108 protein-coding genes and 15 pseudogenes (1 of these 123 only partly in view) are annotated in these 111,669 nt (G+C 73.5%); 56 read left to right on the top strand and 67 right to left on the bottom strand.

The genetic code is table 11. The features are described from left to right. Positions 1–16, bottom strand: the 5' end (the start) of a protein-coding gene (locus QUE40_RS12275) for a glycosyltransferase family 2 protein (RefSeq protein WP_289231141.1). The gene continues 3,140 nt to the left of window position 1, outside the view; the window shows 16 of its 3,156 coding nt (coding positions 1–16); it begins with the start codon at positions 14–16; its stop codon lies off the left edge, out of view. A 161-nt stretch (positions 17–177) separates the two neighbouring features. Continuing rightward, complete coding sequence (locus tag QUE40_RS12280) at positions 178–426, bottom strand: WhiB family transcriptional regulator (protein ID WP_142007552.1); 249 nt, start codon at positions 424–426, stop codon at positions 178–180. Positions 427–556: 130 nt separating this feature from the next. Here QUE40_RS12280 and cofD point away from each other — a divergent pair. From cofD to QUE40_RS19290, 3 genes and pseudogenes are all read left to right on the top strand, one after another. Then, a pseudogene (cofD, locus tag QUE40_RS12285) lies at positions 557–1,351 on the top strand (2-phospho-L-lactate transferase); the annotation flags it as partial. Positions 1,352–1,380: 29 nt separating this feature from the next. Beyond that, on the top strand, positions 1,381–1,530 hold the full coding sequence (locus QUE40_RS19285) for a hypothetical protein (protein WP_350226962.1): 150 nt from the start codon (positions 1,381–1,383) through the stop codon (positions 1,528–1,530). Next, positions 1,527–2,614: pseudogene (locus QUE40_RS19290) on the top strand (coenzyme F420-0:L-glutamate ligase). The gene QUE40_RS19285 and the pseudogene QUE40_RS19290 overlap by 4 nt, the downstream one beginning before the upstream one ends. Positions 2,615–2,806: 192 nt before the next feature. On the opposite strand, the gene QUE40_RS12300 reads toward QUE40_RS19290, so the two are convergent. The 6 genes from QUE40_RS12300 to QUE40_RS12325 all read right to left on the bottom strand — a co-directional run bounded on the left by QUE40_RS12300 (position 2,807) and on the right by QUE40_RS12325 (position 6,354). Beyond that, complete coding sequence (locus QUE40_RS12300) at positions 2,807–3,199, bottom strand: DNA glycosylase family protein (protein ID WP_289231143.1); 393 nt, start codon at positions 3,197–3,199, stop codon at positions 2,807–2,809. Next, positions 3,154–3,741, bottom strand: a complete 588-nt coding sequence (locus QUE40_RS12305; protein ID WP_289231144.1) for a DNA glycosylase family protein — start codon at positions 3,739–3,741, stop codon at positions 3,154–3,156. Before QUE40_RS12305 ends, QUE40_RS12300 begins: the two co-directional genes overlap by 46 nt. Further along, positions 3,738–4,502, bottom strand: coding sequence for a hypothetical protein (locus tag QUE40_RS12310; RefSeq protein ID WP_142005891.1), 765 nt, complete (start codon positions 4,500–4,502; stop codon positions 3,738–3,740). The genes QUE40_RS12305 and QUE40_RS12310 overlap by 4 nt, the downstream gene beginning before the upstream one ends. Before the next feature lie 131 nt (positions 4,503–4,633). Further along, the gene (locus QUE40_RS12315) at positions 4,634–4,798 is read right to left on the bottom strand and encodes a hypothetical protein (RefSeq protein WP_289231145.1); all 165 of its coding nucleotides are present in this window, start codon (positions 4,796–4,798) and stop codon (positions 4,634–4,636) included. 20 nt (positions 4,799–4,818) lie between these two features. Next, entirely contained in the window at positions 4,819–5,613 is a 795-nt protein-coding gene (locus QUE40_RS12320) for a hypothetical protein (protein WP_289231146.1), read from the bottom strand. Next, a complete protein-coding gene (locus tag QUE40_RS12325) occupies positions 5,614–6,354 on the bottom strand; it encodes a glycosyltransferase family 2 protein (protein WP_350227156.1) in 741 nt (246 codons plus the stop codon). 157 nt (positions 6,355–6,511) lie between these two features. Here QUE40_RS12325 and QUE40_RS12330 point away from each other — a divergent pair, with 157 nt between their 5' ends. Next, positions 6,512–7,675, top strand: coding sequence for a hypothetical protein (locus QUE40_RS12330; protein WP_289231147.1), 1,164 nt, complete (start codon positions 6,512–6,514; stop codon positions 7,673–7,675). Here the strand turns inward: QUE40_RS12330 and QUE40_RS12335 are convergent. The 4 genes from QUE40_RS12335 to QUE40_RS12350 all read right to left on the bottom strand — a co-directional run bounded on the left by QUE40_RS12335 (position 7,623) and on the right by QUE40_RS12350 (position 10,360). Further along, positions 7,623–8,024: a hypothetical protein gene (locus tag QUE40_RS12335; RefSeq protein WP_142005894.1), complete on the bottom strand. Its 402-nt coding sequence runs from the start codon at positions 8,022–8,024 to the stop codon at positions 7,623–7,625. The two genes, QUE40_RS12330 and QUE40_RS12335, sit on opposite strands and share 53 nt — an antisense overlap. A 69-nt stretch (positions 8,025–8,093) precedes the next feature. After that, the gene (locus QUE40_RS12340) at positions 8,094–8,699 is read right to left on the bottom strand and encodes an SDR family NAD(P)-dependent oxidoreductase (RefSeq protein WP_350227157.1); all 606 of its coding nucleotides are present in this window, start codon (positions 8,697–8,699) and stop codon (positions 8,094–8,096) included. Positions 8,700–8,834: 135 nt separating this feature from the next. Next, a complete protein-coding gene (locus QUE40_RS12345) occupies positions 8,835–10,112 on the bottom strand; it encodes an AMP-binding protein (protein ID WP_289231148.1) in 1,278 nt (425 codons plus the stop codon). After that, complete coding sequence (locus QUE40_RS12350; protein WP_142005896.1) at positions 10,109–10,360, bottom strand: acyl carrier protein; 252 nt, start codon at positions 10,358–10,360, stop codon at positions 10,109–10,111. The genes QUE40_RS12345 and QUE40_RS12350 overlap by 4 nt, the downstream gene beginning before the upstream one ends. 114 nt (positions 10,361–10,474) lie before the next feature. On the opposite strand from QUE40_RS12350, the gene QUE40_RS12355 reads away from it, so the two are divergent. The 9 genes from QUE40_RS12355 (at position 10,475) to QUE40_RS12395 (ending at position 20,200) form a co-directional block, all read left to right on the top strand. Then, entirely contained in the window at positions 10,475–10,987 is a 513-nt protein-coding gene (locus QUE40_RS12355) for a GNAT family N-acetyltransferase (RefSeq protein WP_289231149.1), read from the top strand. A 10-nt stretch (positions 10,988–10,997) separates the two neighbouring features. Then, complete coding sequence (pseI, locus tag QUE40_RS12360) at positions 10,998–12,056, top strand: pseudaminic acid synthase (RefSeq protein ID WP_142005898.1); 1,059 nt, start codon at positions 10,998–11,000, stop codon at positions 12,054–12,056. A gap of 4 nt (positions 12,057–12,060) precedes the next feature. Then, the gene (locus QUE40_RS12365; RefSeq protein WP_289231150.1) at positions 12,061–14,406 is read left to right on the top strand and encodes a glycosyltransferase family 2 protein; all 2,346 of its coding nucleotides are present in this window, start codon (positions 12,061–12,063) and stop codon (positions 14,404–14,406) included. 7 nt (positions 14,407–14,413) lie between these two features. Continuing rightward, positions 14,414–15,256, top strand: coding sequence for a periplasmic binding family protein (locus QUE40_RS12370; protein WP_289231151.1), 843 nt, complete (start codon positions 14,414–14,416; stop codon positions 15,254–15,256). Then, positions 15,249–16,871, top strand: coding sequence for a CCDC113/CCDC96 family coiled-coil domain-containing protein (locus QUE40_RS12375; protein WP_289231152.1), 1,623 nt, complete (start codon positions 15,249–15,251; stop codon positions 16,869–16,871). The genes QUE40_RS12370 and QUE40_RS12375 overlap by 8 nt, the downstream gene beginning before the upstream one ends. 162 nt (positions 16,872–17,033) lie before the next feature. After that, positions 17,034–17,339, top strand: a complete 306-nt coding sequence (locus QUE40_RS12380) for a hypothetical protein (RefSeq protein WP_289231153.1) — start codon at positions 17,034–17,036, stop codon at positions 17,337–17,339. Positions 17,340–17,499: 160 nt separating this feature from the next. After that, entirely contained in the window at positions 17,500–18,018 is a 519-nt protein-coding gene (locus tag QUE40_RS12385; protein WP_289231154.1) for an ABC transporter ATP-binding protein, read from the top strand. Then, the gene (locus QUE40_RS12390; RefSeq protein WP_289231155.1) at positions 18,015–19,691 is read left to right on the top strand and encodes an ABC transporter permease family protein; all 1,677 of its coding nucleotides are present in this window, start codon (positions 18,015–18,017) and stop codon (positions 19,689–19,691) included. The genes QUE40_RS12385 and QUE40_RS12390 overlap by 4 nt, the downstream gene beginning before the upstream one ends. Before the next feature lie 2 nt (positions 19,692–19,693). After that, on the top strand, positions 19,694–20,200 hold the full coding sequence (locus tag QUE40_RS12395) for a hypothetical protein (RefSeq protein WP_289231156.1): 507 nt from the start codon (positions 19,694–19,696) through the stop codon (positions 20,198–20,200). A 44-nt stretch (positions 20,201–20,244) separates the two neighbouring features. On the opposite strand, the gene QUE40_RS12400 is transcribed toward QUE40_RS12395, so the two are convergent. After that, positions 20,245–21,114, bottom strand: a complete 870-nt coding sequence (locus QUE40_RS12400) for a hypothetical protein (RefSeq protein ID WP_289231157.1) — start codon at positions 21,112–21,114, stop codon at positions 20,245–20,247. Between the two features lie 39 nt (positions 21,115–21,153). On the opposite strand from QUE40_RS12400, the gene QUE40_RS12405 reads away from it, so the two are divergent. Beyond that, positions 21,154–21,783 (top strand): hypothetical protein, encoded by a 630-nt coding sequence (locus QUE40_RS12405; RefSeq protein WP_289231158.1) that lies wholly within the window; start codon positions 21,154–21,156, stop codon positions 21,781–21,783. A 196-nt stretch (positions 21,784–21,979) separates the two neighbouring features. On the opposite strand, the gene QUE40_RS12410 is transcribed toward QUE40_RS12405, so the two are convergent. Genes QUE40_RS12410 through pseB form a run of 4 tightly spaced genes read right to left on the bottom strand, consistent with a single transcriptional unit; the run spans position 21,980 to position 25,896 of the window. Continuing rightward, positions 21,980–22,831: a hypothetical protein gene (locus QUE40_RS12410; protein WP_289231159.1), complete on the bottom strand. Its 852-nt coding sequence runs from the start codon at positions 22,829–22,831 to the stop codon at positions 21,980–21,982. Between the two features lies 1 nt (position 22,832). Beyond that, positions 22,833–23,702 (bottom strand): hypothetical protein, encoded by an 870-nt coding sequence (locus tag QUE40_RS12415; protein ID WP_289231160.1) that lies wholly within the window; start codon positions 23,700–23,702, stop codon positions 22,833–22,835. A gap of 2 nt (positions 23,703–23,704) precedes the next feature. After that, entirely contained in the window at positions 23,705–24,838 is a 1,134-nt protein-coding gene (locus QUE40_RS12420; RefSeq protein ID WP_289231161.1) for an aminotransferase class V-fold PLP-dependent enzyme, read from the bottom strand. 50 nt (positions 24,839–24,888) lie between these two features. After that, entirely contained in the window at positions 24,889–25,896 is a 1,008-nt protein-coding gene (pseB, locus tag QUE40_RS12425) for a UDP-N-acetylglucosamine 4,6-dehydratase (inverting) (RefSeq protein WP_236022366.1), read from the bottom strand. 1,173 nt (positions 25,897–27,069) lie between these two features. Here pseB and QUE40_RS12430 point away from each other — a divergent pair. The 5 genes from QUE40_RS12430 (at position 27,070) to QUE40_RS12450 (ending at position 32,142) form a co-directional block, all read left to right on the top strand. After that, positions 27,070–28,566 carry an aldo/keto reductase gene (locus QUE40_RS12430; protein WP_289233081.1) on the top strand — a complete coding sequence of 499 codons (1,497 nt, stop codon included), beginning with the start codon at positions 27,070–27,072 and terminating at the stop codon, positions 28,564–28,566. A 5-nt stretch (positions 28,567–28,571) separates the two neighbouring features. Next, positions 28,572–29,315, top strand: coding sequence for a TIGR03089 family protein (locus QUE40_RS12435; protein WP_289231162.1), 744 nt, complete (start codon positions 28,572–28,574; stop codon positions 29,313–29,315). Between the two features lie 57 nt (positions 29,316–29,372). Beyond that, positions 29,373–30,593: an NAD(P)/FAD-dependent oxidoreductase gene (locus QUE40_RS12440; protein ID WP_289231163.1), complete on the top strand. Its 1,221-nt coding sequence runs from the start codon at positions 29,373–29,375 to the stop codon at positions 30,591–30,593. A gap of 82 nt (positions 30,594–30,675) precedes the next feature. Next, a complete protein-coding gene (locus QUE40_RS12445; RefSeq protein WP_142005913.1) occupies positions 30,676–31,500 on the top strand; it encodes a CoA transferase subunit A in 825 nt (274 codons plus the stop codon). Positions 31,501–31,503: 3 nt separating this feature from the next. Next, positions 31,504–32,142 carry a CoA transferase subunit B gene (locus QUE40_RS12450; RefSeq protein ID WP_289231164.1) on the top strand — a complete coding sequence of 213 codons (639 nt, stop codon included), beginning with the start codon at positions 31,504–31,506 and terminating at the stop codon, positions 32,140–32,142. Between the two features lie 25 nt (positions 32,143–32,167). Here the strand turns inward: QUE40_RS12450 and QUE40_RS12455 are convergent, their stop codons facing one another. From QUE40_RS12455 to QUE40_RS12465, 3 genes are read right to left on the bottom strand one after another with little or no spacing between them, the layout of a single operon-like run. After that, positions 32,168–32,938: an ABC transporter ATP-binding protein gene (locus QUE40_RS12455; RefSeq protein ID WP_289231165.1), complete on the bottom strand. Its 771-nt coding sequence runs from the start codon at positions 32,936–32,938 to the stop codon at positions 32,168–32,170. Between the two features lies 1 nt (position 32,939). Continuing rightward, positions 32,940–33,758 (bottom strand): ABC transporter permease, encoded by an 819-nt coding sequence (locus QUE40_RS12460; protein ID WP_142005916.1) that lies wholly within the window; start codon positions 33,756–33,758, stop codon positions 32,940–32,942. 58 nt (positions 33,759–33,816) lie between these two features. Further along, on the bottom strand, positions 33,817–34,884 hold the full coding sequence (locus QUE40_RS12465) for a glycosyltransferase family 2 protein (protein WP_289231166.1): 1,068 nt from the start codon (positions 34,882–34,884) through the stop codon (positions 33,817–33,819). Between the two features lie 148 nt (positions 34,885–35,032). Here QUE40_RS12465 and QUE40_RS12470 point away from each other — a divergent pair, with 148 nt between their 5' ends. Further along, a complete protein-coding gene (locus QUE40_RS12470; protein ID WP_289231167.1) occupies positions 35,033–35,860 on the top strand; it encodes a hypothetical protein in 828 nt (275 codons plus the stop codon). Continuing rightward, positions 35,811–36,710, top strand: coding sequence for an LCP family protein (locus QUE40_RS12475; protein ID WP_289231168.1), 900 nt, complete (start codon positions 35,811–35,813; stop codon positions 36,708–36,710). Before QUE40_RS12470 ends, QUE40_RS12475 begins: the two co-directional genes overlap by 50 nt. Positions 36,711–36,760: 50 nt before the next feature. Here QUE40_RS12475 and QUE40_RS12480 read toward each other — a convergent pair whose 3' ends face one another. After that, positions 36,761–37,927: an acyl-CoA dehydrogenase family protein gene (locus tag QUE40_RS12480; RefSeq protein ID WP_289231169.1), complete on the bottom strand. Its 1,167-nt coding sequence runs from the start codon at positions 37,925–37,927 to the stop codon at positions 36,761–36,763. 9 nt (positions 37,928–37,936) lie between these two features. Beyond that, the gene (locus QUE40_RS12485) at positions 37,937–38,485 is read right to left on the bottom strand and encodes a MarR family winged helix-turn-helix transcriptional regulator (protein ID WP_289231170.1); all 549 of its coding nucleotides are present in this window, start codon (positions 38,483–38,485) and stop codon (positions 37,937–37,939) included. 52 nt (positions 38,486–38,537) lie between these two features. Between QUE40_RS12485 and QUE40_RS12490 the strand changes: the two genes are divergently transcribed. Beyond that, a complete protein-coding gene (locus QUE40_RS12490; protein ID WP_142005920.1) occupies positions 38,538–38,762 on the top strand; it encodes a hypothetical protein in 225 nt (74 codons plus the stop codon). 3 nt (positions 38,763–38,765) lie between these two features. Here QUE40_RS12490 and QUE40_RS12495 read toward each other — a convergent pair whose 3' ends face one another. Both QUE40_RS12495 and QUE40_RS12500 read right to left on the bottom strand, forming a co-directional pair. Then, a complete protein-coding gene (locus QUE40_RS12495; protein WP_289231171.1) occupies positions 38,766–39,275 on the bottom strand; it encodes a hypothetical protein in 510 nt (169 codons plus the stop codon). A 141-nt stretch (positions 39,276–39,416) separates the two neighbouring features. Next, positions 39,417–40,432, bottom strand: a pseudogene (locus QUE40_RS12500) (LLM class F420-dependent oxidoreductase). 171 nt (positions 40,433–40,603) lie between these two features. Here QUE40_RS12500 and QUE40_RS12505 point away from each other — a divergent pair. Further along, the gene (locus tag QUE40_RS12505) at positions 40,604–41,206 is read left to right on the top strand and encodes an SRPBCC family protein (protein ID WP_289231172.1); all 603 of its coding nucleotides are present in this window, start codon (positions 40,604–40,606) and stop codon (positions 41,204–41,206) included. A 52-nt stretch (positions 41,207–41,258) separates the two neighbouring features. Here the strand turns inward: QUE40_RS12505 and purE are convergent. Then, positions 41,259–41,800, bottom strand: a pseudogene (gene purE / locus QUE40_RS12510) (5-(carboxyamino)imidazole ribonucleotide mutase). After that, complete coding sequence (locus QUE40_RS12515) at positions 41,797–42,984, bottom strand: 5-(carboxyamino)imidazole ribonucleotide synthase (RefSeq protein ID WP_289231173.1); 1,188 nt, start codon at positions 42,982–42,984, stop codon at positions 41,797–41,799. Before QUE40_RS12515 ends, purE begins: the two are co-directional and overlap by 4 nt. 52 nt (positions 42,985–43,036) lie before the next feature. Here QUE40_RS12515 and QUE40_RS12520 point away from each other — a divergent pair, with 52 nt between their 5' ends. Then, complete coding sequence (locus QUE40_RS12520) at positions 43,037–43,612, top strand: GtrA family protein (protein ID WP_236022368.1); 576 nt, start codon at positions 43,037–43,039, stop codon at positions 43,610–43,612. On the opposite strand, the gene QUE40_RS12525 is transcribed toward QUE40_RS12520, so the two are convergent. The 5 genes from QUE40_RS12525 to QUE40_RS12545 form a co-directional block, all read right to left on the bottom strand. Further along, positions 43,543–44,571, bottom strand: a complete 1,029-nt coding sequence (locus QUE40_RS12525; protein WP_142005925.1) for a sensor histidine kinase — start codon at positions 44,569–44,571, stop codon at positions 43,543–43,545. The genes QUE40_RS12520 and QUE40_RS12525 overlap by 70 nt on opposite strands. Before the next feature lie 28 nt (positions 44,572–44,599). Continuing rightward, positions 44,600–45,277 (bottom strand): response regulator transcription factor, encoded by a 678-nt coding sequence (locus QUE40_RS12530; RefSeq protein WP_142005926.1) that lies wholly within the window; start codon positions 45,275–45,277, stop codon positions 44,600–44,602. Between the two features lie 68 nt (positions 45,278–45,345). Beyond that, positions 45,346–46,077 (bottom strand): enoyl-CoA hydratase-related protein, encoded by a 732-nt coding sequence (locus tag QUE40_RS12535; RefSeq protein ID WP_289233082.1) that lies wholly within the window; start codon positions 46,075–46,077, stop codon positions 45,346–45,348. After that, positions 46,004–47,284 carry an adenylate/guanylate cyclase domain-containing protein gene (locus QUE40_RS12540; RefSeq protein WP_289231174.1) on the bottom strand — a complete coding sequence of 427 codons (1,281 nt, stop codon included), beginning with the start codon at positions 47,282–47,284 and terminating at the stop codon, positions 46,004–46,006. Before QUE40_RS12540 ends, QUE40_RS12535 begins: the two co-directional genes overlap by 74 nt. After that, positions 47,281–48,099, bottom strand: a complete 819-nt coding sequence (locus tag QUE40_RS12545) for a biotin--[acetyl-CoA-carboxylase] ligase (protein WP_289231175.1) — start codon at positions 48,097–48,099, stop codon at positions 47,281–47,283. The genes QUE40_RS12540 and QUE40_RS12545 overlap by 4 nt, the downstream gene beginning before the upstream one ends. Before the next feature lie 87 nt (positions 48,100–48,186). On the opposite strand from QUE40_RS12545, the pseudogene QUE40_RS12550 reads away from it, so the two are divergent. The 4 genes and pseudogenes from QUE40_RS12550 to QUE40_RS12565 all read left to right on the top strand — a co-directional run bounded on the left by QUE40_RS12550 (position 48,187) and on the right by QUE40_RS12565 (position 53,483). After that, positions 48,187–49,913 (top strand): annotated as a pseudogene (locus QUE40_RS12550) (DUF885 domain-containing protein). Beyond that, a pseudogene (locus QUE40_RS12555) lies at positions 49,910–50,739 on the top strand (uracil-DNA glycosylase). The pseudogenes QUE40_RS12550 and QUE40_RS12555 overlap by 4 nt, the downstream one beginning before the upstream one ends. A 20-nt stretch (positions 50,740–50,759) precedes the next feature. After that, entirely contained in the window at positions 50,760–52,643 is a 1,884-nt protein-coding gene (locus QUE40_RS12560) for a Na+/H+ antiporter (protein ID WP_289231176.1), read from the top strand. A gap of 195 nt (positions 52,644–52,838) precedes the next feature. Continuing rightward, entirely contained in the window at positions 52,839–53,483 is a 645-nt protein-coding gene (locus QUE40_RS12565; RefSeq protein WP_350226963.1) for a Maf family protein, read from the top strand. On the opposite strand, the gene QUE40_RS19860 is transcribed toward QUE40_RS12565, so the two are convergent. After that, positions 53,432–53,617, bottom strand: coding sequence for a hypothetical protein (locus QUE40_RS19860; protein WP_491018183.1), 186 nt, complete (start codon positions 53,615–53,617; stop codon positions 53,432–53,434). The two genes, QUE40_RS12565 and QUE40_RS19860, sit on opposite strands and share 52 nt — an antisense overlap. Positions 53,618–53,766: 149 nt before the next feature. Then, positions 53,767–54,489: pseudogene (locus tag QUE40_RS12575) on the bottom strand (S8 family serine peptidase); the annotation flags it as partial. A gap of 479 nt (positions 54,490–54,968) precedes the next feature. Here QUE40_RS12575 and QUE40_RS12580 point away from each other — a divergent pair. Beyond that, entirely contained in the window at positions 54,969–55,583 is a 615-nt protein-coding gene (locus QUE40_RS12580) for a hypothetical protein (RefSeq protein ID WP_289231177.1), read from the top strand. Between the two features lie 120 nt (positions 55,584–55,703). Here the strand turns inward: QUE40_RS12580 and QUE40_RS12585 are convergent, their stop codons facing one another. Then, entirely contained in the window at positions 55,704–57,320 is a 1,617-nt protein-coding gene (locus tag QUE40_RS12585; RefSeq protein ID WP_289231178.1) for an acyl-CoA carboxylase subunit beta, read from the bottom strand. A gap of 83 nt (positions 57,321–57,403) precedes the next feature. Continuing rightward, complete coding sequence (locus QUE40_RS12590) at positions 57,404–58,585, bottom strand: acyl-CoA dehydrogenase family protein (protein ID WP_289231179.1); 1,182 nt, start codon at positions 58,583–58,585, stop codon at positions 57,404–57,406. An 80-nt stretch (positions 58,586–58,665) separates the two neighbouring features. On the opposite strand from QUE40_RS12590, the gene QUE40_RS12595 reads away from it, so the two are divergent. Next, entirely contained in the window at positions 58,666–59,064 is a 399-nt protein-coding gene (locus QUE40_RS12595; protein ID WP_142005937.1) for a MerR family transcriptional regulator, read from the top strand. A 26-nt stretch (positions 59,065–59,090) separates the two neighbouring features. Here the strand turns inward: QUE40_RS12595 and QUE40_RS19300 are convergent, their stop codons facing one another. From QUE40_RS19300 to QUE40_RS12615, 4 genes are all read right to left on the bottom strand, one after another. Continuing rightward, a complete protein-coding gene (locus QUE40_RS19300; protein ID WP_350226964.1) occupies positions 59,091–59,279 on the bottom strand; it encodes a VOC family protein in 189 nt (62 codons plus the stop codon). Between the two features lie 293 nt (positions 59,280–59,572). Next, positions 59,573–61,129 carry an alkaline phosphatase D family protein gene (locus tag QUE40_RS12605; RefSeq protein ID WP_289231181.1) on the bottom strand — a complete coding sequence of 519 codons (1,557 nt, stop codon included), beginning with the start codon at positions 61,127–61,129 and terminating at the stop codon, positions 59,573–59,575. Between the two features lie 155 nt (positions 61,130–61,284). Next, positions 61,285–61,929: a response regulator gene (locus QUE40_RS12610; protein ID WP_289231182.1), complete on the bottom strand. Its 645-nt coding sequence runs from the start codon at positions 61,927–61,929 to the stop codon at positions 61,285–61,287. Then, positions 61,926–63,089, bottom strand: coding sequence for a sensor histidine kinase (locus QUE40_RS12615; protein WP_289231183.1), 1,164 nt, complete (start codon positions 63,087–63,089; stop codon positions 61,926–61,928). Before QUE40_RS12615 ends, QUE40_RS12610 begins: the two co-directional genes overlap by 4 nt. Before the next feature lie 119 nt (positions 63,090–63,208). Between QUE40_RS12615 and QUE40_RS12620 the strand changes: the two genes are divergently transcribed. From QUE40_RS12620 to QUE40_RS12635, 5 genes and pseudogenes are all read left to right on the top strand, one after another. Beyond that, complete coding sequence (locus tag QUE40_RS12620) at positions 63,209–63,940, top strand: GAP family protein (RefSeq protein ID WP_289231184.1); 732 nt, start codon at positions 63,209–63,211, stop codon at positions 63,938–63,940. A 7-nt stretch (positions 63,941–63,947) separates the two neighbouring features. Then, a complete protein-coding gene (locus QUE40_RS12625) occupies positions 63,948–64,835 on the top strand; it encodes an AAA family ATPase (protein ID WP_289231185.1) in 888 nt (295 codons plus the stop codon). 133 nt (positions 64,836–64,968) lie between these two features. Continuing rightward, a pseudogene (locus tag QUE40_RS19865) lies at positions 64,969–65,049 on the top strand (hypothetical protein); the annotation flags it as partial. Between the two features lie 443 nt (positions 65,050–65,492). Further along, positions 65,493–66,497 carry a VWA domain-containing protein gene (locus QUE40_RS12630; RefSeq protein WP_289231186.1) on the top strand — a complete coding sequence of 335 codons (1,005 nt, stop codon included), beginning with the start codon at positions 65,493–65,495 and terminating at the stop codon, positions 66,495–66,497. Between the two features lie 74 nt (positions 66,498–66,571). After that, positions 66,572–67,897: a hypothetical protein gene (locus QUE40_RS12635; RefSeq protein ID WP_289231187.1), complete on the top strand. Its 1,326-nt coding sequence runs from the start codon at positions 66,572–66,574 to the stop codon at positions 67,895–67,897. Positions 67,898–68,164: 267 nt separating this feature from the next. Here QUE40_RS12635 and QUE40_RS12640 read toward each other — a convergent pair whose 3' ends face one another. The 3 genes from QUE40_RS12640 to QUE40_RS12650 all read right to left on the bottom strand — a co-directional run bounded on the left by QUE40_RS12640 (position 68,165) and on the right by QUE40_RS12650 (position 70,870). Then, complete coding sequence (locus tag QUE40_RS12640) at positions 68,165–69,454, bottom strand: serine/threonine-protein kinase (protein WP_289231188.1); 1,290 nt, start codon at positions 69,452–69,454, stop codon at positions 68,165–68,167. After that, on the bottom strand, positions 69,447–69,914 hold the full coding sequence (locus QUE40_RS12645) for a helix-turn-helix domain-containing protein (protein WP_289231189.1): 468 nt from the start codon (positions 69,912–69,914) through the stop codon (positions 69,447–69,449). Before QUE40_RS12645 ends, QUE40_RS12640 begins: the two co-directional genes overlap by 8 nt. A gap of 104 nt (positions 69,915–70,018) precedes the next feature. Further along, positions 70,019–70,870: an aldo/keto reductase gene (locus QUE40_RS12650; protein ID WP_142005947.1), complete on the bottom strand. Its 852-nt coding sequence runs from the start codon at positions 70,868–70,870 to the stop codon at positions 70,019–70,021. A 96-nt stretch (positions 70,871–70,966) separates the two neighbouring features. Here QUE40_RS12650 and QUE40_RS12655 point away from each other — a divergent pair. Further along, positions 70,967–72,750, top strand: a pseudogene (locus QUE40_RS12655) (acetyl/propionyl/methylcrotonyl-CoA carboxylase subunit alpha). Positions 72,751–72,869: 119 nt separating this feature from the next. Here the strand turns inward: QUE40_RS12655 and QUE40_RS12660 are convergent. After that, positions 72,870–73,163, bottom strand: a complete 294-nt coding sequence (locus tag QUE40_RS12660; RefSeq protein WP_289231190.1) for an Rv0909 family putative TA system antitoxin — start codon at positions 73,161–73,163, stop codon at positions 72,870–72,872. 76 nt (positions 73,164–73,239) lie between these two features. Here QUE40_RS12660 and QUE40_RS12665 point away from each other — a divergent pair, with 76 nt between their 5' ends. After that, a complete protein-coding gene (locus QUE40_RS12665) occupies positions 73,240–73,494 on the top strand; it encodes a hypothetical protein (RefSeq protein WP_289231191.1) in 255 nt (84 codons plus the stop codon). Positions 73,495–73,515: 21 nt separating this feature from the next. Here QUE40_RS12665 and QUE40_RS12670 read toward each other — a convergent pair whose 3' ends face one another. From QUE40_RS12670 to QUE40_RS12680, 3 genes are read right to left on the bottom strand one after another with little or no spacing between them, the layout of a single operon-like run. Further along, positions 73,516–74,493 carry an amidohydrolase family protein gene (locus QUE40_RS12670; RefSeq protein WP_289231192.1) on the bottom strand — a complete coding sequence of 326 codons (978 nt, stop codon included), beginning with the start codon at positions 74,491–74,493 and terminating at the stop codon, positions 73,516–73,518. Positions 74,494–74,513: 20 nt separating this feature from the next. Then, the gene (locus tag QUE40_RS12675; RefSeq protein WP_289231193.1) at positions 74,514–75,647 is read right to left on the bottom strand and encodes an MFS transporter; all 1,134 of its coding nucleotides are present in this window, start codon (positions 75,645–75,647) and stop codon (positions 74,514–74,516) included. Continuing rightward, entirely contained in the window at positions 75,614–75,826 is a 213-nt protein-coding gene (locus tag QUE40_RS12680) for a hypothetical protein (RefSeq protein WP_289231194.1), read from the bottom strand. Before QUE40_RS12680 ends, QUE40_RS12675 begins: the two co-directional genes overlap by 34 nt. A 116-nt stretch (positions 75,827–75,942) precedes the next feature. Here QUE40_RS12680 and QUE40_RS12685 point away from each other — a divergent pair, with 116 nt between their 5' ends. After that, complete coding sequence (locus QUE40_RS12685) at positions 75,943–76,575, top strand: PadR family transcriptional regulator (RefSeq protein WP_289231195.1); 633 nt, start codon at positions 75,943–75,945, stop codon at positions 76,573–76,575. Positions 76,576–76,612: 37 nt separating this feature from the next. On the opposite strand, the gene QUE40_RS12690 is transcribed toward QUE40_RS12685, so the two are convergent. Further along, positions 76,613–78,016: an NAD(P)H-quinone dehydrogenase gene (locus tag QUE40_RS12690; protein ID WP_142005953.1), complete on the bottom strand. Its 1,404-nt coding sequence runs from the start codon at positions 78,014–78,016 to the stop codon at positions 76,613–76,615. A gap of 48 nt (positions 78,017–78,064) precedes the next feature. On the opposite strand from QUE40_RS12690, the gene QUE40_RS12695 reads away from it, so the two are divergent. Together QUE40_RS12695 and QUE40_RS12700 are read left to right on the top strand one after the other, a co-directional pair. Beyond that, complete coding sequence (locus QUE40_RS12695; protein WP_289231196.1) at positions 78,065–78,901, top strand: purine-nucleoside phosphorylase; 837 nt, start codon at positions 78,065–78,067, stop codon at positions 78,899–78,901. A gap of 20 nt (positions 78,902–78,921) precedes the next feature. After that, positions 78,922–80,610: a phospho-sugar mutase gene (locus QUE40_RS12700; protein WP_289231197.1), complete on the top strand. Its 1,689-nt coding sequence runs from the start codon at positions 78,922–78,924 to the stop codon at positions 80,608–80,610. A gap of 128 nt (positions 80,611–80,738) precedes the next feature. Here QUE40_RS12700 and QUE40_RS12705 read toward each other — a convergent pair whose 3' ends face one another. The 4 genes from QUE40_RS12705 to QUE40_RS12720 are packed head-to-tail and all read right to left on the bottom strand — an operon-like array spanning position 80,739 to position 82,573. Next, positions 80,739–81,131, bottom strand: coding sequence for a CbiQ family ECF transporter T component (locus QUE40_RS12705; protein WP_289231198.1), 393 nt, complete (start codon positions 81,129–81,131; stop codon positions 80,739–80,741). Continuing rightward, on the bottom strand, positions 81,128–81,328 hold the full coding sequence (locus QUE40_RS12710; RefSeq protein WP_289231199.1) for an energy-coupling factor transporter transmembrane component T family protein: 201 nt from the start codon (positions 81,326–81,328) through the stop codon (positions 81,128–81,130). Before QUE40_RS12710 ends, QUE40_RS12705 begins: the two co-directional genes overlap by 4 nt. Beyond that, positions 81,325–81,960: an energy-coupling factor ABC transporter ATP-binding protein gene (locus QUE40_RS12715; protein WP_289231200.1), complete on the bottom strand. Its 636-nt coding sequence runs from the start codon at positions 81,958–81,960 to the stop codon at positions 81,325–81,327. Before QUE40_RS12715 ends, QUE40_RS12710 begins: the two co-directional genes overlap by 4 nt. A 40-nt stretch (positions 81,961–82,000) precedes the next feature. After that, on the bottom strand, positions 82,001–82,573 hold the full coding sequence (locus QUE40_RS12720) for a biotin transporter BioY (RefSeq protein WP_289231201.1): 573 nt from the start codon (positions 82,571–82,573) through the stop codon (positions 82,001–82,003). 71 nt (positions 82,574–82,644) lie between these two features. Between QUE40_RS12720 and QUE40_RS12725 the strand changes: the two genes are divergently transcribed. Next, positions 82,645–83,628, top strand: coding sequence for a TetR family transcriptional regulator (locus QUE40_RS12725; protein ID WP_289231202.1), 984 nt, complete (start codon positions 82,645–82,647; stop codon positions 83,626–83,628). A gap of 95 nt (positions 83,629–83,723) precedes the next feature. Here the strand turns inward: QUE40_RS12725 and QUE40_RS12730 are convergent, their stop codons facing one another. From QUE40_RS12730 to QUE40_RS12770, 10 genes and pseudogenes are all read right to left on the bottom strand, one after another. Further along, the gene (locus tag QUE40_RS12730; RefSeq protein ID WP_289231203.1) at positions 83,724–84,563 is read right to left on the bottom strand and encodes an ATP-binding cassette domain-containing protein; all 840 of its coding nucleotides are present in this window, start codon (positions 84,561–84,563) and stop codon (positions 83,724–83,726) included. After that, positions 84,560–85,594 (bottom strand): ABC transporter permease, encoded by a 1,035-nt coding sequence (locus QUE40_RS12735; protein WP_142005964.1) that lies wholly within the window; start codon positions 85,592–85,594, stop codon positions 84,560–84,562. The genes QUE40_RS12730 and QUE40_RS12735 overlap by 4 nt, the downstream gene beginning before the upstream one ends. Continuing rightward, complete coding sequence (locus QUE40_RS19305) at positions 85,591–85,938, bottom strand: substrate-binding domain-containing protein (protein ID WP_350226966.1); 348 nt, start codon at positions 85,936–85,938, stop codon at positions 85,591–85,593. The genes QUE40_RS12735 and QUE40_RS19305 overlap by 4 nt, the downstream gene beginning before the upstream one ends. Beyond that, complete coding sequence (locus QUE40_RS12740; RefSeq protein ID WP_350226968.1) at positions 85,935–86,594, bottom strand: substrate-binding domain-containing protein; 660 nt, start codon at positions 86,592–86,594, stop codon at positions 85,935–85,937. Before QUE40_RS12740 ends, QUE40_RS19305 begins: the two co-directional genes overlap by 4 nt. Before the next feature lie 43 nt (positions 86,595–86,637). Next, positions 86,638–88,571: pseudogene (gene iolD / locus QUE40_RS12745) on the bottom strand (3D-(3,5/4)-trihydroxycyclohexane-1,2-dione acylhydrolase (decyclizing)). Then, positions 88,568–89,497 (bottom strand): 5-deoxy-glucuronate isomerase, encoded by a 930-nt coding sequence (iolB, locus tag QUE40_RS12750; RefSeq protein WP_289231204.1) that lies wholly within the window; start codon positions 89,495–89,497, stop codon positions 88,568–88,570. The pseudogene iolD and the gene iolB overlap by 4 nt, the downstream one beginning before the upstream one ends. Next, positions 89,490–90,371 (bottom strand): Cgl0159 family (beta/alpha)8-fold protein, encoded by an 882-nt coding sequence (locus tag QUE40_RS12755; protein ID WP_289231205.1) that lies wholly within the window; start codon positions 90,369–90,371, stop codon positions 89,490–89,492. Before QUE40_RS12755 ends, iolB begins: the two co-directional genes overlap by 8 nt. Beyond that, positions 90,368–91,245: pseudogene (gene iolC / locus QUE40_RS12760) on the bottom strand (5-dehydro-2-deoxygluconokinase). Before iolC ends, QUE40_RS12755 begins: the two are co-directional and overlap by 4 nt. 286 nt (positions 91,246–91,531) lie before the next feature. Continuing rightward, a pseudogene (locus QUE40_RS12765) lies at positions 91,532–92,155 on the bottom strand (TIM barrel protein); the annotation flags it as partial. Positions 92,156–92,256: 101 nt separating this feature from the next. Beyond that, a complete protein-coding gene (locus tag QUE40_RS12770) occupies positions 92,257–93,261 on the bottom strand; it encodes a Gfo/Idh/MocA family protein (RefSeq protein WP_289231206.1) in 1,005 nt (334 codons plus the stop codon). A gap of 147 nt (positions 93,262–93,408) precedes the next feature. On the opposite strand from QUE40_RS12770, the gene QUE40_RS12775 reads away from it, so the two are divergent. Beyond that, complete coding sequence (locus QUE40_RS12775; protein ID WP_289231207.1) at positions 93,409–94,149, top strand: GntR family transcriptional regulator; 741 nt, start codon at positions 93,409–93,411, stop codon at positions 94,147–94,149. Here QUE40_RS12775 and QUE40_RS12780 read toward each other — a convergent pair. Next, a complete protein-coding gene (locus QUE40_RS12780) occupies positions 94,116–94,931 on the bottom strand; it encodes a hypothetical protein (RefSeq protein ID WP_289231208.1) in 816 nt (271 codons plus the stop codon). The genes QUE40_RS12775 and QUE40_RS12780 overlap by 34 nt on opposite strands. Here QUE40_RS12780 and QUE40_RS12785 point away from each other — a divergent pair. Then, on the top strand, positions 94,922–95,377 hold the full coding sequence (locus tag QUE40_RS12785; RefSeq protein ID WP_289231209.1) for a hypothetical protein: 456 nt from the start codon (positions 94,922–94,924) through the stop codon (positions 95,375–95,377). The genes QUE40_RS12780 and QUE40_RS12785 overlap by 10 nt on opposite strands. Further along, positions 95,374–95,592, top strand: coding sequence for a hypothetical protein (locus tag QUE40_RS12790; RefSeq protein ID WP_289231210.1), 219 nt, complete (start codon positions 95,374–95,376; stop codon positions 95,590–95,592). Before QUE40_RS12785 ends, QUE40_RS12790 begins: the two co-directional genes overlap by 4 nt. Positions 95,593–95,928: 336 nt before the next feature. On the opposite strand, the gene fdhD is transcribed toward QUE40_RS12790, so the two are convergent. Beyond that, complete coding sequence (gene fdhD, locus QUE40_RS12795; protein ID WP_289231211.1) at positions 95,929–96,819, bottom strand: formate dehydrogenase accessory sulfurtransferase FdhD; 891 nt, start codon at positions 96,817–96,819, stop codon at positions 95,929–95,931. A gap of 218 nt (positions 96,820–97,037) precedes the next feature. On the opposite strand from fdhD, the gene mobA reads away from it, so the two are divergent. After that, on the top strand, positions 97,038–97,679 hold the full coding sequence (gene mobA, locus QUE40_RS12800) for a molybdenum cofactor guanylyltransferase (RefSeq protein ID WP_289231212.1): 642 nt from the start codon (positions 97,038–97,040) through the stop codon (positions 97,677–97,679). Between the two features lie 98 nt (positions 97,680–97,777). Here mobA and QUE40_RS12805 read toward each other — a convergent pair whose 3' ends face one another. Continuing rightward, a complete protein-coding gene (locus tag QUE40_RS12805) occupies positions 97,778–98,419 on the bottom strand; it encodes a PH domain-containing protein (RefSeq protein ID WP_142005983.1) in 642 nt (213 codons plus the stop codon). A gap of 18 nt (positions 98,420–98,437) precedes the next feature. Here QUE40_RS12805 and deoC point away from each other — a divergent pair, with 18 nt between their 5' ends. The 9 genes and pseudogenes from deoC to QUE40_RS12850 all read left to right on the top strand — a co-directional run bounded on the left by deoC (position 98,438) and on the right by QUE40_RS12850 (position 108,127). Further along, the gene (deoC, locus tag QUE40_RS12810; protein WP_142005985.1) at positions 98,438–99,403 is read left to right on the top strand and encodes a deoxyribose-phosphate aldolase; all 966 of its coding nucleotides are present in this window, start codon (positions 98,438–98,440) and stop codon (positions 99,401–99,403) included. Positions 99,404–99,417: 14 nt separating this feature from the next. Beyond that, positions 99,418–100,870 (top strand): annotated as a pseudogene (locus QUE40_RS12815) (aldehyde dehydrogenase family protein). Continuing rightward, positions 100,870–101,757, top strand: a complete 888-nt coding sequence (locus QUE40_RS12820) for an aldehyde dehydrogenase family protein (protein WP_289231213.1) — start codon at positions 100,870–100,872, stop codon at positions 101,755–101,757. The pseudogene QUE40_RS12815 and the gene QUE40_RS12820 overlap by 1 nt, the downstream one beginning before the upstream one ends. Beyond that, entirely contained in the window at positions 101,754–102,374 is a 621-nt protein-coding gene (locus QUE40_RS12825) for a uridine kinase family protein (protein WP_289231214.1), read from the top strand. Before QUE40_RS12820 ends, QUE40_RS12825 begins: the two co-directional genes overlap by 4 nt. A gap of 8 nt (positions 102,375–102,382) precedes the next feature. Further along, positions 102,383–103,678 carry a DUF7847 domain-containing protein gene (locus tag QUE40_RS12830; RefSeq protein WP_289231215.1) on the top strand — a complete coding sequence of 432 codons (1,296 nt, stop codon included), beginning with the start codon at positions 102,383–102,385 and terminating at the stop codon, positions 103,676–103,678. A gap of 1 nt (position 103,679) precedes the next feature. Next, positions 103,680–104,372 (top strand): DUF4129 domain-containing protein, encoded by a 693-nt coding sequence (locus QUE40_RS12835; RefSeq protein ID WP_289231216.1) that lies wholly within the window; start codon positions 103,680–103,682, stop codon positions 104,370–104,372. Between the two features lie 64 nt (positions 104,373–104,436). Beyond that, positions 104,437–105,543, top strand: a complete 1,107-nt coding sequence (locus QUE40_RS12840) for a DUF4350 domain-containing protein (protein ID WP_289231217.1) — start codon at positions 104,437–104,439, stop codon at positions 105,541–105,543. After that, positions 105,540–106,650: pseudogene (locus tag QUE40_RS12845) on the top strand (AAA family ATPase). The gene QUE40_RS12840 and the pseudogene QUE40_RS12845 overlap by 4 nt, the downstream one beginning before the upstream one ends. Before the next feature lie 181 nt (positions 106,651–106,831). Then, positions 106,832–108,127 (top strand): DUF58 domain-containing protein, encoded by a 1,296-nt coding sequence (locus QUE40_RS12850; RefSeq protein WP_142006001.1) that lies wholly within the window; start codon positions 106,832–106,834, stop codon positions 108,125–108,127. A gap of 111 nt (positions 108,128–108,238) precedes the next feature. Here QUE40_RS12850 and QUE40_RS12855 read toward each other — a convergent pair whose 3' ends face one another. Next, positions 108,239–109,234, bottom strand: coding sequence for a stage II sporulation protein M (locus QUE40_RS12855; RefSeq protein WP_289231218.1), 996 nt, complete (start codon positions 109,232–109,234; stop codon positions 108,239–108,241). 125 nt (positions 109,235–109,359) lie between these two features. Here QUE40_RS12855 and QUE40_RS19310 point away from each other — a divergent pair. Next, positions 109,360–109,704 (top strand): annotated as a pseudogene (locus tag QUE40_RS19310) (RDD family protein); the annotation flags it as partial. Here QUE40_RS19310 and QUE40_RS12860 read toward each other — a convergent pair. Beyond that, positions 109,683–109,949: a hypothetical protein gene (locus QUE40_RS12860; RefSeq protein WP_289231219.1), complete on the bottom strand. Its 267-nt coding sequence runs from the start codon at positions 109,947–109,949 to the stop codon at positions 109,683–109,685. The pseudogene QUE40_RS19310 and the gene QUE40_RS12860 overlap by 22 nt on opposite strands. A gap of 15 nt (positions 109,950–109,964) precedes the next feature. On the opposite strand from QUE40_RS12860, the gene QUE40_RS12865 reads away from it, so the two are divergent. Continuing rightward, the gene (locus tag QUE40_RS12865) at positions 109,965–110,117 is read left to right on the top strand and encodes a hypothetical protein (RefSeq protein WP_289231220.1); all 153 of its coding nucleotides are present in this window, start codon (positions 109,965–109,967) and stop codon (positions 110,115–110,117) included. Positions 110,118–110,175: 58 nt separating this feature from the next. Here the strand turns inward: QUE40_RS12865 and QUE40_RS12870 are convergent, their stop codons facing one another. After that, positions 110,176–111,297 carry an adenosine deaminase gene (locus tag QUE40_RS12870; RefSeq protein WP_289231221.1) on the bottom strand — a complete coding sequence of 374 codons (1,122 nt, stop codon included), beginning with the start codon at positions 111,295–111,297 and terminating at the stop codon, positions 110,176–110,178. Positions 111,298–111,669 lie beyond the last annotated feature (372 nt).

Consider the following 111,669-nt stretch of genomic DNA (forward strand, 5'->3'; position numbering starts at 1 on the left):
GTGCCGTGACGGTCACGGCGGTACGGTCGGCGCCGGCCGCGGGTCGCAGGCCTCGGTCGTCAGGGGTCGCGTCCGGCTCGGCCGTCGCCATCGCCATCGGCTCTCACCTGCCAGGCACTCGTCGGGCATCATCCTCCGGCGATGCCCCGCCGGGGGTCAGGGGTGACGGCCGAGCCGTCAGACTGCGCGCTTCTTGAGCTTGCGACGCTCTCGCTCGGACAGGCCGCCCCAGATGCCGAAGCGCTCGTCGTGGGCGAGGGCATATTCCAGGCACTCGGCCCGGACCTCGCACCCGACGCACACCTTCTTGGCGTCACGGGTCGAGCCGCCCTTCTCGGGGAAGAACGCCTCGGGGTCGGTCTGCGCGCACAGGGCACGCTCCTGCCACGACAGCTCGCCATCCTCTTCGAGCGCATCGTCGTGCATGCTGAGCAACTTCAGCTCGTGCACGGCTCCTCCTCACGATCGCGCTGCGGGTGCTGCGAACTACAGCGCTGTTATTACACTGCCGTCGTTAGCAATTCGTCAAGCGCGGGGTTGCTGAGAGACTGCCGCCATGCACATCACTGCCCTCGCCGGAGGGGTCGGCGGCGCGCGCTTCCTGCGCGGCCTGCGCCGGCACCTCGACCAGCGCGACGACGGCCCGCACGAGCTCACGATCGTCGGCAACACCGGCGACGACATCTCCCTGTTCGGGCTGCGGGTCTGCCCCGACCTGGACACCTTGCTCTACACGCTCGGCGGCGGCGTGCACGAGGGGCAGGGCTGGGGCCGGGCCGACGAGTCGTTCGCGGTGCAGGACGAGCTGCAGGCCTACGGCGCGACGCCGCAGTGGTTCCGGCTCGGCGACCGCGACTTCGGCACCCACGTCGCGCGCAGCCAGTGGCTCGCGCAGGGGCAGACGCTGTCCCAGGTGACCGCGCGGCTGGCCGCGCGGTGGGGCCTGCCCGACCAGGGCGTACGCCTGCTGCCCATGACCGACGTCCCCGTCGAGACCCACGTGGTGATCGAGCGCGACGGGCAGGAGCAGGCGATCCACTTCCAGGAGTGGTGGGTGCGCCACCAGGCCGCGATCCCCGCGCGCCGGTTCGTCGTCGCGGGGCTGGACCGGGCGGCCGCGGCCCCCGGCGTGCTGGACGCGCTGCGGTCAGCCGACGTGGTGCTGCTGCCGCCGAGCAACCCGGTCGTGTCGATCGGCGTGATCCTCGGAGTGCCCGGCGTGCGCGACGCGCTGCGCGGCACCACCGCGCCGGTCGTCGGGGTCTCGCCGATCATCGGCGGCGCCCCGGTGCGCGGCCACGCCGACGCCTGCCTGGCCGTGCTCGACCTCGAGCCCAGCGCGGCGGCGGTCGCCGGGCTCTACGCCGACTTCCTCGACGGGTGGCTGGTCGACGACGCCGACGCCGACGACCCGCTCCCCGCGGAAGCCGCGCCACCAGCGCGCACATGCCGATCCTCATGCGCGACATCGACCACGCCGCCAAGATCGCGGGCGGCGCGCTCGACCTGGCGCTGGGGCTCGCTCGATGAGCGAACCGCTCACGATCCTGCCGGTGCGCGGGATCCCGCAGGTGCGCGCCGGGGACGACGTGGGCGCCCTCGTCGTGACGGCGCTGCGCGCGCAGGGCGAGCGGCTGCGCGACGGCGACCTGCTGGTCGTGACGAGCAAGCTGGTCTCCAAGGCCGACGACCTCGTGCCGACCACCGACGACCGCGCCGCGCTCGTGCTGGCCGAGTCCGACCGGGTCGTGAGCGAGCGCGCCACCTCGACCGGCACCACCCGGGTCGTCGCCGCGCTGGCCGGTCCGGTGATGGCCGGCGCCGGCATCGACGCGTCCAACACCGGGTCGAGCGACCTGCTGCTGCTCCCCCACGACCCCGACGCCGCCGCCGCGGGCTGCGCGCGGCGGTCGTGGGTGCCTGGGGCGAGCCGGTGCGCGTCGGCGTCGTGCTCAGCGACACGGCCGGGCGACCGTGGCGCGCGGGTCTCACCGACTTCGCCCTCGGCCTCGCCGGGGTGCGCGGGGTGGACGACCTGCGCGGGCGTACGGACTCCGAGGGTCGCGAGCTGGCCGTCACCGTGCGCTGCCTCGCCGACGAGGTCGCGGCCGCCGCCGACCTGGTGAAGGGCAAGCTCGACGGGGTGCCGGTCGCGCTGGTGCGCGGGCTCGACGGGCTCGTGGTCGACGGGCCGGGCACCCGCGCGCGCGAGCTGGTGCGCTCCGGCCCCGAGGACTGGTTCGCCCTCGGCCGCGCCGAGGCCGTGCGCGACGCGCTGGGCGTGCCGGCCGGGTCGCCGCTGTCGGAGTCGTGCGGCATCGAGTCGGTGCACCCCGAGCCGCTCGCCGACCGGATCGCCCGCGCCGTCCGCGTCGCGCTCGCCGACCCGGCGGTCCGGCGCGGGGGCGAGGCGGGCGTGGGCGCCACGAGCGACGGCGACCGGGTCGAGCTGCGCGCCGACGACCCGGTGCTGCTCGGCCGCGCCTGGGCCCGGGTGGAGGTCGCGCTCGCCGGGGAGCGCCTGGTCGGTGAGCGGCTGCCGGACGCGGACGGTCACGGGCTCGACGGTCACGGGGCCGACGGGGTGGTCCGGCTGCGGGTGCGCGAGCGCTGAGCCGCGCCGCCCCCGCAGATCGTGCGTGAACGTACGAAATGCGGCGGCCACCCCCGCAATCCCGGGCCGCGCCTCCTCAGATCGTGCGTGAACGTACGAAATGCAGCGGCCACCCCCGCCATCCCGGGCGACGCCCGCGCAGATCGTGCGTGAACGTACGAAATGCGGCGGCGGGGCCCGGTGCGCGCGGGGTCACTGCGGCAGGTGGGTGGGCAGGGTGATCCGCGGCCCGCGGCGCGGCGCCCCCACACCCGCCGTCTCCAGGAGTCGCTGGACGCGGAACCGGTGCCCGGCGTACGGCCGGAGCAGCTCGAGCATGCGCGCGTCGTCACCGACGACGCCCTCGAGGGCATGCGTGACGTGCTTGGCGACGTGGTAGTCGCCGACGCTCACGGCATCGGCGTCGCCGAGGGCGCGCTGGGCGATCTCGGCCGCGGTCCAGACGCCGATGCCGGGGACCAGGCGCAGCCGCCGGCGGGCGTCGGCCGGGGCGAGGCCGGTGATCTCCGCGAGGCGCGGGGCGACCGCGAGCGCGCGCATCACCGTGTCGGCCCGCTGCGCGTCGACGCCGGCGCGCAGCCACACCCACGAGGGCACCCGGCGCCACTGCGCGACCGTGGGCTGCACGAGCAGGCCGAGGTCCGCGCCGGGTCCGGGGCCGGTTCGCCGTAGCCGCGCACCAGCCGGCGGTAGGCCTGGAACGCCTGCCGGCCCGTGACCCGCTGCTCGACGACGACCGGCACCAGCTCGGAGACGACCAGGCCCGAGCGCGGCACCCGCCAGTGCGGCCGCTCGCGGTGCACCCGGCGCAGCACCGGATGCTCCGGCGCGGGCACGAACCCGCTGGGGTCGTCGCGGTCGCCGAGCAGCTCGGGGACCTGCGCGACCGCCCACCGCGCGCCGGGACCCCAGGCCGCCGCCTCGACCACGTCGCCGTCGGCGGCGCGCCGCACGTCCAGCCGCAGGGTCGCGGGGCCCTCGGGCGTGCGCTGCCCGAGCCAGGTGCTGCCGTCGACGCTGCGGAACGTCGGGTCGCCGGCGCCGTGCCGCAGCGGACCGATGATGGCCAGGAGCGGGACCGGCCGGCCCGGAGCGTACGTCGTGCGCTCGTCGGGCGCTGCGCTCACCGGCGGCGGAAGGTCAGCAGCACCAGGCCGATCGGTCGGTCGCGGTGCTGCGCCTGCGCGCGGGTCGCCCGGGCCACGTCGTCGATGTCGAGCTCGCCCACGAGCGCGAGGCCCTGCTCGCCGGCGCGAGCCACCAGGGCGCGGACGTCGGCCACCCCGAAACCGCCGGTCTCGACCGGGCCGAGCTGCAGCGAGACCACGACCAGGCCGCCGTTCCGGACCGCGAGGCTGGAGCGCACGAGCTCCAGGTCGACGTCGTCGGGGGTGGTGCTGCGCGGGTGGAGCAGCGCCACGAGGTCGACGCTGCCAGGGTCGAGCCGGTCGCCGACCACGTCGGGGCGGGTCACGTCGAGGTGCAGCGGGGCGAAGCCCGCGGCGGTGGCCCACCGGCTGAACACCGAGCGGGACCCGGCGCCGGCCTCGATGACCACGGCGCGGCGGCGTCCGTCGTCGGCCACGCGCAGCAGCGCGGCCAGCGCCCCGAGCGCGACCCACGAGGCGGCGCCGTCGAGCGCGCGCGGCAGCCCGATCGCTCGCGCGGTGGCCCGGGCCGCGCGGGCCTGGGCGCCGTCGACGAGCACGCCGGTGGGTTGGACGCCGCGCAGGTCGGCGGCGCTCAGCTGCACCTCGTCGTGACCGCCCGGCAGCCGGCCTGCGGTCGTGCGGGCCGCGTCGACCGCTCGCCCGACCACGCGCTGCACGGCGGGGCGCTCGACCAGCCGGCGCACCTCGTCACCCGCCACCTCGGCGGCGCGCGACACCTTCGAGACCTGTTGCCCGGACGACCTCGCCGATCGACCGCGCCTGGGGGTACTGCTCACACCACGACACTACGTGGTGAACCGGGGCGCGACGATCAGGACGCCCAGGTCGCACAGGTACGTCGCGGCGACTACGGCTGCAGCCGCTCGTGGACGGCGTCGTCGGGGACGACGGGTCCGAGGAACTGGTCCAGCAGCGACGTCTGCTGGCTGCTGAGGTTCGTGTCGAGGTCGGGCCGCCCGGGCACGCCCACCCGCACCGCGGGCACGCCGTGCACCGCGGCCAGGTTGAGCATGGCGGTGCTGGGTCCGCCGATCAGCCCCCGGCGTACGCCACCGTCGGGTCGAGCTCGGCCGGTCCGGCACTGGGGAGCTCACCGACGTGGCGGTAGCGCCCCGGACGTTCGCTGGGGTGCGGTCGCACCAGCAGCTCGCTGCCGGCCTTGTCGACCTCGCCGGCGAGCCGCTCGACGTGGTCGAGGTAGACGGCTTCGCTGACGACGCCCAGCTCGATCCAGGGCTGGCTGAGCAGCACGACGCGTCGGCGAGCGACGAGCGCGTCGGACCGCAGCGGAAGGTGCCGCCGGAACTCCTCGGCGACCGGTCCGACGACGCGCCACTGCTCGCCGACCTGCTGGTACATCGGCCAGCGACGCGTGGTGAGCCAGCGGGCGCCGGCGGTGACGGCGGTGGTGCGCACGGACCGCCACGGCTCGCGCACACCCTCGCGCAGCCACGCCTCGCGGCGGGTGCGCCAGGTGCCGTAGGAGCCGAGCCCCTCGTCGGTGACGACGACGTGCATCGCGCGGCCGCGGTTGGCCCGGCGCAGCTGGGCCCACGGCTTGAGGCCGGGCACGCCGATCGAGACGTACGTCAGCTCCTGGTCGGCGGGGGCGGTCCAGCCCTCGCCGTTGATGACCTCGACCTGCAGGCCCGGCTCGTCGGGCAGCAGCGCGCGCAGGTCGGGTCGGGTGACGTCGACCTGCCCGCGGCCGGGGTAGGCCACGGTGATCGGCTGCCCGTCGGTGAGCAGGTGCCGCAGGTAGGACGCGACGTAGACCAGGTGCGTCTCGCTGGAGGCCCCGGTGACGACGACGTAGTGGCCCGCCACTCAGATCACCGGGGGCCGACCGGCCCGGGACAGCTCGCGCACCGTGCGCCAGGAGATGGGCCGGCGCGGGCCTGCCGGCTCGCGCACGCCCTCGGCGAACCCGCGGAACCACACGCGCAGCGCGTCCTTGTCGCGCACCCGGGCGAGGGTGAGCGCGGTCCAGGTGCCGAGGTAGACCGGGACGAGCGGTACCGGCAGGTTGCGGCGCGCGACCCACACCCGGTTGCGGGCGTTGGTGCGGTAGTAGATCTCGTGCCGGGCGGCCTCGGTGTAGGGGTGGTGCACCTGGATGCCCGGGTCGTACCACAGCGTCCAGCCGTGCTCGACCAGCTGCCAGGCGAGCTCGATGCCCTCGTGCCCGAAGAAGAACTGCCCCGGCCAGCCGCCGGCCTCGCGGAACGCGTCGCGGCGCACGAGCACCACGCCCTCGGAGAACGAGGCGACCTGCCCGCCCTGGTCCTCGCCGGGCCGCACCCGCAGCCGCGGCACCCACCGGCGCGGGGCGGCGCCGGTCTCGGGGTCGGTGAGGCCGGGCTGGCACAGCGCGGCGCGCGGCCGGGTGCGCACGACCTCGACGAGCCGGGCGAGCACGTCGTCGCGCGGGATGGTCGCGTCGTCGTCGAAGAAGAACAGGTAGTCGCCGTGCACCTCGCGGGCGCCGACGTTGCGGCCCTCGGGGATGCCGACGTTGGTCGGCAGGTAGGTCGAGCGGACTCCTCCGGCAGCCCGGTCGGACGCCAGCCGTTGCCCACGACGACGACGTCGAGCCGGACGCCGCGCTGGCGCAGCAGGTCGCGCAGCGCGGTCGCGAGCTCGCGCGGGCGGTCGCCCATGTGCAGCACGACCGCCCCGACACTGGGCAGGGGGTCAGAGCCGGGCACCGGCCTAGGCTATCGGCGTGGCAGAGCAGACCCCGACGACCATGGCTATGGATGTCCTGTGCGAGCTGCTGGAGCGGGTGCTGCCGGCCGACGGCCCGGTGCTGCTGCTGGGCCCGCGGGCCGCGCAGCTGGCGGCCTCGCCGGCCGGTCCGCTCGCCTCGCGGGAGGTGCTGCGCCGCGGGCGGCAAGACGTGTCGCGCCCGGGCGCGTCGCACCCTGGCGCGTCGCACGAGGACGCCCCGGCCGATGCCGCGGTCGCGTGGAGCCCGACCGGACCCGCGAGCACCGAGCCGCTGCTGACCCAGGACCCGCCGCGCGGCACGGCCGCCGCCTGCGTCGTGCTCGACGGCCCCGAGACCGCGCTCACCCCCGACGACGAGCCGCTCACCCATGCCGGCCTGCTCGACCTGGCGCGCGCCACGCTGCGCCCCGGCGGCGTGCTCGTGGCCCTGGTCGGCAACGACCTCACCAGCCCGCTGCCGCGCAGCCCGCGCCGCGACGTGGACGCCGACTGGTGGGTCGGCAGCCCCGGGTTCGACCGCCGCCGCCCGCACGCCGGCGAGCTGGCCGCCCTCGCGCCCGGCGCCCGCGTGCTGTCCGTGCTGCCCACCCTCCCCAGCCCGTACGTCCTCGCCGGCCCCGCGGTCCCGCCGGCGCAGCTCGAGGCGGCTCTCGCGACGCTGCCGCGCGAGGTGGTCGGGGTGGCGGCTGCCCGCCGCGCGGTCGAGGCCGACGCGCTCCCCCAGCTCGCCGCGGGCTGGGTGGTTGTCGAGGGCCCGGTCGAGGAGGCGGCGCTGCCGGACGACGTGCTGCTCGTGGGCGACGCCCGACCGGCCGGCCCCGGCACCGCCCGGACCGACCTCGCCCAGACCGACCTCGACCAGACCGACCTCGCCCAGGCCGACCTCGACCAGACCGACCTCGACCAGAACGCCCTCGCACGGCCCGACGTGGACCGCGAAGGACCGGCCGCCGAGACGCACCGGCTGCGCGACGACCTGGCCGACCGTGACCGGCAGGTGCGCTGGCTGCAGGAGCGCTACGCCCAGCAGGAGCGCCGCATCCGGGCGCTGGAGCAGGTGGTCGACGCGACCGAGGGCCCGTTCGCCCGGCGGATGCTGCTGGTGCTCACCGCTCCGGCGTCGCGGCTGACCGAGGCGGTGCGTGCACGCCGACGGTGAGGATCAGGCCGTGCATGGCCCAGCTGTGCAGGGCCACCGGTTCGTGCTCGCCGAGGTCGGCGAGTCCGAGCCCGAACTCCTTGAGCCGCAACAGGATCGGGACGTCGAGCAGCTTGGCCATCACCTCGGCCTGGGTCCAGGCGACGAGGGTCTGCGCCTGGCCGGTGCCGACGGGCAGACCCGCGCGACGGCGTACCAGGTCGGACAGCTGCTGCCCCTCGAGCTCGGCGTCGACCGCGACCGACCAGCCCGGCGGCGGCGTGACGTCCCACGCGACGACCCGACCGTCGGCGAGGTAGGAGCGCGGCAGCCGGGGGTGGGTGTCGCGGAACCCCTGGCCGACGAGCACGGCCGGCGCCGCGAGCGCGCTCGCGAGCTCGCCGGGGATCTCCCCGGCGCAGCGACGCGAGCTCGCGGGTCAGATCGACCCGCCCCCGTCGATGACGATCGCCTGGCCGTTGAGGTTGGTGTCGTCGAACAGCAGCCCGCGCACGACGGGCGCGATGTTGGCGGGCGTGACCAGGCGGCCCGACGGGGTGCGGCGGCTGATCGTCGACAGCTGCTCGGTGCCGAGCACCGAGCTCATCTCGGAGGCGAAGAAGCCGGGCGCGACCGAGTTGACGAGGAAGCGGCCGTGCATCTCGCGGGCCAGCGTGCGCATGGCCGCGTCGAGCCCGCCCTTGGTGGCGGAGTAGGCGACCAGGCCGGAGTAGCCGCGCTGGGCGCAGATCGAGGTCACCATGACGATCCGGCCCCGGCCGACCTTGGCCATCGCGTGCCGGATGAACGCGCGGGTGAGGATCAGCGGCGCGGTGAGGTTGGTCTGCACGATCTGGGCGATGCGCTCGGGCGAGGTGTGCAGGTGCAGCGAGTCCTGCCCGATGGCCGCGTTGTTGACCAGCGCGTCGATCGGCCCGAGCTTCGCGGCGGCGTCCTTGAGGAACGCCTTGCCGCCGGCCTCGTCGTTGATGTCCAGCGGCGCGGCGTAGACCTGGTCGGGCAGCTCGCGCTGCAGCTGCTCGATCTCGGGGTCAGCGAGCGCGAGAACGTCGCGACCTTCGCGCCCTGGGCCAGGGTGTCGCGCACCAGCTCCAGGCCGAGGCCCTTGGTGCCCCCGGTGATGAGCACGGTCCGGGCGGCGGGGATCGGGTCGGTGGGGTCAGACATCGCTCTTCAACGACTCCTTGATGGGGATCTCGGGCAGGATGCGCAGCCGGCGCGGGACGGAGTAGTCGGGCAGCCGCTCGGCGCACCAGGCGGTCAGCTCGGCGTCGGTGGTCGTGGCGCCCTCGCGCAGCACCACCTCGGCCATCACGACGTTGCCGACGAGCGGCGCCCGGCGGCCGCGCACGGCGGCCCACGCCACGTCGGGGTGCTCGAGCAGCACGGCCGTGACCTTCGACGCCGATGCCTTGGCGCCGCCGACGTTGATCTCGTCGGAGGCGATGCGGCCGGTGATGAGCACCCGGTCGCCCTGCACCTCGGCGCGGTCGCCCGTGCGGATCGCGGCGTCCATGCCCTCGGCCGCCTGGCTCGCGGCGATCACGAGCTCGCCGTCGTCGACCGACAGCCTCGGCCGCCCCGGGGTGTCGCGGTCGAGCCACGCCGCGGGGAAGCCCGCCCGCCCGTCGTGCACGGCGATCGCGGCGCCGGCCTCGGACGAGGCGTAGATCCACGACACGCGGGCCTGCGGGAACAGCTCGGCCAGCTGGGTGAGCACCGCCTGGTCGACGGGCTCGCCGCCGAGCGTGACCTGCTGCAGCGGCAGCCGCGCCAGGGTCTCGCCGCTGCGGAAGATCGCCTGCCGCCAGAAGGTCGGCGTGCCCGACGCCGCCGTCACCCCGGCCGCGAGCGCCTGCTGCGGCCACTCGTCGGGGCGCGCGCCGTCGACGAAGACGACGTCCTGCCCGGGCAGCGTGAGCGACAGCGTCACGACCTGCCACCAGGCGTAGGCGCCGGAGGTGTACGGGCACAGCCAGGTGCGCGCCGGCTGGTCACCGGCGACGGTGGTCAGCGACGCGATCGTGTGGGCGACCTGCTTGGGCCGGCCCGTCGACCCGGACGTCAGCAGCCAGACCCGGCCGGGCGCCGGCTCGCGCTCCGGGTCGGCCGGCTCGACGACGACGTCGGGCTCGGGCGTGCGCCGGACAAGGGCGAGCCCGTCGCGGCGCAGCTGCGCCGCCTGCTCGGCGTCGACCCGGGTCTCGGCGGCGATCAGCGTCTCGCGCTGCGGGTCGGACGCGGCGAGCCACGCCGCCTGAGCGGCCTCCAGCGGCCCGGCCGCGAGGAACGCCGCCGCCGCGGGCAGCTCGGCGAGCGTCGGACCGTCGAGGCCGGCGCCGGCGTACGGCTCGCGGGACAGCTGCTCCCAGGTGCCGTCGAAGCCGGTGGACCCGGGGATCACCACGCGGTTGCCCGCGCCGGCGGGATAGGTCACGCGTTCTGCAGCTGGTCGAGGAAGTCGAGCACGTCGCCGACGGTCTCGATGGAGCGCAGGCCGGGGGCGTCGAAGTTGAGCTCGGTGTCGATCTCGTCCTCGACGCGCAGCGCCAGCTCGGAGAAGTCCAGCGAGCGGAAGCCGATCTCCTGCAACGACGCGGAGTCCTCGGCGGGCAGCTGCTTGCCCTGGGCCGAGAGCACCTCGGCCATCATCTCGCGCACCTGGTCCCGGCTGAGCGTGCTCATCGATCCTCGCTGACGTGTGGGTGAGGCCCGAGGCTTGCGGGCCGCGCCCCAGTGTAGGAGCCGCCGCACCGCGTCGCCCCGCCCCTGTCGCCCCGCCCCTGTAGCGTGACGCGAATGCTTCGCCCCGCCACCGACGCCGACGTCGAGCCCATCCGCCGCTGGCGCAACCACCCCGAGGTCCGCGCGGTGTCGCTCACCCAGGACGAGATCGACCCCGACACCCACGCCCGCTGGTGGGCCGGGCTGCAGGGCGACCCGTCGCGGCGGGTGCTGGTGTACGAGCGTGGCGGGGTGCCGTGCGGCGTCGTCACCTTCTTCGACATCGCCGCGGCCGACGACGGCACCCGGTCGGCGATGTGGGGCTACTACCTCGACAACGCCGGGCTCGGCGAGCGCGGCGAGCTGCTGCCCGCGTGGATGCAGATCCAGCGCGAGGCGGTGCGCTACGCCGACGCCGAGCTCGACCTGGACGTGCTCGAGGGCGAGGTGCTCGACCAGAACGCCGCCGTGCGCCGGATGAACCGGCGCAACGGGTTCGTCGAGGTCAGCAGCGACGAGCGGCAGATCGGCGAGGCCACCGTCACGGTGCACCGGGTGCGTCGCGAGCGCCCCGCGGACAAGTCCTAGGCTCGACCGCATGGCCAGCACGACCAGCATCACGATCGGCGAGCACCGGATCGGTCCCGACCACGAGCCGTACATCATCGCGGAGATGTCGGGCAACCACGACGGGTCGCTCGACAAGGCGCTGGCGATCGTGCGGATGGCCGCCGAGGCGGGCGCGCACGCGGTGAAGCTGCAGACGTACAAGCCCGAGACGATCACCCTGGAGTCCGACGCGCCGGACTTCCGGCTCTCGGAGGGGCACGAGCTGTGGGGCGGGCGCACGCTGTGGGACCTCTACACCGAGGCGCACACCCCGTGGGAGTGGCACGCGCCGCTGTTCGAGGAGGCCGCGAAGGTCGGCATCACGATCTTCTCCTCGCCCTTCGACCCGACCGCGGTCGACCTGCTGGAAGAGCTCGGCGCCCCGGCCTACAAGATCGCCTCGTCGGAGATCGTCGACCTGCCGCTGGTGCGGCTGGCGGCCAGCAAGGGCAAGCCGATCATCATCTCCACGGGCATGGCGTCGGTGTCGGAGATCCACGCGGCGGTCGAGGCCGCACGCAGCACCGGCAACGAGCAGATCGTCGTGCTCGCCTGCACCGCCAACTACCCCGCCGACCCGAGCGAGTCCAACCTGCGCGGCATCCCGGTGATGCGCGACGCGTTCGGCACGCTCATCGGCTACTCCGACCACACCATCGGCATCGGCGCCCCGATCGCGTCGGTCGCGCTCGGCGCGGTGCTGGTCGAGAAGCACGTGACGCTGCAGCGCGAGGGCGGCGGCGTCGACTCCTCCTTCTCCTCCGAGCCCGACGAGCTGGCCGCGCTGGTCTCGCAGACCAAGGTCGCCTGGCAGTGCCTCGGGGAGCCGCGCATCGGCGCCCGGCAGCAGGAGCAGGAGGGGCTGCGCTTCCGCCGCAGCCTCTACGTCGTCGCCGACGTCCGCGCCGGCGACCCCGTGACCGCCGACAACGTGCGGTCCATCCGACCCGCGAACGGCCTTGCGCCCGATGAGTTCTCGCGGGTCGAGGGCCGCAGGTTCACCCGCGACGTGGCCCGCGGGACCGCGCTGTCGTGGGACCTGATCTGAGCCGATGACCCGACCGCTGCTCAGCGTCGTCGTCCCCTACTACGGCGTCGAGGCCTACCTGCGCGACTGCCTGGAGTCGATCCGCCGCTCGACCCTCGACGACCTCGAGGTCGTGCTCGTCGACGACGGCAGCCCCGACGACAGCGTCGAGATCGCGCGGGAGTACGTCGACCTCGACAGCCGCTTCCGCCTGGTCCAGCAGGACAACGCCGGGCTGGGGCCGGCGCGCAACACCGGCACCGCGCAGGCGAGCGGCGACTACCTCACCTTCGTCGACTCCGACGACCTGGTGCCGCGGCGCGCGTTCGAGCAGATGGTGGGCTCCCTGGAGCACAGCGGGTCCTCGTTCGTGCTGGGCAACGCCAAGCGGTTCAGCCGTACGTCCGGCGTGCGTCAGTCCTGGACCCACCAGCGGCCGTGCGCGCGCGACGCGCGGGCCACGCACGTGCTGGAGAAGCCGGTGCTGGTGATGGACCGGATGGTCTGGAACAAGGTCTACCGGCGCAGCTTCTGGGACGAGTTCGGCTACGCCTTCCCGGCGATCAAGTACGAGGACTACCCCGTCACGATGGCGGCGCACCTCGACGCGCTGACCGTCGACGTGCTGCGCACGCCGGTCTACTACTGGCGCGAGCGCGAGTCGGGCGACTCGATCACCCAGCAGGTGTTCCGCTACGACAACCTGCTCGACCGGGTCGTCTCGGCCGAGCGGGTGCTCGACCTGGTCGACTCGCGCGCCACCCCCGAGGTGCGCCGGTCGACCCACGACTACCTCGCCGGCATCGACGTGGTCGCGCTGGCGCAGGCGTTCGCGGTCGTGCCGCCGGAGGACCTCGACAAGACCGTCGAGCTCGGCACCCGGCTCATGGGGCGGTTGCAGTTCGACATCGGCAAGCGCCCCCGCTTCGACCAGCTGCAGATGCACGCCCTGCGCGACGGCGACGCCGAGCTGCTCGTCGAGCTCGCCCGGTTCCGCGACGAGGGCGGGCTCGTCGGCGGAGGCCGGATCACCCGCAACCGCGCGGCGCCGTGGCGGTTCGACATCGGCTTCCCAGGACGCCGCCGCTCGTCGGCGCCCCGCAAGGCGTTCACCATCCCGACGACCTCGCTGAAGCTGCGCAGCACCGTCGACCACGTAGGCTGGGACGGCACCACCGCGCTCGTGCAGGGCACGGCCGAGATCACCCAGGTGCCGATCCGCGACGACTCCACGCTGCGGGTCAACCTGGTCAGCGGCATCGAGCGCATCGAGCTGCCGGTCGAGCGGATCGACACCACCGACCAGTTCTCCGGCCGCAGCCGCGTCGGCTTCCGCACCCGGGTCGACGTGCCGCGGCTCGCGGCCGAGCACGACCTGGTGTGGCCGGTGCGCTTCGAGCTCGACCTCGACAACGGCGGGGTGCACCGCGTCGCGCAGCTGCAGGGCATGCGGCCCGGCAGCCCGACCTACCCCGACGGCGCGTGGCTGTCGCCGACCGAGTGGGTGCAGCCCGGCAAGGGTCCGGCCGGCGCCTTCTGCCTGCACCGCAGCCCCGCCCCGGTCACCGTCGAGTCGGCCGCGGGCGAGGGTGACGCGATCCGCCTCGTCGTGCACAGCCCGTACGCCCTCAACCGGGCCGACCTCGAGGTGCGCCTCCCCCGGGGCACGCTGACCTTCCCCGCCGCTCTCTCCGACGACGGCCGGGTCGCCGAGGTGGCGCTGCCCGGTGCGGCGCTGGCGACCGGCGACGAGCCCGACGACCCGTTCACCCTGCGCGCCACGCGCGCGGTGCGGCTCGAGACCGACCTGGGCTCCCACCAGATCGTCTGGCCCGCGCACCGGCGCAACGCCGCGGTCGACGCCGACGGCCGGCTCATCCAGCTCACCCGCTCGCCCTTCGGGCTGGTGCAGCTCACCCACGGACCCGCCTTCCCGGCGGCCGTGGCCGCGCGGATCACCCCCGACCGACTCGTGGTCGAGGGGCGGCGCTGGAGCAGCGAGCCCGTTCAGGGCATCACCTGGCGCCGATTCCTTCCAGGCACCGACGACTACGTCGAGATCCCTTGTGCCGTCAGCGATCTCGGCCCCGAGGCAGGGGCCGACGGTGATGGCGGCACCGGGGCCGTCGGGTGGCAGGCCGCGGTCGACCCCGCCGCGCTCGTCCCCGAGCACGACGCGCCGAGCCACCCCGGCGCCCCCGCGGCCTACTGGACCCTGTTCGCCGAGCTCGAGCAGGACGGCGTGCAGACGGGCGTGCAGGTCATCTGCGAGCCCGGGCTCATGGCGCAGCTGCCCGCGGAGGTCACCACGCAGGGCCGCCACGTCACCGTCACCACCGCCGCCGACTCGGTGCACGCGCAGGTACGGTGACGCCGGCATGCATCCTCACAACCACCGCTACGGCTCCACCCAGGCGCTGGCCCTGTCGCTGCTGGAGAAGTCGCACAGCTGGTTGACCACCCTGTGGCCGCGCAGCGTCCCCGGGCACGTGCAGCACGACTGGCACGTCACCTCCCCCTGCGCGACGATCGACGTGGGCCCGGGCGGCACCGCCTACCTGTGGAGCTCCTCGGCGCGCCGGTTCCGGCGCGCGCGCGGGCTCGGCGGCCACGTGGTGATCGGGGCGCCGTGGCTCTACCTGCTCGACGTGCACCGCGACCACGTCCCGCACGAGCTGCGCGAGCGGCCCGAGCCCGGGGAGCAGCCGGTCGAGCGGTTCGCGGAGCCGCCGAGCGGCACGCTGCTGCTGCCGCGCCACGACCTGTACGGCCGGCACGCCGCCCGCCGCATCGCCGACGAGGCGCGCGAGCACGAGGGCGAACGCCTTACTGCCGCACTGCTGCCCGCCGACGCGGCCTCGCCCGAGGTGCGGACGGCGTACGTCGAGGCCGGGATCGACGTGGTGCCGCTGGTGCCGGCCGACCTGCCCGCCGCGAGCCCCCAGGTGGCGCGGCTGATGCAGCTGCGCGACCTCATGCTGCGGCACACGGCCGTGCTCGCGACCCACCCCGACGAGCACCTGCTCATGGCGGCCGCCGCGGGCCTGCCCACGACGCTCCTCGGGCGGCAGCAGCCGCGCTCGAGCGCCGAGGCGGCGCTCGTCGAGGCGGCCGGTTCGCCGGCGGCCCTGACCGACCTCGCCGGCCACGAGCTGGGCCGCGACCACGTCCTGCCGCGCGACGAGCTGCGCGCGGTGCTCGAATGGAGGCCCCGTGTCTGACCTCACCCCCGACCAGCCCACCGAGCGTCCCGCCGAGCGGTCGCTGACCGCCGCGGTGCTGGACGACGCCCTCCCCCGCGCCGAGTCGGCGCTGGTGCTCGGACCGGTGCCCGACGACGTGCGCGAGCTGGTCGGCACCCGCACCCGCGAGGCCGTGTGGGTCGACCCGCTGGGCCCGGCCGACGCCTCGCCGCGGCTCGACGAGGTGGTGGCGAGCGGGCAGCGGTACGACCTGGTGCTGTGCCTCGCCGGGCTCGACGCGGTCGCCGAGCCGGTCGACGCCCTCAGCTGGTCGGCCCGCCTCGACCAGGTCGTCGGGCTGCTCGAGCCGGGCGGCACGCTCGTGCTGCGGGTCGACAACGACGCCCCGCTGTCGGCGCTGACGCTGGACGTGTCGCGTCAGGGCTGGGCCCGCGCCGACGAGGACCCCACCCGTCCGGTCGGTGTCACCCAGCTCGACGTCCGGCTGCGCGCGGCGCGGCTGCCGGTGAGCACGGTGCACGCGCTGCTCGGCCCGGCCGACGCACCGGTCGCCGCGGTCGACACGGCGGCCCTGGCCACGGCGCGCGACGGGTCGGTCCCGGCGCAGCTGGTCGAGGACGCCCTCACCCGCATCGCCGAGGAGCAGTCGGGCCGCGACGAGCAGTCCGGCGGCGAGCGGGTGCCCGACCTGGTCGCCGCGTCGGCCCGCTCCGGCGAGCTCCCCGCGCTGGCCGACGCGTGGCTCGCGGTCGTCGGTGGACGCCCGCGCACGGGTTACTGGCTCGACCGCGACGGCGTCGTGCTGTGGGTCGACCAGGCCGGCCCGGGGCAGCCGTTCGTCGTCGGCGGGCAGCCGGCGGGGGCAGCGCGCCTCCCGCAGGAGATCCCCGACGACGTCACCGTCGAGCGGGCGCTCCACCGGGCCATCGCCCGCGGGGACGACGCCGAGTTCCGCCGACTGGCAGAGGGATTCGGCGGTTGGGTGCGCAACAGCGCCTCGGCGCAGAAGGCGCTCGACCTGCGCCTCGACACCGTGCGGGTGGCCGCTGGCGGCAGCTTCTCGCGGGGCCTCACCCAGGCCGACCCGTCGGCCACGCCCGAGCCCGACACGCGCCTGGTCCACGCCTGGCGCCGCTTCGAGGAACGGCTGCAGGCGGCCGGCCGCGAGACCCTGTGGCCTGCGTCGCTGCGCGGCGAGGAGCGCGTACGGCTGTGGCTCGGCATGTCCGGCGTCGAGCAGGTGCCCGAGCCGGTGACCACCGACGCCGGGGAGGCGAGCGCCGACGGCGACGACGCGGCGGCTGCCGCCGCCGCGGGGCTGCCCGCCGAGGTCGAGGAGGAGCTCGCGCACCTGCGCGCCCGGGTCGAGATGCTCACCGCGACGCTGGCCGCGCGCGACGACCAGCTGCAGGTGCGCGAGAAGGCGATCCGCAGCCTGCGCGACCAGGCCCGTGGCGCGGCCCGCAACCGTGACAAGGCCATGGCCCGCACCCGGGAGATCCAGCAGTCCTCGACCTATCGCACCGCCAACCAGCTGCGCCGGCTGACCCTGCTGCGTCACCCCGACGCCCTCGCTCGAGGCATCATGCGGCGCCTGGACAGCAAGGTGCGCGCCGTGCGCCGCACCCGCTGACCGTGCGTTCGGTCAAGCGTTGGTCTGAAGAAGGTAAAGAATCAGTAAATAACCCCCCCACCTGTGAGCTGCGTCACATTGAGTCTCCTCGGGAAGGACTCGAGGGAGGAGAACATCGTGCGAAGGAAACTCACAGTCGTAGGGGTCGCCGCGGGTGCAGCGATGATGCTGGGTTCGCCTGCATTCGCCGCTGGATACCACGACGCCTTCAACAACGGCGCCGGAGCGTTCAACGGCCGGGGGTCCGGGAGTGGCGGCTGGTACAGCGGCTTCACCACGAGCGACTACAAGGCCGACGGGCACGGAACGCGCGGTCACTACCGGTGGAGCGACGGCACAGGCGGCAGCCTGTACAACGGCAGCGGTAGCGGAACGGAAGCCTTCCGGGACACCTCCCGCGAGATCACTTCCGTGCGCGCCTGCGTCGTCTACACCTGGGACCCGGACGACTGCAGCGGATGGCAGTGACGCCGGCGACGGCGGGGACCGTTGACACGGCCCCCGCCGTCAGCGTCAGCCACGTATCCCTCCGGTATGAGGATCGGCTGATCCTGCACGAGTTCTCCATGACCGTGGACCCGGGGACGTCAGTGGCGCTCATGGGCAAAAGCGGATCAGGAAGTCCTCGGTGCTCTCGATCATGCTCGGGTTGCTTCGGCCGGACAGCGGCCAGGTGCGCGTCGGTGCGATCGACGTGATGCACGCATCGCAGTCGGCGCTCACCAGAATGCGCCGGAGCGAGGTCGGCGTGGTGTTCCAGAGCGGAGAGCTGGTCGAGGACCTGACGCCTGTCGAGAACGTCATGGTGGCCGGAATGCTCGCAGGGCAGCACCGCAGCCAAGCTCATGACGAGGCCGCTCGATGGTTGAGCACACTCGGCGTCCCGACCCAGGCGGCCCGGACGTCGGACCTTTCCGGCGGCGAGCAGCAGCGCGTCGCGGTCGCCAGGGCCTTGATGGGAAATCCTCAGCTCCTGCTGGCCGACGAACCCACGGCATCACTGGACTCCGACACCCGAGACCAGATCGCAGAAATCATCTTCGCCCTTCCGCAGCAGACCGGAGCAGCCCTGGTCGTCGCAACGCACGACAGGGACGTCGCCGCTCGTGCCGACCATGTCGTTCGGCTCGAGGATGGCTCGAGGTGAGTCCTGCTGATCTGGCCCGTCTGGCGCGTGTGTCTCAGACCCGGGCGACCTGGCGGCCGTTGCGCGCGGTGTGCTTGATCATCGGGGTGTTCGCAATCTGCATGGCAGGCTCGCTGTCTGCGATGGCGGTGTCTCGGGACGCCGTGATCAGCAACCGCTCGCAGGATCTGCTCGCGGTCCGGGCGTCTGACACCAACCCTCCGACGTTCCTGATCGACGACCGCTTCCAGACCATCGGCAGTGAGCAGATCGTCGTCATCACCATCGAACCGCTGACGTCGGGCGCGCCAGTGCCACCCGGGCTGAGTCGGTGGCCGAGGCCCGGAGAGGCCGCCTTGTCCCCGAGCGTCCGACGCATGGGGGTGGGCGACATGTTCGGCCGGCCGACCCAGACCATCGCCATCTCCGGGCTGGAGTCGGCGACCGACCCCCGGGTCTACGTCCGTCCCGCTCCCGGCACGCTCGATCGGTCACGACTGAGACCGGCGTACGCGTTCGGTGACGACGACCTGAGCGAGCTCGCCTCCTCGGTGGGACTGGCCTTCCTGAACCGCCTGGGGATCGGATACGTCCTCGCCTGCGTCTGGGGAACCCTGGGGTTCGCGGGCCTGGTCGCGCTGATCACGGCAGCAGGGATGGGCGGCGACATCGCTCGGCGCCGCGTGCGCCGGTTGGCCGCCTTGGGCGCCAGCCGGCCACAGCTGGTCGTGATGCGCTGGATCGAGTGCGCAGGCCCCATCGCTATCGGCCTCGCGGCCGGAGCACTGGTCACTACCGTTCTCCTCACGGTGCCGTTGACGCTGCCCTGGCTGCGCGAGATCACCGCGCCAGCCGATCTGCGCGGCAGGCCGGGGCTCCTGCTCGCGACGCCACTCGTGACCATGGTGATCACGTTCGCAGTCCTGGCCATCCCTGTGTGGCGGACGCTGAACCCGCGGCGGGCGACCCGCGGGCGCTTCTTCGTCCCTCAGGACACACTGCCGACCACCCGGGCTTGGATCTGCATGGCGGCCGTCATCGTCTGCCTGTGGGTACCGCCCATGCTCACCGGGCCACAACGCCAGCAGGCATACATCCTGTGCGTGATCATCGTCGCCTGCACGCTTTCTGCCGTCGTCGCTGTCCTCGTGAATGCCCTGGGCAGAGCCATTTCGTCACCGAGGCTCGGATGGAATGCCCCAGCCGCACTCACGGCAGGACGGCTGATGCAGGCCCGCCCACGGCGCACGGCGCGGATGCTGACGGCCATCTGCCTGGCGATCTTGACGCTGGGCCAGGTCCAGCTGTCAGTAGGCCTGCTGGGATCGCAGTTCCAGGCAGGTGACGCTGCTCAACGGGCGGTCGACAACAGCGTGCTTGTCGCCTCCGACGTTCTCCCCACCAGACAGGTTCGCGCGTTCCTCGCGACGCTCCCGCCCACAGAGCGTCCGGTCTGGGTCGAGACGCAGCTGCCGCAGAGGGGTCGTGCGATCCCGAGTCAGAGCGTGTCCGCCACCGAGTGCCCCGAACTCGGAGCACTCGGCCTGCCCTGCGCGGCGACTGGGGGCCAATCGACCTGCGAACCCTCCCGCTGCGGACCCAGGCCACCTTCGCTGCACTTGGTGGAGGGGCGACACGGGTCAGGGTCGGAGACCCTTGCCCCGCGCAGGGCAGGAACCAGTGCCAGCTGCTGATCGTGTCCACCACGGGATCACCGCTGTCGGTCCGCGATCTCACCAGGGAGTCGACGGCGTACGTGGCTGGTGGGCTGCGGCTGGAGTCGGTTGCGGCCTCGGCCATCAGTGGGAGCGAGCCCAACCGGATCAGGGCGCGTTGGATCGTGCTCTACGGCACAATCGCCATCGCACTCCTCACGCTTGCCATGGCAGCGATGCTGACCAGCGAGACCGTCAGCGACGCCCGCCGACTCTCCGTCCTCGCCGCAGTCCGGGGGAACCGCCGCTGGCTGTGGCAGCACGCGGCGCTCTCGGTGTTCCTCCCGATCGCTGCAGCCGGCTTCCTGGCAACCCTGATCTACTTCCTCCTACCCACCGCGATATCGACGGCGGATGCACGCTTGGAACCCTCTGACGCCTATGCCACGTCTGCCATCGTGGCCGCGCTCGTGATCGGAGCCGTGGCTGCTGCGGTCAGCGTCCGCGCAACTCGGACGACCGACCCTTTGGCTGTTCGCCGCGGGTAGCTCTGCCGGGCCGAGTCCGGTCCCCAACCCCCAGGTCCGGACGGTTAGTCGCCCTTGATCCGGCGCAGCGGGCCGATCACCAGGTTGCCGGTGCGGTAGGTGATCGAGCGGCGCACGTCCTCGGCCGAGCGGCGCAGCGTCTCTTGCTGCTGCATCGCGCGGCGCATCTCCTGCTCGTGCAGCGCCGAGCGGGAACGCATCTCGCGCTCGCGCGTGTTGAGCCGGTCCTCGAACCACTGCGCCCGCGAGGCCAGCGCCGCGTTGGTCTCCTCCAGCCGCTCGATGACGGCGAGCAGCCCTGGCACGTCGTACGCCGGCAGCGTCGGCTCCTCGACCGGCGCCACGAACCGCTCGACGTCGTCGGGCAGGTCCAGCCCGGCCATCGAGCCGAGCAGCGCCAGCATCGTGCGGTCGTCCGTCGCAGAGGGCCACGGGTGGCGCGCACCCCGCGCGCGGATGACCTGCACCAGGTCTCCGAGCCCCTGCCACAGCGCCTCCTCGGGGCTGCGGCCGCCGGCCCCCGGCGCGATCGGCTCGAGCTCGTCGCCCTGCAGCAGCAGGTTGTCCGGGCGCACGTCGGAGCACGCGGCAGGCAGCGTCCCGTCCGCGCCCCAGGTGCGCACCCGCTCGGCGTAGGCCCGCAGCAGCCGCCGCAGCTCGGCCTGCTCGCTGCCGGCCGCCGCGTCGAGCAGGTCGTCGGTGAACAGCCGAGCGTCGGGGCGCACCGTGATCGTGCTGTGCTGCTCACCGTCGACCGTCGCGCGCTCGACCTGGTCACCGGCGGCGCCCGCGGCAGCCGTGTAGCGCACCACCTGCCCACCGCGGCCCGACTCCAGCACCTGCGGCCCGGTGGTCTCGATACGGCTCGCCCTGGGGGCTCGCCTACTCGACCAGCGTGGGGGTGCCGGCTCCACCAGCGTGGGGGTGCCGGCTCCACCAGCGTCGGCCTGGGGGTGCCGGCGACGACGATCCACGCCGACGCGAGCTCGGGCAGCCGCCCCGACAGCACCGCGGCGCGCGCCACGCGCGTCGGGTCGGAACCGAGCCGGCGGAAGGCCGGCGACCCCGTCGTCACCGCGCCCAGCAGCGTGGTCAGCGCCGGGTCGAGCCGGGTCGGGTCGATCGCCACGACCTGCTGGTCGTCCCACGACGGGAACGCCGACGCGCTCGTCGCGACCGGGAGACCCGCGTCGGACAGCAGCGCGCTCAGCGCCTCGACCGAGCGCGGCCGCGACCGGTCGTACGTCGCCGTCACCGACCAGTCCGCGTCGGTGTTGGTCGTGAACCGCGAGCGCAGCGCGGCGATGCGGTGCAGCCCCAGCTCCTGCTCGACCGCGAGCAGCAGCGTGCCGCCCGGCGCCACGAGACGCCGGATCCCGGCGAACGTCTCGGCCCAGGTCAGCACCGTCGTCTCCAGCGACAACACCCGGGTGACGTCGTCGAGCGCCACGACCAGGTCGTACGTCTCCGCGGGCTCGGGCAGGTCCGCGAGGCTCCCGCAGACCACCTGGGCGTCGTGGTCGGTGAGCGCCTGGCCGAAGGTGATCGCGTCGGGGATCGAGCGCGTGAAGACCGTGAGGTGACCGACCCGGCCGGCGATGCCGGTGACCAGGTCGAGCGCGTGCGGGCCGACGACTGCGACGCGGGCGTCGTGGCGCAGCAGCGGTTCCAGCAGCGCACGCACCGCCGCGGCAGCCCCGGCCGGGCGGTGCTCCAGGTCGGACCAGTTCTGCATCGCCCCCGGCACCAGGGTGACGTTGTCGGGGCGGGCGATGACGGTCATGCGCTCTCCTTGTTGCTCTCGCGCCACTCCTGCTCCCAGCCGAGCACCAGCGCCAGCTCCTGCGGCTCCAGCATCGCGTCGCGCCCGAGCTCGACGTCGGCGACCTGCCGCGCCAGCTCGGCGTCGATGTCGGTGCCGTGCAGGTGGGGGAAGGTGAACTCCAGCAGCTGCGAGCCGTTGAAGCCCGCCTTGACGCCGACGAGGTCCATCGGGTCGCCGTAGACCGCCGGCTGCAGACCGAGCGAGGCGCCGTACATGATCGCGGTCGACAGCCGGTTCGAGGCGACCCGCTTGTGCCGCCGCAGCTCGCGCAGCTGCCCCGGCAGGAAGTCGGGGTTGCCGCCGGTCCACTTCACGCCGCGCTCGCCGTGCGTGATGACCCGGAAGCCGGCGTCCTCGTACTTCTCCCGGATCGCGTCGATGGCGAACTCGACGTAGTAGAGGCACATGGTGACCGGGCCGTCCTCGACGGCGTGGATCTCGTCGATCAACCGGTCGTGGTCGCCCGAGACGGCCTCGTAGTCGACCGTGCCGTGGAAGGGGTACCAGATCGTCCCCTCCGGCTCGGGCGCCTGCGGGTCCGGCGGGGTCATCTGCTCCAGGTAGAGGAACGGCGCGCCGGTGACGACGTAGTCGCGCCAGCCGACGGCCTGCCCGCGGCGCCGGTTGACGTCGGACCAGACGTACTTCGCGAAGCCGTGCGGCGGGGCGTGGCCGGCGCCGAAGCCGTGCACGAACGTCCAGCCGTGCTGGATCACGCCGTTGATGCGCGGCGGCTGGTCGAACCCGAGACCGCAGTAGGCCGACCAGATGTGCGCGTGGCGGTACCAGTGGTTGCTGGAGTCCATGTCAGGCGGGCCTCCTCAGCGGGTCGGCGGCGGTCGGTGGGCGTGGCTCATCGTCCCATCCCAGCAGGGCAGCCAGCTGCGCGGGCGGGCGCAGGTGGTCCTGGCCCAGCTCGCGCCGCGCCACGGCCCGCGCCACCTCGCGGGGCACCGCGTCGGTGTGCAGCTCGGGCAGCAGCCGCCGCTGCCGCGCCATGCCGCCCAGCACCGCATGGTCGCGCTGCAGGACCATCGGGTCGCCGTAGATGCCGATCTCGGCCCCCGTGCTCGCGCCGTAGAGCAGCGCCGAGCCCATCCGGTTGGAGACCACCCGGGCGTGCCGGCGCAGCTCGGCCAGCTGCCGGTCGAGGAAGCCGGGGTCGCCGTCCCGGTGCATGAAGCCGCGCCGCCCGTGCGTGATCACCCGAAACCCCTTGTCCTCGTAGACCTTTCGGATGTCGGGGTTCTCGTAGTCGGTCCAGTAGAGGCACATGGTGAGGGGTACGTCCCCCTCGCGCCGGCGTACGTCGTCGGCGTAGGCGCCGTGGTCACCGAGGATGCGCTGACCCTCCCAGCCGTGGAACGGGTAGACGATGGTCCCGGCGCGCTCCGGCTTCGCGCGCTCCCAGTCCCGCTGCCCCTCCAGCTCCAGCAGGTAGGCCCAGGGCGCCCCGACGACCTCGTGGTCGCGCCGCCCCATCGCCCAGCCGCGCCGGGCGACCGCCGGCGACCAGACCAGGCGCGGCCAGCCCGGCACCAGCTCGTGCCCGACCGCGAACCCGTCGTAGGTGTTCCACCCGTGCTGCAGGTAGCCCCAGATCGTCACCGGCCCGGGGCGGCCGCACCACCGGGCCAGCACCTCGGCGTGGCCGTAGAAGTGGTTGGCGTGGTGCACCGTCAGCCGCCGAGGGCGGTGCGCACCTGCTCGATCACGCGGTCGACGTCGCTGTCGCGCAGGTCGGGGAACATCGGCAGGCTGATCTCCTGCTCGTAGTACTCCTCGGCCACCGGGCACATCCCGCGCCGGTAGCCGCGGTCGGCGAACCACGGCTGCCAGTGCACCGGGATGTAGTTGACCTGCACGCCGATCTCGGCGGCGCGCAGCGCGTCGAACACCTCGCGCCGGCGCCCGTCGAGGACCCGCAGCGGGTAGAAGTGCCACACCGGGTCGGCGCCCGGACGCTGGGCGGGCAGCCGCACCCCGTCGAGGTCGGCGAGGCCCGCGGAGTAGCGCGCGGTGATCTCGGCGCGGCGGGCCTTGAAGCGCCCGAGCCGGGTGAGCTGGTTGGAGCCCAGGGCGCACAGCACGTCGGGCAGGCGGTAGTTCAGGCCGAGCTCGGGCATCTCGTACCACCACGCGCCCTCGTCGGTGCTGCGCAGCCGCTCGGGGTCGCGCACCATGCCGATGCCCTTGAACGTGCGGGCGCGCTGCAGCAGCTCGGTGTCGGAGGAGACGACCGCGCCGCCCTCGGCGGTCGTGAGGTTCTTGGTCGGGAAGAAGGAGAACGTCGTGATGTCGGCGAGCGAGCCCACGGGGGTGCCGTCGAGGCTGCCGCCGATCGAGTGGGCGGCGTCCTCCAGCAGCAGCGCCCCGGCGTCGTCCGCCACCCGCCGCAGCGCGGGCGCGTCGATCGGGTGGCCGGCGTAGTCGACGCCGCTGATCACCCGGGTGCGGTCGGTCACGGCGGCGGCCGCGGCCGCGGGGTCGAGGTTGCCCGTGTCGTCGCTCACGTCGGCGAAGACCACCGTCGCGCCCTGGATCGCGGCGCAGGTGGCGGTCGCGAGGAAGGTCAGCGGGGTGGTGACCACCTCGTCGCCGGGGCCGATGCCTGCCGCGGCGTACGCCACGTGCAGCGCCGCGGTGCCCGACGTCACGGTGACGGCCGGGTTCGACTGTCCGGCAACGGAACCCAGCTCGCGCTCGAACTTCTCGACCGCGGGTCCGGTGGTCAGCCAGTCGCCGCGCAGCACCTGCGCGACGGCCTCGATGTCGGACTCGTCGATCGACTGGCGGCCGTACGGAAGGAACATGGGCACGTCCTGCGGAGGAGGCGGGGGATGCGGGGGCGTCGACGGAGCGGTCAGACGCCCGAGGCGAGGATCTCGCGGATGTCGTCGGCGTCGTACCAGAGGTCGTTCTTGTCGGACGCGCAGTGGAAGCCGACGGGCACGGGCACCCCGTCGGTGCGCTTCTCGTAGCCCCAGGTCGCGAGCTCGGGCTCGAGGATGTAGTACTTGCCGTCCATCACGGTGATGGCGCGGCGGCCCTCCTCGGGGCTGATCATCTCCTCGTGCAGCTTCTCGCCGGGGCGCAACCCGACGTCGTGCATCTTGGCGCCCGGCGCGATGGCCTGGGCCAGGTCGGTGACCTTGTGCGAGGGGATGTGCGGCACGACCAGCTCGCCGCCCTGCATCAGGTCGAAGGTGTCGAGCACCATCTGCACCGCCTGCGGCAGCGTGATGAGGAACCGGGTGCAGCGCAGGTCGGTGATCGGCAGCGACTCCCCCGCCTCGGCGAGCGCCCGGAACTTCGGGACGATCGAGCCGCGCGAGCCGGTGACGTTGCCGTAGCGCACGACGGCGAACCGGGTGGGGTAGGCCGCGGCGTAGTGGTTGCCGAGGATGAACAGCTTGTCGGCGGTGAGCTTGGTCGCGCCGTAGAGGTTGATCGGGCTGGAGGCCTTGTCGGTCGAGAGGGCCACGACCTTCTTGACCCCGGCGTCGATCGCGGCCTCGACGACGTTCTGGCTGCCGATGACGTTGGTCTTGACGAACTCCGACGGGTTGTACTCCCCGGTGTCGACCTGCTTCAGCGCGGCCGCGTGGACGACGTAGTCGATGCCGTGCATCGCGCGGCGCAGCCGGTCCAGGTCGCGCACGTCACCGATGAACCAGCGCAGCCGGGGGTCGTCGCCGAACTGCTGACGGACCTCCCACTGCTTCAGCTCGTCGCGGGAGTAGATGACTACCCGCTTGGGGTCGACGTCCTGCAGCAGACGGGTGATGAAGGCCTTGCCGAAGGACCCCGTTCCACCGGTGACGAGGATCGAGGACCCTGCGAGGTTGCTCAACGCGAAGACTCCCAGCATGTGGTGACTGTCGCGGTCCGACCCGGACCGCCACGGCAGATTATCAGCGCTCACCTGAGTGTTCCCGGCGCTGGCATCATGACCGGCATGCCACCCGCCGACCCGGTCCACGTCGCGCTGCGCATCGACGCCGGGGGTCGCTGGGGGTCGGCCACGCCGTCCGCTGCCTCGCGCTCGGCCAGGAGCTGCGCGCGCGCGGGGTGACGGTGACGGTGCTGGGGTCGATCGCCGTGCCGTGGGTGGGTGAGCTGGCCGCCCAGGCCGGCATCGACGTACGTCGGGCGCCGGGTGATCCTGATGCGCTGGCCGAGCTGGTGGGCCGGCTCGGCATCGACGCCGTGGTGATCGACGGCTACGAGATCGACCCGCGCACCGGGGCGCGGCTGCGCGCCGACGGGGTGCGGGTGCTCGCGATGGTGGACGAGGAGTTCGGCGCGGGCCAGGAGGCCGACGTCTACGTCGACCAGAACCTCGGGGCCCGGCCGCCGGCCCCCGCGGCCGCGCCGCCGGGCGCGACGAGCCTCGCGGGCCTCGACCACGTGCTGCTGCGGGACAGCGTGCTCGACCGGCGCACGGCGACGCGACCCGAGCGCGAGAAGCCGCGCTGCCTCACGGTTTTCGGCGGCACCGACCCGGCCCGCGCGGGCGAGGTCGTGGTGCCGCTGCTGCTCGCGACGGGCGTCCCCCTCGAGGCGATCGCCGTCACCCCCGACCCCGCGGCGGCCGGTCGGCTGGCCGGCCTGCGGCCCGGCACCGGACAGACCCTCGACGTCGTCGGACCGGTGCCCGACCTGCCGGGCGTCGCCGTGCAGACCGACCTCACGATCACCGCCAGCGGGTCGTCGGTGTGGGAGCTGCTGTGCCTCGGGGTGCCGACCGCCGTGGTGTGCGTCGCCGACAACCAGCGCGGCGGCTATGCCGCGACGGGCCGCACCGGCGCGGCGCTCCCCTCGGCGAGCTGGCGGCGCTGCGCACCGACCCGGCCGAGCGCGACGCGGCGGTGGCACGGCTGCGCGGGCTGCTGCTCGACGCGGCCGAGCGCGGCCGGCTCGCGGCCCGCGGACGGGAGCTGGTCGACGGGCGGGGACGGGAGCGGGTGGCCGACGCGCTGCTGCGTACGCTGCCCGCAGCACCCCACCGCGACGGAGGTCGCCCGTGAGCCGCACCCGAGTCGTGATCCAGTCACGGCTGAACTCCTCCCGCCTGCCCGGGAAGGCGCTGATGACGATCGGCGGCATGCCGCTGGTGGAGCTGGTCGCCCGCCGGGCCGCGCGCAGCGGCCACGAGGTGGTGGTCGCCACCAGCGAGGAGCACTACGACCAGCGCATCGTCGACCACCTCGACTCGGTCGGCATCCCCGTCGTGCGCGGCTCGCTCGACGACGTGCTCGGCCGGTTCGTCGCTGCCACAAGGGATCTCGAGCCCGGTGACACCGTCGTGCGGCTCACCGGGGACAACCCGGTCGGCGACGCCGACGTGATCGACGACCTGGCGAGCGCGATGGCCAGGGGCGGGTATGCGTACGGCCGCAACGACGTGTCGCGGATGCCCGAGGGGCTGGGCTGCGAGGTCTTCTCGATCGACGACCTGCGGCGCGCGGACCGCGAGGCGACGACGGCGTACGACCGGGAGCACGTGACCCCGTGGCTGCGCCGCCACGTGCGCACCCTCGACCACGTGCCGGCGCAGAGCCCCACCGACATCCACCGGTTCCGGTGCACCGTCGACGTGCTCAACGACTACGTGCGGGTGAGCCGGATGTTCGGCGGGGTGGCCGACCCGGTCGCGATCCCGTGGACCGCGCTGATGGACCGGCTGCGCGAGCTCATCCGCGAGGAGGGGCCGTCGGTGCCGACCCGCGACCGCTCCGGGCTCGGGCAGAGCGTGCTGCTGCTCGGCGGCACCCAGCTGGCCGGCGCCGGCGCGTCGCCGCCGCCCGAGGTGCGCGCGCTGCTGGCGCACGCCGCCGACCGCGGCATCACCCACGTCGAGGTCGGCCGGGCCGACGGCGACGCCGAGGCCGTGCTGCGCGCCTGCGGCGAGCCGCAGCTGACGAAGCGGTTCGGCTACGTCTCGCGGGTGCGGCCGCTCGGCGCCGACGCGCACGACCCGCTGGCCGTGGAGGCGAGCGTGGAGCGCTCGTTCGCCGAGCTGGGGCGCCGGTCCGTCGCCGCGGCCGTGCTCGACGACCTGTCCGACGCCCGGCCCGCGACGTGGGAGCGGCTCCGGGCGTACGTCGGGGGCGGGGAGGTGCAGCGCGTCGGCGTGGCCGTGCGCACGGCCGAGCAGGTCCCCGAGGCGCTCCGGCTGCCGGGGCTCGGCTACCTCGAGCTGCCGCTGCGCCCCGGCACGAGCATCCCCGACGAGGTGCAGCAGGCGCTGCGCGGCGCCGACGTGGTCGTCACCGCGCACAGCGTCTTCGACGGTGGCTCCGTGCTCGACCAGAACGATCCACGGAACGCCCGGTTGCGAGCACTGGCAACGGATCTCGGGCGCGACGGCGTCGACGACCTGTGCCTGGCGTACGCCCTCGGCCACGACGTCGTCACCTCCGTCGCCGTGGGCTGCGACGACGAGCAGCAGCTGCAGCGCAACGCCGACCTGGCCGCACGACCCCCGCTCGACGACGAGCAGCGCGCGCGGGTGCGCGACGTGCTCGGGAAGGACTGACGACGATGCTGGCGCACGAGGTGCTGCCCGGACTGCTCGCCGACCCGGCCGGGCCGCGGGTGACCTACTACGACGACCGACCCGGACCGACCCAGGGCGAACGCATCGAGCTGTCCGGTGCGGTGCTCGCCAACTGGGTCGCCAAGGCCGGCAACCTGCTGCAGGACGAGCTGGACGCCGGGCCCGGCAGCACCGTCGCGCTGGACCTGTCGGCCGAGCACTGGCGCACGCTCTACTGGGCGCTCGCGGCCTGGGCGGTCGGCGCGACGGTGGTCGACGGTGGTGGTGCCGGCGACGGCGGTGCCGAGGGCCGCGGTGGCGCCGGCGACGGCGCGAGCGCCGACGTGCTGGTGACCACCGAGCCCCGCGCGGGCCACCCGGCGCAGGTAGTGGTCACCGAGGCGGCGCTGGCGCGCTCGTTCGCCGGCGACCTGCCCGACGGGGCGATCGACGAGGCCGCCGACCTGTCGACCTACGGCGACCACCTCGACCCCTACGCCACCGCTGGTGCGAGCGACCAGGCGCTCGTGACCGCCCGGGGCGCGTGGACGTACGGCGGGGTGGTGGGTGACTCGGGCGCGCAGGCCCCGCGCTGGCTGGTCCGCGGCGACCTGACCGGCGTGCTGCGCACGGCCCTCGCGGCGTGGGCGGCGGGCGGCTCGGTGCTGCTGTCGCGCGGCACCGACGACGACGCGCTCCCCCACCGGCTCGAGGTGGAGGGGGCGACCCCCGCGCCGGCGACGCCCTGAGGCGCCGCCCCGGACCAGGCCTTGCCGCGCCGGGCGCGACCGCGCAGGCTGGGCCCCATGGACGACAACTCGACGATCGTGGTGGTGGGCGGCGGACTCGCGGGGGCGAAGGCCGTGGAAGCGTTGCGCGACAAGGGTTTTCGCGGGCAGCTGACCCTGCTGGCGAGTGAGGACCTGCTGCCCTACGAGCGGCCGCCGCTGTCCAAGGACTACCTGCAGAAGGGCGAGGGGCTCGACGACGCGACGGTGCACGCGCGGGAGTGGTACTCCGACAACGACGTCGACCTGCGGCTCGGCGTGCGCGCCACCGAGCTCGACCTGGCCGACCGGGTGGTGACCACCTCCGCCGGCGAGGAGCTGTCGTACGACGCGCTGCTGCTGGCCACCGGCGCGCAGCCGCGCCACCTCGACCTGCCCGGGGCCGACCTCGACGGCGTGCTCTCCCTGCGCACCGTGTCCGACAGCGACGACCTGCGCGAGGCCTTCCGCGCCGGCCGCGACATCGTCATCGTCGGCGGCGGGTGGATCGGCCTCGAGACCGCGGCCGCCGCGAGCAACGCGGGCGCCAAGGTCACCGTGCTGGAGTCGCTGGAGCTGCCGCTGCTGAAGGTGCTCGGGCCGAAGCTCGCCCAGGTCTTCGCCGACCTGCACCGCGAGCACGGCGTCGACCTGCGCACGGGCGTGCAGGTCGAGGGCTTCGAGGGCACCGGCGACGTGACGGGCGTACGCCTCGCGGGCGGCGAGGTGATCCCCGCCGACGCGGTGGTGGTCGGCGTCGGCGCCGCGCCCGACGTCTCGCTGGCGCAGGGCGCGGGGCTCGAGGTCGACGATGGCATCGTCACCGACGCCGAGGGACGCACCAGCGACCCGAACGTGTTCGCCGTCGGCGACGTCGCCCGGTTCACCCACCCCGACTACCCCGAGCCGATCCGCGTCGAGCACTGGGCCAACGCGCTGGACCACCCGGCCGCGGTCGCCGCCGCGATGCTGGGCCAGGACGCCACCTGGGACGAGCTGCCCTACTTCTACACCGACCAGTACGACCTCGGCATGGAGTACGTCGGCCTCGCCGACCCCGACGACGAGGTCGTCATCCGCGGCGACCTCGGCAAGCGCGAGTTCATCGCGTTCTGGCTGCAGGACGGCAAGGTCGTCGCGGGCATGAACGTCAACGTCTGGGACGTCGTCGACGACGTGAAGGCACTGATCCGCTCCGGCAAGCAGGTCGACCGCGCCCGCCTGGCCGACCCGGACGTACCCCTGGACACGCTGGCCTGACGACGCCCACGAGGCGAACGCGAGGCCCCCGGGTGCTCGCCCCGGCGGACCCTCGGATGTGACGCGGACTACAGTCGCCGCCATGGACAAAGTGGTCTCCTCGCCGGCGGCGGCGATCGAGGGAATCGGTGACGGCGCATCGCTCGCGGTCGGCGGGTTCGGCCTCTGCGGCATCCCGAGCGTGCTGATCCAGGCGCTGCACGGCACGAGCGCGACCGACCTGCACGTGATCTCCAACAACTGCGGCGTCGACGACTGGGGTCTCGGAATCCTGTTGAACGACAAGCGGATCAGCAAGATCACCGCGTCGTACGTCGGTGAGAACAAGGAGTTCGCGCGGCAGTACCTCGAGGGCGAGCTCGAGGTCCACCTGACCCCGCAGGGCACCCTCGCCGAGAAGCTGCGCGCCGGCGGCGCGGGCATCCCGGCGTTCTTCACCCGCACCGGCGTCGGCACCCAGGTCGCCGAGGGCGGCATGCCGCTGCGCTACGCCGACGACGGCTCGATCGCCAAGGCGTCCGAGCCCAAGGAGACCCGCACCATCGACTTCGCGGGCGAGGAGACGGAGTACGTCCTCGAGGACTCGATCGTCGCCGACTTCGGCCTGGTGCGTGCCTGGAAGGGCGACCGGCACGGCAACCTGGTGTTCCGCACCAGCGCCCGCAACTTCAACCCGCTGTGCGCCATGGCGGGCCGGGTCTCGGTGGCCGAGGTCGAGGAGCTGGTCGAGCCCGGCGAGCTGTCCCCCGACGAGATCCACCTGCCCGGCATCTACGTCCAGCGGGTGCTGGCGCTCACGCCCGAGCAGGCCCGCGACAAGCGCATCGAGCGGGTCACGACCCGCCCGCGTCAGGAGTCACCCACGGCGGCCGGTGCCGCCGCCGGCAGCGAGACCACGGAGGCCTGAGCCATGCCACTCACCCGCGAGCAGATGGCCGCCCGCGCCGCGCAGGAGCTGAGCGACGGTGACTACGTCAACCTCGGCATCGGCCTGCCGACGCTGGTCCCGAACTACGTCGACGACGACGTCGAGCTGGTGCTGCAGTCCGAGAACGGCATCCTCGGCGTCGGCGCCTACCCGATCGAGGGCGACGAGGACCCCGACCTCATCAACGCCGGCAAGGAGACCGTCACGCTGCGGCGCGGCGCCTCGATCTTCGACTCGGCCACCAGCTTCGGCATGATCCGCGGCGGCAAGGTCGATGCGGCGATCCTCGGCGCCATGCAGGTGTCGGCCGCCGGCGACATCGCCAACTGGATGATCCCCGGCAAGATGGTCAAGGGCATGGGTGGCGCGATGGACCTGGTGCACGGCGCCAAGAAGGTCATCGTGCTGATGGAGCACACCGCCAAGGACGGCTCGTTCAAGATCGTCCAGGAGTGCTCGCTGCCGTTCACCGGCAAGGGCGTCGTGCAGCGGATCATCACCGATCTCGCGGTCATCGACGTCACCGAAGACGGCCTCGTGCTGCGCGAGCTGGCCCCCGGCGTCACCGAGGACGAGGTGCGCGCCAAGACCGAGCCCGAGCTCACGACTCCCACCCGCTGAAGCCGGGCAGTGCGGGCCGCGCAGGTCAGCTGGCGAGGATGTCGTCGTTGTACTGGTCGATGACCTCGCGCATCGTGCCGTCGCCGACGAGCGCACCGCCGCGCAGGTAGAGGCCGCGGGTGCAGAAGCGCAGCAGGTCGCCCTCGGAGTGCGACACCAGGAACAGCGTGCGGCCCTCGTCGAGCAGCTTCTCCATGCGCTGGTAGCACTTCTCGCGGAACGCCTTGTCGCCGACGGCGAGCACCTCGTCGACCAGGATGATCGGCTCGTCCAGGCACGTCACGACCGAGAAGCCCAGGCGCACCTGCATGCCCGAGGAGAAGTGCCGGAACGGCAGGTCCAGCCCGGCGCGCACCTGCGGCCCGGCGAAGTCGACGATCTCCTCGAAGCGCTCGTCGATCTGCTCGGTGCTCATGCCGTGCAGCCCGGCGGTCAGGTAGATGTTCTCCCGCGCCGTCAGCTCGCCGATGAACCCGCCGGTGAGCTCGATGAGCGGAGCCACGCCCTCGCGCACGATCGCGCGGCCCTCGTCGGGCAGCAGCGTCCCCGCGATGAGCTTGAGCAGGGTCGACTTGCCCTCGCCGTTGCCGCCGACGAGACCGACCGCCTCACCGCGCCCGACCTCGAAGCTCACGTCGCGCAGCGGCCAGAAGGTGCCCTTGTCGTGGGTCGTACGCCGGGTGTAGACGATCTCGCGCAGCGACAGCTTGCGCTTGCGCGAGCGCAGGAACTCGATGCCGAGGTCCTCGACGGAGATGACGGGCTGCCCCTCGGGGGTCTTCCACTCGACGGCCATGTCAGATCTCCTTCAGCACGGTCGGCTCGAACTTGCGGAAGAACCACATGCCGAACGCCAGCCACACGGCGGCGATGACGAAGGCGCTGAGCCACGCGGTGTGGAACGGCTGGTACGACGAGTGCTCGGTGAGGCCGGCGCGGTACATGTCGGTGATGCCGACCATCGGGTTGAGCGCCATGAACGGCTGCGCCCACGGCGCGCGCTCCTCGACCAGCTGCAGCGAGTAGACGATCGGCGTGAAGTAGAACAGCATCCGCAGCACGATCCGCACGATGCGGATGAAGTCGTCGACCAGAGTCGTGATGGGCGCCATGACCAGGCCCATGCCGATGCACAGCATCAGCTGGATGACCAGCGCGGGCAGGATCCAGACCAGCTGCCAGTCCAGCGACATCTCGCCGCGGGCGATGTACCAGCCGGCGAACAGGAACAGGATCGGCATGCTGAGCAGGAACTCCACGCCCTTGGCCAGCACCACCCGCACGACCCACAGCTCGCGCGGCAGGTTGGTCGAGCGCACCAGCAGCCGCTCGGACAGCAGCGCCCGCGACGACTCGTTGATGCAGGCGTTGAACCAGTTCCACGGGAGCATGCCGGCCATCAGGAAGACGATGAACGGCATCCCGGGCACCTGCCGGGAGCCCAGCAGCACGCCGAAGACGAAGAAGTAGACCAGGCCCATCGCCAGCGGGTCGATGAGCGTCCACAGGTAGCCCAGCCAGGAGCGGGCGTAGCGCACCCGCAGGTCACGCCTGACCAGCGTGTCGAGCACGTTGCGGTGCTCCCAGATGCGGGCCAGCCGCGTTGTGAGGTCCATACCGTCCTTGCCTGGGTGTTGCTGCGCCTGCTCGGGGCCGGCTGGGAGGCCCGCCGCGTCAGGCTACCGGGCCGTCGCTGTGAGTTCGCTGCACCTGTGGTCGCGTCAGCGGGTCGGGCTCCTCGCCGAGCCGGATCCGGGAGGTCAGGAACCCCCAGCCCCAGGTCAGGTGCATGGTGGCGAGCACCCCCGGGACGAGGGCGGCGACCTCGGGCCGCTGCCCCCGGGAGATCACGAGACCGCCGACGGTGACCCCGGCGAGGTAGGTCGCGGGCACGGCCAGCAGCGGTCGCCACGCCAGACCGCCGAGCGCGCCCGCCGCGACCGCGACGGTGGCCGCGGGCGGGGCGAGGTAGCGCAGGTTGATCGAGCCGGGGTGCTGCCGGGCGACCACCCGGCGCCAGCGGCCGTAGTCGCGGTACTGCCGCGCCAGCGTGCGGAAGCTGCCGCGCGGGCGGTACTCCACGCGCAGCTGCGGGGTGAACCACACCAGCCCGCCGAGCTTGCGGATGCGCCAGTTCATCTCCCAGTCCTGGGCGCGGCTGAAGCGCGGGTCGTAGCCGCCGATCCGGTCCAGCCAGGACCGGCGGAACACCCCGAGATAGACCGTCTCGGCCGGCCCCTCGGCGCCGCCGAGCTTGAACCGGGCCCCGCCGACCCCGATCGGCGACTTCATCGCGATCGCGACGGCCTCCTCGAACGGCGTGACGCCGACGGCGTCCATGATCCCGCCCACGTTGGCGGCGCCGGTGCGCTCCAGCGTCTCCAGCGCGGTCTGCAGGTAGCGCGGCGAGAGGATGCCGTGCCCGTCCACCCGGGCGACGACGTCGTACGTCGCGGCTAGCAGGCAGGCGTTCAGCGCGTCGGGCGTACGCCCGCTCGGGTTGTCGATGACCCGCACCCGGTCGTCGGCGGCGGCCAGCTCCTCGGCCACCTCGAGCGTGCGGTCCTGCGAGGGGCCGACGGCCAGCAGCACCTCGACCGGGCCGCTCACCTCCTGCGCGAGCACGGCCGCGACCGACTCGGCCAGGTGGCGCTCCTCGTTGAGGATGGGCATGACGACCGAGATGCCCGAGGCGGCGGCGGTCTCTGCGGGGTCCACGCCCGCCCGGTCTTCGGCTGTCATCGCGGACCGAGGCTACCCGCCCGGGTGCGCGGCGCCGTCGCGGCCGGGCGAGCGCGTCGGGGAAGACCCCGGTTCACCCGCAGGGACGACGCGCCACGCGAGCGCCGCGTCCCAGGGAGCCTTCCGCCGACGGGGCTACCCTGCCGTGGTGCCCCAGGACGACCAGCCCGGACACCGGCTCCCGCGCCGGCGCCCCACCGACTCCGACGACACCGAGGTGTTCGTCGTCGACACCCGTCGGGGACGGCGCCCGCAGGGCGGCGCCCCGGAGGCCGGTCCCGACGACACCGCCCAGGCCATCCCGCAGCGCCCCGCGCCCGGTCAGGGCGGCCCCGGTCGACCCGGTGGCGAGCCGACCCGAGCGGTGCCGGGGCAGGGACGTCCGCAGGGACGCGGCCAGGGCCGTCCGACCCAGGGTCGTCCGGCGCAGGGCGGCGCCCAGCCCACGCGCGCCGTGCCCGGTCAGGGCCGGCCGGCGCAGGGCGCTCAGGGTGTCCAGTCGACTCGCGCCGTGCCCTCGCAGGGGCGCCCGCCGCAGGGCGCCCAGCCCACCCGGGCGGTCCCGAACCGGGCCCCCGGCGCGCCGGCCGCAGGTGCAGCCGGCGCGGCAGGCGCCGCAGCCGCGGGCTCGGCAGCGGCGAGCGGCGGCGGGCGCCGGACCCCGGCGTACGTCCAGGGCCAGGGCCGCAGGCCCGTCGACGACGGCACGTTCGACGAGGGCTACGGCCCCGACCGCACCCGCGAGATCCCGGCGGCCGCGCCGCGCGGCTCCGGCGCTCCCCCGCGCGGACGCCGCGGCGGCCAGGCTCCCCGCCCCGTCCGCCGCAGGGGCCGCCGACCCCGCGCGAGGGACGTCCGCCGCGCGCGGCCCGCCCCCGTCGCCGCTGGCGGCGCTGGCTCGCGGCGCTGCTCGTCGTCGTCATGCTGTGGGTCGGCGCCCTCGTCTGGGCCGCCAGCAGCGCCTGGAACACGGTGACCAAGATCGACGCGATCCCGACCGACAACCGCCCGGCCGAGGGCAAGGGCACCAACATCGTGCTCGTGGGGTCCGACTCCCGCGAGGGGCTGACCGCCGAGCAGCGCGACACGCTCGGCACCGGTCGCGCGGAGGGGCGGCGCACCGACTCGATCATGCTGCTGCACATCCCCGACAGCGGGAACCCGACCCTGGTCTCCTCCCCCGCGACTCCTACGTCGAGATCCCGGGCCGCGGCCGCAACAAGATCAACGCGTCCTACTCCATCGGCGGCCCGAAGCTGCTCAACCAGACGGTCGAGGCGGCCACGGGCCTGCGCGTCGACGGATACATGGAGATCGGTTTCGGCGGGTTCGCCTCGGTCGTCGACAGCGTCGGCGGGGTCGAGATGTGCCTCGACAAGCCGATGAAGGACGTGAAGGCCGCGATCGACCTGCCCGCCGGCTGCCAGACCCTCGACGGCAAGAACGCGCTGGGGTACGTCCGCGCCCGCTACTCCGACCCGCTGGGCGACCTCGGTCGCGCGCAGCGGCAGCGGGAGTTCCTCGGCGCGCTGATGAACAAGATGGCGACGCCGGCCAACCTGCTCAACCCGGTCAAGCTGCGCTCGATGGGCACCTCCGGCGCGCAGGGCGTCGCGGTCGACAACGACATGTCGCCGTACGGCGCGCTGAAGATCATGCTGGCGCTGCGCAAGATCAGCAACGGCAGCGGCCAGTCGGTGCAGGTGCCCGTCGCCGACAGCAACTACCAGACCCGCAGCGGCGACGCCGTGCTGTGGGACGCCGCCCGGTCGCAGGCGCTGTTCGGCGCGCTCAACAACGACGAGTCACCCAACGTCGCGCCGTAACCGACTGCGGGCCTCCGGGGATTGGGGGCCGGGGCTGGGGCCGCGGCCGATCAGCCCTTCAGGACCTGGCGGGCCATGACCATCCGCTGGATCTGGTTGGTGCCCTCGTAGATCTGGGTGATCTTGGCGTCGCGCATCATCCGCTCGACCGGGTGGTCCTTGACGTAGCCGGCGCCGCCGAGCAGCTGCACCGCGTCGGTGGTGATGTCCATCGCGACGTCGGAGGCGTAGCACTTGGCCGCGGCGCCGAAGAAGGTCAGGTCGGCGTCGCCGCGCTCGGACTTGCTGGCGGCGACGTAGACCATCTGCCGCGCGGCCTCGAGCTTCATGGCCATGTCGGCGAGCATGAACTGCAGCCCCTGGAACTCGGCGATCGCCTTGCCGAACTGCTTGCGCTCCTTGACGTACGCCGTCGCGTAGTCGAGCGCGCCCTGCGCCACCCCCACGGCCTGGGCCCCGATGGTCACCCTGGTGTGGTCGAGGGTGCGCAGCGCGATCTTGAGACCCTCGCCGAGGTCGCCGACCATCCGGTCGGCGGGGATGCGGCAGTTGTCGAAGTGCAGCTCGCGGGTGGGGCTGCCCTTGATGCCGAGCTTGCGCTCGGGCTCGCCGAAGCCGAACCCCTCGTCGTCCTTCTCGACCACGAACGCGGTGATGTTGCGGCCGCGGTCGCCGTCGGGGTCGGTGACCGCCATCACGGTGTAGAACTGCGACTCGCCCGCGTTGGTGATCCACGACTTCTGCCCGTTGAGCACGAACTCGTCGCCCTCTGCCTTGGCACGGCAGCGCATGGCGGCGGTGTCGGAGCCGGCCTCCCGCTCGGACAGGCCGTAGCTGAACATCGCCTCGCCGCGCGCCACCGGCGGGAGGTACTTGCTCTTGACCTCCTCGGACGCGCCGAGGATCACCGGCATGGTGCCGAGCTTGTTGACCGCCGGGATGAGCGAGGACGACACGCAGACCCGGGCGACCTCCTCGATCACCAGGCAGGTGGCGAGCGCGTCGGCGCCGACCCCGTCGTACTCCTCCGCGATGTGCGGCGCCTGGAAGTCGGCGGCCACCAGCGCGTCGAGGGCCTCCTGCGGGAAGCGGCTCTGCTCGTCGACGTCGGCGGCGAAGGGCGCGATCTTGTCCTCGGCGACCGAGCGCACGGCCTCGCGCAGCGCCTCGTGATCCTCGGAGATCTGGAACAGGTCGAAGTCTGTGTTTCCGGTCACCCTCGCAGACTACCCAGCGGCTCGTCGGCCTCCGGCGCGGCCCGCGAGCGCGGCCAGCTCCTCCTCGGTGGGCGGCCCGGCCTGCGCCGCGGCGGTGATCAGCCGGTGCATCGAGGCGCGCAGCTGCTCGACCTCGGCCATCTCGAGCCCGAGCCGGCGCACCATGACGTGCGGCACGTGCTCGGCGCGCTCGCGCAGCGCCCGGCCCTCGGGGGTCAGCTCGATGACGACGGAGCGCTCGTCGTGCGGCCGGTGCTTCTCGACCAGGCCGGCCTTGACCAGCCGCTGCACGAGCGGTGTCGCCGTGCCGGGGTCGAGCCCGAGCAGGTCGGCGAGCTCCTTGTTGGACACCGAGCCGCGCTCCCAGAGCGCGAGCATCACGAGGTACTGCGGGTGGGTGAGGCCGAGCGGCTCCAGGACGGGGCGGTAGGCGCCGATGACACCTCGGGCGGCCAGGGCCAGACCGAAGCAGACCTGGGCCTCCAGCGACAACGGATCGATCGACGTCGCGGCGGTGGCACTCGGGTCGGACGATGCGTCCGGTTCACGGGGAGGCATGTCCGCACCTTAACACTTGGTGCCCCAATCGTTGGTGTGCTAACTTTTGGCCATGAGCCACCAGCAGCCCACCCCCATCGCCAAGGACCGCGCCGGCCTGTCCGTCGGCTATCGCTTCCGGTGGCGCGTCATGTATCACCTGCTCGCCTGGGGCGGCCCGCCGCACCGCGCCCTCGACGCGGACCCGCGCGAGCGGTTGCGCCGGGAGCGGGCAGCGCGGGTCGCCGCCGCGCACGCCAGGCACGCCGCGACCCCCGCTGCCCGTCCGGCCGCCTGACGGCTAGGCCGACGCCGCGATGCGCGGCAGCAGCCCGACGTCGAACCGGTCCGGCGCCAGCCGCACCGACGCCACGACGCCCGGCTCCACCAGCCAGACCACCTGGTCGGCCGACAGCCACGCGGGGCGCCCGTCGGCGAGCGTGATGCGGCGGTAGTCCGCCTCCTCGACCGGCCGCTCCTGCCAGTCGCGCAGCCACTCGAACGCCGGCTGCGGCTCCTGCAACCAGGACGCGCGCACGACGGTGATGCTCGCGTCGACCCGATAGCCCTCGGGCGTCTGCGACTCCCAGACCGTGGTCGAGATCTGCTCGCCGTCGTCGCCCTCGGACTCGAACGGCTGGGACACGCCCATCCCCGCGGGCAGCTCACCGATCCAGACCCCGCCGACCTGGATCGTCATCGACGACGACCATCCCGGAGCCGCCGGCGAGTCGGCGGCGGCCGGCGCCGCCGGGGCTGCGACCACGGCCGCCGCGAGCAGCGCCGGGACGGCCATGCGAATGCGTTTCATGAAGGTCTCCTCCTCGTTGGTGAAGGAGACGCTGCCGCCGTCGACGGCTCGCGCGCACCGGGTGCGCGGCGGCCTGTGGACGGCCGTCGCCGACCGCGACAGGGTGTGGACGACCGGGGCCGGGGCCCGACGAGCGGCGGGCTAGGACCGCAGCGCCGGCACGACCTCGCGCTCGAACAGCTCGATGCCGCTGGTGTCGTACGCGGCCTCGGGGAAGTTGACGATGGCGTACGTCATTCCCGCCTGCTCCAGCGCGCGCAGCTGCTCGACGACCTGCTCGGGCGTGCCCGCGCCGAGGTCGTCGCGCTGCTGGGCGACCGCGTCGACCTTGTCCTGCGACACCCCGGCCGCGCGGAAGCGCTCCTGCACCGCGCGGATGCGCTCGTCGACCTCGCGCTCGTCGCGGCCGAGGTGGATGTTGAGGTTCCCGCTGCGCACGATCTCCTCGACGTCGCGCCCGATGTCGCGGCAGTGCTCGGCCAGCACCTGGCTCTTGTGCCGGAAGGTCTCCAGGTCGCCGAGGAAGTTGGTGTAGTCGGCGTACTCCGCAGCGATGCGCAGCGTCTTGCGCTCACCGCCGCCGGCGACCCACATCGGGATGCCGTTGCGGGTCGAGCCCGGCAGCGCCGTGCCCTGCAGCGGTCGCGGCCAGCACCGCGCCCCGTCGACCTGGTAGTGCTTGCCGTCGAGCGTCGCCGAGCCGGTCGTCCACATCTGCCGGAAGATCTCCACGCCCTCGCGCAGCCGCGCGAGCCGCTCCCCGCACCGGGGAAGCCGTAGCCGTACGCCCGCCACTCGTGCTCGTACCACCCGGCGCCGATGCCCATCTCGACCCGGCCGCCGGAGATCGCGTCGACGGTCGCCGCCACCTTCGCGAGGTAGGTCGGCTCGCGATAGCTCATGCAGGTGCACATCTGACCGAGCCGCACCCGGTCGGTCGCCGCGGCGAACGCGGCCATCAGGGTCCACGCCTCGTGCGTCGCCTCCTCGGTCGGCTGCGGCGTGGTGTGGAAGTGGTCGTAGACCCAGATGGACTCCCAGGCCTCCTGGGCGTCGAACCGCTGGGCCAGGTCGCGCATCACGCGCCACTGGTCGGCCGGGTCGATGCCGACGAGGTCCATCCGCCAACCCTGGGGAACGAAGGCTCCGAATCGCATGGCCACGACGCTAGTACGCCCGCGCACCGCAGGCGGGCGCCGCGCGGCCGGACATCGGACGGTCGTCCGGCACCATGGCGTCCAGGACCGCGGTCGCGCACGGCAGGCCCGGTCACCGCCGGGCGGCGACGCACCGGCCCCCGCCCGTCCCCGACCCACCGAGGAGACCGCATGACCCAGCTCGCCGAGACCCGCCGCACGCTGTCGTACGCCGACGGCCAGCAGGTGCTCACGCTCAGCCGCACCTACCCCACCGACGTCGAGGACCTGTGGAACGCCTGCACCGACGCCGAGCGGATCCCGCGGTGGTTCCTGCCGATCAGCGGCGACCTGCGGCCGGGTGGCAGCTACGAGCTCGCCGGCAACGCCCACGGCACGATCGAGAGCTGCGACCCGCCGCGGGAGTTCACCGCGACCTGGGAGTACGCCGAGCAGGTCAGCCGCATCCGGGTCACCGTCACCCCCGACGGCGACCGCGCCCGGTTCACGCTCGAGCACACCGCCGGCACCGACGACGACCACTGGCGCCAGTTCGGGCCGGCGGCTGTCGGGATCGGCTGGGACGGCATGCTGCACGGGCTCGGCCTGCACGTCGAGAGCGGCGAGCCGGTCGACCCTCAGTTCGCCGCCGAGTGGATGTCCTCGGAGGAGGGCAAGGCGTTCTACCGCGAGAGCGGGGCGCGCTGGCTCGAGGCCGACCTCGCCGCGGGCACGCCCGCCGACGACGCCGAACGCCGTTGCGCCGCAACGGTTCAGGCCTACACCGGCGGCTGACCGGGAGCGCCTCGCGCAGCGGCCGGGGCGTGCCCCCGGTCGCTGCCGCCGCTCAGTCCTGCTGCTCCGCGACCTGCTTGCGCAGCGACTCGCCCTTGGCGTGGGCGGCGGTCTTGAGGTCGTCCGCGAACGTCGCGAGCGCCTCGCGCAGCTCGACCGCCTGCTCCCCCTCGCCGGCCGCGAGCATCCGCACCGCGAGGAGCCCCGCGTTGCGCGCCCCGCCGATCGACACCGTCGCGACGGGCACCCCGGCGGGCATCTGCACGATCGACAGCAGCGAGTCCATGCCCTCGAGGTGCTTGAGCGGCACCGGGACACCGATGACCGGGAGCGTCGTGACCGAGGCGAGCATGCCCGGCAGGTGCGCCGCTCCCCGGCCCCGGCGATGATCACCCGCAGCCCGCGCTCGGCGGCGCGGCTGCCGTAGTCGACCATCTCGTGCGGCATCCGGTGCGCCGAGACGACGTCGGCCTCGAACTCGATGCCGAAGTCGCGCAGCACGTCGGCGGCCTGCTGCATGACCGGCCAGTCGGAGTCGCTGCCCATGACGACCCCGACCTGCGGAGCGCGAGAAGCGTTGGTGTCGTTGGTCATTCGGTGACCACTCCCTGGAGGTAGTCGGCGGCGTGCTGCGCCCGCTCGCGCAGCTCGGGCAGGTCGGACCCGCTCACGTCGACGTGGCCGATCTTGCGACCGGGCCGCACGTCCTTGCCGTAGAGGTGGATCTTCAGCCCCGGGTCGCGCGCCATCAGATGACGATAGGCCGGGTAGAGGTCGGGGAAGTCGCCACCGAGCACGTTGGCCATCACGGTCCACCGGTCGCGCGGCGAGGGGTCGCCGAGCGGCAGGTCGAGCACCGCCCGCAGGTGCTGCTCGAACTGGCTGGTGACCGACCCGTCGATGGTCCAGTGACCGCTGTTGTGCGGGCGCATGGCCAGCTCGTTGACGACGTACGTCGGCTGCCCGTCGGGTGCGCGCGTCTCGAACACCTCGACGGCCAGCACACCGGTGACGCCGAGCTCGCCCGCGATGCGCAGCCCGGCCTCCGAGAGCCGGGCCGCGAGGTCGGGGTCGAGCCCCGGCGCGGGCGCGAGCACCTCGGTGCAGATGCCCTCGGTCTGCACGGTCTCGACGACTGGCCAGACGGCCGCCTGCCCCGACGGGCTGCGCGCGAGCAGCACGGCGAGCTCGCGGCGGAAGTCGACGGCCTCCTCGGCCAGCAGCCCGTCGGCGTCGGCACGCCGGAGCCAGTCGGCCGCCTCGTCGGCCGAGCGGACGAGGCGCACACCCTTGCCGTCGTACCCGCCGCGCGGCGTCTTCAGCACGACCGGCCAGCCGTGCTCTGCCGCGAACGCCTCGAGCTCGGCGGCGTCGTGCACGGCGGCCCAGGCCGGGCACGGGATGCCGAGGTCGGTGAGCCGGCGCCGCATGCGGAGCTTGTCCTGCGCGTGGGCGAGCGCGGCCGGCGACGGGTGCAGCACGACGCCGTCGGACTCCAGCGCGGCGAGCACCTCGGCCGGCACGTGCTCGTGGTCGAAGGTGACGACGTCGACGCCCCGGGCGAACTCGCGCACGCGCTCGGTGTCAGTGTGCTCGCCGACCGGCGAGGAGGGCACGACCTGGGCGGCGCTGGCGTCGTCGGCCTCGGCGAGCACCGACAGCGTGATGCCCAGATTGATGGCCGGAGGCTGCGCCATGCGGGCCAGCTGGCCCCCGCCGATGATGCCCACGACCGGGAATCCGCCGGGTGCCCGACGGGGTTGCGAGGTGCCAGTCACGGGGCACACCCTACGAGTGCGCGGCCGCGGCACGTAGAGTCACCCTGTCCACGTGGCACCGACCGAGGGAGGGAACGGCGTGCTCGAACGCCTGCGCGGCACGATGAACGTGCTGTGGCGCGAGGTCGCCAAGTTCGGCATCGTCGGTGCCGTCTGCTTCCTCATCGACTTCGGCGGGTTCAACCTGCTGGTCAACGGTCCCCTCGAGGACAAGGTCACCACCGCCAAGATCGTCAGCGGCGCGGTCGCGACCGTCTTCGCGTGGGTCGGCAACCGCTGGTGGACCTTCCGGCACCGGCACAACCGGCCGGTCGCCCACGAGGTGACGCTGTTCTTCCTGGTCAACGCCATCGCCCTCGCGATCGGCGCGGTCTGGCTGGCGTTCACCCACTACGCCCTGGGCATGGACTCCCCGCTCGCCGTCAACGTCAACGCGCTGCTCGGCATCGGCCTCGGCACGCTGTTCCGCTTCTGGGCCTACCGCCAGCTGGTGTTCGCCAACGAGCACCCCGGCGACCCGGGCGACGAGACGCCGTTCGGCGGCGAGCCGCAGCACCCTCACGCCGGCAGCGAGCCCTCGGCCTCCCCGTCGGCCGCCGAGAGGAACAGCGCGAACCGCGCCGGCTGAGCCTCGAGCAGCTCCAGCCGCCCGCCGTTGGACTGCGCCAGGTCGCGCGCCAGCGCCAGCCCGAGCCCCGTGCCGCCGGTCGTGACCCGGCGCTCGAACACGTGCGGCGCGATGCCGGGGTCGATGCCGGCGCCCTCGTCGGTCATCTCCAGCACCACCGACGGGCCGGTGCGCCGGGCCTCGACCTCGACCAGCCCGCTGCCGTGCTCGAGGGTGTTCTCCAGCAGCGTGGAGATGATCTGGGCCAGGTCGTCGCGGCGCACCCGCAGCCGCAGCCCCCGCTCCCCCGCGATCTTGATGCTGCGCCGCGCCCGCGAGAACGCCGGCTGCCACTCCCGCTGCAGCGCCGCGAGCACCGAGTCCAGCGAGGTCTCGTCCGTGTTCCCGCCGGCGCCGGCGGGCGTGCGCCGGAGCAGGTCGTCGACCACCCTGGTCAGGCGCTCGACCTGCTCGATGCAGCTCGTGGCCTCGGCGCGCATCTCGACCGGGTCGTCGAGCATCGAGATCTCCTCGAGCCGGATGAGCAGCGCGGTGAGCGGGGTGCGCAGCTGGTGGGAGGCGTCGGAGGCGAACTGCCGCTCGTGCGCGAGCCGCTGGGTGAGCTCGACCGCCCGTTGCCGCAGCACCTCCGAGACGGAGTCGATCTCGGCGACGCCGCTGGTGACCGGGGACGCGCCGGGCCGTCGCCCCAGCGCCTCGGCCTGGCCGGCGAGCGCCGCCATCGGGCGGGCCAGCCGCTCGGCGTCGCGCCGGGCGAGCCAGGCCCCGACGCCGCCGCCCAGCAGGCCGAGCGCGATCACGAGCCCGCCGCCGAGCGCCACCACGCCCGGGCCGCCGCCGGCGCGGGCGTCGATCAGCACGTGCCACGCCCCGAACGCCGCGGACGGCAGCACGATCACCGCGACCACGACCGCGACCGTGGTGAGCGTCGAGCGCAGCAGCCGGTCGCGCAGCGGCATCAGCGCGGTCCCGGCCCGGCCAGGCGCACTAGCCGCCCGCCTCGGGGTCGAACCGGAAGCCGACCCCGCGGACCGTGGTGATGAACCGCGGCGCGGACGCGTCGTCACCGAGCTTGCGGCGCAGCACCGACACGTGCATGTCGAGGGTCTTGGTCGAGCCGTACCAGGCGGTGTCCCAGACCTCGCGCATCAGCTGCTCGCGCGAGACGACCTTGCCCTGCTCGCGCACCAGCACCCGCAGCAGGTCGAACTCCTTGGCCGTCAGCTGCAGCTCCTCGTCGCCGAAGAACGCGCGCCGGGCGTCGGCGTCGATGCGCACGGCCGGGTGCTCGCCGGCGAGCTCCAGCGGCGAGCGGCGCAGCAGCGCGCGCACCCGGGCGAGCAGCTCGGCGAGCCGGAACGGCTTCGTGACGTAGTCGTCCGCGCCGGCGTCGAGACCCACGACGGTGTCGACCTCCTCGGCGCGGGCGGTGAGGATCAGCACGGGCACGGTGCGCCCCTCGGCGCGCAGCCGGCGGCAGACCTCGAGGCCGTCGATGGTCGGCAGCCCGAGGTCGAGCAGCACCAGGTCGGGGTTCTCCTTCGCGGCGGCCAGCGCGGCCTCGCCGTCGGGACAGACGTCGACGTCGTATCCCTCGCGGCGCAGGGCGCGCGCGAGGGGTTCGGAGATCGCGGGGTCGTCCTCCGCGAGCAGGACTCGCGTCATCGGAGTGATCGTAGGGTTCGGCGCCATCGGATGCTCCTGCTTCAGACCGGGTCGGGACGAGGGCGGCGTCACTGGCCCGGCCAGCGCGGTGCGCGCTTCTCGTTGAACGCCAGCACGCCCTCGGCGCGGTCGCCGGAGAACGCGGTCGCGCGCCAGCAGGCGTCCTCGACCTCGAGCCCGGTCTGCAGGTCGACGTCGAGCCCGAGCCGCATCGCCTTCTTGGCGTTGCGCAGCCCGACCGGTGAGTTCGCCGCGATCGCGGCGGCCAGCTCCAGGGCGGTCTCGCGGGCGGACCCGGCCGGCACGACCTGGTCGACGGCACCGAGGGCGTACGCCTCGGGCGCCTTGAGCTTGGCCGCGGAGAAGATCATCCGCGCGGCGCGCGACCAGCCGACGCGACGGCCGAGCAGCTGGGTGCCGCCGCCGCCGGGGATCACCCCGACCGACACCTCGGGCAGCCCGACCAGCGCCTCCTCACCGGCGACGATGACGTCGCAGGACAGCGCCAGCTCGAAGCCGCCACCGAGGGCGAACCCGTCGACCGCGGCGATCGCCGGCACCGGCAGGGCCAGCACCCCGCCGTACGCCGACCGCGACACCGGCCGCTGGCGCACCATCTCGGCGTCGGACAGGGCGTTGCGCTCCTTGAGGTCGGCGCCGACGCAGAACGCCCGGTCGTGGGAGGAGGTGAGCACCACGCAGCGCACCTGCGGGTCCGAGCCCAGCTCACCGGTGGCGGCCGCGATCGCCTCGGCCATCGCGGTCGACACGGCGTTCATCGCCGACGGCCGGTCGAGCACCAGCTCGGCGACGTGGCCGCCGTCGCCGTGCCGCTCGACGCGGACCAGCTGCTCGGTCATGGGGACTCCTCCTAGTCGGTGCGGTCGCTGGGTGCGGGGCCCGGCGCCGGCGAGGCACCGTGCGGGGTGCCCTCGGGCGGCGCCGGGTCGAACTGGTGCGGGTCGAGCGGGGCGAAGACCAGCTCGTCGTCGCCCTCGAGCTCGAGGGGGCGCGGCGCAGGCTCCACGGCCGCAGCGTGCCGAGGCCGGGCAGCTCGATGGGGTCGAGCTCGTCGGTGACGAACCGCGGCGAGGTGGCCAGGCCCCACGCGACGTCGTGGTCGACGAGCACGGTGCTCGGCCGGGCCGCGGCGGTGAGCCGCGCCGCGCGGTTGACCGTGTCGCCGTAGACGTCGCCCTGGCGGGCCAGCACCCGGCCCTGCGACAGCCCGACGCGCAGGTGCGGGATCAGGTCGTCGCTGGTGACCGCGTCGACCAGGTCGAGCGCGATGTCGGCGGCGGGCACGATCTCCTGGTGGGTGAACAGGATCTCGTCGCCCACCGTCTTGACCACCGCCCCGCCGTGGCTGCTGACCACGTCGGAGGCGAGCGCCTCGAAGCGCGAGACCAGGCGAGCCAGGTCGCGCTCGCTGAGATGGCGAACGAGCTGGGTGAAGCTCACCAGGTCGGCGAACCCGACCGTGCGGCGCACGCCGACGTGGCTCTCGGGCTCGCTGTCGGCGACCAGGCGCGAGATGGCCAGCGACACGTTGCGCCGCCAGACGTAGACCAGCAACGGCTCCAGCCGGTCCATCAGGTCGGCGGTCAGCTCGGCGGTGCGGCGGGCGACGTCGCTGTCGAGCCCGATCTGCTCGCCGGCCACGAAGTCGCTGAGCAGCTGGGTCTGCCACATCGCGAGGCGGTCGGTGCTGCGGCCGTACGCCCGCGCCAGCCCGCGCGCGGTCGGGCCGGGCAGCAGGCCGTTCTGCACGCTCTCGACGACGTCGCGCAGCGCCTCGACGTCGGCTGCGGTGAAGACCCGGTCGTCGTCGCGCGCGCTCGCGAATCCCAAGGAACGCCAAAGGTTCTCGGCCGCCTCCTGGGTGACGCCGACCTCGGCGGCGACGTCGGTGCGGGTGAACTCGCGGCCCCCGCCCATGATCCGTGCCTCGATGGAGTCGACGAACTCTGCGCGGTCCCAGTCGGGGCGTGGTTCCTGGTCGCTCATGCGGCTCCCTGCGGGCGCACGTGCACCACGTCGCCGACCGCGAGCGCGTGGCGCCGCCCGCCGGAGTCGACCACGATGCGGCCCTCGCCGTCGATGTCGACCGCGTCGCCGACGACGTCGCCGGCGTCACGCTCGACGCGCACGGCCGAGCCGAGAGTGACGCAGGCGGCGCGGTAGGCGTCCTGGGCGGCGATCAGCTCGGCCCCGCCCGCGGTCCAGGCGCGCTCGGCGACCGCGAGCTCGGTGAGCAGCGCCGCGGCCAGCTCGGCGCGGTCGGGGCTGCCGCCGCCGGCCAACCGCAGCGAGGTCGCGGTGGGCACCGGCAGCTCGTCGGCGGTGAGGTCGACGTTGGTGCCGACGCCGGCGACCACGACGGGGGCGTCGGCGTGGATGGTGGTCGCGCACAGGATGCCGGCGAGCTTGCCCCACGGCCGGTCGTCGGCGGGGCGGGCGAGCACGTCGTTGGGCCACTTCAGCCCGACCCGGGCGCCGGTCGCGCCGAGCGCGCGGTGGGCGGCGAGGCCGACCAGCAACGGCACCCAGCCCCAGCGGCGGGGGTCGGCGGGCAGCGGCAGCACCGCGCTGACCGCGAGCGCCGAGCCGGGCGGCGCGCTCCAGGTGCGGGTCATCCGGCCGCGCCCGGCGGACTGGTGGTCGGCGACGACCACGCGCCCCGGGACGGGGTCGGTCATGGCCTCGGAGTTGGTGGACCCGATCGTGCCGTGCACCTCCGGCCGCGCCCAGCGCGACCCGCGCAGCCTGGTCTCGAGCAGGGGCCCGTCGGTCGCTGGGCGCTCGGGGTGGCTGTGGCTCACGTCACCAAGGGTATGGGTGGGGCTCGCGCGCCCGGAGAGACGCCTGTTCGCCGGCGCGGTGCCGCCGCCGCGAGCACCCGCAACCCGATGGCCGCGCCCCGCTCGCGTGCCTATTGTCGGAGCGTGAACCAGACCCCCACGCGCAAGCCGACCGCCGTCGACGCGATCGCCGAGAAGTACCACGACGAGAGCCTGGCCCTCAGCCCCATCATGGCGACCTACCTCGGAGTGCCGGGGCACGACGGCGAGCTCGACGACTTCTCCCCCGCCGGCCTCGCCGAGCACGCGGAGCTGCGCGAGCGCACGCTGCGCGAGCTGGGTGCGGCCGAGCCCGAGGACGAGGTCGACCGGGTGACGGTGTCGGCGATGACCGAGCGGCTGGGGCTGGCCCAGGAGTTCCACGAGGCCGGGCTCGACGCGATGGCGCTCAACAACATCGCCTCGCCGCTGCAGGAGATGCGCGACGTGCTCGACCTGATGCCGACCGACACCTCCGAGCAATGGTCGACGGTGGCCGCGCGGCTGCGCGCGATGCCGGCAGCGCTGGACCAGTGGTTCGAGTCGCTCGAGCAGGCCCGCGGCGAGGGCCGGGTGGCCGCGCGCCGGCAGGTCGAGGCGTGCATCCAGCAGACCACGGACCACACCGCCGACGACGGATACTTCGCCACGCTCGTGCGCGACGCCCGGGCCGGCGACGACGAGCTGTCCGACGACGTGCGCGAGGACCTGGCCGAGGCGGTGCGCGAGGCCGCGCAGGCGTACGCCAAGGCCGGCGACCGGCTGCGCGCGGACGTGCTGCCGCACGCGCCGGAGGCCGACGGGTGCGGCCGGGAGATCTACCCGCTGTACTCCCGCACCTTCCTCGGCGCGAGCGTCGACCTGGAGGAGACGTACGCCTGGGGCCAGGAGGAGCTGGCCCGCATCGGCGCCGAGATGGCCGAGACCGCCGAGCGGGTCAAGCCGGGCGCGAGCGTCAAGGAGGCGCTGGCGGCGCTGGACGCCGACCCGGCCTATCAGCTGCAGGGCACCGACGCGCTGCGGGAGTGGATGCAGACCAAGGCCGACGAGGCGATCAGCGAGCTGGCCGGCACCCACTTCGACGTCCCCGACCCGGTGCGCACGATCGAGTGCATGATCGCGCCGACGCAGACCGGCGGGATCTACTACACCGGCCCCAGCGAGGACTTCTCCCGCCCGGGCCGGATGTGGTGGTCGGTGCCCAAGGGCGTGACCGAGTTCGGCACCTGGCGCGAGCTCACGACCGTCTACCACGAGGGCGTGCCGGGGCATCACCTCCAGGTCGCCCAGACGATGTACCGCTCCGAGCTGCTCAACTCCTGGCGCCGGATGGACGCCTGGACCTCCGGCCACGGCGAGGGCTGGGCGCTCTACGCCGAGCGGCTGATGGACGAGCTGGGATATCTCGACGACCCCGGCAACCGGATGGGCATGCTCGACGGCCAGTCGCTGCGCGCCGCGCGGGTGGTGCTCGACATCGGGTTCCACTGCGGCTTCGAGGCGCCCGACGAGGTCGGCGGCGGCGAGTGGACCTACGACAAGGCCTGGGAGTTCCTCGGCGCCCACTGCGACATGAACGAGGGCTTCCTGCGGTTCGAGCTCGACCGCTACCTCGGGTGGCCGGGCCAGGCACCGTCGTACAAGATCGGCGAGCGGCTGTGGTTGCAGCTGCGCGACGAGGTCAAGCAGCGCGAGGAAACTCCTTCGACCTCAAGGCTTTTCACCGTCGGGCGCTCGACATCGGTGGCGTCGGTCTCGACACGCTGCGCGAGGCGGTGCTCGCGCCATCGGCATGAGCCCGCGGCGCGAGCCGCACCCGGTCACCGGCGAGCTGTTCGCCTCTCCCGTGCCGCCCGGCCGGGGCTGGCCCGGCGACCCCGCGACGGCCCGCACGCCCGTCGCCCGCGACGCCGACGACGTCACCCGGCTCGCGGGCTCGGCCCGCTCACTGGAGGTGCTGAACGCCCGCATCTCGGTGTGCCGGGCCTGCCCGCGGCTGGTCGAGTGGCGCGAGCGGGTCGCGACGAGCGGGCGGCGGGCCTCGTTCGCCGACCAGCCGTACTGGGGCCGACCCGGTCCGGGCTTCGGCGACCCCGAGGCCGAGGTGCTGATCGTGGGGCTCGCGCCGGCGGCCAACGGCACCAACCGCACCGGCCGGCTGTTCACCGGCGACCGGTCCGGCGACTGGCTGTACGCCGCGCTGCACCGGGCGGGGTACGCCAACCAGCCGCAGTCGTGGGCGGCCGGGGACGGTCTGCGGCTCGACGGGATCCGCATCGCGGCGGCGGTGCGCTGCGCTCCCCGGACAACAAGCCGTCGACGGCCGAGAAGGCCACCTGCGCGCCGTGGCTGGACCGCGACCTGCAGCTGGCCGAGCCGCGGCTGCGCTCGATGCTGGCGCTCGGCTCGATCGGCTGGGACGCCGCGCTCGGGGCGGCCCGACGGCTCGGCTGGACCGTGCCGCGGCCCAAGCCGAGGTTCGGGCACGGCGCCGAGGCGATGCTGACGACGGCCGCCGGCGCGGACGTACGACTGCTCGGCAGCTATCACGTGAGCCAGCAGAACACCTTCACCGGCCGGCTCACCGAGGCGATGCTGGACGAGGTCATCGCGCGGCTGTGACGCCGGGTTAGATTCCGGGCATGTCGGTCGCCCTGCCCCTCCTGCTGCTCGTCGCCGCCGTGGTCGCGGTGTCGGCCGTGGCCCGCAAGGTGGGGCTGTCGGCGCCGCTGCTGCTCACCGGGATCGGCGCGATCGCCTCGTTCGTGCCGGGCATGCCGGTGGTCGAGGTCGACGCCGAGCTGGTGCTGCTGGGCTTCCTGCCGCCGCTTCTGTTCGCCGCCGCGAGCCAGACCTCGCTCATCGACCTGCGGCGCGACAAGGTGCAGATCCTGCGGCTGTCGGTCGGGCTGGTGCTGTTCACGACGTTCGGCGTGGCGCTGGTGGCGTGGTGGCTGCTGCCGATCGACTTCGCGGCCGCGGTCGCGCTCGGGGCGGTCGTGGCGCCGCCCGACGCGGTCGCGGCGACGGCGGTGGCCCGGCGCATCGGGCTGCCGCGGCGCATCGTGTCGATCCTCGAGGGCGAGTCGCTGTTCAACGACGCGACCGCGCTGGTGACGCTGCGCACCGCGCTCGCCGCGACCGCCAGCGCGGTGTCGGTGTGGAGCGCCGGGCTGGACTTCCTGCGCGCCTCGGTCGGTGGCGCGCTGGTGGGGCTGGTCGCGTTCTTCCTGATCGCGCGCGTGCGTCGCCACATCAAGGACACGACCACGAGCGTGGTGCTGTCGTTCATGTCGCCGTGGCTGGCGTACCTGCCCGCGGAGGAGATCCACGCCTCCGGCGTCATCGCCGCGGTGGTGTGCGGGGTGCTGCTCGCGCACAAGGCGCCCTACCTGCAGACCGCGCAGTCGCGCGTGGCCGAGCGCGCCAACTGGGCCAGCGTGCAGTTCGTGCTGGAGAACCTGGTGTTCCTGCTCATCGGGCTGCAGGCCGCCGCGATCTTCGACCACGTCGACGAGAGCGGCCTGAGCTACGGCCAGGTGTTCGTCGCCGCGCTCGCCGTGCTCGCGACGGTGATGCTGCTGCGGCCGGTGTGGATCGTGGGGTTCGCCCTGCTCGCGCGCTCGCGCCCCGGCATCAGCAGCGGGCTGCGCCTGCGCGAGTCGCTGGTCGCCAGCTGGGCCGGCATGCGCGGCGTGGTGACGCTCGCGGCGGCGTTCACCATCACCGCCGAGGAGGTGCCGCAGCGCGACGTGCTGATCTTCGTCGCGCTCGTCGTCACCATCGGCACGCTGGTGATCCAGGGGTTCACGCTCGGCTGGGTCGCGCGCCGCTGCGGGCTGCACGCGCCCGACCCGCGCGAGGACGCCCTGCAGCAGGCCCAGCTGCTGCAGGCCGCGGTGGGCGCCGGGCTGCACCGGCTGAAGGAGGAGGTCCAGCAGTCGACCGACCAGGTCGACGAGCGGGTGCTCATGTCGCTGCGCGCCACCTCCGAGCGGCGCGCCAACCTCGCCTGGGAGCGGCTCGGACGCTCCAGCGCCGAGGGGGCCGAGAGCCCGACCGCGGCCTACCGGCGGCTGCGGCTCGACATGCTCGACGCCGAGCGCGCCAAGGTGCTCAAGTGGCGCGACAAGGGCGTCATGGACCACGAGGTGCTCGGCGAGGTCATGCAGTCGATCGACGTGGAGGAGTCGATGATCAGCGCGATCGAGACCCGCGACGCCGAGGCCCGCGAGCGCATCCTGCTCACCCCGGAGAACCGCCGCGGCGGGTGCGTCGACCTGCAGGAGGCGCCCTCCACCATCGACCCGCTGACCCACGAGGACACCTGCCCCGAGTGCCTGCGCGAGGGCCTCGACCCGGTGCAGCTGCGGCTGTGCCTCACCTGCGGCAACGTCGGCTGCTGCGACTCCTCCGTCGGCAAGCACGCGACCAAGCACCACGAGGCCACCGGCCACCCGGTCATCCGCTCGTTCGAGCCGGGTGAGGCGTGGCGGTGGTGCTACGACCACCACCTGCTGGGGTGAGATGCGCGCGGGGGCGCGGCCGGCGTACGCACGCGGCCGTGACTGTGCAAGACACGCGGTAGGCATCGCGTTCGCAACCGCGTGTCCTGCACAGTCACGAAGCGGATAGCCTCCGGCCATGGCGCTCCCGCTCGTGCTGGCCTCGGCCTCCCCGCCCGACTCACCACCCTGCGCGCCGCCGGGGTCGAGCCGACCGTGGTGGTCTCCGACGTCGACGAGCCGGCGCTGGTCGAGCGCGCGGAGCACGAGTTCGGCGACCTCGGGGCCGAGGACGTGGCGCTGCTGCTCGCGCGCGCCAAGTGCGAGGCGGTGGCCGCGACGCTCGGTGAGGAGGACGTACACCCCGGGCTGGTCCTCGGCTGCGACTCCGTGCTCGAGCTCGACGACGAGGTGCACGGCAAGCCCGCCGACGCGGCCGAGGCGATCGCGCGCTGGCAGCGGATGCGCGGGCGGTCCGGGGTGCTGCACACCGGGCACTGGCTGATCGACGATCGCGACGACGGCACCGGCGCGACCATCGGCGCGGTCGCCTCGACCACCGTGCACTTCGCCGATCTCGACGACGCCGAGATCGAGGCGTACGTCGGCACCGGCGAGCCGCTGCGCGTCGCCGGCGCGTTCACGATCGACGGACTCGGCGGGGCGTACGTCCGGGGCATCGAGGGCGACCACCACAACGTCGTCGGACTGAGCCTGCCGCTGCTGCGGGAGCTGCTCGCCGACGTGGGCGTGGCCTGGCGCGACCTGCGGGGTAGCCCCTCCCCGCGCATGCGGGAGAGGGGGTGCGGTCAGCGCGGGGCGTTCGCCGCGGCGACGGCGTCGACGATGCCGCGGCCGTAGAGCGGGTTGTAGCCGCCGCGCGTGCCGAGCAGCGGGTCGACCGCCGTGTTGAGCAGCGACGCCTGCACGTTGTCGACGCTGCGCCCCTGCCCGAACAGCAGCGCGGCGACGCCGGCCACGTGCGGGGTGGCCATCGAGGTGCCGGCGAACGGCGCGTAGTCGCCCCCGTCGGTGCCCGTCCCGCGCGGGACCGTCGACCAGATGTCGTTGTCGCCACCCGTGCCCGCGCCCCCGGAGCGGCCATCGAGTTGAGGTCGAGCTTGACCGGCAGCTCGGAGTAGTACGCCTTGTTCTTGTTGCGGTCGACCGCCCCCACGCAGATCGCCTCGCTGGAGAACGCCGGGTCGTTGCAGAGCACCGTCGAGGTGTTGCCGGCGGCGGCGACGGTCAACGCGCCCTTGTCACGGGCGTACGAGATCGCTTGTGTCACAGAGGGATCCACGAGCGAGAGCAGCTGGGTGCCGGGGAGACCGCCGAGCGAGAGGTTGATGACCTTGGCGCCGCGGTCGGCCGCCCAGCGGATGCCGGAGGCGACGTCGGCGTTGGTGCCGCTGCCGTCCTCGAGCACCTTCACCGGCAGGATGCGCGCGTCGGGTGCGACCCCCGCGACCCCGATGCCGTTGTCGCGCACGGCCGCGACCGTGCCGGAGACGTGGGTGCCGTGCACGTCGGGGTCCTGCCCGACGCCGTCGACGCCCTTCCAGTCGCCGTTGCCGCACGGCTTCTGGCCCTCCGGGCAGCCGGCGAACGTCGCGCCCTGCAGCAGGCGCCCCTGCAGGTCGGGCTGGCTGAAGTCGACGCCCGTGTCGACGACCGCGACGGTGACCCCCTCACCGGTGGTCGTGGGCCATACCTGCTCGGCGCCCGTCATCTGCAGACCCCACAGCTTGGGGTAGAGCGGGTCGTTGGTCGCGGCCTGCGCGCCGGGCGCGGAGGCGACCGCGAGCAGGGCGATCGCACCGGTGGCGAGGAGGGTGCGGGTGGTGCGGGGCGTGGTGGGGGTCATGGGGGGACCTTTCCGTGGCGGAAACGATCCGTCATGCGTAGCACAGGCGGTTACCCCTTCGTAGGTTTCGGAGGCGGTGGATTGCCGGGCGGGGCGGGCCCGCCCGCCCCCGACACCGCCGTACGCCCTCGCCGAGTGGCGAGCACGGACTCACCCGAGGCCTGTGGATAACTTTCGAGCCGGGTTCCGATTCCTTGGCACAGTGACGCCATGCCCGACCCTGCACCGATTCCTGACGAGCTGGGCGCCGCGTTCAGCACGGCGCAGGCACGCCGCCTCGAGACACCGAGTCACCGCCTGCGCGGCGGCGACCTCGTCGCGCCCTACCGAGGGACGCGGGTGCGTCGCGACGCGGACAGCTGGGAGCAACGCCTGCGCGCGCTGACCACCGTGCTGCCGTCGGGGGCCTGCTTCTCGCACAACACGGCCGCACGGCTCTGGCGGCTGCCGCTCCCCTGTCCCTGCAGGAGGAGGACACCGTGCACGTCACCGTGCCTGCCACGCAGGCACAGCCTCGCCGCTCGGGCGTGGTCGGCCACCGCGCGGTGCGCGAGCCCGTCGAGCTGCGCGGCCTGCCCGTCACCTCGCTCGCCGATACCTGGTGCGACCTCGCATCGAGGCTCGACCTGCTCGACCTGGTGATCGCCGGCGACGCGCTGGTCAATCGCCAGGCCGGCTCCTTCGAGGACCCCTTCGCCGTCGACGACCTGCGGCTCGCCTGGCACCGGCTCGGGCTTCGTCGCCATGCCCGGTTGGCCCGCGAGGCGATGGACCTCGTCCGACCCGGGAGCGCCTCACCGCAGGAGACCCGGGCGCGGGTCCTGTTCCACCAGTGGGGGCTTCCTGAACCGGAGCTCAACGTCAAGCTGCACTCGTCGACCGGCTGGGTCGCGACGGTCGACTTCCTCTGGCGCCAGCGACGCGTAGTCGGCGAGTACCACGGGGAGTCGCACGGCAAGAGCTGGCGCGCGGACTACCGACGGCAGGCCACCATCGGCGACCTTGGGTTCACCGTCGTGGTGATGACGGCGTACGACCTCGCCGGCGGCGCCCCGGAGCTGCGCCAGCGCCTGACCCGCCTGCTGCTGCCCTGACGTGCTCGTGACTGTGCAGGACACGCGGTGCGGCGCGCGTGGCGTACCGCGTGTCCTGCACAGTCACGACCCGAAACACACGGTCGCGCCGACGCAGGTTCGGAGACGCGACAGACCAGATCACACCGGCGGGATCGACCTGCGGCGGGTGGAGAACAAGCGGTCGCGGCGGGCGGCGTAGCGCAACCGGTGCAGCAGCTCCCCGCGCAGCTCGTCGGCCTCGATGATCCCGTCCACGACCAGGTCCGCGGCCAGCCGCTCCAGGTCGACGTCCTCGAGGTACTCCTCACGCATCCGCTGCACGAACGCCTCGCGCTCGGCCTCGTCCTCGATCGCCGCGATCTTGTTGGCGTAGACCGCGTTGACGGCGGCCTCGGGCCCCATCACCGCGATGCGCGCGGTCGGCAGCGCGAGCGTCGCATCCGGACCAAAACCCGGGCCGCCCATCGCGTAAAGGCCTGCGCCATAAGCCTTTCGGAGCACGATGCAGAACTGCGGCACCGTCGCCTCGGACACGGCCGACACCATCTTCGCGCCGTGCCGGATGATCCCGCCGCGCTCGACCTCGGACCCGATCATGAAGCCCGGCACGTCCGCCAGGTAGAGGATCGGGACGGAGTAGGCGTCGCACATCCAGATGAACCGCGCGGCCTTGTCGGCGCTGTCGGTGAACAGCACCCCGCCCTTGACCATCGAGTTGTTCGCGACGATGCCGACCGTGCGCCCCTCCATGCGCCCGAAGCCCACGACGAGCTCGGCGGCGAACAGCGGCTTGATCTCGAAAAAGCTGTCGTCGTCGACCAGTCCGTCGATCACGTCGTGCACGTCGAACGGCTGCGACTCCTTCTCCGGCACGGTCGCGGAGGTGAGCGGCGCGGCCGGCTCCTCGGAGACGTACGTCGGGGTCTCGTCGTGCCACGTGCCCGGCAGGTAGGAGAAGAACAGCTTCGCGAGCTCGATCGCCTCGGTGTCGTCCTCGGCGAGCAGGTCACCGACGCCGCTGACGGTGCAGTGCATCCGCGCCCCGCCCATCTCCTCCAGCGTGACCTTCTCGCCGACGACCATCTCGGCCATGCGCGGGCTGCCGAGATACATCGACGCATTGCCCTCGACCATGATGATCAGGTCGGTGAAGCTCGGGATGTACGCCCCGCCCGCCGCCGACGGGCCGAAGAGACAACAGATCTGGGGCACCTTGCCCGACAGCGCGACCTGGTTGTGGAAGATCCGCCCGGCGCCGCGGCGGCCCGGGAACATCTCGACCTGGTCGGTGATCCGCGCGCCGGCGGAGTCGACGAACCAGAAGACCGGCAGCTCCTCGCGCAGCGCCATCTCGGTCGCACGCACGATCTTCTCGACGGTGCGCGAGCCCCACGACCCCGCCTTCACCGACGGGTCGTTCGCGATGACGATCGCCGCGCGCCCGTCGACGGTGCCGCGCCCGGTCACCACCCCGTCGGCCGGCAGCCCCTCGGCGGTGGCGTTGGCGTAGCGCCCGTCCTCCACGAAGCTGCCCTCGTCGAACAGCAGCGCGATGCGGTCGCGCACGAACAGCTTGTTCTGGCTGTCGAGCTTGGCCTTCGCCTTCTCGCTCGGCGCGGCCGAGGCGGCGTACGCACTCGCCAGCCGCTCGCGTACGTCGGCGACGCGGGGGTCGCCGCCGGGGGTCTCGATACGCGGCTCGGCTAGCGCCTCACCGCTACTCGACCGACTTTCCTCTCGCTCCTCGCCGCTCATGCCCTCTGTCGCGCTCGGTCGCGCTTCGTTCCGGCCGCGTGCTCCTTCGTCGCCCGCAACCTGCACTGCGCGCTCCTCGCCGCTCATGCCGGCAGCCCCAAGCCCCGCGCGATCACCATGCGCTGCACCTCCGAGGTGCCCTCACCGATCTCCAGGATCTTGGCGTCGCGATAGAACCGGGCGACGGGGTACTCCTCCATGAAGCCGTTGCCGCCGAAGATCTGCGTCGCGATGCGCGTGGCGGTGACGGCGGCCTCGGTCGAGTAGAGCTTCGCGATGGCCGCGGCCTGCTTGACCTCGGCGACGGAGCGGCGGCCGGCGTCGTGCTCGTCCTTGAGCCAGGCCGCCTTGTAGGTCAGCAGCCGCGCCGCCTCGACCATGACCGCGAGGTCGGACACCTGGAACGAGACGCCCTGGTTGACCCCGATCGGTCGGCCGAACGCCTGCCGCGTCTTGGCGTAGTCGCTCGCGGCCTCGAGGCAGGCCTGCGCGAGCCCGACGGACAGCGCGCTGATCGCGATGCGGCCGTCGTCGAGCGTCTTGAGGAACTGCTTGAACCCGGCGCCGCGTTCGCCCAGCAGGTTCTCCTCGGGCACGACGCAGCTCTCGAACGTCAGCCCGTGCGTGTCGGAGGAGTGCCAGCCGAGCTTGCGGTAGGGCGGCTCGACCGTGAATCCCGTTGTGCCAGAAGGGATCATGATGGCGCTGATCTCGGGCTTGCCGTCGGCGCGCTCGCCGGTGCGCGCGGTGACGGTGACCACGGACGTACGGTCGGTGCCGGAGTTGGTGATGAACGCCTTCGCCCCGTTGATCGTCCACTGACCGTCGGCGAGCGTCGCGCGCGTCTTGGTCGCGCCGGCGTCGGAGCCCGCCTCGGGCTCGGTGAGCCCGAAGCCCGCGAGCGTGCGACCGGCCACCAGGTCCGGGAGGAAGCGCTGCTTCTGCTCGTCGGTGCCGTACGTCAGGATCGGGTTGATCCCGAGCCCCACCCCGGCCGAGAGCGTGATGCCGACCGACTGGTCGACCCGGCCCAGCTCCTCGATCGCGAGGCACAGGTAGGTGAAACCGCCCTCGTCGAGCCCGGCCCCGCCGAACTCCTCGGGGACGACCAGACCGAACAGCCCCAGCTCGCCCATCTGCGGCACGAGGTGGGAGGGGAAGTGGTGGTCGCGGTCCCACTGCTCGATGTGCGGGGCGATCTCGCGCTCGGCGAAGTCGCGCACGACGCCGCGGAACTCCTCGTGGTCCTTGGTCAGCTCGAACACCGTTGTCGGCCTCTCGATCGTTCGGGTCGCGTGATGCGGGTCACTTGACGTTGACGTCAACGTAAAGCATGCTCCCGGCCATGACAAGTCGAGCCGGGGCGCCGCCGCGCACGTGGAGCATCGCCGAGCTGGCGGACGAGTTCGACGTCACGCACCGCACCCTGCGCCACTACGAGCAGATCGGCCTGCTCAGCCCCGAACGCCGAGGAACCACAAGGGTTTTCCACCGCCGCGACCGCACCCGCCTGGAGCTGATCTTGCGCGGGAAGCGCATCGGGTTCGACCTGGAGGAGATTCGCCGGATCATCGACATGTACGACGAGCAGCCCGGCGAGGAGGGACAGCTGCGCTACCTGCTGGAGCAGGTCGCCGACCGGCGCGCCGAGCTGGAGCGGCGGCGGCAGGACATCGACGACAGCCTCGCCGAGCTCGCCACGCTGGAGCGCCGCTGCCGCGCCGACCTGCGACGACTCGCGTAGCCGACCTCGAGCTGGTCGGGCACGCGTCAGTCCGCGTCGACGTACAGGCAGAACGGGTGGCCGGCGGGGTCGAGCAGCACCCGCACGTCGTCCTGCGGCTGGAAGTCGGCGAGCCGGGCGCCGAGACGCTGCGCGTCGGCGACGGCGGCGTCGAGGTCACACACGCCGATGTCGAGGTGCAGCTGCATGTGCGCCTCCCCGGTCCGTTCGGCCACGCCGGCGGGGCGTAGTTCTCCTCGCTGGAGAACGCCAGGTTCGCCCGCGCGCCGGGGATTTGCATCGTGCACCAGTCGGGCTCGTCGCTCGCGAGCGGCCACCCGAGCAGGTCGCGATAGAAGTACGCCAGCTGCCGCGCGTCGGACGCGCTGAGCACCGTGCCGATCCAGCCGGACAGGTGGGGTCGTTCCTCGATCTGGCTCATGGCTCATCGAACCACTCGACCCGACTGAGTGGTCACTCGTGGCGGGTGCAGCCGCGCCGACACCGGCAACGAGTGACCACTCAGTGCTCAGCTCGGCTGCAGCTCCCGCCGCCACAGCACGCTCCCGTTGATGTCGCGAAGCGACGCGGTGAGCAGCCCGTCGTCGGCGATGTCGACGTGGCCGAAGAAGTGCGCGGTGCCGGCGCGCGGTGACTGGTTGGTCGTGCCGTGCTTGACGAACACCGCCTCCGGCCCGAACGTCCCGTCCAGCTCGTTGGGACCGAAGCCACCGGCCGAGATCGGCCCGGCGACCAGCTCCCAGAACGGGTCGAAGTCGGTGAACGCGGCGCGCGAGGGGTCGTAGTGGTGCGCCGCGCAGTAGTGCACGTCGGCGGTCACCCACAGCACGTTGCGCACCCGGGCCCGCTTCAGCTCGCGCAGCACGTGGGCGATCTCCAGCTCGCGCCCCAGCGGCGCCCCGTCGTCGGCGTTGGAGATCGACTCCTGCGCCTTACCGTCGGGGACGATGAGCCCGATGGGCAGGTCGGCCGCGATCACCTTCCAGGTGGCGTTCGACCGGCGCAGCTCGCGCACCAGCCACGCGGTCTGCTCCGGGCCGAGGATCGAGGTGCGCCGCGCCTCCTTGCCGTCGGTGTTGGGGCTCTTGTACGTCCGCATGTCGAGGCAGAACACGTCGAGGTGCTTGCCGCGAGAAACCTTGCGGTAGATGCGGTTTCGGCCGTCAGGCGTCCTGCGCCCGCGCGCTGCACCGTCGCTGATCGGCTGCCACTCGCGCCACGCCTGCCGCGCCCGGGCGGCCAGCACGTCCACCCGCTTCTCGGTGTACCGCGGGTCGTCGAGGATCTCCCCGGGGTACCAGTTGTTGACCGTCTCGTGGTCGTCCCACTGCGCGAGCACCGGCACGTCGGCGTACATCGCGCGCAGGTTGGTGTCGAGATGGTTGTAGCGGTGCCGCCCGCGGTAGTCCGCCAGCGTCTCGGCCACGCGGGTGACCTCGGGGATGACCAGGTTGCGCCAGACCTGCCCGTCGGGCTCGGTGACGGTCGGCTCGATGGGGCCGTCGGCGTAGATCGTGTCGCCGGAGTGGATGAAGAAGTCGGGGCGGGTGGCGTGCATCGCGCGGTAGCCGACCATGCCCCCGACGTCGGGGTTGATGCCCCAGCCCTGCCCGCAGGTGTCACCGGTCCACACGAAGCTCTGGCCGGCCCGCTGCGTCGGCGCCGTGGGGAGCCGCAGCACCCCCGTCTCCCCCTGTACGCCGTCGCCGGACTCGAACGACACCCTCACCTCGTGCTCGGTGCCGGGCCGCAGACCCCGCAGGTCCAGCTTCGCGGTGAGGTCGCTGTCGGGCGTCGCCCACGGCCCCCGCACCACGCGCCGCGCCCGGCCGACGCGCACCTCGGCGACCAGGCGCCCGGGCTGGTCGGAGCGCGCCCACACCACACCTCCGTTGGTGGTGACGTCGCCCGACATGACGCCCTGGGGCAGGGTCGGGCGACCGGTGCGCACCAGGGACGGCGCGGCCGCCGCGGGCCGCGCGCCGAGCAGGCCGCCGCTCAGCGCCCCCGCCCCCGCGACTCCCAGTGCTCCGGCGAACAGGCTCCTGCGATCGATCTCGCTCATGCGGCCAGCCTCCCGGCCGGACGTGTCGCACAGGCGACTCCGAGGTGGCCAGCAACGATCAAACAGCTCGGTGAGTGGTCACTTGTGGCGGGTGCGACGCGCGTCGCACCCGCCACAAGTGACCACTCGGCAGGGCGGGGCAGCGCGGCGGGGCCCTACGCCAGCCCGGCGTCCCGCGCGATCAGCGCCGCCTGCACCCGCGAGCTGCAGCCGAGCTTGGTGAGGATGCGCGACACGTGCGTCTTGACCGTCGCCTCCGACACGCCCAGCTCACGCGCGAGGTCGACGTTCGACAGCCCCCGCCCGAGCCCGGCGAGCGTCTCGCGCTCCCGCTCGGTCAGCCCGCCGAGGTCGACCTGGGCCGGTGCCGGACGCCGCTCCTGCTCCGCGACGGCGGCCAGCACCTGCCGGGTCACCTCGGGAGCGAGCACGCCCTCCCCCGCCGCCACCCGGCGTACGGCGTCGGCCAGGGCGTCGGCGTCGATCGTCTTGAGCACGTAGCCGGCCGCGCCCGCGGCGATGGCACCGCTGACGTACTCGTCCAGCCCGAACGTCGTGAGCACGAGCACCTGCGCGAGCCGCTCGCGCACGATCTGTTCGGTGGCGGCGATGCCGTCGACGCGCGGCATGCGCACGTCCATCAGCACGACGTCGGGCCGCAGCGCGCGAGCGTTCGTCACGCACGCGGCGCCGTCGCCGGCCTCGCCCACCACCTCGAGGTCGGGCTCGGCGTCGAGGATCATCCGCAGGCCCGCGCGGATCGCGTCGTGGTCGTCGGCCAGCAGCACCCTGATCGTCATGCGTGCACGGGGATCCGCGCCCGCACCGACCACCAGTCCTGGTCGCCGGATCCCGTTCCCTCCCAACCACTCTCGAACTCCCCGCCGAGACCTTCGGCGCGCTCTCGCATGGTCAGCAGGCCGAGTCCGGAGCCCGGCACCACGGTCGTACGCCTGCCGCGGCTGCGCACCTCGACGCCGACGGCGTCGTCGTCGCCCGACACCCGCAGCTGCGCCTCGCCGGCGCCGTGCCGGGCCGCATTGGTGAGCGCCTCCTGCACGATGCGATAGGCCGCGTGGTCGACCGCGACGGGCAGCTCCGGGGGCGGGTCGACCTGCGCCTGCACCGCCAGCCCGGACCGCTCGGCGTGCCGCACCAGGTCACCGACCAGGTCGAGCCCGGGCGCGGTGGTGAGGTCGTCGGCCGCCTGGTCGCCGTCCCGCCGCAGCAGCGTGATCATGCGGGTCAGCTCCCCCACGGCGCGCACGCCCGAGGCACGAATCGCGTTGAGAGCGTTGCGTTCTGGAGTGCCGGCCGCGGCGTGCCGGAGCCCGCCCTCGGCCTGGAGGGCGATCGAGGCGAGGTCTCCCGCGACGGCGTCGTGCAGGTCGCGCGCCATGCGCGCCCGCTCCTCGCGCACGGCGGTCTGCCGGTCGTGCTCTGCGTTGCGGGCCGCCAGCTCGGCGAGGTCGGCCTGCCGGCGCACGTCGACGGCCCACCACACCGGCGTCACGAGCACGGCGAAGGCGAGCAGCCCGATGTTGGCCGCATCGCGCAGGTCGAGCCGCACGATCCCCGACACCACGAGCGCCGCCACCGACAGTCCGACGACCGCGCGCCGCAGCCGCTCGACCCACGCCCACGGCCACGCGAGCGCGCCGGTGTAGAGCACCTCCCACAGCACCAGCACCGACGCGAGGCTCCACCCCCAGGCCAGGTCGAGCGCGGCCGTCAGCACCGCGATCCCCAGCACTGTCAACGGGAATCGGCGCTGCACGGTCACCGCCGCGAGCCCGACCGTCACCGGCAGCAGGTGCCACCACACCGAGGTGCGCCCGAGCACCGTCGTCTCCTCGGCCAGGCCCATGAGCACCACGGCGACGCCGGCGAGGAGCAGCCAGCCGGCCGTACGCCGGTCGCGGCGCACGAGCGACGGGCTGGTCTTCACCGGGGCTGGCACGGACCCATTGTGACCGCCGCGCAGCACGCCCGAGTCATCCGAACGACGTACCCTCGCGGCCGGCAGGTCCGCCGATCCGGCGACGCGCGGACCCGCGCGCGCCTGGTGCCCTGGCTGCCATGTCGCTCCCGCTCCTTGGCGCCCTCGGTGGCCTGGCTCTCGTCGACTCCACCAGCATCGGCACGCTGCTGCTGCCGGTCTGGTTCCTGCTCGTGCCGCACGGGGTGCGCACCGGCCGATACCTGCTCTATCTCGGCACGCTCGCGGTGTTCTACGCCCTCGTCGGGGTGGCGCTGCTGCTCGGCGGGCGCGCCTGGCTGGGTGATGTCGGCCGGCAGCTGGAGACCACGTCGGGCGCCCGGGTCGCCCTGGTCGTCGGCGTGGCCCTGCTGGTCGGGAGCTTCTTCATCGGCAACGGCAAGGGCAAGGGGCCGGGCCGGCTGAGCCGCTGGCGCGACCGCGCGATGGGCCCCTCCGGCGCGCAGGGCACGTCGGGTCGCGGTGGCGTCGTCGGGCTGGCGCTGCTCGCCGGGACCATCGAGGTGGCCTCGATGCTGCCCTACCTCGGGGCGATCGGGCTGCTCGCGACCTCCGACCTGTCGCTGGCGCCCCAGCTGGGGCTGCTCGCGGGCTACTGCCTGCTCATGGTGGCGCCTGCGGTCGTGCTGCTGGGGCTGGGGCTCGGCGCGCGCCGCTGGGTCGAGCCGCAGCTGCAGCGGCTCGCGGCCTGGATGGAGCGCGGCTCCGGCGAGACGATGGCCTGGGTCGTCGGCATCATCGGCTTCCTCGTCGCGCGCAACGCCTGGCCGCAGGCCGACCTGGCTGCCCTGTGGGAGTCGCTCGCGGGATGATGGCGGCATGACGCCGCAGCCCGAGCCCGCCCTCGCGACCGTCGACGCCACGCGCGAGGCCCTGGCGAGCGCCGACTACCTGGCCTCCGACGCTGTGGCGACGACGACGTACCTCGCCTCGACGCTCGGCAAGCCGCTGCTGGTCGAGGGCCCGGCGGGTGTCGGCAAGACCGAGCTCGCCAAGGCGGTCGCCCGCGCGACGGGCCGTCGGCTGGTGCGGCTGCAGTGCTACGAGGGCGTCGACGAGGCCCGCGCGCTGTATGAGTGGAACCACGCGAAGCAGCTGCTCGCCATCACCGCCGAGCGCGAATCCTCTTGGGACGCAGTGCGATCCGACATCTTCGGTGAGGAGTTCCTGCTCGCGCGCCCGCTGCTGACCGCGATCCGCAGCCCCGAGCCGGTGGTGCTGCTCGTCGACGAGCTCGACAAGGCCGACGAGGAGATGGAGGGGCTGCTGCTGGAGATCCTGTCCGACTTCCAGGTCACCGTCCCCGAGCTCGGCACCGTCGCCGCCACGACGCACCCGTTCGTGCTGCTGACCTCCAACGCCACCCGCGAGCTCACCGAGGCTCTGCGCCGACGCTGCCTGTTCCTGCACCTGGACTATCCCGACGCCGAGCTCGAGCGGCGCATCGTGCAGCTGCAGGTGCCCGGCCTGCCCGAGACGCTCGCCGCGTCGGTCGTGCGCGTCGTGGGCGCGCTGCGTGACCTCAACCTGCGCAAGTCGCCCTCCATCGCCGAGACCGTCGACTGGGCGCGCACGCTGCTGGCGCTGGGCGCCGACGAGCTCGACCCCGCGCTGGTCCGCTCCAGCCTGGGCGTGGTGCTCAAGCACCAGGACGACATCGCGACCGTGATCGCCGACCTCGACCTGGACCGTGCCCTCGCCGGCTGAGCGCGGTGGGCCTGAGCACGGCGCCCCCGCACCCGGCGCCACCGCACGCGCCGCACCCGACGCGCTCGCCGAGCGGCTGGTCGACCTGACCACCGCGCTGCGCGGGCACGGCCTGGGGGTCGGGACGTCCGACGTGGCCGACGCCGGGCGCGTCACCCGGGTCCTGGGGCTGGACGACCGCGAGCGGCTGCGCGAGGGCCTGGCCAGCGCGCTGCTGCGGCGCAGCGGCCAGCGCGAGGTGTTCGACCAGGTCTTCGACCTGTACTTCCCCGCAGCGCTCGGCGCGCGCAGCGACCTCGCCGACGTCGAGCTGCCCGACGGTGACCCGCGCGAGGTCGCCGACGCGATCCGGGCCCTGCTCACCGACGCCCTGGCGACCAACGACGAGCAGGCCCTCGAACAGCTCGCCGCGCTCACCGCTGAGCGCCTCGGCGAGCTGGCCAGGCAGCCCGGCTGGTCGGCAGCCCAGGCGCTCGACCGGCTCGCCCCGCAGACCGCGATCGCCGGCGCGATGCAGCAGGCGCAGGCGCGGCTGATCGGCGACGGCGAGGAGGGGCGACCAGCGCGCAGGGCGGTGGGAGTGCCGGGTCCGGCGGCGGCGCGGTCGGGCAGGGCGGCTTCGCCGAGAGCCTCGCCCGCGACGAGATGCGCTCTCGCGTGGCGGAGTTCAGGCGCAAGGTCGAGGCGGAGTCGCGCCGGCGCAACGCCGAGCTGCGCGGCCGCGAACGGATCGCGCGGTACGCCGTCCGCGACTCCGCGGACCGGCGCGACTTCCTCAGCTCGGGCAGCCGCGACCTCGCCGAGCTGCGCACCACGATCGATCCGCTGGCCAAGCGGCTCGCTGCCAGGCTCTCGGCGCGGCGACGGCAGGCTGCGAGAGGCGAGATCGACGTACGCAAGACGCTGCGGCGCTCGCTCTCGACCGGCGGCGTGCCCATCGACCCGGCCATGGCCCACCGGCGGCCGCACCGCCCCGACCTGGTGCTGCTGTGCGACATCAGCGGATCGGTCGCCGGGTTCTCGGCGTTCACGATGGCGCTGATGCAGGCGCTGTCGACGCAGTTCCGCAAGCTGCGCGTGTTCGCGTTCGTCAGCACCACCGACGAGATCACCGACCTGGTGCGCGACGCCGACCGGCTCGCCGACGACGTCGTGACCACCGCGCTGCGCACCCGCAAGGTGCTCGGCTGGGGCGCGAGCAGCAGCTACGGGCAGGCGCTCGACAGCTTCGTCGACGGCCACCTCGACGCGATCGGCCCGCGCAGCACCGTGCTGATCCTCGGCGACGCCCGCTCCAACTACGGCCTCCCCGGCTCGAGCAGCTGCGCACGATCCGCGACCAGGCGCGGCGGACGTACTGGCTCAACCCCGAGCCCGCCCGCTCCTGGGACACCGGCGACTCGCTTGCTGGTCAGTACGCCCGCGTCGTCGGCATGCACGAGTGCCGGAACGTCGAGCAGCTGCGCACGTTCGTGGGCCGCACGCTCGCGGGGTAGGGCACGCGAGCCGCCGGCAGCCCGGCACGCCGTGAGTGTGCGCGACACGCCCATGCGACGGCGCCGGAAGGGGCCACTACTGCACTCTCACCGTCAGCGGGCCTCGACGAGGCCGCTCGCTCGGGTTCGGCGTCCTGGCTGTCGACGCCAGCCCCGACGCCGCTGAGTGACCAGGGCGAGCGCCGCCGGCTCCCGCCAACGAGGACGTACGCCCGCCTCACCCTGGTGGATACTGGCCCGGTGCGTCTGCGACTCCTCGCCCTGCCCGCGGTCCTCGCTGCCGGTGTCGCCACGCCGGCGGTGGCGGCGCCCGTGACTCCGCGGGCCGCGTTCGAGCCGTTCGGGGAGCAGGTGCAGGCCAGCACCGCCACCGGCTCGGCCAAGGTGCTGGAGCCGGGGAGCTACCGCACCTCGTTGCCCGCCGACGAGACCAAGCGCTTCTTCAAGCTCACCCGCTCCCCCGGCGAGGGACTGAGCTTCGCGATCATGGGCCAGCCCACCGAGAACGGCCAGAAATACCTCGCCGGCCAGGACCAGTCCCTGCACGTGTCGATCGCGCTGCCCGACGGCACCAGCTGCGTCAGCGACGACTACGCCACGAAGAACAAGGACGCACCGCTGGCCCAGCTGCTGCGGGTGGTGTCCACCATCGACCCGACCGGAGCCAAGCGGCAGAGCTTCCTCAACGAGGACTGCGCCGCAGCGACCAGCTTCACGGTCTCGGTCTGGCGCGAGACGCCGCCGGCCGGGTCGAGCCTGCCCGTCGAGATCCGCGTGCACCGGCAGCCGAAGATCACCGGGCAGCCCGGAGCCCCCGCGACCGAGGCGGAAGCGAGCCTGCTGCGCGTCGAGCCGCAGGAGGGCGGCGAGCCCGTCCCCGCCGGCCAGGGCTTCGGTGACGCCCCGACGCTGCCGAACGGCACGGTGCCGCTCGATCTCGAGGTCGGGCAGCAGGTGTTCTACAAGGTGCGCGCGGGATACGGCCAGCGCGTGGCGGCCTCGCTCGAGGTGCCCGCGAACGACAAGAACTTCGCGCCCAAGAACGACCTGTCGGTGCAGCTGAACCTGTGGACGCCGCAGGGCGTCCAGCTCGACCCGGGCAACTACGACCTGTCGCGCACGGGGTCGCTCATGGCCAACAGCGGCGAGGCCAAGACGCTCGGGGTCTACACCCCCACGATCAAGTACGCCAACCGCGACATCACCTTCACCAGCCTCAGCGACTACGGCGCCAGCGCGGCCTGGGCCGACACCGCCGGGTGGTACTACGTCGGCGTCCTCGTCGCGCCCGGCCAGGCCGAGGACCGCAACGGCACCTTCGCCAAGATCCCCAGCCGGCTCAGCGTGCGGGTGTCCGGTCAGGAGCAGGCGGGCCCGACGTACGTCAACGCCCAGGGGGCAGCGCTCAGCCAGCCCGGCGTGGGTCAGGTGAGCACCGAAGGGACACAACAGGATTCGGCGGCCGGGTTGCCCTGGTGGAAGATCGGGGTCGGCGCGCTCGCGGTGCTCGCGGCGGCCGCCGCCTGCGTCTGGGCGATCCGCGCCCGAGCCAAGCTGGTCGAGTAGGCCCAACCAAGCCGGTCGAGTAGCCGAGCCGCTAGGCGAGGCGTATCGAGACCCGCGCAGCCATGCTGGTCGAGTAGGCCGAGGAACGAGGCCGTATCGAGACCCGCCTCGAGGGTCTCGATACGGCCACTCGCTACGCTCCCGGCCTACTCGACCACCGTGTTCCTGCCGCTCCCGGCCTACTCGACCACCGTGTTCCTGCCGCTCCCGGCCTACTCGACCACCGTGTTCCTGCCGCTCCCGGCCTCCTCGACCAGCATGACGGCGTCAGCCGGATCCGGTGCCCTGCCAGCGGTACTGCCCGTCGACGAAGCGGCAGGTGAGCCGGGTGCCGTCGGCGTCGGCCTCGGTCGAGCCGGCGTCGGACCAGCGGCAGGCACCGCCGAGCTGCGCCTGGCCGGCGGGTTCCTGCGGCGCCTCCTCGCCCTCCCACGGCGACAGCAGCAGCGCCCCGATCGTGAGCAGCGCCAGCAGCAGGGCCAGCACGAGCACGAGCAGCGGGGTGCGGGGGCGCTTCGGCGGTGCGGGGCGGGTGGTCTCGATACGGCCCTCCGCAGGCTCCGGGCCTGCTTGACCAGCGTGGGCCGGGCCTGCTCGACCAGCCTGAGTCGGGGCCTGGCCGGCGGCGTACGCCGCAGTCGCCCCCGGCCGCCACTGCTGGGTGTCGGTGCCGGTGGGAGTGGCGCCCTGCTCCCCCGGGCGCAGGAACTCCCCCTCGCTCACGCCGGTGAGGTCGGGCATGTGCCGGAAGACCTCGATCTCGGTCTGCGGCACCCACGCCAGCTCCGGGTCATCCAGCACCCGCAGGGCCTCGCGCGCACTCGCTGGCCGGCCGGCGGGCTGGGGGTCGGCGAGCCGAATCAGCAGCTGCCACAACGAGTTCGGGACGCCGTCGGGTCGCGGCGGCAGGTCGAGCCGCTCGGTGCGCATCTGCGGGCGGGGCCGGTGACCGGTGACCAGCTGGAAGCCGACCATGCCGGCGGCATAGAGGTCCGACACCGGGTCGGGGTCTGCCCCGCGCAGCTGCTCGGGCGCGAGATAACCGGGCGTGCCCATGACGACCGACAGGCTGGTCAGCCGCGGCGCGTCGGTCGCGAGCGCGACGCCGAAGTCGGTGAGCCACAGGTGCGGCCGGCCGGTGCCGGTGGCGTCGAGCAGCAGGTTGGCCGGCTTGATGTCGCGGTGCACGACGCCCGCGGAGTGCACGGCGTCGAGCGCGGCGAGCATCTGGCGCAGCAGCTCGGCGGCGAACCTCGGCGGCAGCTGGCCGTAGTCGCGCACCAGCGTCGACACCGAGCCGCCCTCGACGATCGGCATGGTGAACAGCACCTGGTCGTCCTCGCCCGCCCAGCCGAGCGGCGTCACGACGTGCGGGTGGTGGATGCGCATGCCCTGCTCGCGCATGAACCGCAGCAGCGACCCCGCGTCGGACTGGCGCAGCACCTTGGCGGCGACGATGCGGTCGCGCTTGAGGTCGCGCACCCGCCATACGGCACCCATGCCGCCCTCGCCGATCATGTCGATCAGCTCGTAGCGACCCGCGAACACCTCACCCACGCCGGCCTCCTGCCGCTTTGTCGAGTACGTCTGCGAGGGCCGTCGAGATCGGCGCCACCGCCCGCGCGCTGGCCCGCAGCTGGTCGGGCGAGGCCAGCGAGCGCAGCCCGCCGAGCAGGGTCGAGGCGTCGACCGCGGTCACCCGCGTGCTGGTCAGCGTGCGCTCGGCCTCCTGCACCTCGCGCAGCTGTTCCTCGGCGGCCTCGGCCGGCAGCGTGCCGCCGCTGCGGGCGAGGTCGACCAGGTGCTGCAGCCGCGCCACGACCGCCGGGTTGCCGATCTTGACCCGCCGGGCCGACATCAGCTGCGACAGCATCGGCGCCGAGAGGCCCAGCACCTCGGCCATCCGCGCCTGGGTGATGCCGAAGTGCTCGCACAGGCGACGCAGCAGCGGGCCGAGCGGCTCGCCGTACAGCTGCGCCTGCGCGGCGAGGTTGCGCTCGACCTCCGGGTCGGCCACCGCCATCGCATCCCCTGGAACGCACGAGTCCCGGGATTCGCGGTTGCGAACCCCGGGACAGCGTACGGGTGGTGCGGCCGGGCGCACGCCCGACTGTCGGCAGGTCAGCCGTTGAACGTCTTCGGGTCCGGCCCGAGGCGCTCGCCACGGTCGAGACCCTCGATCGCCTTCAGGTCCTCGTCGGTCAGCTCGAAGCCGAACACGTCGAAGTTGCTCTTGATCCGCTCCGGGGTGACCGACTTGGGGATCACGACGTTGCCGATCTGCAGGTGCCAGCGCAGCACGACCTGCGCGGGGGTGACGCCGAGGCGGTCGGCGATGCCGGTGATGACCGGGTCCTGCAGGACCTCGCCGCCCTGGCCGAGCGGGCTCCATGCCTCGGTCCGGATGTCGTTGGCCTGGTGGAACTCGCGCAGCTCGCGCTGCTGGAGGTAGGGGTGCAGCTCGATCTGGTTCAGCGCGGGCAGCTCGCCGGTCTCCTCCTGCAGCCGCTGCAGGTGCTCGACCTCGAAGTTGCACACGCCGGCGGCGCGGGTCTTGCCCTCCTCGCGCAGCGCGAGCAGCGTCTTCCAGGTGTCGACGTAGGCGTCCTTGGCCGGGACGGGCCAGTGGATGAGGTAGAGGTCGACCGCGTCGAGACCCAGCTTGCCGAGCGAGGTGTCGAGGGCGGCGCGGGTGGCGTCCGTGCCCTGGTCGTCGTTCCACACCTTGGTGGTCACGAAGATCTCGTCGCGGGCGAGGTCGGTGTCGGCGAGCGCCTGGCCCACGCCGGCCTCGTTGCCGTAGATCGCGGCGGTGTCGACGCTGCGGTATCCCGCGTCGAGCGCGTTGGTCACGGCCTCGGCGGCCTCCGCGTCCGGCACCTGCCAGACGCCGTACCCCAGCTGCGGGATCTCGACGGTGCCGGATCCGGCACGCAGGGCGACGGCGGGGACGGGGGTGTTGGTTTCAGCCATGTCTCGCGCAACCACACCGGCGCCGCGATTTATGCCCGGCCGGCCACCCGTGCTCGGTGTGACGACCGTCTCAGGCCGGCGTTAGAGTCCGCTCTCATGGCCCCCGTGCGCAAAGTCCTGATCGCCAACCGCGGTGAGATCGCCGTACGCATCGCCCGAGCCTGCAAGGACGCAGGCATCGGGTCGGTCGCGGTCTATGCCGAGCCCGACCGCGACGCGCTGCACGTGCGCGTGGCCGACGAGGCGTACGCCCTCGGCGGCAGCACCCCCGCCGACAGCTATCTGGTGCAGGACAAGCTGATCGAGGTCGCGCAGCAGGCCGGCGCCGACGCGGTGCACCCGGGTTACGGCTTCCTCGCGGAGAACGCCGAGTTCGCGCAGAAGGTGATCGACGCCGGCCTCACCTGGATCGGGCCCGGCCCCGAGGCGATCGACGCGCTCGGCGACAAGGTCAAGGCGCGGCACATCGCGCTCGCCGCCGACGCCCCGCTCGTGCCCGGCACCAAGGACCCGGTCTCCGGGCCCGACGAGGTGGTCGCCTTCGCGCAGGAGCACGGGCTGCCCGTGGCGATCAAGGCGGCGTACGGCGGTGGCGGCCGCGGCCTCAAGGTCGCCCGCACCATCGAGGAGATCCCCGACCTGTACGACTCGGCCGTGCGCGAGGCGGTCACCGCCTTCGGGCGCGGCGAGTGCTTCGTCGAGCTGTTCCTCGACAAGCCGCGGCACGTGGAGACCCAGTGCCTCGCCGACAGCCAGGGCGACGTCGTCGTGGTCTCCACCCGTGACTGCTCGCTGCAGCGGCGCAACCAGAAGCTCGTCGAGGAGGCGCCCGCGCCGTTCCTCACCGACGAGCAGCACGCCGAGCTGGTGCGCGCGTCGAAGGCGATCCTCCAGGCCGCGGGATATGTCGGCGCCGGCACCTGCGAGTTCCTCGTCGGGCAGGACGGTCACATCTCCTTCCTCGAGGTCAACACCCGGCTGCAGGTCGAGCACCCGGTGTCGGAGGAGGTCACCGGCATCGACCTGGTGCGTGAGCAGCTGCGCATCGCCGCCGGCGAGCCGATCGGATACTCCGACCCCGAGCCGGCCGGGCACTCGATCGAGTTCCGGATCAACGGCGAGGACGCCGGCCGCGGCTTCCTGCCCGCGCCCGGCACCGTCACCCGCATGCAGGTGCCCTCCGGCCCCGGCGTGCGCTGGGACGCCGGCATCGTCGAGGGCGACACGGTCGCCGGCGCGTTCGACTCGATGATCGCCAAGCTGATCGTCACCGGCGCGAATCGCCAGCAGGCACTAGCGCGTTCGCGTCGCGCGCTCGACGAGCTCGAGATCGAGGGCATGCCCACCGTGGTGCCGTTCCACCGCGCGGTGGTCAGCGACCCGGCGTTCGCGCCCGAGGCCGCCGACGAGCCGTTCACCGTGCACACCCGCTGGATCGAGACCGAGTTCGACAACCAGGTCGAGCCCTACGCCGGCCCCGTCGGCGAGGCGAGCGGCGAGCAGGCGGCGCGGCAGGCGTACGTCATCGAGGTCGACGGCCGCCGGATGTCCCTGACGCTGCCGGCCGACCTGCAGCTCGGCGGGGGCGGCGGGGCGGGGGCACCCGCGCGCAAGCCGGCTCCGAAGCGCTCGCGCGCCGGCGGGGCAGCGCCGCCGCGTCGGGCGACGCGCTCACCGCGCCCATGCAGGGCACCATCGTGAAGCTGGCGGTCGAGGACGGCACCAGCGTCTCCGCCGGCGACACGGTCGTGGTGCTGGAGGCGATGAAGATGGAGCAGCCGATCACCGCGCACAAGGACGGCGTGGTCTCCGGACTCACCGCCGCGGTCGGCGAGACCGTCGCCGCCGGCACCGTGCTGGCGCAGATCACGGACGCCTGACCGCGCCCGCTCCCGCCCTCCGCCCGACGACGGCGGCCCAGATACGTCGACGGCGGCCCACTTATTACGTGGGCCGCCGTCGTACTTCTGTGCCGCCGTCGTTCGGGCGGCGGATGGGATTACTGCTGCGGCGGGGTCTGCGGCGGCACCTGGCCACCGGGCGTCTGGCCGGGCGTCTGGCCGCCGGGGGCCTGGCCCTCGGGCGTGGGGACCTGGCCGGGCTGGCGGTTCTGGTCGCGCGGGATGCCCAGCTTGTCGGCCGCGGTGCTGCTGGCCTTGTCGACCTGCGAGCGGTACTTGCCGCCGGTCTTCTGGTCGACGACGCCCTCGATCTTCTCGATCGCCTGGCGGGCCTTGTCCGGGTTCTTCTGCGCGTAGCCGCGCAGCTTGTTGAACAGGTTCGCGATAGCCATGTGCCTCTCCTTCGAAGCGGATGCGTTGCGGCCAACGCTACGGCAGTTGGCTGGGAGCACGCCTAAACTGCCCGGCGTGCCGACGTCGACCCTCCCCGCCGCCAGCCCGCCGGACTCCTCGCCCGGCTGGGTCGGATTCCTGATCCTGCTCGCCGTCGGCATCGTCGTGTTCCTGGTGATCAAGAAGCTGCGTCCGCGGCTGCGCGAGCAGCGCTACCGGGCCTGGGAGGAGGCCGGGTTGCTGCCCGAGCAGCTCGACCGCGACCGCGACCCGGACGCACCGCGCGACCCCGACCCCCGGCACGACCCCGGTCGCGGCGGCCCTCGCTGACCCGGCCTCCTCGGCCGCCCGTCAGGGCAGGCGCAGCACCCGCCGGGCGTTGTCGCGGGCGATCTTGGCCAGGTCGCCCTCGTTCAGCTCGAGCCCGTCGAACCACGCCGCGGCCTCGTGCATGTCCTCGAACGGGTAGTCCGCGGAGAACAGGATCCGGTCGGCACCCATCTCCTGGATCACGTTGAGCAGGGCCGGGGTCCGGAAGTTGCCGCTCGTGGTCACCACCACGTTGTTGCGCAGGTAGTGCCCGAACGACCGCTCGATGCCGATGCCCCGCGGCGCGACGCCGACCCGGTGGTCGGTGCGCCAGACGTTGAACGGCAGCAGCTCGCCGAGGTGCCCGAGGATCACCGTGAGCGACGGGTGCCGGTCGAACAGCCCGCTGCCCATCAGCCGCAGCATGTGCGTCCCGGTCTCGACGGAGAACGCCCACGCCGACCCCATGAGCCACGGATGCCCTTGGTAGATCTGGGAGTTCGCGGGCGACGGGTCGCGCGGGTGCAGATAGAGCGGGACGTCCAGCTCGGCCAGGCGCGCCCAGAAGTCGGCGTAGCGCGGGTCGTCGAGGTAGACCACCGTCTCGGGGTCGCCGACCTGGGAGAAGCCGTTGACCAGGGCACCCACCAGGCCCAGCTCGCGCACGGCCCGGGTCAGCTCCTCGGTCGCGGCGTCGGGGTCCTGCATCGGCAGCGCGCAGAACGAGGAGAAGCGGTCGGGCCGCTCGGCCACCAGGGCCGCCGCGTGGTCGTTGAGCCGGCGCGCCCAGTCGACCGCCTGCGCGGTGTCGTGCAGCGACTGGATGCCGGGCGCCAGCAGCGACAGCACCGCGCGCTCGATGCCGCACTCGTCCATCGCGGCGAGCCGCTTGCCGTGCACGTCGAGCAGCATGTCTCGGTGCACCGGCCACGCCTCGGGCGTGAAGTGCTCGGCCGACTGCTGCACGATGTCGGGGTCGCTCGCGCCGAAGTGCTCCTCGAGGGCGATCTTGGGGATCATGGGTTTCCTTTCGGTGGGGGTCAGCCGGCGGCGGGTACGGCCGGGGCCAGGTCGGGGGCCGGGCGCGGCCGGCGTACGACGCCGGTGAGCAGCAACCCGAGCGTCGCGAGCAGTCCGAGGCCGGCGACGGAGGCGAACAGGTAGAAGTTCCAGTCGGGTCCGAGGTCGGAGTCGAGCACGAGGCCGCCGACGGCCGGACCGAGGATGGCGCCGAGCCGGCCGATGCCGAGCGACCAGCCGACCCCGGTGGCGCGGGCGTGCTGCGGGTAGGCCCGGGTGACGAACGGATTGATCAGGTTCTGCGCGCCGATCGTGCCGTAGCCACCGACCGCGCACAGGAGGTAGAGCCCGAATCTGCCCGGGTCAGAAGCGAGTCCGAGGATCGCGAGGCCGCCGAGGGCGAACGTGGTCGCGATGACCGGCACCGACCCGAAGCGGTCGGCGGCCAGCCCGCCCATCGCCGAGCCGGCGATCGAGCCGAGGTTGAACGCGAGCAGGAAGCTCAGCGCCGACCCGAGCGGATATCCTTGCTCGCGCATGATGTCGGGCAGCCAGGTGCTCAGTCCGTAGATCAGCAGCAGCGCGCAGAACGTCATCGCCCAGAACAGCAGCGTCGGCACCACGAACGGCCGGCTGAACAGCACCCCGATGCGGCCGCGCTGCTCCTCGGCCGCCTCGGCCGGGGCGGGCGCCTGCATGCCCAGCCGTGCGGCCAGCTGCGCGGCCTCCTCGGTGCGGCCGCGGGCGGCGAGGTACTCGACCGACTCGGGCAGCAGCCGCAGCGCCACGGGCAGGAACAGCAGCAGCGGGAGCCCGCCGACGACGTACATCGGGCGCCAGCCGTGCTCGGGAACGACCGCGAGAGCGAGCGAGGCGGCGAGCACCCCGCCGACGGCGTACCCGCTCTGCATGAGGACGTAGGTGAGGTTGCGCCGGCCGGGCGGGGCGTACTCGGTCACCAGCGCGCTCGCGATCGGCATGACGCCGCCGAGGCCGAGACCGGCGACCAGGCGCAGCGCCGCGAACGTGCCCGGGCCCTGCGCCAGCGCGCACAGCGGCATCGCGGCCGAGAAGAGCACGACGGCCCCGATGAGCGTGCGGCGGCGGCCGAGCAGGTCGGTCAGCGTGCCGATGCCGAGCGCGCCGACCAGCATGCCGACGAGCGACAGGCTCGCGATGAAGCCCGCCTCGGCGCCGGTGATCCCCACTCGCGGCGCAGCGCCGCGACGGTCGTGCCGTAGACGACCAGGTCGTAGCCGTCGAAGACCAGGGCCAGGCCGCACAGGCCGACCACCAGCCAGCGCAACGGGTGCATCGAGCGTGTCTCGGTCATCGTGCTCCTCCAGATCGCCACCGTCCGCCGGTGATCCAGGTCACGTTATTCCGATGGCAACATGTATGGATAGAGGTATTTGAGACTGCTCGCCGATGAGTCCTAGCCTGCTCGTTATGTCTTTGCCCCACGCGCTGCTCGGCGTGCTGTCCGCCCGGCCGATGAACGGGTACGAGCTCAGCAAGTTCTTCGACTCGGCGGCGGGCTGGATCTGGTCGGCGCCGCAGAGCCAGATCTACACGACGCTGCGCCGGATGACCGACGACGGCTGGATCAGCCAGGAGGCGCAGACCCGCGGCACCCGGATGCGCACGCACGTCTACTCGATCACCGAGGCCGGCGAGCGCGAGCTGCGCGAGTGGGTCGCGACCGTGCACGACCTGCCGTCACCGCGCGACACCGTGCTGCTGCAGGCGCTGTTCTTCGACCTGGTCGACGCCGACAGCGCCGAGAAGGTGGTGCGGGCCTACATCGAGGAGCAGGAGTCGCGGATCGCCCGCTGGACCGGGCACCGCGACGCGCTGCGCGCGCGCACCACTCCCTGCTCGTCGAGCGGCTGCAGTCGCGGCCGAAGAGCCAGCACGAGCGCATCGCCCGACTCAAGGCCGGCGTCTTCCAGGGCGAGATCAACCGCGCCGAGGCGATGGTCGCGTGGGCGCGCGACGAGCTGGAGCAGCTGCGCGCCCGCTGAGCCGGTCGTACGCCCGCCAAGCCGAGCCGGGCGTACGCCCGCCAAGCCGGTCGAGTAGGCCCGCGAGGGACGAGCGGGCCGTATCGAGACCCGCCTCAGGTCTCCAGCGAGTGCAGCCGCCGGGCGGCCTCGGCGATCGAGCCGGTCATCGACGGGTAGACCGAGAACGTCGCGGCAACCTGCTCGGCGGTCAGCCGGTTCTGCACGGCGAGGCCGAGGGGATAGATCAGCTCCGAGGCCTGCGGCGCGACGACGACGCCGCCGACGACGGTGTTGCTGCCCGGGCGCGCGAACAGCTTCACGAAGCCGTCGCGGATGTTGCGCATCTTGGCGCGCGGGTTGGTCGAGAGCGGCAGGGTGACCACGCGCGCCTCGATGTGCCCCTTCTCGACGTCGGACTGGGAGTAGCCCACGGTCGCGATCTCGGGGTCGGTGAAGATGTTGGCGCACACGCCGCGCAGGTTGAGCGGCGCGACGGCGTCGCCCATGGCGTGCGCGATCGCGATGCGTCCCTGCATGGCCGCGACCGACGCCAGGGGCAGCACCCCGGTGCAGTCGCCGGCGGCGTAGATGCCGGGCGCGGTGGTGCGCGAGACCCGGTCGACCGTGATGTGGCCGGAGTCGGTGAGCTCGACGCCGGCCTCCTCGAGACCGATCCCGCGCGTCTGCGGCACGGCGCCGACCGCGAGCAACACGTGCGAGCCGCGCACCTCGCGGCCGTCCTCGAGCGTGACGACCACGCCGTCGCCCTCGCGGCGGGCGCCGGCGGCGCGGGAGCGGTTGAGCACCTTCATGCCGCGGCGGCGGAAGACGTTCTCGATGACCGTGGCGGCGTCGGCGTCCTCGCCGGGGAGCACCCGGTCGCGCGAGGAGACCAGCGTGACCTCGCACCCGAGCCCGAGGTAGGCGTGCGCCAGCTCCGCGCCGGTGACGCCGGACCCGACGACGATGAGGTGCTCGGGCAGCTCGGTGAGGTCGTAGATCTGCTGCCAGGTGAGGATCCGCTCGCCGTCCGGCTTGGCGGAGTCCATGACGCGCGGCTTGGTGCCGACCGCGACGAGCACGACGTCGGCCGACAGCTTCTCGGTGCGGCCGTCGTCGAGGGTGGCCTCGACCGTCATCGGCCCGGCCATGCGCCCGGTGCCGCGCAGCACGCGCACCCCGACGCTCTCGACCTGGGCCTGGATGTCGCGGCTCTGCGCCCGCGCCAGGTCGAGGATGCGGTGGTTGATCTCGGTGAGGTGGGCCTCGGCGCCCTGGTCCTCGTCGCGGCCCTCGAAGCCGACGCCGAGGCGGCCGGCCGCGGCGAAGCGGGAGAGGAAGTCGGAGGTGGCGATGAGGGTCTTGCTCGGGACGCAGTCGGTGAGCACCGCCGCACCGCCGAGACCCTCGCTGTCGACGATGGTGACGTCGGCACCCAGCTGGGCCGCGACGAGAGCGGACTCGTAGCCGCCGGGCCCGCCACCGATGATGACCACGGTCTTCTTGCGCTGACTCACGCACCTCATCCAACCATTGCCGCCCGTGGCCCTCGCTAACCTGTGCCGGTGAGCAACGCGGCCGCACCCGACCTGTCCGACCCCACGACCGACCCGTTCGCCGTCGCCGAGGCGGCCGCGCAGGTCGTCGCCGACCGCTCGGGGGCCGACAAGCACGACATCGCGCTGGTGCTGGGGTCGGGCTGGGGCGAGACCGCCGACCGCATCGGCGAGACCCTCGTCGAGATCGACAACGACGACGTGCCGGGGTTCGCGAAGGCCGCCGTGGCCGGCCACAAGGGCGTGATGCGCTCGGTGCGCATCGGCGACACCGACCGGCGGGCGCTGGTCTTCGGCACCCGCACCCACTTCTACGAGGGGCGCGGGGTGCGCGCGGTGGTGCACGGCGTGCGCACGGCCGCCGCGGCCGGGTGCTCCACGATCGTGCTCACCAACGGCTGCGGCGGGCTCAACCCGGCGTGGGCGCCCGGCACCCCCGTGCTGATCCGCGACCACCTCAACCTCACCGCCACCTCCCCGATCGAGGGCGCGAACTTCGTCGACCTCACCGACCTCTACAGCCCCCGGCTGCGCGAGGTCGCCCGTGCGGTCGACCCGGGTCTCGACGAGGGCGTCTACGCCCAGTTCCGCGGGCCGCACTACGAGACCCCGGCCGAGGTGCAGATGGCCAAGACCCTCGGCGCCGACCTCGTCGGCATGTCGACCACGCTCGAGGCGATCGCCGCCCGGCAGAGCGGCCTGGAGGTGCTCGGGGTGTCGCTGGTGACCAACCTGGCCGCCGGCATCTCCGACCAGCCGCTGTCGCACCAGGAGGTCATCGAGGCCGGGCAGGCGGCCGCTGAGCGCTGCGGGCGGCTGCTGGCCGCCGTGGTCACCGAGATCTGAGACGCACGAAGGAGCCTCGCGTGAGCGCGCAGCCCGAGCCTGACCTCGCCCCCACCGTCGCGGCCGCGCGGGCCTGGCTCGCCGACGACCCCGACCCCGCCACCCGCGCGGAGCTGGCGGCGGTGCTGGCCGCCGTCGAGACCGGTGACGCGGCGGCAGCGGCCGACCTCGCCGACCGCTTCTCCGGACTGCTCGAGTTCGGCACGGCGGGTCTGCGCGGGGCGCTCGGCGCTGGACCGAACCGCATGAACCGCGTGGTCGTACGCCGGGCGGCAGCGGGACTCACGGCGTTCCTGCAGGAGTCGCTGGGCCGCGGCGACGTGACGGTGGTGGTCGGGTTCGACGCGCGGCACGGCTCCGACGCGTTCGCGCGGGACACCGCCGGGGTCGTCGAGGCCGCGGGCGGCCGCGCGATGGTGCTGCCGCGGGCGCTGCCGACGCCGGTGCTCGCGTTCGCGGTGCGCTACCTCGGGTGCGACGCGGGCGTGATGGTCACCGCGTCGCACAACCCGCCGCAGGACAACGGCTACAAGGTCTACCTCGGCGACGGGTCGCAGATCGTGCCGCCGGCCGACGCGCAGATCAGCGCCGCCATCGGCCGCTTCCCGACCGCGGCGTCGGTCGCGACCGTCGACGACGGGTGGGAGACGCTGGGCGACGACCTGGTCGAGGCGTACGTCGACGCGGCGGCCCGGGTGGTGCCCGACACCGCTCCTCGCGAGGTGTCGATCGTGCACACCGCCCTGCACGGCGTGGGTGACGAGGTGCTGCGAATGGCTTTCACCGCAGCGGGATTCGCCGATCCGGCCGGCGTCGCGAGCCAGCGCCGACCCGACCCCGAGTTCCCCACCGTGAGCTTCCCCAACCCCGAGGAGCCGGGGGCGATCGACGCCGCGCTGGAGCTCGCGCGCGAGCTGTCGCCCGACGTGGTGATCGCCAACGACCCCGACGCCGACCGCTGCGCCGTCGCGGTCGACGACCCGGTCGCCGGCCGCTGGCGGATGCTGCGCGGCGACGAGGTCGGGGCGCTGCTGGGGGCCGAGGCGCTGGCGCACCGCCACGGCGAGCCCGACGCGGTGGTGGCCTGCTCGATCGTGTCGTCGCAGCTCCTCGGCGCGATGGCGCGGGCGGCCGGGGTGCGCCACGAGGAGACGCTCACCGGGTTCAAGTGGATCAGCCGGGTGCCGGGGCTGATCTACGGCTACGAGGAGGCGCTGGGCTACTGCGTCGACCCGGGCACCGTGAAGGACAAGGACGGCATCACCGCCGCGCTCGTCGTGGCCGCGATGACCGCCCGGCTGCACGCCCAGGGGCGCACCCTGCTCGACGTGCTCGACGACCTCGCCCGCGAGCACGGGGTGCACGCCACCGACTCGTTCTCGGTGCGGGTCGCCGACCTGTCGCTCATCCCGGAGCTGATGACCCGGCTGCGCACGCAGATGCCGGACACCGTTGCGGGGCAACCGATCTCGCGCACCGACGACCTCTCCAGAGGTGACGGTGGCCTGCCGCCCACCGAGGGGCTGCGGTGGTTCCTCGCCGACGGCACCCGCATCATCGCCCGCCCCAGCGGCACCGAGCCCAAGCTCAAGGTCTACCTCGAGGCGGTCGTCCCGCTCGCCGACGACGACCTGGCCCAGGCCCGAGCGAGCGCCGCGCGGCGTCTCGCGGACGTACGCGCCGCGATGGAGCAGCTGACCGCCATCTGACGCCCGAGGCTCCCCCAGCTCCGCATGAAACCGGGTTACGTGCGTCTGACCCGAATGCATTGGGGTCAAACGACCGTAACCCGGTTTCATGCCCGGGATGGGGGTGGCCGTGGTGGTGGGGTGCCGGGTCAGAGGCCGCGGGCGGCCAGGGCGTCGCCGACCTGGTCGGCCTCGCGCACGATCGCGATGAGCGCGGCGGGGACGATCAGCACCAGGCGAGGGCGTACGCCACGGGCCAGGGCGGCCTCGCGGGCGCGGGTGACCGCGAGCGAGACACGCGGGATACAGCCGATGGTCAGCGACAGCAGCAGCTCGAGCCGGTCGCGGCGAACACCGAAGCGCCGCAACGGGATCGCGACGGCCGAGATCGTGCGCACCATCTCGGAGACCCGGGTGGTCATCATCACCAGGTTGCCCGCGAGCACCGCGAAGACCAGCTGCCCGACCACCTCGACCGCGCGCACCGGGCCGCTCAGCCAGACCTGGAAGCCGGCGAGCACGAGGCCGAGCACGAGGATCATCCGGAACGAGCGCCACAGCTCGGCGAGCGGCAGCCGCGCGAAGGGTACGCCGTCGCCGCCAGCAGCACGGCCGTCACCACGAGCCACCACCGCGGGAAGAAGCCGAGCAGGGTGACCAGGCCGAGCATCACCAGCAGCTTCAGCCGCGGCGAGGCGCGGTGCAGCAGGCTGTCACCGGCGACATAGCTGCCGATCACGCGCGCACGCCCATGAGCCGGCGGTACTCCGCGACGGCGGGGGCCGGGGCGTCGTCGGCCACCACGCGGCCCTCGTCGAGCACGACCACCCGGTCGAAGTCGTCGAGCAGCTCGAGGTGGTGGGTCAGCAGCACCACCTGCTGGGGCAGCTCGGCCAGGGTGCGCTGCAGGCGCAGCACGTTCGCCAGGTCGAGCAGCGTGGACGGCTCGTCGCAGACCAGGATCGCGGGCCGTCGCACCAGCACCCCCGCGAACGCCAGCAGCTGCTTCTGCCCGCTGCTCAGCAGCTGGGCGGGCTGGTCGGAGTGGTCGGCGAGACCGAAGAAGTCGAGGGTCTCGCGCAGCCGAGTCTCCTTCTCCTGCGCGGAGATCGGCAGGTCGCGCAGCGACAGGGCGACGTCCTCGGCGACGGTCGGCATGAGGATCTGGGCGCTGGCGTCGGTGAACATGAACCCGACGGCGCGGCGCACCTCACGCTGCTGCCGGCGCGGGTCGAGCCCGCCCGCGCGCACCTCCTCGTCGGGGCTGACCAGCCCGTTGAAGGTGCGCGCGAGCGTGGACTTGCCCGACCCGTTGGCGCCGATGATCCCGACGCGACGCTCGGCCAGGGTGAGGGTGATGTCGCGCAGCACCGGCCGCTCCCCAGCCGGTGGCTGACGCGGTCGAGCTCGATCACGCGGGGACTCGTTCGCGCTCTCGCTCCTGGACGATCGGCGGGTACGCCCACACGACCGTCGTGGTGATGAGCGCGGCCAGCGCCGCCTTGACCAGGTCGCCGGGCAGGAACTGCAGCGACGCCTGCGCGACCCCGAGCGTGCCGGAGCCGAGTCGCCAAGCGCTCCAAGGGATTCCGACGGCGTAGACCACGATCATGCAGCCCACGACGCAGGCCACGAACAGGCCGACCAGGTTGCGCCGGCCGACCCGCTCGGCGATGAGCCCGGTCACGAACATGCCGAGCACGGCACCGACCAGGTATCCGCCGCTCACGCCGGTGAGCACGCCGAGACCGCCCCGGCCGCCGGCGCCGATGGGCAGCCCGGCCGCCAGGAGCAGGTTGAAGACGATCATCGTCAGCGCGCCCCGCCAGGCGCCGAGCAGGCACGCCGCGACCATCCAGCCGAGGCTCTGCAGCGTGATCGGCACCGAGCCGAAGAAGGAGATGCCGCCGGGCATCCCGAGCACGGCGATGAGCGCCGCGAACATCGCGACGAGCGCGAGGTCGCGCGGGGTGGGCTTGGGCACGATCGGCTCCCGGGAGGTCGGACTTGAACAGCGTTCAAGAGTGTAGCCACGGGCGCGGGTAGGCTCGGCACGTGCCTCTGACCCGACGCGACGTGCTCGACACCGCCCGTCGTCTGGTGGCCGACTACGGCCTGGGCGACCTCACGATGCGCCGCCTCGCCTTCGAGCTCGGGGTCAAGCCGGGCGCGATCTACTGGCACGTGCCGAGCAAGCAGGCGCTGCTGGCCGAGCTGGCCGACGAGCTGCTCGACTCGGTGCCCGAGCCCAGCCCGCGCAAGCGGTGGGACCGGCAGCTGCTGCAGCTCGGCACCGACCTGCGCGCGGCGCTGCGCTCGCACACCGACGCCGCCGAGCTGGTCGCCGCGGGCCGGGCCACCAGCCTCGCCTCGAGCCAGCTGGGCAAGTCCGTCATGGCGGTCGTCCAGCGCTCCGGCGCAGGCGAGCGGCAGGCGTCGGCGGCGCGAGATGCGTTGCTGCACTTCGTGATCGGCTTCACCTTCGACGAGCAGAGCCACGAGTCGTTGGTGCGGCACGGCGCCTCCCCGCCCGCCTCGGCGACAGCGACCGCACCTTCGACGACGCCCTGGCGGTCGTCGTGCGCGGCATCGTCGCCTCGGCGCGACCCTCCGCCTCCTAGCCGGCCCATGAGCAGGCGCGCCCTGTGGCTGGCGGCGCTGGCGTACGTCGTCGGCGGCGCGTTCCTCGTGCTCGGCCCGATCGGGTGGAGCCTCAACCGGTTCACCGTGCGGCTGCACACGCTGTGGGTGTTCGACCTGGGGCTGCCGGGCGACCTGACCCCCGAGGACTTCGGGATCGCGCTGAACGTGCTGCTGTTCGTGCCCGCGGGCTTCCTGCTGAAGCGGCTCACCCCGCTGCCGTGGTGGGCGGTGACGCTGCTGTGCGTCGCGGCGTCGGCCGGCATCGAGGGCGTGCAGCACGCCCTCGTCGCGGGGCGCGAGGCCAGCGCCGCCGACGTGGTCGCCAACGGCGTCGGCGGCCTGCTGGGAAGCCTGCTGGGGCTGATTCCGGCTGGTCGAGCATCGGCGAACGAGTAGTCGAGCCGCGCGGCGACCTCCCGGGGTCTCGATACGCCGCGCTCGTCCCTCACGCGGCTACTCGACCGACTTGGGGCTACTCGACCGGCTTGGGGCTACTCGATCGGCTTGGGGGCCCCTTCGGCCTCGCGGATCTCGTGGGTCAGCTCGGCGAGCTCGTCGCCGCCGGCCATCTGCGCGGTGAGCTGCTCGAGGGTGAGGTCCTCGCGCTCCTCGTCGAGCACCACCCGGCCGAGCTTGAGCACCACGAAGTGGTTGCCGACGAGGTAGGCGTGGTGCGGGTTGTGCGTGATGAACACGACCCCCAGACCGGCGTCGCGCGCCTTGACGATGTACTTCAGCACCACCCCCGACTGCTTCACGCCGAGCGCGGCGGTGGGCTCGTCGAGGATGATCACCTTGGCGCCGAAGTAGATCGCGCGGGCGATAGCCACGCACTGGCGCTGACCGCCCGACAACGAGGCGACCGGCCGGTCGATGTCGGGGATGTCGATCCCCATCTTGGCCAGCTCCTCCTGGGCGACCGCACCCATCCGGGCCGAGTCGAGCAGCCGCAGCGGCCCCTTGCGGATCTCGTTGCCCAGGAAGAAGTTTCGCCACACCGACATGAGCGGCGCGAGGGCCAGGTCCTGATAGACGGTGGCGATGCCCGAGTCGAGCGCGTCGCGCGGGCTGGCGAAGTGACGCAGCTCGCCGTTGACGTACATCTGGCCCGCGTCGTAGTCGTGCAGGCCGGAGACGATCTTGATGAGCGTCGACTTGCCGGCGCCGTTGTCGCCGAGCACGCAGGTGACCTCGCCCTGCTGGACGGTGAGGTCGATCTCGCGCAGCGCGGTGACGTTGCCGTAGATCTTCCCGATCTCGCGCAGCTGGAGGATCGCGGTCGTCGCGCCTTCGTCGTGCGTGGGCATGGTCCCCTCGATCGCGGTGCTCATCGGGCGTCGGCCTTCTTCTTGACCCAGACGTTGGCCAGGGTCGCGAGCACCAGCATCACACCGAGGAACGTGCGGAACCAGTCGGGGTTCCACCCGGCGTAGTTGATGCCCAGCTCGGTCATCGCGAAGATCAGCGCGCCGATCGAGGCGCCCACCACCGAGCCGTAACCACCGGTGAGCAGGCACCCGCCGACGACCGCCGCGATGATGTAGATGAACTCGTTGCCGACGCCCTCGCCGGACTGGATGGTGCTGAACTGGAAGAGCGTGTGCATCCCCGCGAGCCAGGCGCAGAACCCGACGAACATGTAGAGCACGACGCGCACCAGCTCGACGGGTACGCCCACGGCCCGGGCGGCGGCCGAGTCGCCGCCGACGGCGAACACCCAGTTGCCGAACCGGGTCTTGAGCAGCACCACCGCGGCGATCGCGGTGAGCACCAGCCAGTAGACGACCGGGGCGCGCAGGGTGACCACGCCGATCTTGGCCTCCCAGGCGAAAACCGCCTTGGCAGAGTCGAACCCGGCCATGTCACTGATGTCGTTGGACGCGACGTTGCCGGTGATCAGCTTGGTCATGCCGAGGTTGACGCCCTGCAGGATGAAGAACGTCCCGAGCGTCACGAGGAACGAGGGCAGCCGGGTGCGGTTGAGCATCGTGCCGTTGAACAACCCGATGCCGAGCGAGACCGCGAGCGCGACCAGCACGGCGAACCAGACGTGGAAGTTGAAGTACCACCCCAGCAGCGACGCCGCGAGCCCCGAGGTGGTGACCGCGACGCCGGCCGACAGGTCGAACTCGCCGCCGATCATCAGCATCGCGACCGGGACCGCGAGCAGCCCGATCATGGAGGCGCCGTAGAGGATCGTGCCGAGGTTGGCGACGTTGCGGAAGGCGGCGGCGACGATCAGGAAGAAGATCGCGACGACGACGGCACCGATCAGCGCCCCGATCTCGGGCCGGCGAAGCAGCTGCACCGTGCCCGAGCGCTGGCCGACCCGGTCGTCGGCGGTCGCGGCCTGCGTGCTCATCGCCGGCCGCTCGCGACGTACTTCTCGACGGAGGCCACGTTGGTCTTGTCGACGAACGCCGGGCCGGTCAGGACCGGCTGGCCGCCGCCCACGGTGTTGCCGTTGGTCTTGTAGAGCCACAGCTGGTCGACCGCGAGATAGCCCTGGAGATAAGGCTGCTGGTCGACCGCCCACGCGATCGAGCCGCTCTTGATGCCGTCGACGACCTGCTTGCTGGTGTCGAAGGTGACGACCTTGGCCTGGCTGCCGGCGCTGGTCTTGGACTGCGTCGCGACCATGGCGATCGGGCCGCCGAGCGTGACGACGTAGTCGATCGACTTGTCCTGCTGCAGCTTGGAGGTCATCGAGGTCTGCATCGCCGAGGAGACTTGCCGTTGACGTACAGCACCTGGGTGGCGGGGACCTTGGCCTTGACCCCGGCGCAGCGGTCCTCGAGCCCGACGTTGCCCTGCTCGTGGATGACGCACAGCGGCCGCTTGGCGCCCTCGCGCTGGGCGCGGGTGCCGGCCGCCTCGCCGGCGATGCGCTCGTCCTGCCCGAAGAAGGACAGCACGCCGAGCTTCTGGTAGTCGTCCATGCCGCCGTTGACCGCGACCACGGGGATGCCCGCGGCGATCGCCCGGCGCACGGTCGGCCCCATCGCCTCGGGCTTGGCCAGGGTGACCACGATGCCGTCGACCTTCTTGTCGATCGCCTGCTGCACCAGGTTGGCCTGCTTGGCGCCGTCGGGGTCGGCGGTGTACTGCAGGTCGACGTTGTCCTTGCGGGCCGCGTCGTCGGCGCCCTTGCGCACGATGTCCCAGAAGGTGTCGCCGGGGGCGGAGTGGGTGACCATCGCCACCGTCATCGTGGGGGTGCCGGCGTTGCCGACGCTGTTCTCGCGCTCCTCGACCGCCTTGCGGCCTCCGGTGGCGCTGCACGCTGCGAGCCCGAGCACGGCGACGACCGCGGTGAGGGTCGTCGCCGATCTGCGGAGGCGGCTCGGCCTGGGCCTGGTCATGGGCACGTCCTTTCGGTCGGCGGCGGCGCGCCGCCCTCGCCGGTCAGTCTGCTCCCTGGCCGGTGGTCGGTGTGGGATGTGGCCGCAACAGCGGGCGCTGCGCCTTGCGCGCCGCCGCGTAGTCGTCGTACGCCGCCCGCGTGGTGTCCAGGTCGCTCACCTGGCTGACCGGCACGTCCCACCAGCTGTCGCTGTCGGGGGCCGGCACGAGCGGGTCGGTGGTGACGTGGATGACGACCGGCCCGCCGTCGTCGGGGGCGGCCTTGGCGGTGCGCACCGCGTCGGCCAGGCCTGCGGCGTCGCGCACCCGCAGCACCCGCGCGCCGAGGCTCTCGGCGTTGGCCGCGAGGTCGACCGGCAGCGGCTCACCGTCGAGCCGACCGGCGTCGTCGCGATAGCGATACCGGGTGCCGAACCGCTGCGAACCGAGCGACTCCGACAGCGCACCGATCGAGCCGAACCCGTGGTTCTGCACGATCACGACGACGATCTTGGTGCGCTCCTGCACCGCGGTCGCGAGCTCGCCCGGCAGCATCAGGTAGGACCCGTCGCCGACCAGCACGAACACGTCACGGCTCGGGTCGGCCCAGCGCACCCCGATGCCGCCGGGGATCTCGTATCCCATGCAGGAGAAGCCGTACTCGACGTGATAGCCGTGCGCGTCGCGCACCCGCCACAGCTTGTGCAGGTCACCCGGCATCGAGCCGGCCGCGCACACCACGACGTCGCGCGGGTCGGACAGCTCGTTGACCGCGCCCAGCACCTGCGCCTGGGTGAGCACGCCGTCGGCCAGCCGGTCGGTGACCTCCTCCGGCGGCGCGTACGCCCTCGTCACCACCGCGTCCCACTCGCCGCGGAGGCGGTCGACCCGGTCGGCGTACGCCGTCGTCACCCGGTGCCCGGACAGCCGCTCGCGCAGTCCCTCCAGCGCGTCGCGCGCGTCGCCGACCAGGGCCAGCCCGGCGTGCTTGCCGGCGTCGAAACCGGTGACGTTGAGGTTGACGAACCGCACCCCTCGCCCTGGAAGGCGGTGCGCGAGGCGGTGGTGAAGTCGCTCCACCTGGTGCCGACGCCGACGACGAGGTCGGCGTCGCGGGCGAGGGCGTTGGCGGCGGTGGTGCCGGTGGAGCCGACCGCGCCGACCAGCTGCGGGTCGCCGTGCAGCAGCGAGCCCTTGCCGGCCTGGGTCTCGGCGACGGGGATGCCGGTCTCGGCGGCGAACCGGCGCAGCGCCTCCTCGGCTCCGCTGTAGTGCACGCCTCCCCCGGCGACCACCAACGGCCTTGCGGCAGAACGGATCTCGGCCGCCGCGCGGTCGAGCAGGTCGGGCTCGACGGGGGTGCGTGGGATGCGCCAGACCCGCTCGTCGAACAGCTCGTCGGGCCAGTCGTGGGCCTCGGCCTGCACGTCCTGCGGCAGCGCGAGGGTGACGGCACCGGTCTCGGCCGGGTCGGTGAGCACCCGCATCGCCTGCAGCAGCGCGTCGGGCAGCTGCTCGGGCCGGCTGACCCGGTCGAACCAGCGAGACAACGGGCGGAAGGCGTCGTTGACCGTGACGTCGCCCGCGACCGGAGACTCCAGCTGCTGCAGCACGCTGCCCGTGCGCCGGGTCGCGAACGTGCCCGACGGCAGCAGCAGCACGGGGATGCGGTTGACCGTGGCCAGCGCCGCACCGGTGAGCATGTTGGTGGAGCCGGGGCCGACCGAGGCGGTGCAGGCCCAGACCTGACGGCGGTCGCGTGCCCGGGCGTAGGCCACCGCGGTGTGCACCATCGCCTGCTCGTTGCGAGCCAGGACGTAGGGCAGCGCGGGGTCGCCGGCCAGCTCCTCCTGCAGCAGCGCCTGCCCGATGCCGGCGACGTTGCCGTGGCCGAAGATGCCGAGGCACCCGGCGAACAGCGGGGTCACCTCGCCGTCGCGCTCGACCTGCTGCCGGCCGAGGAAACGCACCAGCGCCTGGGCGACCGTGAGGCTCATGCCTGCCCCTTCCCGATCGGCAGCCGCGGGTCGACCTGCTGACCGTCCCAGGTCGCGCGCACCCACCCGTGCGCCGGGTCGTCGCAGATCAGCCAGGCGCGCTCGGCACCCGGGCCGGCCATGACGTTGAGGTAGTAGAGGTCGTAGCCGGGCGGGGCGGTGGCCGGGCCGTGCCAGCCGTGCGGCACCAGCACCACGTCACCGCTGCCGACCTCGGCCAGCACGTCGATCGGTCGCCCGTCGGTGCCGTAGACCCGTTGATAGCCAACAGGGCTCGCGCCCTCGGGTGCGGGCGCGCCGGCCTCGGCCTGCAGCTCGAAGTAGTAGATCTCCTCCAGCTCGGTCTCGACGCCCGGCCGCTCCTGGTCGTGCTTGTGCGGCGGGTAGGAGCTCCAGTTGCCGCCGGGCGTGATCACCTCGCAGGCGATGAGCCGGTCGGCGTCGAGCACGCCGGGCACGCCGAAGTTGCGCACCTCGCGGGAGCACTGGCCGGCGCCGCGCAGCTCCAGGGGCACGTCCGCGGCCGGCAGGTGCACCACCGGCCCGTCGGTGCGGGTCGACCGGGCGCCGCAGAGCGCGACGCGGACCGGGCCGTCGCCGGCGGTGACGGCGAGCGCGCGGCCGGCGGGGACGTACAGCACGTCGGTGGGGCCGGCGAACACCGAGACGCGCCCGGCCATCGGGAACCGTTCACCGTCGACCGCGACGGTCGGCGCGCCCTGCAGCGGCACGACCACCGCCTCGGTGCCGAGCAGCCGCACCTCGCGGACCTCGCCCGCGCCGAGGGTCAGCACCCGCAGGCTGGTGTGCCGCCAGCCGGGGTGGCGCGAGTCGACGACCAGGTCGAACCCGTCGCCGGCAGCGGTGCCCGCGGGCAGCACCCACTGCGCGTTGTCGGCGCCCAGGCCGGGCGTGCGCTCACTCACCGTGCACCATCTCCACTGCCGTGCGGACCGCGGCGGTGACGTCGCCGTCGGGCGGATAGAGCAGCGCGCGCCCGATCACCAGGCCACGGGCGACCGGCAGCGCCAGCGCCTTCCGCCACAGGGCGTACGTCTGCTCGGGCTCTGCGGTCGGGTCGCCGCCGAGCAGCAGGGTCGGCAACGACGTCGCCGCGAGGACGCGCTCCATGTCGGGCACCACCGGCAGCTTGAGCCAGGTGAACGCGCTGGTGGTGCCGAGGCCCGAGGCGATGCCGACCGACCGGATGACCGACTCGGGGTCGAGCAGGTTGGCAGCGCGGCCGTCGTCCCACGCCGTCATGAACGGCTCGATGATCGTCGTGATCTGTTGCTGCGCAAGGGAGTTCACGGCCTCGGCGGTGGCCTGCAGGGTGGCGACGCTCGACGGGTCGTCGAGGCAGACGCGGGTGAGCGTCTTGCCGGCGTCGAGCCCGAGCGCCCCGACCGCCTCGGGGGTGTAGGCCGTGAACCGATCGTCGAGCTCGAACGCGCCGCCCTGCAGCCCGCCCCGGTTCATCGAGCCGGCGACGACGCGCCCCTCGAGCGCGCCGAGCAGCAGCAGGTCTTCGAGCACGTCGGGCGTGCCGAGCACCCCGTCGACGCCGGGCACGGCGAGCGCGTCGAGCAGCCGGCGCAGCAGGTCGGCCCGGTCGGCCATCGCCAGATCGTCGCCGCGCACGCCCAGCGCGTTGCGCGCCGGGTGGTCCGCCGCGACGAGCAGCAGCCGCCCGTCGCGGCCCAGCAGGTCGCGGCGCTCGCGCTGCTGCCACAGCTGCGCGACGCGTCCGGGCTCGCGGGCGCGCAGCTCGCTCAGCGCGCCGAGGTCGACCTGGGTCATGACGCCCTCCCTCCGGCGAGTGCGGCCTCGACCTCGGTCGTGGTCGGCATCGCGGTGGAGCACTCGAGCCGGCCCGCGACGATCGCCCCGGCCGCGTTGGCCAGCTCGATCGTGCGGCGCAGCGGCCAGCCGGCGAGCAGGCCGTGGCACAGCGCCCCGCCGAACGCGTCACCGGCGCCGAGCCCGTTGACGACCTCGACCGGGAACGGGCCGACCTCCACCCGCTCGTCAGGGGTCGCGGCGAGCACGCCGCGCGGCCCTGCTTGACGACCACCAGGTCGAGGCCGCGGTCGAGCAGCGCGTCGGCGGCTCGCTGCGGGTCGGTCTCGCCGGTGGCGACCTCGCACTCCTCGCGGTTGCCGACGGCCGCGGTCACCGTGTCGAGCGCGCGGTCGACCTCGCGGCGGGCCTCCTCGACCGACGCCCAGAACATCGGGCGGTAGTCCAGGTCGAGCACGGTGTGCGTGCGCCTCCCCCGCGCCTCCCACGCCCGGTGGTGACTCCCCCGGCTCGGCTCCTGGCTCAGCCCCGTGACCGTCGACCAGAAGACTCCTGCATCGCGAATGTCGTTGAGCGGCAAGGTGTTCGGGTCGATCAGCAGGTCGGGAGCGGTGGGGTATCGGTAGAAGTAGAGCGGGAAGTCGTCGGGCGGGAACACCTCGCAGAAGGTGACCGGGGTGGGCGGTCCGTCGACCGTCTCGACGAACCGGTTGTCGACGCCGAGCCGGGCCACCTCCTCACGCACGTAGCGGCCGAACGCGTCGTCGCCGGTGCGCGTGACCAGGGCGACGCGACGACCGTGCCGGGCCGCGGCGACCGCCACGTTGGTCGCGCTCCCGCCGAGGAACTTCTCGAACGTGCGCACCTGCGCCAGCGGCACGCCGTGCTGCAGCGGGTAGATGTCGACCCCCGTGCGCCCCATCGCGACGAGGTCGAACCGGTCCGCGCTCACGGCGCGGCCTCGCCGGTGCCGGACGCCGGGCCGTCGACCAGCGACAGCAGGTGCGCCACGCTGCGCCGTACGTCCTCGCCGGGCTCCGCGTCGGCGCCGCCGGCGCCCACTCCCCGGAGCCCTCCGCCCCAGCCGCGCCGAGCACCCGGTCCTGCTCGAGGACGTACCACCCCGAATAACCCTGCGCCTGAAGCGATTTCACGATCGCTGCGAGATCGACGTCGCCGTCGCCGAGCGGCACGTAGAGCCCCTGCTCGACGGCGTCGCGATAGCCCAGCTCGCCCGCCTGCACGCGCCGGGCCAGCGCGAGCGAGACGTCCTTGAGGTGCACGTGGGTGATCCGGTCGGGGTGCTCGACGGCCACCCGCACCGGGTCGCCGCCACCGATCAGCAGGTGCCCGGTGTCGAGCGTGAGGCCGATGCGCGACCCGGCGAGCACCCGGTCGGTGTCGTCGCCGCTCTCGACCAGGGTGCCGACGTGCGGGTGCAGCGTCGCGACGACGCCCCGCTCGGCGGCCCGGTCGGCGAGCCGGTCGAGGTTGCCCAGCAGCGTCGCCCAGCCGGCGTCGTCGAGCGTCGGGCGCAGCTCGTAGCCGTCGACGCCCGTCGCCGCCGCGAGCACGAGAGTCGTTGCGCCACAAGCGATCAGGCCGTCGATGACCTTCTCGACCTGCGGCACGGGGTCGACCGCCGGGTCGTGCAGCACGACGGGCGCGAACTGCGCGACGGCGGCGAGGCCGTACGTCGCGAGCGTGGCCGCCTTGTCGCTGGGCGCGTCGGGGAGGAAGCCGGTGGGGCCGAGCTCGGTGGCGGTGAGGCCGACCTCGCGCATCTGCTCCAGCACGGTGGCCGGGTCGAGCTGGCGCCCCCACCCCGGCACCTCGCAGACGCCCCACGAGATCGGAGCGCCGGCGACGCGCGCGGCGACGGCCGTCACAGGTCCGCCACCTCCGACAGCGCGACCATGCGCCCCTCGCGCCGCGAGCGGTCGCACGCCTCGGCCGCGCGGAACGCCTGCAGCGCGTCGCGCACGGTGCACGGGGAGGGCTGGTCGCCGCGCGCGACACCGGCGAAGGCGGTGAGCTCGGCGACGTAGGCCGGCTGGAAGCGGTCCATGAACGTGGCGCGCGCGGGCCCGGGCGGGAAGGCGACGCCCTCCTCCGCCGAACGCATGGCGAGCGAGTCGTCCAGACCCGCGGTGAGCGTCGCGGCGCTGCCCATGGCCTCCATGCGCACGTCGTGGCCGGAGCCGTTGTAGCGGGTCGATGAGACCAGGCACGACGTGCCGTCGTCGAGGGTCAGCAGCGCCGCGCCGCTGTCGACGTCGCCCGCCTCGGAGAAGAACGGCTCGCCCTTGTTGCTGCCCACGGCGTACGCCGTCGTCACCTCGCGCCCGGTCACGAACCGGATCGCGTCGAAGTCGTGCACGTTGCAGTCGCGGAAGATCCCGCCGCTGGTGGGGATGTAGCTCGCGTGCGGCGGGGTCTGGTCGTGGGTGTTGGCGCGGATGGTGTGCACGAACCCCAGGTCGCCGGCCGCGATCGCGTCGCGGATGCGGCGATAGCCCGTGTCGAAGCGGCGCTGGAAGCCGATGTGCACCGGCACGTCCGAGGCGGCCTCGAGCCGCGCCAGCTCGAGGGTCTCCTCGAGCGTGCCGGCCACCGGCTTCTCGCAGAACGTCGGGACCCCCGCCGCGATCCCCTGGCGCAGCAGGTCGGCGTGGCTCGGCGTCGCGCTGGCGATGACCAGGGCGTCGACGGGGAGAGCGAGCAGGTCCTCGACACTCGGCACCCGGCGTACGCCCAGCTCGCCGGCGACCCGCTCGGCCGCCGCCGGGTCGGCGTCCGTGATGACCAGCTCGTCGACGAAGTCGAGGCCGAGCAGGGTGCGGGCGTGGAAGGCGCCGATGCGCCCCACGCCGGCGAGACCGATGCGCATGTGCTGAATCCCGTTCTCTGGCAGGCGATTTCACGGCAACTGCCGGAATGACCCACCACCCCGACAGCGTCCAGCCTTACTCTCTCCCGAGAGCCTGTCAAGAAAATGTCCTAACATTTGCAGTCGGGAGCGGAAGGGGTGATGACGATGGCCGTCGAGCTGTCCGTCGAGCTCGACCGCAGCGCGCCCGAGCCGCTCTACCAACAGCTCGCCGACCAGCTGCGCGCGGCGATCCGCGACGGGCGGCTGCAGCCGGGCGACCCGTTCGAGAACGAGGTCGCGCTGGCCACCCGGCTCGGCCTGTCCCGGCCGACCGTGCGCCGCGCGATCCACGAGCTGGTCTCCCAGGGGCTGCTGCTGCGGCGCCGCGGCTCGGGCACGACCGTGGCCAACCGGCAGATCCACCGCAAGGCCGAGCTCAGCAGCCTGCACGACGACCTGCTGCGGGCCGGCGAGGCGCCCACGACCCGCGTGCTGCAGCTCGAGCCCGGCGCCGACGAGGAGGTCGCGGCCGCGCTGGACCTGCCGCCCGACGCCGAGCTGGTGCACCTGCGCCGGCTGCGGCTCACCGGGGAGCAGCCGTTCGCGCTGATGAGCAACTGGCTGCCCGCTGCGACGATGCGCGACGTCGACGAGAGCCGGCTCGCCGAGCACGGGCTCTACGAGGTGCTGCGCGAGCGCGGCGTCGTGCCGGTCGTCGCGCACCAGACCATCGGCGCCCGCCGGCCCAGCGCGGCCGAGCGACGGCTGCTCGGGCTCGGCCCGGCCGACCCGGTGCTCACGATGCGGCGGGCGGCGTTCGACGCGCGCGGGCTGCCGGTCGAGCTCGGCGACCACATCTATCGCGCCGACAGCTACACCATCGACGTCACCATCGACGACCGCTGAGCGGCACGCCCCCGCCCGCCGGTCGCCGCCGCACTAGCGTGGCCGCCATGAGCCGCCGAGCCTGGATCGCGCTGATCACGGTGCTCGCGCTGCTCGCCGGCTTCGGCGTCTGGCGCTGGAGCACCTCCGCCGCCTTCCGCGCCGAGCGCGCGGCCGACGCCCTCGCCGACCTCGCCGGGGTGCAGTCCGCGCGCACCATGGAGCGCGGCGGCGAGCGGCACATCCTGGCCCAGCTCGCCCCGGGCGCCAGCAGCGACCAGACCCGGGCCGTGATCAGCCGCGCGTCGCAGCTGTCGGCCGACGACGTCGTACGTCGGGTGCTGGTGCGCGTCGGCTCCGCCGAGATCTACGTCGGTGGCTATCTGCCCGACGACGCCACCGAGACCCTGCTGGCGCTGGCCGCGCTGCCGACCGGGCGCGCGACGATGATCTCCGGGTCCGACGTGACCGTGGCGCCGACCGACCGCACTCCCCTGCAGACCGCGATCGACAGCCTGCGGCTGGTGCTCGACCGGAAGCTGCGGGTCGACGCGGTGCAGGTCCAGGGGCGAAACGACGACGGCAAGCCCTATCGGCAGGTGCGCATCGAGGACCCGGCCCGGTCGCAGCTGACGATGCTGCAGCAGCTGCTGTCCGGGCAGGGCCAGATCCGCGAGCTGGAGATCGGCGGCGAGAAGCGGCTCGAGGTGGAGGCCCGCACCGACCGCGCCGGCCTCGCCCCGGTCGCCCAGACCGTGCGGCGCGCGGCGACGGCGGCCGACCCGGTGCCGCGGTGGGTGCACGTGCGCACCCGCGGCGGCGAGTTCCAGCTGAACGGCTCGGGCGACCCCGCCCCGCGCTCGCGGCCGCCGACGACCTGGAGCGCGACGGGCTGCCGGTCGACCGGATCTCGACCGACCGGGCGTTCGTGCAGGTCGGCGGCCGGTGGACCGGCGACCGGGCCGACCTGCTCCCGGTGGCCGAGCGCGCGATCCGGGCGCTCGACCCGCCGCTGCCACCGGGGGCGTCGATCTCCGCGAGCGGCGCGTTCCTCGGCACGCTGGACGACCTGCGCACCGTCGGCCCGGTCATCAGCCGCGCGCAGGAGAGCGGCGGGGCCGTGGCCTGGCGCAACGCGACGTCCGGGTCGGGGCCGCAGTCGACGCCGGGCACCCTCCCCGGCTCACCGTCGCGCTGCCCGAGGGCGAGTGCCTCGGCCCCGACGGCGCGGCGCTCGCCCCCGCGATGACCACCGCCCGCTCGGCCGCCTGGCGCGGCACCGCGCGGGTGGTGTTCCTCGAGCAGTCCCGCCCCGAGAGCCCGTGCACCGACGACGGCCGCCGCTACCGCACGGTCGAGCTGGAGTCGACCGCCGGTGGGAGGTCCGCGAAGGTCGTCGAGGACGGCGGGCTCGGAGCCGGCGAGGTCGTACGTCGGTGGAGCGCAAGCGCACCCGCCGCCTGACAATCGGCTCGGGCTCGGCGCTCGAGCCGAGCACCCCTCAGCGGACCTCCGCGGGCCCGTGCGTACGCCCTCGCGGTCCTCCGCCGAACCGTGCGCCCCACCGCACCCCTCAGCGGACCTCCGCCGGCGCGTGCGCGGGTCCGGCCCGCACCCCTCAGCGGACCTCCGCCGGCCCGTGGGTACGCGCTCGCGGTCCTCCGCCGAACCGTGCGCCCCACCGCACCCCCGGCGGACCTCCGCGTGCGCGGGTCCGGCCCGCACCCCTCAGCGGACCTCCGCGGGCCTGTGCGTACGCTCTCGCGGTCCTCCGCCGAACCGTGCGCCCCACCGCACCCCTCAGCGGACCTCCGCCGGGGCGTGGTCGTGCGCCTCGGCCGGCAGCGTCGCGACCTCGTCGGCGGTGATGTCCTTCGCCAGGGTCTCCCCCAGCTCGACCCGCTCGGGGCGGCTGTAGAGGTTGAGGCTGTCGCCGCGTACGAACCCCGCGAGCGTCAGGTCGACGTCGCGCGCGAGGTCGACCGCGAGGGAGCTCGGCGCCGACACGGCCGACAGCATCGGGATGCCGGCGAGGTAGGCCTTCTGCACCAGCTCGAACGACGCGCGCCCGCTCACCTGCAGCACCAACCCGCGCCCCGGCCGGTGCCCGTTGGCGAGCGCCCAGCCCACGACCTTGTCGACGGCGTTGTGCCGACCGACGTCCTCGCGCACGACCAGCAGCCGGCCCTCGGTGTCGAACAGCGCCGCCGCGTGCAGCCCGCCCGTGCGGTCGAACGTGCGCTGACGCTCCCGCAGCAGATCGGGCAGCGCGAGCAGCGTGCCGACCCCGATGCGCGCAGCGTCGTCGGCGAGCACGAACGCCCCACCGACCCGCACGTCCTCGATGCTCTCCTTGCCGCACACGCCGCACGCGCTCGTGGTCGCAAACGAGCGCACCACGGTGTCCCGCTCGAACTCGCGCGCCAGCGTCACGTCGATGATGTTGTACGTCGTCGTGTCCGCGCAGTGCCGGGCGTTCACCACGTCCTCGGGGCCGGCGATGATCCCCTCGCCCGCGAGGAAGCCCAGCGCCAGCTCGATGTCGTGCCCGGGCGTGCGCATCGTGACCGTCGCCGCGGTGCCGTTGATCCGCAGCTCCAGCGGCTCCTCGACCGCGAGCCGGTCGGGCCGCTCCCGCGCCCCCGTGGGCCCGACCCGAAGCACCCTGCGGTCCACCGACAGACGTGACATGTTTCCTATTGTCTCAGTTCATCTCTTGTCTCAGCTCCTCCTCCGGGAGGAGCTTGCTTCGCTGCGCACCTCCCGGCACCTCCTTTTCTTCTGTCTCAGCTCCTCCTCCGGGAGGAGCTTGCTTCGCTGCGCACCTCCCGGCATCGTCGCCGAGACCTTGTTCACTGCAGCGTCGGAGATGGTCGGTGGTAGCTGCAGCCGCGACCTACCGTGGGTGCGTGACCGCTGTCGACGCGATCGTTCTCGCGGGTGGGCGCTCGTCGCGCTTCGGCAGCGACAAGGCCCGCCTCGCCCTCGACGGCGTGACCATGGTCGACCGCACCGTCGCCGCGGCCCGCCTCGTCGACCCGCGGCACGTCGTGGTGGTGGCCGACCCCGAGCTGCCCGTCGCCGGGCCGGTGGTGCGCACCCGCGAGCGCCCGGCGTACGCCGGACCCGCCGCAGGCGTCCTCGCCGGCCTGCGCGCGGTGCCGGGTCCGCAGACCGACGACGGCTGGGTGCTGCTGCTCGGCTGCGACACCCCGCGCGTCGCCGAGGCCGTGCGCACGCTGCTCGCGCACGACGTCGCCCCCGACGCCGACGGCGTGCTGCTGGTGCACGAGGGCCGCCCGCAGTGGCTGCTGGGGCGCTACCGCCGCGGCCCGCTGCTGCGCGCCGCCGACCGGCTCGGCGACCCCACCGACCGCGCGCTGCGCCACCTCCTCGGCGACCTGCACCTCGAGCGCAGCACACCCCCGACGACCGCGCCGCCGACTTCGACACCCCCGCAGACCTGTACCGCCTCCGCCCCGACGCCCGCCCCACCCGGACGCGCTGAAACGCAGTTACAGCGCTCTGACCGCACTGCAGCGGAGTCGTAGCGCTATAACCGCGCTGCAGCGGGCGGGCGCCCGGCCACGCCGCCCGGCCACGCCCGCCCGGCCACGCCGCCCGGCCGCGCCCTACCTCACGCTCACCCTCACGCCAGCACCGCGAACACCGCCAGCGCCACGGCGAGGGCGACGGCGACGACGCCCGTGACGGCGGGGCGGACGTCCACGCGCACCTCCTGCTCGGCCATGTCGCCGCGGGAGACGGCGAGGGCGTACTGGTCGACCGTGCGCCGGATCTCCTCGCCGACCCGGCCGGCCGAGGCCTCCCGGTCGATCAGCTCGCGGCTCGGGTCGAGCGCGCCGGACAGCGTCTGCATCGGGTTGATCCGGCCGCCGGACGAGGCCGGGCCGGGGGCCCGCTTGGGGCGCTGCGCCGAGATGGCCCAGGCGGAGTAGGCCTCGCCGTCGGGCGTGACCAGCGTCAGCGCCCAGCGCGCCTCGACCAGGTCGATCGCCGGCCAGGTCAGGTGCACGTCGCGCAGCACGTTGCGCAGCGTCACGCCGTGCTCGCTGAGCCGCACCGACGGGCGCAGCAGCACCGCCCAGACCACCAGCAGCACCACCACCGCCCAGATCGCTGGCTCGGGCCCGCGCGAGCGGTCACCGACCAGGTAGAGCACCAGGAAGACCACCGAGAGCACCGCGATCACCCCGCCGGCGGCGAGGCCCGATCCCTGCCGGAAGGTGCGTACGACGGGCTCGGGTTGGGCGGGATCGCGTGGGGGCATGCCCGCTAGGCTGCCCCGGTGAGCGCATCCTCTGCAACGTCGCGGGCGCGGGACATCCTCGGGGTGTCGGCTCTGACCAACGCGGCTCTGACCACCTGGCTGCACGGGCTGCCCGGGGTCGACCAGGTCGGGTGCGAGGCCCGCGCCGCCGCGCTCGGCACCCGCTCGGTCAAGACGACGGCCAAGGCCTGGGCGATCGACACGGCGATCTCGATGATCGACCTCACCACGCTCGAGGGCGCCGACACCGAGGGCAAGGTCCGCTCGCTGTGCGCCAAGGCCGCCCGCCCCGACCCGCTCGACCCGAGCACCCCGCACGTCGCGGCGGTCTGCGTCTACAACGACATGGTCGGCGTCGCCAAGGACGCCCTCGCCGGCACCGACATCCACGTCGCCGCGGTCGCGACCGCGTTCCCCTCGGGCCGGGCGAGCCTGCCGGTCAAGCTGCTCGACACCTCCGACGCGGTCGCCGCCGGCGCCGACGAGATCGACATGGTCATCGACCGGGGAGCGTTCCTGAGCGGCCGATACCGCGACGTGTTCGACGAGATCGTCGCGGTCAAGGAGGCGTGCGGCGAGGCGCACCTGAAGGTGATCCTGGAGACCGGCGAGCTCGTGACGTACGACAACGTGCGGCGGGCCTCGTGGCTCGCCATGCTCGCGGGCGCCGACTTCATCAAGACCTCCACCGGCAAGGTGCAGCCCGCGGCGACCCTGCCGGTCACCCTGATCATGCTGGAGGCGGTGCGCGACTGGCGCGAGCTCACCGGCGAGATGGTCGGGGTCAAGCCGGCCGGCGGCATCCGCACCACCAAGGACGCCGTGAAGTACCTCGTGATGGTCAGCGAGGTCGCCGGCGACGACTGGCTCGACCCCGACTGGTTCCGCTTCGGCGCCTCCAGCCTGCTCGGCGACCTGCAGCTGCAGCGCCAGAAGCTCGCCACCGGCGCCTACTCCGGCCCCGACTACGTCACGATCGACTGAGAGCCCGCCCCGCCATGACACCCAAGAAGTTCGACTACGCCCCCGCGCCGGAGTCGCGCTCGGTCGTCTCGCTGCAGCCGTCGTACGGCCTGTTCGTGAACGGCGAGTTCGTCGACGGGCACGGGGCGTCGTTCAAGAGCATCAACCCCGCCACCGAGGAGCCGCTGGCCGAGGTGGCCGCGGCCGACGCGTCCGACGTCGACGCGGCCGTGCGTGCGGCGCGGACGGCGTACACCCGCGTGTGGAGCCGGATGCCGGGCAGCGAGCGCGCGAAGTACGTCTACCGCATCGCGCGCATCATGCAGGAGCGGGCGCGCGAGCTGGCCGTGCTCGAGACGCTCGACAACGGCAAGCCGATCAAGGAGTCGCGCGACGTCGACGTGCCGACCGCCGCGGCGCACTTCTTCTACCACGCGGGCTGGGCCGACAAGCTCGAGCACGCGGGGCTCGGCCCCGACCCCGCTCCCTCGGCGTCGCGGGCCAGGTCATCCCGTGGAACTTCCCGCTGCTCATGCTCGCCTGGAAGATCGCGCCCGCGCTCGCGACCGGCAACACGGTAGTGCTGAAGCCGGCCGAGACGACGCCGCTCACCGCGCTGCTGTTCGCCGAGATCTGCCAGCAGGCCGACCTGCCGCCCGGCGTCGTCAACATCGTCACCGGCGCGGGCGACACCGGCCGCGCCCTCGTCGAGCACGACGGCGTCGACAAGGTCGCCTTCACCGGCTCGACCGAGGTCGGCAAGGCCATCGCCCGCGCGGTCGCCGGCACCCGCAAGCGGGTCACCCTCGAGCTCGGCGGCAAGGCCGCGAACATCGTCTTCGACGACGCGCCGATCGACCAGGCGGTCGAGGGCATCGTCAACGGGATCTTCTTCAACCAGGGCCACGTGTGCTGCGCCGGGTCGCGGCTGCTGGTGCAGGAGTCGGTCGCCGACGAGGTCGTACGCCGGTTGCAGCGCCGGATGAGCACGCTGCGCCTGGGCGACCCGCTCGACAAGAACACCGACATCGGCGCGATCAACTCGGCGGAGCAGCTCGACCGCATCGTCGAGCTGACCGCCGCCGGCGAGGCCGACGGCGGCACCCGCTGGTCTCCCCGTGCGAGCTGCCGGACCGCGGATTCTGGTTCGCCCCAACGGTTTTCACCGACGTGTCGCAGACCGACCGCATCGCCACCGAGGAGATCTTCGGGCCGGTGCTGTCGGTGCTGACCTTCCGCACTCCCCAGGAGGCGGTGGCCAAGGCCAACAACACGCCGTACGGCCTGTCGGCGGGTGTGTGGACCGAGAAGGGCTCGCGCAGCCTGTGGATGGCCGACCAGCTGCGGGCCGGCGTCGTCTGGGCCAACACGTTCAACCGGTTCGACCCCACCTCGCCGTTCGGCGGCTACAAGGAGAGCGGCTACGGCCGCGAGGGTGGCGTGCACGGCCTGGCGGCCTACCTCGCCGACGGTGAAGGAGACCTGTGATGCCCCGCCTCGACGTGCGCAAGACCTACAAGCTGTATGTCGGCGGCGCCTTCCCGCGCAGCGAGTCCGGCCGCTCCTACGAGGTGCTCGACGCCAAGGGTCGCTTCCTCGCCAACGCCGCGCAGGGCTCGCGCAAGGACGTGCGCGACGCGGTCGTCAAGGCGCGCGCGGCGCAGCCGGGGTGGGCAGGCGCGACGGCGTACAACCGCGGCCAGGTGCTCTATCGCGTCGGCGAGCTGCTCGAGGGCCGCCGCGACCAGTTCGTCGCCGAGGTGCAGGCGGCCGAGGGGCTGACCGTCGCGCGCGCCCGCGCCGCCGTCGACGCCGCGATCGACCGCTGGGTCTGGTACGCCGGGTGGTCCGACAAGGTCACCCAGGTCGTCGGCACCCTCAACCCGGTCGCCGGTCCCTACTTCGACATCACCGCGCCCGAGCCGACCGGGGTCGTGGGAATCCTTGCGCCGCAAGGCAGCTCGTTGCTCGGGCTGGTGTCGGTGATCGCCCCGGCGATCGTCACCGGCAACACCGTCGTGGTGCTCACGAGCGAGCAGCGGCCGCTGCCGGCCATCTCGCTCGGCGAGGTGCTCGCGACGTCCGACGTGCCCGGCGGCGTGGTCAACCTGCTGTCCGGCCGCACCGCCGAGACCGCCCCGTGGCTCGCCTCGCACCGCGACGTCAACGCCATCGACCTCACCGGTGCTGCCGACGCGACCGACGTCGACTGGGCCGACCTCGAGCGGGCCGCCGCCGACAACCTCAAGCGGGTGCTGCGCCCGGCCGGCTCCGGCGCCGCCGCGGTCGAGCCCGACTGGACGCTCGATCCGGGCCTCGGGCGGCTGCGCGCCTTCCTCGAGACGAAGACCGTCTGGCACCCCAAGGGCCGGTGAGCACGGCACGGGTCGTCCTGCTCTCCGGGCCCAGCGGAGCGGGCAAGAGCCGCCTCGCGCGCCGGCTGCGGGAGGCCCACGGCTGGCCGGTCGTCCGGCTCGACGACTTCTACAAGGACGGCGACGACCCGACGCTGCCGATGAGCACGCTCGGCATCCCCGACTGGGACGACGTGCGCTCCTTCCGCCTCGAGGCGGCAGTCGAGGCGCTCGACACGCTGTGCCGCACGGGCACGGTCGCCGTCCCGACGTACGACATCGCCACCTCGCGCGCGACCGGCACCACCGAGGTGCGCACCGACGGCGCGCCCTGCGTGGTCGCCGAGGGCATCTTCGCTGCCGACGTCATCGTCCCGCTGCGCGAGCGGGGACTGCTGCACGCGGCGTACTGCGTGCGCCAGGGCGCCTGGGTGACCTTCGCCCGCCGGCTCGCCCGCGACCTGTCCGAGCGGCGCAAGCCGCCGTGGGTGCTGCTGCGCCGCGGGCTGCGGCTGCGGGCCGCCGAGCGCGGCATCGTCGCCGAGCAGGCGCGGCTCGGCGCCCGACCGGCTTCACCCCGCGAGGTCGAACGAGCGCTCGGCACCGTTAGGGTCGAGCCTCAGACCGACGCAGGGTGAGGGACGCGGTGAGCAACGACGACAACCGGTCGCCGGACCGGCCGGCGGCCCCCGGGGGTGACGAGGCCGGCTGGGCCGCGCCCGACTCCGGCCAGCCGGAGCAGCAGGACAGGCACGCCGCCCCGCCCGGGCTGACGTACGGGCAGTTCACCTTCGGCCCGATGGGCACGTACACGTCCGGCCAGGCCCCGCCACCCGGCCATGACCAGCAGCAGTACGGCCAGGGGTACGTCCCGCCGGGTCAGTACGGCCAGCAGCCGTACGGCCAGCAGCCGTACGGCCAGTACGGCCAGGGCTACGTCCCGCCGGGCCAGTACGGCCAGCAGCCCTACGGCCAGCAGCCCTACGGCCAGCCGCCGTACGGCCCCGGCTTCCCCGGCGCGCCGACGCTCGCCGCCCGGCCCGGGGTGATCCCGCTGCGGCCGCTGACCCTGTCCGACGTGTTCGAGGGCGCGGTGCGCACCATCCGCGGCAACCCCGGCGCGACCCTCGGGCTGGCGCTGCTGGTCGCGATCGTGTTCACCCTGCCCGGCCTTGCGCTCACGCTCGGGCTCGGTCAGGTCGACCCCGGCGAGGACGGGTTGCGCGAGCTGCTGCTGGTGCTGAACCAGCAGGGCTCCAGCTGGCTGCAGAACCTCGGCGGCATCGCGCTGTCGGGCATGCTCACCGTCGTCGTCGCCGACGCGGTGCTCGGGCGGCGGATGTCGATCGGGCAGGCGTGGTCGCGCGTCAAGGGCCGGCTGCTCGCCCTGATCGGCGTGAACATCCTGCAGATCCTGATCGTGTTCTTGCCGCTGATGCTGGTGATCGCGCTCGCCATCGGCATCGGCTACGGCGCGAGCCCCGAGGTGGGCGTCATCGTCGGGTTCCTGCTGGTCCTCGCGGTGATCCCGGTGCTGGTCTTCCTCTACGTCAAGCTGCTGTTCGCCAGCGCGATCACGGTGCTGGAGCGGCAGGGCCCGATCACGGCGCTCAAGCGGTCGTGGGCGCTGACCCGCGACCAGTGGTGGCGCATCTTCGGCATCTCGCTGCTCGCCACGGTGCTGGTGCTCATCATCAGCGTGATGCTGCTCGGCTTCGCGGGCATCTTCATCGGGCTGGCCGCCTTCACCGCCGGCGGGACGAGCGCGAGCGTGGGCAGCACCGTGGCGTCGCTGCTGGTCAGCATGGTGATCATGACGCTCACCACCCCGTTCACCGCCGGCGTCACCAGCCTGCTCTATCTCGACCAGCGCATCCGCAAGGAGGCGCTCGACGTCACCCTGATGGCGGCCGCGCGGCAGCAGGACGCCGAGTCCGCCTGAGATGGCCCGCTGGCTGCCCGGCCTGGTCTCCGACCCGCCGCTCGACCCCTCGGCCGAGGAGGGCCGCCGGTTGCTGCGCGAGGAGCTGGGCAAGCTGGCGTACGACACCGAGGGCTCGGTCCTGGACCGCCTCCAGCGCTGGGTGAACGAGCGGCTCGAGGGCCTCGCCGGGCAGGGCTCGGACTTCGTCGGCCGGCTGCTCCTGCTGCTGCTCGCGGCCGCGCTCGTGATCCTCGCCGTCCTCGTGGTCGTACGTCTGCGCGGCGGGCCGCGCGCCGCTCGCCAGAGCGCCGTCGAGGGCTCGGTCCTCGGCGAGGAGAGTCTGACCGCCGAGGAGTATCGCGCCCGGGCCCGCGCGGCCGAGGCGCGCGGCGACCACTCGGCGGCGCTGCTCGACTGGTTCCGCGCGATCGCGCGCTCCGGTGACGAGCGGGCGCTGCTCGACGACCAGCCCGGCCGCACCGCCCACGAGCTGGTGCGTGCGCTCGGCCCGTTCTTCCCCGGCGAGCGCGCGGCGCTGGTGGCTGCGGGCGACCGGTTCGACGACGTGCGCTACGGCGGGCGGGTCGCCGGCGAGCCCGAAGCCAGCACCATGCGCGAGCTGGACCAGGCGATCGCGCGCGCCCGGCCCCAGCACCACGCCGCGCACGCCGAGGGCGACGGCCTCGTCGCGCCCGGGCGGTGGGCGAGGTGACCGCCACCGACCTGCAGGCCGCGCCGGCCCGCCGGGCCCTCCCCGCCGGAGGCTGTGGCTGCTGGTGCCGATCGTGCTGGTGCTGGCCCTCGGCACCTGGTTCGTGCAGCGCAACCCCACGAGCGACGAGCTGCTCGCCCCCGACAACCCCCAGCCCGACGGCGCCCAGGCCATCGCCCAGGTGCTCGGCCGGCAGGGGGTCGACGTGCAGCGGGTCACCTCCCGCCAGGAGCTGACCGACCGGCCCGGCAGCGGTGGCTCGCTCGTCGTCACCGCGGGCGACATCGTCAGCGCCGACCAGTGGCGGGCGCTGCGCCCGACGCTGCAGCGGTTCGACCGGGTGGTGCTCGTGCGCGCCGGCGCGGCCGCACCGGTCGGTCTCGACCTGCCCGTCGAGGTGCGCCCCTCCGCCTTCCCGCAGGAGGTGCCCGCGCAGTGCACCGTCCCGGTCGCGAGCGGGCTCACCCTCGACGGCCAGGGCGAGCGCTACGCCCGCACCGACCTGACCCGGCCCGCGACCGTGTGCTTCCGCCCCGGGGCCGACTTCGACGTCGGCGGCGACGACGCGGGCCAGCTGGCCTGGGTGCCCGCCACCGGCACCGACCCCGAGTTCGTGCTGCTGGGCTCCCCCGCCCCGCTGCGCAACGGCACCGTCGAGACCGCCGGCAACGCCGCCCTCGGCCTGCGCGCCCTCGGCGCCCACGACCGTCTGGTGTGGTGGACCGTGCGCGAGACCGACGCCGACCCGGCCCAGGCCGAGCCCGCCCGCTTCCCCGACTGGGTCGGCCCCGTCTGGCTGATGCTCGGCGTGATCACGGCCGTGCTGATGCTCGCCCGCGGCCGGCGCCTCGGCCGGCTGGTCACCGAGCCGCTGCCCGTCGTGGTGCGCGCCGACGAGACCACCCGCGCCCGCGGCCAGCTCTACCGCAAGGCCGGCGACGTGCAGCGCGCCGCCGCGGTGCTGCGCGCCGGCACCCGCCGCCGGCTCTCGTCCTACCTGCAGACCGGCAGCCGCGACGACACCCTCGTCGCCGCGGTCACCGACGCCACCGGCCGCCCCGGCCCCGCGGTCCAGCACCTGCTGCTCGGGCCGCCCCCGACCAGCGAGACCGACCTGACGTCCCTCGCGCAGCAGCTGCACACCCTGGAGAAAGAGGTCCGACCGCGATGACCGAGCCGCACCCGCCGTACGCCGGCCAGGCCGGCCCCACCCAGCCCACCGGCCCCGCCCAGCCCAGCCAGCCCACCGGGTCCACCCAGTCCGGCGGGCCCGCGCAGCCGGCGCCGACCCAGCCCGGTGGCCCCGGCCGCCGACCCGACCCCGAGCAGACCGAGCGGGCGCGCGCGGCGCTGCTGGGCGTACGGCGGGAGGTGGGGAAGGCCGTCGTCGGCCAGGACGCCGCGGTCACCGGGATGATCATCGCGCTGCTGACCCGCGGGCACGTGCTGCTCGAGGGCGTGCCCGGCGTCGCCAAGACGCTGCTGGTGCGCAGCATCGCCGCGTCGCTGTCGATCGAGACCCGGCGCGTGCAGTTCACGCCGGACCTGATGCCCGGCGACATCACCGGGTCGCTGGTCTACGACAACAAGACCTCCGACTTCGCCTTCCGCCCCGGCCCGGTCTTCACCAACCTGCTGCTCGCCGACGAGATCAACCGCACGCCGCCCAAGACGCAGTCGTCCCTGCTGGAGGCGATGGAGGAGCGGCAGGTGTCGGTCGACGGCGAGCCGCGGCCGCTGCCCGACCCGTTCCTGGTCGCCGCGACGCAGAACCCGGTCGAGTACGAAGGCACCTACCCCTCCCCGAGGCCCAGCTGGACCGGTTCCTGCTGAAGATCGTCGTGCCGCTGCCCCAGCGCGAGCACGAGCTGCAGGTGCTGCAGCGCCACGCCGGCGGTTTCGACCCGCGCGACCTCACCGCCGCCGGCCTGCGCCCCGTCGCCGGGCCGGCCGACCTCGCGGCAGGTGCGGCGGCCGTACGCCAGGTGCAGGTCTCCCCGAGGTCGCCGCCTACATCGTCGACATCGCCCGGGCGACTCGGCAGTCGCCCTCGCTCAGCCTCGGGGTGTCGCCGCGCGGCGCCACCGCGCTGCTCGCGACCTCGCGGGCGTGGGCGTGGCTCAACGGCCGGGGCTACGTCACCCCCGACGACGTCAAGGCGCTGGCCCAGTCGACCCTGGCGCACCGGCTCTCGCTCAAGCCCGAGGCGGAGCTGGAGGGGGTCGGCGTCGGCTCGGTGCTGGAGTCGGCCATCGGCTCGGTCCCGGTGCCGAGGTGAGCGACGGCCGAACCGCGTCGCCGCGGCGACGATGCCGGCAGACCGGAGCGTGCGACGGGTTGCCGGAGAAGGAGCTGCGGCCACGGCAGACCGGAGCGTGCGACGTGTTGCCGGAGCAGGAGCTGCGGCCACGGCAGACCCGAGCGTGCGACGGGCTGCTGGAGGAGGAGCTGCGGCCACCATGGCATTGACCTGGCGTGCGGTGGCGCTGACGGCGTTCGGGCTGGTGGCGGTCGTGCTGTGGCCGTCGTTCGGCACCGTGTGGTGGTGGCTGCTCCTGGTCGTGGTCGTGGCGGCGCTCGACGTGGCGCTGGCGGTGAGCCCGCGCCGGCTGCTGCTCGGCCGCTCCGCGGACACGCAGGTGCGCCAGGGCGAGCCGACCGAGACGACGCTGACCGTGCGCAACCCCACCGGACGCACGGTGCGCGGCACGCTGCGCGACGCGTGGCAGCCGTCGGCGGGCGCCACCGGCGAGCGGCACCGGCTGCGGCTGCCGGGCGGCGAGCAGCGCCGGTTCCGCACCGCGCTGCGCCCGACCCGCCGCGGCGACCGCAAGGCCGTGGCCGTGACGGTGCGCAGCCTCGGACCGCTCGGCGTCGCCGGGCGACAGGCCAGCCGTGAGGTGCCCGGGGTCGTACGCTCCCTGCCGCCGTTCCACTCCCGTCGCCACCTGCCGAGCCGGCTCGCGATGCTGCGCCAGATCGACGGCCGCTCGGCCGTGCGCACCCGCGGGCAGGGCACCGAGTTCGACTCGCTGCGCGACTACGTCGAGGGCGACGACGTGCGCTCCATCGACTGGCGCGCGACGGCCCGCCGCCAGCACCTGGTCGTGCGCACCTGGCAGCCCGAGCGCGACCGGCGCATCGTGCTGCTGCTCGACACCTCCCGCACGTCCGCCGGCCGCGTCGGTGACGTGCCGCGGCTCGACGCCGGGATGGACGCCGCGCTGCTGCTCGCGGCGCTGGCCTCGCGCGCGGGCGACCGGGTGCAGCTGCTCGCCGGCGACCGGCGCATCCGCGCGCGGGTCACGAGCAGCACCGACCGCAACCAGCTGCTGCACGAGCTGGTAACCGCCATGGCGCCGCTGGAGCCGGCGCTGGTCGAGGCGAACTGGCCGCGGCTCGTCGGCGCGGTCAACGCGCTCTCCCGCCGCCGGGCGCTGGTCGTGCTGCTGACCCCGCTGGAGCCGGCCGCGATCGAGGAGGGGCTGCTGCCCGTGCTGCCGGCGCTACTGCGCCACCACCGGGTGGTCCTGGCCTCGGTCGCCGACCCCTCGCTGCAGGAGCTGGCGAGCGCGCGGGGAGACGCGGCACAGACGTACGACGCCGCCGCCGCCGAGCGCAGCACGGCCCTGAAGCAGCGGATCATCGACGCGCTGACGGGGGTCGGGGTGACGGTGCTCGACGCGCCGCCGGAGCAGCTGCCGGTCGCGCTGGCCGACCACTACCTGCTGCTGAAGCGCCAGGGCCTGCTCTGAACCCCGCCCGACGACGCATGAAACCGGGTTACGTGCGTTTGACCCTGATGCATTCGGGTCAAACGCACGTAACCCGGTTTCATGCCCAGGGGAGGGCGTCAGGCGACAGCGTCAGGCGGCGGAGGGGGCGGCGGCCGACTGGTCCAGCTCGCACACGTCACCCGTCTCGCCGGCGAGCGCCGCGCGCCGACCGATCACGAAGACGTACGCCAGGAAGGCCAGCTCCGCGACCACACCGACGCCGACGCGCGCCCAGGTCGGCAGCGGCGAGGGGGTCACGAACGCCTCGATGATGCCGGTGACGAAGAGCACCACGATCAGTCCGAGCGCGATCGACATGCTGGCGCGCGCGGCGGCCGACAAGCTCTGGAGGCGCGACTGCGACCCCGGCTCGACCCACGACCAGAAGACCCGCAGCCCGACCCCCGCAGCGACGAAAACCGCTGTCAGCTCAAGAATCCCGTGCGGGCTGATCAGGCCGAAGAACAGGTCGGCGCGGCCGTGCGCCGCCATGATCCCGCCGGTGACGCCGACGTTGACGACGTTCTGCCAGAGCACGTAGATCACCGGCAGCCCGAGCGCCCCCATCGCGATGCACACGGCGGCGATCCACGCGTTGTTGGTCCACACCCGCAGCGCGAAGTCCTGGGCCGCGTTCTCGGAGTAGTAGCTCTCGAAGTCGTTGTTGACGAGCTGGTCGACCTGCTCGGGCGGGATCCACGCCGACTGCACGTCGGGGTTGCGCATCACCCAGATGCCGATGACGAACGCGACGGCGACGTTCGCGAGCGCCGTCGGCACCCACCAGCGCCACGCGCGGTAGAGCGCCGCCGGGAAGCGCTCGGCGAAGAATCCGACCAGGTCGGTCCAGGCGTTGGTGCGGGTGCCGGTGGCCTTGTTGCGGGTGCGCGCGAGCAGGGTCGACAGGTACTGCACGACCGACGGGTCCGGCGCCGTGGAGCGGACCATCGACAGGTGCGTCGCGACCCGCTGGTAGAGGTCGAGCAGCTCGTCGGCCTCGGCGCCGCTCAACCGCCCCTGCCTCGACAGCACGGCCAGGCGCTCCCACTCCGCGCGGTGCGCGGCGATGAAGGCGTCGAGGTCCACGGCGGCCAGCCTACGGCCCGACCCGGCCGACATAGGCTGCCACCGTGAGCACCACGTCGGGCACGCCGCAGACCTACCGCCCGCTGCGGGGCACCGAGGACCAGGAGCTGGTCACCGGTGAGGCCGTGCTGCTCGACATCCCGGCCGCCTCGCTCCCCCAGCGCCTCGCGTCGGGGCTCATCGACCTGATCGTCGGCTACGTCGGGCTCATCGCCTCGGTCTGGGGCATCTCGGCGATCGGGCCGAGCATCAGCAGCGCGAACGCCGAGACCCTCACGCTGCTGATCATGGTCGTGTGGTTCGTCGGCCTGCCGGTCGCGGTCGAGACCTTCACCCGCGGACGCACCCTCGGCAAGCTCGCGCTCGGCCTGCGCACGGTGCGCGACGACGGCGGCCCCATCGTCTTCCGGCACGCCCTGGCCCGCGGGCTCGTCGGGTTCGTCGAGATCTACGCCCTGCTCGGAATCCCCGCGCTGCTGGCCGGGATGAGCACCGCCCGAGCCCGGCGCATCGGCGATCTGGCCGCGGGGACGTACGTCGTGCGCGAGGCCAACAACATCTCGCTCGGCCCACCCACCGGCATGCCGTACGCCCTCGCCGGCTGGGCGCAGCGCGCCGACATCGCGAGCCTGCCCGACGGTGTGGCGCTGTCGATCCGGCAGCTGCTCGAGCGCCGCCACAGCCTGTCGCCGCAGGCCGGGCCGCGGTCGCCCACGACCTGCTGGCCCGCGTGCTGCCGCTGGTGTCGCCCCCGCCCCCGGCCGCCGCCCACCCCGAGGACGTGCTGGCGGCGGTGCTCGCGGAGCGACGCCGGCGCGACGAGCAGCGGCTGCGCGCCGACGAGGAGACCCGCCGCCGGCTGCTGCCCGCAGACCGCCTCTGACGCAGACCGCCTCTACGCAAACCGCCTCCGGCCGGACGACGGCTGTGCCGCCGCTGGCTCAGCCGGCGCGGTCGTAGCCCGGCTTGATGACGTCGTCGATCAGCGCCAGCCGCTCGTCGAACGGCAGGAACGCCGACTTCATCGCGTTGATCGTCACCCAGCGCAGGTCGTCGACGCCCCAGCCGGCCTCGTCGACGAGCAGCTGCATCTCCTTGCTCATCGAGGTGTCGCTCATCAGCCGGTTGTCGGTGTTGACGGTGACGCGGAAGCGCAGCCGCTTGAGCAGCGTGATCGGGTGGGCCTGGATCGAGGACGCCGCGCCGGTCTGGATGTTCGACGACGGCGCCATCTCCAGCGGGATGCGCCGGTCGCGGACATAGGCCGCGAGTCGCCCGAGCTGCACGTCGCCCGGCTCCAGCGTGCCCGGCGCGGGCACCTCCGACAGCGGCCCGCCGCGCACCTCCTGCATGTCGTCGATGATCCGCACACCGTGCCCGAGACGGTCGGCGCCGCACCACTGGATCGCCTCCCAGATCGACGGCAGCCCGAACGCCTCCCCGGCGTGGATCGTGAAGTGGGCGTTCTCGCGGCGGAGGTACTCGAACGCGTCGAGGTGGCGCGTGGGCGGGAAGCCCGCCTCGGCGCCGGCGATGTCGAAACCGCCGACCCCCTCGTCGCGGTAGCGCACCGCCAGCTCGGCGATCTCGGTCGACTTCGCCGCGTGCCGCATCGCCGTCAGCAGCGCCACGACACGGATCCGGTGCCCCGCCTCGGCGGCCAGCCGCTCACCCTCGCGGAAGCCGGCGTTGACCGCCTCGACCACCTGTTCCAGGCTCAGCCCCTGCTCCAAGTGCTGCTCGGGGGCGTAGCGCACCTCGGCGTAGACGACGCCGTCGGCGGCCAGGTCCTGGGCGCACTCGGAGGCGACGCGGCGCAGCGCCTCCTCGGTCTGCATCACCCCGACGGTCTGGGTGAAGGTCTCCAGATAGCGCACCAGCGACCCGGAGTCGGCGCTCTCGCGGAACCACCGCGCCAGCTCGACGGGGTCGCTCGTCGGGAGGTCGTCGTACCCCGTCTGCTCGGCCAGCTCGGCCACCGTGGCCGGTCGCAGGCCGCCGTCGAGGTGGTCGTGCAGCAGCACCTTGGGCAGGGCGAGGATCTCGGGGCGCACCGTCGTCATTGGTGCAGTCTGGCAGCCGCGGCCGCCCGCCTCCCGCCGGCGACTCACTCGTCGTCGCGGTGCACCGTGTCGGGCGTGAACGCCGGCAGGCAGATCGCGACGTACTCCGCGCCCTGCGGCCCGCAGGAGTAGCGGATCCGCTCCCCGCCCGCGTGCGCACCGACCGGCCGGGGCCCACCTCGAGCCGGCCGCCGTCGTGGTCGACCAGCACGGTGCCGGCGAGCACGAGCGTGATCTCGTCGAACTCCGGCGTCTGGAACGGCTCGTCCCACCCGGGCGGCGCCTTCATGTGCGCGACGGACACGGCGGTGTCGCCGGTGCTCGCGGCGCCGACGTGCTCGGCGATGATCTTGCCGCCGGGCACGGGGATCT

Source organism: Barrientosiimonas endolithica (genome assembly GCF_030296655.1).
Classification (GTDB): domain Bacteria; phylum Actinomycetota; class Actinomycetes; order Actinomycetales; family Dermatophilaceae; genus Barrientosiimonas; species Barrientosiimonas humi.

What these genes read in the sequence shown, in the direction of transcription:
- QUE40_RS12485 (WP_289231170.1), bottom strand. Translation starts at nt 38,485, where the DNA reads ATGCCTCCCCGTGAACCGGACGCATCGTCCGACCCGAGTGCCACCGCC.
- QUE40_RS12610 (WP_289231182.1), bottom strand. Translation starts at nt 61,929, where the DNA reads ATGACGATCAGGGTGCTGCTGGCCGACGACCACGACGCGATCCGCGCG.
- QUE40_RS12530 (WP_142005926.1), bottom strand. Translation starts at nt 45,277, where the DNA reads ATGACGCGAGTCCTGCTCGCGGAGGACGACCCCGCGATCTCCGAACCC.
- QUE40_RS12315 (WP_289231145.1), bottom strand. Translation starts at nt 4,798, where the DNA reads ATGCTCAACCTGGCCGCGGTGCACGGCGTGCCCGCGGTGCGGGTGGGC.
- QUE40_RS19860 (WP_491018183.1), bottom strand. Translation starts at nt 53,617, where the DNA reads ATGGCCACCCCGCACGTGGCCGGCGTCGCCGCGCTGCTGTTCGGGCAG.
- QUE40_RS12770 (WP_289231206.1), bottom strand. Translation starts at nt 93,261, where the DNA reads ATGCGCATCGGTCTCGCCGGCGTGGGGCGCATCGGCGCCTTCCACGCC.
- QUE40_RS12625 (WP_289231185.1), top strand. Translation starts at nt 63,948, where the DNA reads ATGACGCCGCAGCCCGAGCCCGCCCTCGCGACCGTCGACGCCACGCGC.
- QUE40_RS12450 (WP_289231164.1), top strand. Translation starts at nt 31,504, where the DNA reads ATGCCACTCACCCGCGAGCAGATGGCCGCCCGCGCCGCGCAGGAGCTG.
- QUE40_RS12850 (WP_142006001.1), top strand. Translation starts at nt 106,832, where the DNA reads ATGGCATTGACCTGGCGTGCGGTGGCGCTGACGGCGTTCGGGCTGGTG.
- QUE40_RS12420 (WP_289231161.1), bottom strand. Translation starts at nt 24,838, where the DNA reads ATGTTCCTTCCGTACGGCCGCCAGTCGATCGACGAGTCCGACATCGAG.
- QUE40_RS12410 (WP_289231159.1), bottom strand. Translation starts at nt 22,831, where the DNA reads ATGGACTCCAGCAACCACTGGTACCGCCACGCGCACATCTGGTCGGCC.
- QUE40_RS12595 (WP_142005937.1), top strand. Translation starts at nt 58,666, where the DNA reads ATGACAAGTCGAGCCGGGGCGCCGCCGCGCACGTGGAGCATCGCCGAG.
- QUE40_RS12445 (WP_142005913.1), top strand. Translation starts at nt 30,676, where the DNA reads ATGGACAAAGTGGTCTCCTCGCCGGCGGCGGCGATCGAGGGAATCGGT.
- QUE40_RS12560 (WP_289231176.1), top strand. Translation starts at nt 50,760, where the DNA reads ATGTCGGTCGCCCTGCCCCTCCTGCTGCTCGTCGCCGCCGTGGTCGCG.
- QUE40_RS12620 (WP_289231184.1), top strand. Translation starts at nt 63,209, where the DNA reads ATGTCGCTCCCGCTCCTTGGCGCCCTCGGTGGCCTGGCTCTCGTCGAC.
- QUE40_RS12790 (WP_289231210.1), top strand. Translation starts at nt 95,374, where the DNA reads ATGACCACCGCCCGCTCGGCCGCCTGGCGCGGCACCGCGCGGGTGGTG.
- QUE40_RS12805 (WP_142005983.1), bottom strand. Translation starts at nt 98,419, where the DNA reads ATGCCCCCACGCGATCCCGCCCAACCCGAGCCCGTCGTACGCACCTTC.
- QUE40_RS12380 (WP_289231153.1), top strand. Translation starts at nt 17,034, where the DNA reads ATGATGCTGGGTTCGCCTGCATTCGCCGCTGGATACCACGACGCCTTC.
- QUE40_RS12490 (WP_142005920.1), top strand. Translation starts at nt 38,538, where the DNA reads ATGAGCCACCAGCAGCCCACCCCCATCGCCAAGGACCGCGCCGGCCTG.
- fdhD (WP_289231211.1), bottom strand. Translation starts at nt 96,819, where the DNA reads ATGTCACGTCTGTCGGTGGACCGCAGGGTGCTTCGGGTCGGGCCCACG.
- QUE40_RS12650 (WP_142005947.1), bottom strand. Translation starts at nt 70,870, where the DNA reads ATGGCTGAAACCAACACCCCCGTCCCCGCCGTCGCCCTGCGTGCCGGA.
- QUE40_RS12730 (WP_289231203.1), bottom strand. Translation starts at nt 84,563, where the DNA reads ATGAGCACCGCGATCGAGGGGACCATGCCCACGCACGACGAAGGCGCG.
- QUE40_RS12350 (WP_142005896.1), bottom strand. Translation starts at nt 10,360, where the DNA reads ATGAGCACGCTCAGCCGGGACCAGGTGCGCGAGATGATGGCCGAGGTG.
- QUE40_RS12280 (WP_142007552.1), bottom strand. Translation starts at nt 426, where the DNA reads ATGCACGACGATGCGCTCGAAGAGGATGGCGAGCTGTCGTGGCAGGAG.
- QUE40_RS12775 (WP_289231207.1), top strand. Translation starts at nt 93,409, where the DNA reads ATGGCCGTCGAGCTGTCCGTCGAGCTCGACCGCAGCGCGCCCGAGCCG.
- QUE40_RS12435 (WP_289231162.1), top strand. Translation starts at nt 28,572, where the DNA reads ATGCTGGCGCACGAGGTGCTGCCCGGACTGCTCGCCGACCCGGCCGGG.
- QUE40_RS12460 (WP_142005916.1), bottom strand. Translation starts at nt 33,758, where the DNA reads ATGGACCTCACAACGCGGCTGGCCCGCATCTGGGAGCACCGCAACGTG.
- QUE40_RS12660 (WP_289231190.1), bottom strand. Translation starts at nt 73,163, where the DNA reads ATGGCTATCGCGAACCTGTTCAACAAGCTGCGCGGCTACGCGCAGAAG.
- QUE40_RS12685 (WP_289231195.1), top strand. Translation starts at nt 75,943, where the DNA reads ATGTCTTTGCCCCACGCGCTGCTCGGCGTGCTGTCCGCCCGGCCGATG.
- QUE40_RS12675 (WP_289231193.1), bottom strand. Translation starts at nt 75,647, where the DNA reads ATGCTGGTCGGCGCGCTCGGCATCGGCACGCTGACCGACCTGCTCGGC.
- QUE40_RS12465 (WP_289231166.1), bottom strand. Translation starts at nt 34,884, where the DNA reads ATGACAGCCGAAGACCGGGCGGGCGTGGACCCCGCAGAGACCGCCGCC.
- QUE40_RS12755 (WP_289231205.1), bottom strand. Translation starts at nt 90,371, where the DNA reads ATGACCCAGGTCGACCTCGGCGCGCTGAGCGAGCTGCGCGCCCGCGAG.
- QUE40_RS12370 (WP_289231151.1), top strand. Translation starts at nt 14,414, where the DNA reads ATGCATCCTCACAACCACCGCTACGGCTCCACCCAGGCGCTGGCCCTG.
- QUE40_RS12820 (WP_289231213.1), top strand. Translation starts at nt 100,870, where the DNA reads ATGCCCCGCCTCGACGTGCGCAAGACCTACAAGCTGTATGTCGGCGGC.
- QUE40_RS12585 (WP_289231178.1), bottom strand. Translation starts at nt 57,320, where the DNA reads ATGAGCGGCGAGGAGCGAGAGGAAAGTCGGTCGAGTAGCGGTGAGGCG.
- QUE40_RS12525 (WP_142005925.1), bottom strand. Translation starts at nt 44,571, where the DNA reads ATGCCGCTGCGCGACCGGCTGCTGCGCTCGACGCTCACCACGGTCGCG.
- QUE40_RS12680 (WP_289231194.1), bottom strand. Translation starts at nt 75,826, where the DNA reads ATGACCGAGACACGCTCGATGCACCCGTTGCGCTGGCTGGTGGTCGGC.
- QUE40_RS12355 (WP_289231149.1), top strand. Translation starts at nt 10,475, where the DNA reads ATGCTTCGCCCCGCCACCGACGCCGACGTCGAGCCCATCCGCCGCTGG.
- QUE40_RS12495 (WP_289231171.1), bottom strand. Translation starts at nt 39,275, where the DNA reads ATGAAACGCATTCGCATGGCCGTCCCGGCGCTGCTCGCGGCGGCCGTG.
- QUE40_RS19305 (WP_350226966.1), bottom strand. Translation starts at nt 85,938, where the DNA reads ATGACCTCCAAGCTGCAGCAGGACAAGTCGATCGACTACGTCGTCACG.
- QUE40_RS12365 (WP_289231150.1), top strand. Translation starts at nt 12,061, where the DNA reads ATGACCCGACCGCTGCTCAGCGTCGTCGTCCCCTACTACGGCGTCGAG.
- QUE40_RS12540 (WP_289231174.1), bottom strand. Translation starts at nt 47,284, where the DNA reads ATGAGCGACCAGGAACCACGCCCCGACTGGGACCGCGCAGAGTTCGTC.
- QUE40_RS12670 (WP_289231192.1), bottom strand. Translation starts at nt 74,493, where the DNA reads ATGATCCCCAAGATCGCCCTCGAGGAGCACTTCGGCGCGAGCGACCCC.
- QUE40_RS12705 (WP_289231198.1), bottom strand. Translation starts at nt 81,131, where the DNA reads ATGATCCTCGTGCTCGGCCTCGTGCTCGCCGGCTTCCAGGTCTGGCTG.
- QUE40_RS12835 (WP_289231216.1), top strand. Translation starts at nt 103,680, where the DNA reads ATGGCCCGCTGGCTGCCCGGCCTGGTCTCCGACCCGCCGCTCGACCCC.
- QUE40_RS12505 (WP_289231172.1), top strand. Translation starts at nt 40,604, where the DNA reads ATGACCCAGCTCGCCGAGACCCGCCGCACGCTGTCGTACGCCGACGGC.
- QUE40_RS12870 (WP_289231221.1), bottom strand. Translation starts at nt 111,297, where the DNA reads ATGACGACGGTGCGCCCCGAGATCCTCGCCCTGCCCAAGGTGCTGCTG.
- pseB (WP_236022366.1), bottom strand. Translation starts at nt 25,896, where the DNA reads ATGCTGGGAGTCTTCGCGTTGAGCAACCTCGCAGGGTCCTCGATCCTC.
- pseI (WP_142005898.1), top strand. Translation starts at nt 10,998, where the DNA reads ATGGCCAGCACGACCAGCATCACGATCGGCGAGCACCGGATCGGTCCC.
- QUE40_RS12605 (WP_289231181.1), bottom strand. Translation starts at nt 61,129, where the DNA reads ATGAGCGAGATCGATCGCAGGAGCCTGTTCGCCGGAGCACTGGGAGTC.
- QUE40_RS12735 (WP_142005964.1), bottom strand. Translation starts at nt 85,594, where the DNA reads ATGAGCACGCAGGCCGCGACCGCCGACGACCGGGTCGGCCAGCGCTCG.
- QUE40_RS12455 (WP_289231165.1), bottom strand. Translation starts at nt 32,938, where the DNA reads ATGGCCGTCGAGTGGAAGACCCCCGAGGGGCAGCCCGTCATCTCCGTC.
- QUE40_RS12440 (WP_289231163.1), top strand. Translation starts at nt 29,373, where the DNA reads ATGGACGACAACTCGACGATCGTGGTGGTGGGCGGCGGACTCGCGGGG.
- QUE40_RS12740 (WP_350226968.1), bottom strand. Translation starts at nt 86,594, where the DNA reads ATGACCAGGCCCAGGCCGAGCCGCCTCCGCAGATCGGCGACGACCCTC.